Source organism: Escherichia sp. MAL-1, from assembly GCF_052948035.1.
In genome coordinates, this window is record NZ_CM129609.1 from 2523658 (window position 1) to 2639000 (window position 115343).

The following is a 115343-nucleotide window of genomic DNA, read 5'->3' on the forward strand; positions in this document are numbered from 1 at the left end:
GAAGACCTTCTTCCCTGACTTCTCTAAAGTGGGCACCCTGGTTGTATTTGTTGCCTTCATTTTGAGTTATATGGGCGTAGAAGCTTCCGCAACCCACGTCAATGAAATGAGTAACCCCGGGCGCGACTATCCACTGGCTATGTTACTGCTGATGGTGGCGGCAATCTGCTTAAGCTCTGTTGGCGGTTTGTCTATTGCGATGGTCATTCCGGGTAATGAAATCAACCTCTCCGCAGGGGTAATGCAAACCTTTACCGTTCTGATGTCCCATGTGGCACCGGAAATTGAGTGGACGGTTCGCGTGATCTCCGCACTGCTGTTGCTGGGTGTTCTGGCGGAAATCGCCTCCTGGATTGTTGGTCCTTCTCGCGGGATGTATGTCACAGCGCAGAAAAACCTGCTGCCAGCGGCATTCGCTAAAATGAACAAAAATGGCGTACCGGTAACGCTGGTCATTTCACAGCTGGTGATTACTTCTATCGCGTTGATCATCCTCACCAATACCGGTGGCGGTAACAACATGTCCTTCCTGATCGCACTGGCGCTGACGGTGGTGATTTATCTGTGTGCTTATTTCATGCTGTTTATTGGCTACATTGTGTTGGTTCTTAAACATCCTGACTTAAAACGCACATTTAATATCCCTGGTGGTAAAGGGGTGAAACTGGTCGTGGCAATTGTCGGTCTGCTGACTTCAATTATGGCGTTTATTGTTTCCTTCCTGCCGCCGGATAACATCCAGGGTGATTCTACCGATATGTATGTTGAATTACTGGTTGTTAGTTTCCTGGTGGTACTTGCCCTGCCCTTTATTCTCTATGCTGTTCATGATCGTAAAGGCAAAGCGAATACCGGCGTCACTCTGGAGCCAATCAACAGTAAGAACGCACCAAAAGGTCACTTCTTCCTGCACCCGCGTGCACGTTCACCACACTATATTGTGATGAATGACAAGAAACACTAACCATGTCTGAATGGTTATAAGACAAGGGAGCGATAATTCATCGCTCCCTTTTTCGTGCTTGCTGTCGTATTGACTTAACCGGGATAAGTACGAGAATGAGCGCACATCTGTTTACCGGAAACCAGCACATATGGATATCTGCTCCCGAAACGAGAAATTAGCGATTAGAAGACCAGCGATACTGGTTGCACTGGCACTTTTACTGTGTAGTTGTAAAAGCACGCCTCCAGAGTCCATGGTGACACCACCAGCGGGTTCAAAGCCACCAGCCACGACGCAACAATCGTCACAACCGATGCGTGGCATCTGGCTGGCCACGGTGTCTCGCCTCGACTGGCCACCGGTTTCCTCGGTTAACATTAGTAACCCCACCAGCCGGGCCCGTGTACAACAACAGGCGATGATCGACAAACTGGATCATCTGCAACGTCTCGGTATAAACACGGTCTTTTTCCAGGTCAAGCCGGACGGTACCGCCCTGTGGCCATCGAAAATTTTGCCGTGGTCCGATCTTATGACCGGTAAGATTGGTGAAAATCCGGGTTACGATCCGCTGCAATTTATGCTCGACGAAGCCCACAAGCGTGGGATGAAAGTACACGCCTGGTTTAACCCCTATCGCGTATCGGTTAATACGAAGCCCGGTACTATCAGGGAACTGAATAGCACTCTGTCTCAACAACCGGCGAGCGTCTATGTGCAACACCGTGACTGGATCAGAACGTCTGGCGATCGCTTTGTCCTCGACCCGGGCATCCCTGAGGTTCAGGACTGGATCACATCAATAGTCGCAGAAGTGGTTTCCCGCTATCCGGTAGATGGCGTGCAGTTTGACGACTATTTCTATACTGAGTCACCGGATTCACGGCTAAATGATAACGAAACGTACCGCAAATACGGAGGCGCATTTGCGTCAAAAGCAGACTGGCGGCGCAACAATACTCAGCAGTTAATTGCAAAAGTATCGCACACCATTAAAAGCATTAAGCCGGGAGTCGAATTTGGCGTTAGCCCGGCAGGCGTGTGGCGTAACCGATCACACGATCCGCTCGGCTCCGATACCCGAGGCGCGGCAGCCTATGACGAATCCTACGCTGACACTCGTCGATGGGTGGAACAAGGATTGCTGGATTACATTGCTCCCCAAATTTACTGGCCGTTCTCACGGAGTGCCGCGCGTTATGACGTGTTGGCAAAATGGTGGGCGGATGTCGTTAAACCGACCAGGACCCGCCTGTATATCGGTATTGCCTTCTATAAAGTGGGTGAACCTTCAAAGATAGAGCCAGACTGGATGATTAACGGCGGCGTACCGGAACTGAAAAAGCAGCTCGATCTTAACGATGCGGTACCAGAAATTAGCGGCACCATCTTGTTCCGTGAGGACTATCTGAATAAACCGCAGACTCAACAAGCGGTCAGCTATCTGCAAAGTCGTTGGGGCAGTTAAACTCCCATTCTTACTTTGTAACAAGCCGGTACATTACCCACCGGCTTGTTACCCTCTTGAACTATCCCACTACTAATCATGCTTACTAAAGTCAAATTAACCATGCAATTAACCACACTTAGTTAAACAGCCATAAATCCCATAATAAAAATGTATGAATATGAAAAAACATACGATATTCGCTGTCACCGAAAAATAATTACGATGGGCTATACTCTTCTGAAGAACAGTAGCGTAGATTGAAACTGTCCTAAGTCGCTTATTTCTTTTCAGTATATCTTCATATTTCAGGAGAATATGGTGCAGTTAGTCGATCTCGCACGTTGCGTTTCGTTTTGATTCCGTCTGATTTCCCAGCCTTATAAGGGTGTGAATTATGGAGATGTATTTTAAAAGAATGAAAGATGAGTGGACCGGACTTGTCGAACAGGCAGATCCTCTCATTCGTGCTAAAGCCGCAGAAATTGCCGTTGCGCATGCTCATTATCTGAGTATCGAGTTTTATCGAATTGTCCGCATCGACCCGCATGCCGAAGAATTCTTGAGTAATGAACAAGTTGAGCGGCAGTTGAAAAGTGCGATGGAACGCTGGATTATTAACGTGCTTTCTGCCCAGGTTGACGATGTCGAAAGGCTAATACAAATCCAGCATACCGTCGCGGAAGTGCATGCCCGCATAGGAATTCCGGTAGAAATTGTCGAGATGGGGTTTCGGGTGCTGAAAAAAATCCTCTATCCGGTAATCTTCTCTTCGGATTATTCTGCCGCAGAAAAACTTCAGGTCTATCATTTCTCGATTAACAGTATTGATATCGCGATGGAAGTGATGACCCGCGCGTTTACCTTTAGTGACAGTAGTGCCTCAAAGGAAGATGAAAACTATCGTATCTTCTCGTTGCTGGAAAACGCCGAAGAAGAAAAAGAACGGCAAATAGCCTCAATACTTTCATGGGAAATAGATATTATCTATAAAGTCCTGCTGGATTCTGATTTAGGCAGCAGTTTGCCTTTAAGCCAGGCTGATTTTGGCCTGTGGTTTAACCATAAAGGTCGACATTATTTTAGCGGCATTGCCGAAGTGGGCCATATCTCCCGTCTGATTCAGGATTTCGACGGTATATTCAATCAAACCATGCGTAACACCAGGAATTTGAATAACAGAAGTCTGCGGGTGAAATTTTTATTACAGATAAGAAATACCGTATCGCAAATTATTACCTTGCTGCGTGAATTGTTTGAAGAAGTATCGCGCCACGAAGTCGGTATGGATGTACTGACGAAATTACTTAACCGCCGTTTCCTGCCGACTATCTTCAAACGCGAAATTGCCCATGCCAACCGGACCGGTACACCGCTGTCAGTGCTGATTATTGACGTTGATAAATTCAAAGAGATCAACGATACGTGGGGCCATAACACTGGCGATGAAATTCTGCGTAAAGTCTCTCAGGCCTTTTATGACAACGTCCGCAGTAGTGATTATGTTTTCCGCTACGGGGGCGATGAATTTATCATTGTATTGACTGAAGCTTCTGAAAACGAAACGTTACGTACCGCAGAACGTATTCGCAGTCGGGTGGAGAAAACCAAACTGAAAGCCGCAAACGGCGAGGATATTGCCCTCTCACTTTCCATCGGTGCCGCCATGTTTAATGGTCATCCTGACTATGAGCGCCTCATTCAAATAGCCGATGAAGCTCTGTATATCGCCAAAAGACGAGGTAGAAACCGTGTTGAACTCTGGAAAGCCAGTCTTTAGATGCGCCAGGATGCAGAGGTAATCATGAAGCTAACCGATGCGGATAATGCCGCCGATGGCATTTTTTTCCCCGCCCTTGAGCAAAATATGATGGGTGCGGTGTTAATTAACGAAAATGATGAAGTGATGTTTTTCAACCCCGCCGCAGAGAAGCTCTGGGGGTACAAACGTGAAGAAGTCATTGGCAATAACATTGATATGCTGATTCCGCGGGATTTGCGTCCTGCGCATCCTGAATACATTCGTCATAACCGTGAAGGCGGTAAAGCGCGCGTCGAGGGGATGAGTCGGGAGCTGCAGCTGGAGAAAAAAGACGGCAGTAAAATCTGGACCCGTTTTGCGCTATCGAAAGTGAGCGCCGAGGGGAAAGTTTATTACCTGGCGCTGGTACGGGATGCCAGCGTAGAAATGGCGCAAAAAGAACAGACCCGACAATTGATTATTGCCGTTGACCATCTCGACCGACCGGTGATTGTCCTCGATCCGGAACGCCATATTGTGCAGTGCAATCGCGCATTTACCGAAATGTTTGGTTACTGCATTAGCGAAGCCAGCGGTATGCAGCCCGATACACTCCTGAACATTCCTGAATTCCCTGCCGATAACCGCATTCGTTTACAACAGTTGCTATGGAAAACCGCCCGCGATCAGGACGAATTTCTGCTGTTGACGCGCACCGGTGAAAAAATCTGGATTAAAGCCTCTATCAGCCCGGTTTATGACGTGCTCGCGCATCTGCAGAACCTGGTAATGACTTTCTCGGATATCACCGAAGAACGGCAGATTCGCCAGCTTGAAGGCAATATTCTCGCCGCCATGTGCAGCAGCCCGCCATTTCATGAAATGGGGGAAATCATTTGTCGTAACATCAAATCTGTACTCAACGAATCGCATGTTTCGCTGTTCGCACTGCGCAACGGGATGCCGATACACTGGGCGTCATCTTCCCACGGTGCAGAAATTCAAAATGCGCAAAGCTGGTCAGCGACCATTCGTCAGCGTGATGGCGCGCCTGCGGGGATCCTGCAAATTAAAACCTCGTCAGGAGCAGAAACCAGCGCCTTTATCGAACGCGTGGCAGATATCAGCCAGCATATGGCCGCGCTGGCGCTGGAACAGGAAAAAAGCCGTCAGCATATTGAACAACTCATCCAATTTGATCCGATGACCGGTCTGCCAAATCGCAATAACCTGCACAATTACCTCGATGACCTGGTCGACAAAGCCGTCTCTCCCGTGGTGTATCTCATCGGTGTTGACCAATGTGATTGATAGCCTTGGCTATGCGTGGGCCGATCAGGCATTGCTGGAAGTGGTCAATCGCTTTCGTGAAAAACTCAAACCGGATCAGTATCTCTGTCGTATCGAAGGTACGCAGTTTGTCCTCGTGAGCCTCGAAAACGACGTCAGTAACATTACCCAAATCGCCGATGAGCTACGGAATGTGGTCAGCAAGCCGATAATGATTGACGATAAACCCTTCCCGCTTACCTTGAGTATTGGCATCAGCTACGACGTGGGTAAAAACCGCGATTACTTGCTCTCCACTGCTCACAATGCAATGGATTATATTCGCAAGAATGGCGGTAACGGCTGGCAGTTCTTCAGCCCGGCGATGAACGAAATGGTAAAAGAGCGTTTGGTTTTAGGCGCAGCGCTGAAAGAAGCGATTAGCAATAACCAACTGAAACTGGTTTACCAGCCGCAAATCTTCGCAGAAACGGGTGAACTGTACGGCATCGAAGCCCTTGCTCGCTGGCACGATCCCCTGCATGGTCATGTGCCCCCTTCACGGTTTATTCCTCTCGCAGAAGAGATTGGTGAAATCGAAAATATTGGGCGCTGGGTCATCGCGGAAGCTTGCCGTCAGTTAGCAGAATGGCGTAGCCAGAATATTCATATCCCGGCGTTATCCGTGAACTTGTCGGCGCTGCACTTTCGCAGTAATCAACTGCCTAATCAGGTGTCTGATGCAATGCACGCCTGGGGTATTGACGGCCACCAGCTGACGGTAGAAATCACGGAAAGCATGATGATGGAACACGATACCGAAATCTTTAAGCGCATTCAGATCCTGCGTGATATGGGCGTGGGCTTATCGGTAGATGATTTTGGTACGGGCTTTTCCGGATTATCCCGCTTAGTCAGTCTTCCGGTAACGGAAATCAAAATTGACAAAAGTTTTGTCGATCGTTGTCTGACCGAAAAACGCATCCTTGCCTTACTTGAAGCCATTACCAGCATTGGGCAAAGCCTCAATTTAACCGTCGTGGCGGAAGGCGTCGAAACCAAAGAGCAATTTGAGATGCTACGCAAGATCCACTGTCGCGTTATTCAGGGATATTTCTTTTCCCGCCCCCTACCCGCCGAAGAAATTCCAGGCTGGATGAGCAGCGTGTTACCGCTGAAAATCTGACAAATTCCTCTCGCCCGCACTCGCGGGTTTTCATTTAACGTGACACTGTCACTTAAATACTGTGATTTCAGCTACGATTCCGGGAGATTCCTTCCTTAACTTCCCCTCTTGCACCAAAACTGCACTACGCTGCACAAATGTTGATCAAAAGTTAAAAAATATAACTTTAAGCCAGCATTCTGGCGCTTATCCCGGCATGGCATGAGATCTGCATAAGCGGAAAGCGCAGCAATTTTTGTCTTATACAGGAACCGTTTATGTCGGATACCACCGAACTGGTTGATTTAGCCGTAATCTTCCCTGATCTGGAGATCGAATTGAAATACGCCTGCGCTGATAACATCACAGGTAAAGCTATTTATCAGCAAGCGCGTTGTCTGTTACACAAGGATGCGATTACCGCGCTGGCGAAAAGTATCAGCATCGCCCAGCTGTCAGGGTTACAACTGGTGATTTACGATGCGTATCGCCCACAACAAGCACAGGCGATGTTGTGGCAAGCCTGCCCAGACCCGCAATATGTTGTTGATGTGACGGTCGGTTCTAATCACAGCCGTGGCACGGCGATCGACCTGACGCTTCGTGATGAGCACGGGAACATCCTCGATATGGGCGCAGGGTTCGATGAAATGCACGAGCGCTCCCATGCCTATCACCCTTCCGTCCCGCCCGCCGCTCAGCGCAATCGGCTGTTGCTGAATGCGATAATGACTGGTGGCGGTTTTGTCGGTATCTCCAGCGAATGGTGGCACTTCGAATTACCCCAGGCAGCGAGTTACCCTCTGCTCGCTGATCAATTCTCTTGTTTTATATCCCCTGGCACACAGCACGTCAGTTAATCAGGAAACTGTCATGAAGAGATCGATATCGTTTCGTCCCACATTGCTCGCGCTCGTCCTTGCCACAAATTTCCCGGTTGCGCACGCCGCCGTACCAAAAGATATGCTGGTGATTGGTAAGGCCGCCGATCCACAAACCCTCGACCCGGCGGTAACAATAGATAATAACGACTGGACAGTGACCTACCCGTCTTATCAGCGGCTGGTTCAGTACAAAACGGACGGTGATAAAGGCTCAACCGACGTTGAAGGCGATCTGGCAAGTAGCTGGAAAGCGTCTGACGATCAAAAAGAGTGGACGTTCACCCTGAAGGACAATGCTAAATTTGCCGATGGCACACCCGTCACTGCCGAAGCAGTAAAACTCTCTTTTGAGCGGTTATTAAAAATCGGTCAGGGGCCAGCAGAAGCATTTCCCAAAGATTTAAAGATTGATGCTCCCGACGAACATACGGTGAAGTTTACCCTTAGCCAGCCATTCGCACCGTTCCTCTACACGCTGGCGAATGACGGTGCATCCATTATCAATCCGGCGGTGTTAAAGGAACATGCAGCGGATGATGCCCGCGGCTTCCTCGCGCAAAATACCGCCGGTTCCGGACCATTTATGCTGAAAAGCTGGCAAAAAGGTCAGCAATTAGTTCTGGTGCCAAATCCGCATTACCCTGGCAATAAACCGAACTTTAAGCGAGTATCGGTAAAAATTATTGGTGAAAGTGCCTCCCGTCGCCTGCAGCTCTCCCGTGGTGATATTGACATTGCCGATGCGCTGCCGGTGGATCAACTCAACGCCCTGAAGCAGGAAAACAAAGTCAATGTGGCAGAGTATCCGTCACTGCGCGTCACCTACCTGTATCTGAATAACAGCAAAGCGCCACTTAATCAGGCGGATCTGCGTCGGGCCATTTCCTGGTCTACCGATTACCAGGGAATGGTTAACGGCATTCTGAGTGGTAACGGAAAACAGATGCGCGGCCCGATTCCGGAAGGCATGTGGGGCTACGATGCGACGGCAATGCAATACAACCATGACGAAACGAAAGCCAAAGCTGAATGGGATAAAGTGACGAACAAACCCACCAGCCTGACGTTTCTCTATTCTGATAATGATCCGAACTGGGAGCCTATTGCTCTGGCGACACAATCCAGTCTCAACAAGCTGGGCATCAATGTGAAGCTGGAAAAGCTGGCGAACGCCACCATGCGCGACAGAGTGGGTAAAGGTGATTACGACATTGCGATTGGCAACTGGAGTCCGGATTTTGCCGACCCGTATATGTTTATGAATTACTGGTTTGAGTCAGACAAAAAAGGTCTGCCGGGTAACCGCTCGTTCTATGAAAACAGTGAGGTCGATAAGTTACTGCGCAATGCGCTTGCGACCACCGACCAGACGCAGCGTACCCGGGACTACCAGCAGGCACAGAAAATCGTCATTGATGACGCTGCTTATGTGTACCTGTTCCAGAAAAACTACCAACTGGCGATGAACAAAGGGGTGAAAGGCTTTGTGTTCAATCCCATGCTGGAACAGGTCTTCAATATCAATACCATGAGTAAATAACGTGACCTTCTGGAGTATTTTACGCCAACGCTGCTGGGGGCTGGTGCTCGTGGTGGCGGGCGTCTGCGTGATTACGTTTATTATCTCGCATCTGATCCCTGGTGATCCGGCGCGGTTACTGGCGGGTGACCGCGCCAGCGATGCTATCGTGGAAAATATTCGCCAGCAACTGGGACTGGACCAGCCACTGTATGTACAGTTTTACCGCTACGTCAGCGACCTGTTTCATGGTGACCTGGGAACATCCATTCGTACCGGGCGTCCGGTGCTGGAAGAGTTGCGTATATTTTTCCCGGCGACGCTGGAGCTGGCATTTTGCGCGCTGCTACTGGCACTCCTGATTGGCATCCCGCTGGGCATACTCTCTGCAGTCTGGCGAAATCGCTGGCTGGATCATCTGGTGCGAATAATGGCCATTACCGGAATCTCCACACCTGCGTTCTGGCTTGGGCTGGGCGTCATTGTGCTGTTTTATGGTCATCTGCAAATTCTTCCCGGCGGCGGAAGGCTTGATTACTGGCTGGATCCACCAACGCACGTTACCGGCTTTTATCTGCTCGATGCGCTGCTTGAAGGTAACGGTGAAGTCTTCTTCAATGCGCTGCAACATCTCATCTTACCGGCATTAACGCTGGCGTTCGTTCACCTGGGAATTGTCGCTCGCCAGATCCGCTCAGCGATGCTGGAACAATTGAGTGAAGACTACATTCGTACCGCCCGGGCCAGCGGCTTGCCCGGCTGGTATATCGTTTTATGTTATGCGCTACCCAATGCGTTGATCCCATCGATTACCGTATTGGGTTTGGCGCTGGGCGATTTGTTGTATGGCGCAGTGCTCACCGAAACCGTTTTTGCCTGGCCCGGAATGGGTGCATGGGTAGTAACATCAATACAGGCGCTCGACTTCCCGGCAGTGATGGGCTTTGCCGTCGTGGTTTCATTTGCTTATGTGCTGGTCAACCTGGTGGTGGATTTGCTCTATTTGTGGATTGATCCGCGTATCGGACGTGGAGGTGGTGAATGATGCTAAGCGAGGAAACGTCCGCCGTACGCCCACAAAAACAAACGCGATTTAACGGTGCAAAACTGGTATGGATGCTGAAAGGCAGTCCGCTCACCGTGACCGGCGCAGTCATCATTGTATTAATGCTACTGATGATGATTTTTTCACCGTGGCTGGCGACGCATGATCCCAACGCCATTGATTTAACCGCCCGCCTTTTGCCGCCTTCTGCGGCGCACTGGTTTGGCACCGATGAAGTGGGACGCGATCTGTTCAGCCGCGTACTGGTCGGCAGTCAGCAATCAATTCTCGCCGGATTAGTGGTGGTCGCCATTGCGGGTATGATTGGTTCGCTACTCGGATGTATATCCGGTGTGCTTGGCGGACGCGCAGACGCCATCATCATGCGCATCATGGACATTATGCTGTCGATTCCTTCGTTGGTACTGACAATGGCACTGGCTGCCGCTCTCGGGCCGAGTTTGTTTAACGCCATGCTGGCTATTGCTATTGTGCGAATTCCCTTTTATGTGCGCCTGGCGCGGGGGCAAGCATTAGTTGTACGCCAGTATACCTATGTTCAGGCGGCGAAAACCTTTGGCGCGTCGCGTTGGCATCTGATCAACTGGCATATTTTACGTAACTCCCTGCCGCCGCTGATCGTGCAGGCATCGCTGGATATCGGTAGCGCGATTTTAATGGCCGCCACGTTGGGATTTATTGGCCTGGGTGCTCAACAACCGAGTGCTGAATGGGGCGCGATGGTAGCAAATGGTCGCAACTATGTACTCGATCAGTGGTGGTATTGCGCATTTCCGGGGGCAGCGATTTTGCTTACCGCCGTTGGGTTTAATCTCTTTGGTGATGGTATTCGCGATCTGCTTGACCCGAAAGCAGGAGGAAAGCAGTCATGACCCAACCCGTTCTGGACATTCAACAGCTGCATTTGAGTTTCCCCGGTTTTAACGGTGATGTTCACGCGCTCAACAATGTGTCCTTGCAGATTAACCGCGGTGAAATTGTCGGTCTGGTGGGAGAATCCGGCTCAGGTAAATCAGTCACCGCAATGCTGATTATGCGTCTGCTACCGACGGGCAGTTATTGCGTACATCGGGGGCAGATTTCACTGCTGGGAGACGATGTTCTTAACGCTCGGGAAAAACAGCTTCGTCAGTGGCGCGGCGCACGAGTGGCGATGATCTTTCAGGAACCGATGACCGCCCTCAATCCGACACGTCGAATAGGTCTTCAGATGATGGACGTGATCCGCCATCATCAACCAACAAGTCGTCGGGAAGCCAGAGCAAAAGCGATTGCCCTGCTGGAAGAGATGCAAATCCCGGATGCCGTGGAAGTTATGTCGCGCTATCCGTTTGAGCTTTCAGGTGGTATGCGCCAGCGGGTAATGATTGCGCTGGCATTCTCCTGCGAGCCGCAATTGATTATTGCCGACGAACCGACTACGGCGCTGGACGTCACGGTGCAGTTGCAGGTACTGCGTTTGCTTAAACATAAAGCCCGCGCCAGTGGAACTGCGGTTCTGTTCATCAGCCATGATATGGCCGTGGTGTCGCAACTGTGCGATAGCGTTTACGTGATGTATGCCGGAAGCGTAATTGAAAGCGGCGTGACGGCAGACGTTATCCATCATCCCCGGCATCCGTATACCATTGGTTTGCTGCAATGCGCACCAGAACATGGAGTACCACGCCAGCTATTACCCGCCATTCCAGGGACGGTACCAAACCTCACCCATTTGCCTGACGGCTGCGCTTTTCGCGATCGTTGCTATGCGGCAGGTGCACAGTGTGAAAACGTCCCGGCGCTGACAGCGTGTGGTGACAACAACCAGCGCTGCGCCTGTTGGTATCCGCAGCAGGAGGTCATAAGTGTCTGACACGTTATTAACGTTACGCGACGTCCATATCAATTTCCCGGCCCGTAAAAACTGGCTTGGTAAAACTACGGAACATGTTCATGCCATTAATGGTATTGATTTACAGATCCGCCGTGGTGAAACCTTAGGGATCGTCGGCGAGTCAGGCTGCGGCAAAAGCACCCTCGCACAGCTTTTAATGGGTATGCTGCAACCGAGCCACGGGCAGTACATCCGTTCTGGCTCACAACGCATTATGCAGATGGTGTTTCAGGACCCGCTCTCTTCGCTTAATCCGCGCTTACCGGTGTGGCGCATCATCACAGAACCGCTCTGGATAGCTAAGCGTAGTAGTGAACAACAGCGGCGAGCGTTGGCAGAGGAGTTGGCTGTGCAGGTGGGTATTCGTCCGGAGTATCTCGACCGCCTGCCTCATGCGTTCTCCGGCGGGCAGCGGCAACGTATCGCCATTGCCAGAGCACTCTCTTCGCAGCCTGACGTGATTGTGCTTGATGAGCCAACCTCTGCGCTGGATATCTCCGTTCAGGCGCAGATCCTCAATTTACTGGTAACGCTACAGGAAAATCACGGGCTGACCTATGTGCTGATTTCACACAATGTCTCGGTGATACGTCATATGAGCGATCGGGTGGCGGTGATGTATCTCGGGCAGATTGTAGAACTGGGCGACGCGCAGCAGGTGCTGACGGCACCTGCACATCCATACACCCGATTATTGCTGGATTCCCTCCCCGCCATTGATAAACCGCTGGAGGAAGAATGGGCATTACGTAAAACGGATCTGCCGGGAAACCGCACGTTGCCGCAAGGCTGTTTTTTCTACGAACGTTGCCCGCTGGCAACCCACGGATGTGAAGTCCGGCAATCATTAGCAATAAGGGAGGACGGACGTGAGCTCCGGTGCTGGCGGGCGCTGTAGAGATGCTAACAACGCATCAGGCATTCACGCGCCTGACGCGTCATCCGGCAATGCTTTACGATTTCAACTGGTAATCCAGCGTAATTTCCGCTTTCAGTACCTGAGAGACCGGGCATCCTGCTTTTGCTTTCTGGATGATGCCGTCAAAGGTAGAGGCATCAATACCCGGCACCGCAACTTCACTCTTCAGTGCGATTTTCGTAATCGCAAAACCGGCATCCACTTTATCCAGCGACACATCGGCGGTGGTATCAATCGATGTTGGCGTGAATCCCGCTTCCCCCAGCATTAATGAAAGCGCCATTGAGAAACATGCGGCATGCGCTGCGCCAATCAGTTCTTCAGGGTTGGTTCCTTTTTCGCCTTCAAAACGCGTGTTAAATCCATACGGCTGTTGGTTCAGCACGCCACTCTCGGTGGATACTGTTCCCTTCCCGCGTTTGATATCGCCTTCCCAGTGTGCCTGACCTTTCTTATGGATTGTCATTGTTGCTCTCCTGTGGGCTTAAAAAGGAAATTATAGACTACGTGAGAAACAGCACGAGGATAAGCAGGATATTCCGAATAAAATCCGGCGAAAATATTACTTCTGCACTTAAATTAAATTCCCACAATAGATTACCGGGAATATATAACCCAAAAGATATTGTATCAATATTAATCGGATCATACCAATCACAATCCCTATGAATATCATGGTGTTAAAATATAAAAATCATCAACCAGGACTAATCTTAACAACGAAGCGGCAAATATTTGCCATGCTGAATGTGCTTTATAAATCTGCGATCCGTAGCAGACACCATAAATACACAGACACGGAGAATCACTATGTTTACTTATTATCAGGCAGAAAATTCAACAGCAGAACCCGCTCTGGTTAATGCCATTGAGCAAGGCCTTCGGGCACAGCACGGTGTTGTCACTGAAGATGACATTCTCATGGAGCTGACCAAATGGGTTGAAGCTTCTGATAACGACATCCTCAGTGATATCTACCAGCAAACGATCAATTATGTGGTCAGTGGCCAGCACCCTACGCTTTAAGGTGCTATGCTTGATCGGCAACCTAATTTAGGGGTTTAGCACGTGTTTCTTCGCTACAGCGATGTTGTCCTTAAAACTAGCTACAGGATTGAGGAGTTAAAATGAAATCGAACCGTCAGGCACGTCATATTCTTGGACTGGACCATAAAATTTCTAACCAGCGCAAAATAGTTACCGAAGGTGACAAAACCAGCGTAGTAAATAACCCAACCGGCAGAAAACGCCCCGCTGAAAAGTAATTCATAACCATCAGTCCTCAATGACGATTAAACACCATTGCCTGCGCAATGGTGTTTTTGTTTTTATCTGCTTTATACTTGAGGCCGACGCCCTGGCGGTAAAGCAAAGACGATAAAAGCCCCCCAGGGATGGATATTCAAAAAAGAGTGAGTGACATGGAACCAAAAACAAAAAAACAGCGTTCGCTTTATATCCCTTACGCTGGCCCTGTACTGCTGGAATTTCCGTTGTTGAATAAAGGCAGTGCCTTCAGCATGGAAGAACGCCGTAACTTCAACCTGCTGGGGTTACTGCCGGAAGTGGTCGAAACCATCGAAGAACAAGCGGAACGAGCATGGATCCAGTATCAGGGATTCAAAACCGAAATCGACAAACACATCTACCTGCGTAACATCCAGGACACTAACGAAACCCTCTTCTACCGTCTGGTAAACAATCATCTTGATGAGATGATGCCTGTTATTTATACCCCAACCGTCGGCGCAGCCTGTGAGCGTTTTTCTGAGATCTACCGCCGTTCACGCGGCGTGTTTATCTCTTACCAGAACCGGCACAATATGGACGATATTCTGCAAAACGTGCCGAACCATAATATTAAAGTGATTGTGGTGACTGACGGTGAACGTATTCTGGGGCTTGGTGACCAGGGCATCGGCGGGATGGGCATTCCGATCGGTAAACTGTCGCTCTATACCGCCTGTGGCGGCATCAGCCCGGCGTATACCCTTCCGGTGGTGCTGGATGTCGGAACGAACAACCAACAGCTGCTTAACGATCCGCTGTATATGGGCTGGCGTAATCCGCGTATCACTGACGACGAATACTATGAATTCGTTGATGAATTTATCCAGGCTGTGAAACAACGCTGGCCAGACGTGCTGTTGCAGTTTGAAGACTTTGCTCAAAAAAATGCGATGCCGTTACTTAACCGCTATCGCAATGAAATTTGTTCTTTTAACGATGACATTCAGGGCACTGCGGCGGTAACAGTCGGCACACTGATCGCAGCAAGCCGAGCGGCAGGTGGTCAGTTAAGCGAGAAAAAAATCGTCTTCCTTGGTGCAGGTTCAGCGGGATGCGGCATTGCCGAAATGATCATCGCCCAGACCCAGCGCGAAGGATTAAGCGAGGAAGCGGCGCGGCAGAAAGTCTTTATGGTCGATCGCTTTGGCTTGCTGACTGACAAGATGCCGAACCTGCTGCCTTTCCAGACCAAACTGGTGCAGAAGCGCGAAAACCTCAGTGACTGGGATACCGACAGCGATGTGCTGTCACTGCTGGATGTGGTGCGCAATGTAAAACCAGATATTCTGATTGGCGTCTCAGGACAGACCGGGCTGTTTACGGAAGAGATCATCCGTGAGATGCATAAACACTGTCCGCGTCCGATCGTGATGCCGCTGTCTAACCCGACGTCACGCGTGGAAGCCACACCGCAGGACATTATCGCCTGGACCGAAGGTAACGCGCTGGTCGCCACGGGCAGCCCGTTTAATCCAGTGGTATGGAAAGATAAAATCTACCCTATCGCCCAGTGTAACAACGCCTTTATTTTCCCGGGCATCGGCCTGGGTGTTATTGCTTCCGGCGCGTCACGTATCACCGATGAGATGCTGATGTCGGCAAGTGAAACGCTGGCGCAGTATTCACCATTGGTGCTGAACGGCGAAGGTATGGTACTGCCGGAACTGAAAGATATTCAGAAAGTCTCCCGCGCAATTGCGTTTGCGGTTGGCAAAATGGCGCAGCAGCAAGGCGTGGCGGTGAAAACCTCTGCCGAAGCCCTGCAACAGGCCATTGACGATAATTTCTGGCAAGCCGAATACCGCGACTACCGCCGTACCTCCATCTAAGCCTGCGCCCGGTAGTGAAGGCTACCGGGCTATTTCCCTCTCCCTTTTTCAGATCTCATCCATACTGGGTAGTGGCGAATAAATCTCATTTGCCTCACCTGCTATGCAGAACATCATCCGAAAAGGAGGAACTATGAAGGCTGCAGTTGTTACGAAGGATCATCATGTTGACGTTACGTATAAAACACTGCGCTCACTGAAACATGGCGAAGCCCTGCTGAAAATGGAGTGTTGTGGTGTATGTCATACCGATCTTCATGTTAAGAATGGCGATTTTGGTGACAAAACCGGCGTAATTCTGGGCCATGAAGGCATCGGTGTGGTGGCAGAAGTGGGTCCAGGTGTCACCTCATTAAAACCAGGCGATCGTGCCAGCGTGGCGTGGTTCTACGAAGGATGCGGTCATTGCGAATACTGTAACAGTGGTAACGAAACGCTCTGCCGTTCAGTTAAAAATGCCGGATACAGCGTTGATGGCGGGATGGCGGAAGAGTGCATCGTGGTCGCCGATTACGCGGTAAAAGTGCCAGATGGTCTGGACTCGGCGGCGGCCAGCAGCATTACCTGTGCGGGAGTCACCACCTACAAAGCCGTTAAGCTGTCAAAAATTCGTCCAGGGCAGTGGATTGCTATCTACGGTCTTGGCGGTCTGGGTAACCTCGCCCTGCAATACGCGAAGAATGTCTTTAACGCCAAAGTGATCGCCATTGATGTCAATGATGAGCAGTTAAAACTGGCAACCGAAATGGGCGCAGATTTAGCGATTAACTCACACACCGAAGACGCCGCCAAAATTGTGCAGGAGAAAACTGGTGGCGCTCACGCTGCGGTGGTAACAGCGGTAGCTAAAGCTGCGTTTAACTCGGCAGTTGATGCTGTCCGTGCAGGCGGTCGTGTTGTGGCTGTCGGTCTACCGCCGGAGTCTATGAGCCTGGATATCCCACGTCTTGTGCTGGATGGTATTGAAGTGGTCGGTTCGCTGGTCGGCACGCGCCAGGATTTAACTGAAGCCTTCCAGTTTGCCGCCGAAGGTAAAGTGGTGCCGAAAGTCGCCCTGCGTCCGTTAGCGGACATCAACACCATCTTTACTGAGATGGAAGAAGGCAAAATCCGTGGCCGCATGGTGATTGATTTCCGTCACTAAGAGGCCTTTGCTGCGACTGCCATGTTCGGGTCGCAGCATCGCACACTCTCCAACATGAAATGGCTAAATGGATTATTGTTGCGTAGGAAGGAACAATAATGATAGTGTTCCCAGTGAAGGAACGCTACTGAGAGTAAAGACACTAATGAAAATGGCCAATCATCCCCGCCCGGGGGACATTATTCAGGAATCACTGGACGAACTTAATGTCAGCCTGCGCGAGTTTGCCAGAGCAATGGAAATTGCTCCCTCAACGGCAAGCCGATTGCTGACAGGAAAAGCAGCTTTGACGCCAGAAATGGCAATTAAACTTTCCGTGGTGATCGGCAGTTTGCCGCAAATGTGGCTGAATCTGCAAAACGCCTGGAGTCTGGCAGAGGCAGAAAAAACGGTGGATGTGTCGCGATTACGCCGTCTGGTTACGCAATAAAAAAATGGCACTTTATAAAGCGCCATTTAGAACTGATGACAAACGCAACATTGCCTGATGCGCTACGCTTATCAGGCCTACACGTTCACTGCAATCTATTGGATTTGAAGGGTTTTCATGCCGGATAAGGCGTTCACGCCGCATCCGGCATGAACAAAGCCTACGTTGTCTACAATATGAAAATGGCGCCTTTTACAGCGCCATTTTCAGCTTAAAGTTCAAAAGAGATTATATCCCTTCTTCACTCTCTTTTTTCGCTTCTGCCTTCTCGATTTCACGATACCAGCGCGGATGGTGTTTCTTCGCCCAGCGACGACTTACCTTCCCTTCGATCATCCCTTTAATCGATCCTTTCACCCAAAATGCCATATACATATGGATCAGGATGGCGTGGATCAGGATGATGCCGGCAGCCGCGTGGATCAGCAGGCTGTAGCGAACAACCTGCATCGGGAAGTACTGCGCAAAGTACGGACGCCAGATAATCACCCCGGTCACCAGCAGCACGAAAATCATGCTCATGATCGACCAGAACATCATCTTTTGCCCGGCGTTGTACTTACCAACATCCGCCACTTTGTGCTCATTGCCTTTTAATACTTCGACAATGTTCAACAGCCACGGAATATCTTTCTTATCCGGGATGTTGTGATGCACAAAACGCACAAACATAAACATCAGTGCGACGAAAATCGCAATGCCGAAGAACGGGTGCAAAATGCGTCCCATCTGCGGCGTACCGAAGGTTTGCGTCAGCCATTGCAGCGTCGGGAAGAAGAACGAAATCCCGGACAGCGCCACCAGGAAGAAGCAAATCACCACGGTCCAGTGACAGGCGCGATCAATAAATTTGGTGCGCACAATCATTTTCGACTTACTCATGATGATCCTCCTCGTCATCGTCCACTTCCTTATTCGGGCCAATACCGATGTAGTGGAAAATCAACCCGGCAAAAGTGGCAATAAAGCCAGCCGCTGCCAGCGGTTTCAACGCGCCTTTCCACAGGCTTACCGAGGTGTCGATCTTCGGATCTTTCGGCAGACCGTGATACAGCTCCGGCTGATCGGCGTGATGCAGCACGTACATAACGTGCGTACCACCGACCCCTTCCGGGTTGTAGACGCCAGCATGTTCGTAACCACGCGCTTTCAGTTTCGCCACGCGCTGTTCCGCCAGCTCCAGCATCTCCTTCTTGGTGCCGAAGTGGATAGCCCCGGTCGGACAGGTTTTCACACAAGCCGGTTCCTGGCCGACGCTGACGCGATCGACGCAGAGCGTGCATTTATATACCCGGTTATCCTCTTTGTTGAGGCGCGGAATATTAAACGGACACCCGGCAATGCAGTAACCACAGCCGATGCAGTTTTCCGACTGGAAATCGACAATCCCGTTAGCGTACTGAATGATTGCACCAGCAGACGGGCACGCCTTAAGGCAGCCCGGATCTTCACAGTGCATACAGCCGTCTTTACGGATCAGCCACTCCAGCTTGCCGTTCTGTTCGGTTTCGCTAAAGCGCATCACCGTCCAGGACTTGGCGCTCAGATCGGCGGGGTTATCGTAAACCCCGACGCAGTGCCCCACTTCATCACGGATGTCGTTCCACTCCGAACACGCCACCTGACAGGCTTTACAACCGATACAGGTGGAAACGTCGATAAGTTTTGCGACTTCTGCTTTGTAATCACGCACCTGAGAAGGCGGCGTGATGGAGTTAGTTGCGGACCTTTTGATAATGTCCTGCGTTTCCATAGCCATCTGTTCGCCCCCTTACGCCTTCTCGATGTTGACTAAGAACGCTTTATATTCCGGCGTTTGCGAGTTTGCATCACCGACATTCGGCGTCAGAGTGTTAGCGATATAACCTTTACGCGCGACACCCTCAAAGCCCCAGTGGATTGGAATACCCACCGTTTCAACCTGCTGACCGTTTACATTCAGCGGCTTCAGACGGCGCGTTACCACTGCCACCGCGCGGATAAAGCCACGTTTGCTTGAGACAGTGACACGATCGCCATTATTAATGCCTTTCGCCGCCGCCAGCGTTTCGCTGATTTCCACAAACTGTTCCGGCTGAGCAATTGCGTTGAGCAATGCGTGCTTGGTCCAGGTGTGGAAGTGCTCGGTCAGACGATAGGTCGTACCCACATACGGGAACTGCTCTTTTTTACCCATCCGCAGCGCGTCTTGTTCATACAGACGAACAACCGGGTTAGACACCACGTTCGGATGCAGCGGGTTAGTGCCCAGCGGCGTTTCAATCGGCTCGTAGTGTTCCGGGAACGGACCTTCCGCCATTTTGTTGATGGCAAACAGGCGTCCCATCCCTTCCGGCTGCATGATAAACGGCCCGGTTGGCGTACCCGGTGCGGCATTGCCGAAGTCAGGAATATCGTTACCCGTCCACTTGCTGCCGTTCCACTGGATCAGCATCCGTTTCGGATCCCACGGTTTACCGTTGATATCCGCCGAAGCACGGTTGTACAGCACGCGACGGTTGAGCGGCCACGCCCAGGCCCATCCAAGCGTATTCCCCAGACCGGACGGGTCGGAGTTATCGCGGTTAGCCATCTGGTTGCCCTGCTCTGTCCAGCTACCGGTGTAGATCCAGCAAGAAGATGCGGTTGTACCGTCATCACGCAGATGCGCAAAGCTACTCAGCAACTGACCTTTCTTCGCAATCAGCACGCCATTTGCGTCATAGAGATCTTCCAGCGCATAGCCGTTGTTCTCTTTTGCCACTTCGTCAGATTGCGGTTCGTGCGGCTGCTTGTAGTTCCAGCTCATCTTCATCAGCGGTTCTACGCCTTTACCACCTTCGGCCTGGTACAGCTCGCGCAGATGATGGTAGATACCCGCCAGAATTTCGCCGTCGTTACGCGCTTCGCCCGGCGCGTCCTGACCTTTCCAGTGCCACTGCAACCAGCGACCGGAGTTAGCGATAGAACCATCTTCTTCGGCAAAGCAGGTCGAAGGCAGACGGAATACTTCAGTCTGAATAGACGCCGGATCGACATCGTTCGACTCGCCGTGGTTCTGCCAGAAGGTAGAGGTTTCAGTCACCAGCGGATCGATAACCACCATGTACTTCAGTTTGCTCAGGCAGCTCACCACTTTGTTTTTATCCGGGAAGGACGCAACCGGGTTAAAGCCCTGGCAGAAATAACCGGTGACTTTGCCTTCGTCCATCATGTTGAAATACTTGATGACGTCGTAGGTCTGGTCCCACTTCGGCAGCCAGTCATAGCCCCAGTTGTTCTCTTTCTGCGCGGCATCGCCATAGAAAGATTTCATCAGGCTAACGAAGAACTTCGGATAGTTGCTCCAGTAGTTCACCTGATCAGCCAGCGTCGCTTTAGGCGTGTTCGCTTCCAGATACGACTGCAAATCAACCTGTTTTTCTGACGGCAGCGTCAGATAACCTGGCAGGCTGGTAGAGAGCAGACCTAAGTCAGTCAGACCCTGAATGTTGGAGTGACCACGCAATGCGTTCACACCGCCACCGGCCATACCCATGTTACCGAGCAGCAACTGGATCATCGCCATAGTACGGATGTTCTGCGCACCCACGGTGTGCTGCGTCCAGCCCAGCGCGTACAGGAAGGTGGTTGTGCGATCCGGTGCGCTGGTGGAGGCCAGCACTTCACACACTTTCAGGAAGTCGGCTTTTGGCGTACCACAGATGTTTTCAACAACGTCCGGCGTGTAGCGGGAAACGTGCGCTTTCAGCAGGTTCCACACACAGCGCGGATGAGTCAGTGTTTCATCGCGTTTCGCATAGCCGTTTTCATCGAACTGATAGTTCCAGGACGATTTATCGTATTGCCGTTTTTCAGCGTCGTAGCCGCTGAACAGACCGTCTTCGAAAGCAAAATCATCACGCACCAGCAAGCTGGCGTTGGTGTAATGCTTAACGTATTCGGCGTTGATTTTGTTGTTTTCGATCAGGTAGCGCAAAACGCCAGACAGGAACGTAATGTCCGTACCGGAACGAATAGGTGCGTAAATATCCGCTACAGAAGCGGTACGCGTAAAACGGGGATCGACAACGATCAAGGTTGCATCGTTGTTGTTTTTCGCTTCCATCGCCCAGCGGAAACCGACGGGATGCGCTTCAGCAGCGTTACCGCCCATTACCATTACGACGTTAGCGTTTTTGATATCCACCCAGTGGTTGGTCATCGCACCGCGACCAAATGTTGGAGCAAGACTTGCTACCGTTGGTCCGTGTCAGACGCGCGCCTGGTTGTCTACCGCCAGCATCCCGAGGGAGCGGGCAAATTTCTGGGTCAGCATCCCGGTTTCGTTGCTGGCACCGGAGGCACACAGCATACCGGTAGAAAGCCAACGGTTTACCGTTACGCCCTGCTCGTTCTTTTCAATAAAGTTAGCGTCACGGTCAGCTTTCATCAGCTTCGCAATACGGGAGAATGCTTCTTCCCAGCTAATGCGCTGCCATTTGTCAGAACCTGGCGCACGATATTCCGGGTAGCGCAGACGGTTTTCACTGTTGACGTAATCCAGCAAACCGGCCCCTTTCGGGCACAGCGCACCACGGCTTACCGGATGATCCGGGTCACCTTCAATGTGATAAATCGCTTCTCTGGCGTTTTTTGCGCCATCACCCAGGCTATACATCAATAGCCCGCAACCTACGGAACAGTATGTGCAGGTGTTACGGATCTCTTTAGCGCGTAATAATTTGTAGTTTCGCGCCTGAGCCAGTGCTTGCTTCGGGGCAAAGCCCAATGCCGCTACTGTTGTTCCAGCCATACCGCCCGCGCAGATTTTAAAAAATTGTCTGCGACTGACGTCCATTGCTTTCCTCTTTTTTCAGGGGTATTACTGCGCGAGGAAACTAACAGTAAAATTCTGAATCTTTTTGCGCGAAATCAAAAAGAACATCTGTTTGCCACAAAATAATCCGCCTTCGCAAATTGACCTACCTCAATAGCGGTAGAAAAACGCACCACTGCCTGACAGGCCAGTTAAAAAAATGCTATAAAATTCAGCTTAATTTTTAACGGCAAGAGAGACAAAACAGCGAGCATGACACGACAAAAAGCAACGCTCATAGGGCTGATAGCGATCGTCCTGTGGAGCACGATGGTAGGATTGATTCGCGGTGTCAGTGAGGGGCTCGGCCCGGTCGGCGGCGCAGCTGCTATCTATTCATTAAGCGGGCTGCTGTTAATCTTCACGGTTGGATTTCCGCGTATTCGGCAAATCCCGAAAGGCTATTTACTCGCCGGGAGTCTGTTATTCGTCAGCTATGAAATCTGTCTGGCGCTTTCCTTAGGGTATGCGGCGACCCATCATCAGGCGATTGAAGTGGGTATGGTGAACTATCTGTGGCCCAGCCTGACAATTCTCTTTGCCATTCTGTTTAATGGTCAGAAAACCAACTGGTTGATTGTACCTGGATTATTATTAGCCCTCGTCGGCGTCTGTTGGGTGTTAGGCGGTGACAATGGGTTACATTATGATGAAATCATCAATAATATCACCACCAGCCCATTGAGTTATTTCCTGGCGTTCATTGGTGCGTTTATCTGGGCAGCCTATTGCACAGTAACGAATAAATACGCACGCGGATTTAATGGAATTACCGTTTTTGTCCTGCTAACGGGAGCAAGTCTGTGGGTTTACTATTTTCTTACGCCACAACCAGAAATGATATTTAGCACGCCCGTCATGATTAAACTCATCTCTGCGGCATTTACCTTAGGATTTGCTTATGCTGCATGGAATGTCGGTATATTGCATGGCAATGTCACCATTATGGCGGTAGGTTCGTATTTTACGCCTGTACTTTCCTCAGCGCTTGCAGCCGTGCTGCTCAGCGCCCCGCTGTCGTTCTCGTTCTGGCAAGGCGCGCTGATGGTCTGCGGCGGTTCCCTGCTCTGCTGGCTGGCGACACGTCGTGGTTAAAATAACTGCCGGGTCTACGGCCCGGTAGTTAATCAGATAAATTCCGACAATATTAAAAAAATAAATTTCAAATACCAGTAATTCACCTTATATCTCATTTCGACTTCGATCACATATCGATAAATAATATTATTTCATCTATTTTTCTCATTGTTTTTAATCACCATTCTATTTTAAAAACAGTATGTCATTTATAAATGACGCCGTTTAAAATTCGTTTAGAAAATACGTTTAACGATAATTAAAATGATTCTGTTAAATGAAATTAAAAATAGTTGCGGTGGTTGTAACTGGTTTGTTAGCTGCGAACGTAGCACACGCTGCCGAAGTCTATAACAAGGATGGTAATAAACTCGACCTTTATGGCAAGGTTACCGCTCTACGTTATTTTACTGATGATAAGCGTGACGATGGTGATAAAACTTATGCCCGTCTCGGCTTTAAAGGAGAAACGCAAATCAATGATCAAATGATTGGTTTTGGTCACTGGGAATATGATTTTAAAGGCTATAACGATGAAGCCAACGGCTCGCGCGGCAAGAATCTCTGATTGAGTTAAGTGCCCATCACAATATGATCACTGACCTTATATTACACAATCATCCCAGGATGAAAACAATCACTTTAAACGACAACCATATTGCACATTTAAACGCCAAAAACACTACAAAACTGGAATATTTAAACTTAAGCAATAACAATTTACTGCCAACCAATGACATTGATCAACTAATATCATCAAAACATCTTTGGCATGTATTAGTTAACGGCATCAACAATGATCCACTTGCACAAATGCAGTACTGGACTGCAGTAAGAAATATAATTGATGACACTAATGAAGTGACCATTGATTTATCAGGACTTAATTTAACCACTCAACCACCAGGGCTGCAAAACTTCACATCTATCAATCTTGATAATAACCAACTCACACATTTTGATGCAACCAACTACGATAGACTCGTAAAGCTAAGTCTGAATAGTAATGCTCTTGAGTCAATAAATTTTCCTCAAGGCAGAAATGTAAGTATTACACATATATCTATGAATAATAATGCTCTCAGAAATATTGATATAGATAGGCTTTCATCAGTTACTTATTTTAGTGCGGCACATAATCAACTAGAGTTTGTGCAATTAGAATCTTGCGAATGGCTGCAATACCTGAATCTCAGCCATAATCAATTAACTGATATTGTTGCAGGTAATAAAAATGAACTCTTACTGCTGGATCTATCCCATAATAAACTAACAAGTTTACACAATGACTTATTTCCCAACTTGAATACGTTACTTATTAACAACAATTTGCTTTCTGAAATTAAAATATTCTATAGCAACTTCTGCAATGTTCAGACATTAAACGCTGCTAACAACCAGTTGAAATATATAAATCTTGATTTCCTGACTTATCTTCCATCTATCAAAAGTTTAAGACTGGACAATAATAAAATAACCCACATTGATACTAATAATACATCCGATATTGGAACTTTATTCCCCATAATAAAACAGAGCAAAACTTAAATTTTTTAAATGTTTCTGGGAAGAACAATTGCCCTACTATGCAGCTCATGTTATTTAATTTGTTTTCCCCAGCACTTAAGCTTAATACTGGCCTGGCAATTCTTTCGCCTGGTGCATTTGAAGTTCACTCTGACGGAATAGATGTGGATAACGAATTGTTTCACTATCCTATTAAAAAAGCATATACCCCATATAATATACACACTTACAAGACAGAGGAAGTTGTAAACCAGAGGAATATAAAAGTTAAAAACATGACCTTAGATGAAATAAACAATACTTACTGTAATAACGATTATTACAATCAGGCAATAAGAGAGGAACCGATAGACCTTCTGGACAGATCGTTTTCCTCCAGTTCATGGCCTTTTTAGTGAATAAATCATCACTAATTCTATAAGTGTCTGGTCTTGTTGATAATATAGTTAATATGTAACCCTTTAGATTCACGATCTGAAGGGTTGAAACATGACATACGTTCAAAGATTAACCCCGTTTGAAGGTTAGCTTGTTAGTTACATTTAGTAACACATATCTGGCTACTTAATCCCCATTCTGCCCCCGCGGTTACGCTTTCTTATCTATTCTTTCAATCAGCACTTCACCCAATTCATCCTTAATTCTAATAACTGGCTATTGCGCCTTACCTCGTGTTTTGTCTTTTTTTCATTACCAATGTGTGCATGTGAGGAACAATATGGCACTGCAAAATGAGAAAAATAGTCGTTATCTTTTGCGCGACTGGAAACCAGAAAATCCGGCCTTCTGGGAAAATAAAGGAAAACATATTGCTCGAAGAAATCTCTGGATATCAGTCAGTTGTCTACTTCTTGCCTTCTGTGTCTGGATGCTATTTAGCGCAGTTACCGTTAATCTCAATAAAATCGGTTTTAATTTTACTACCGATCAACTCTTTTTATTAACCGCATTACCCTCCGTTTCTGGCGCATTATTGCGTGTTCCCTACTCCTTTATGGTGCCTATATTCGGTGGACGCCGATGGACGGTTTTTAGTACTGCAATCCTGATTATTCCTTGCGTCTGGCTCGGAATTGCCGTGCAAAATCCGAATACTCCTTTTGGGATATTTATCGTTATCGCTTTGCTATGCGGTTTTGCAGGTGCAAACTTTGCTTCGAGCATGGGCAATATCAGTTTCTTCTTTCCAAAAGCCAAACAAGGGAGCGCTCTTGGGATTAATGGCGGATTAGGAAACTTAGGTGTAAGTGTAATGCAGCTGGTTGCACCGCTGGTCATTTTTGTACCTGTATTTGCCTTTCTCGGCGTCAATGGCGTACCGCAGGCCGACGGTTCGGTGATGTCGCTGGCGAATGCCGCATGGATTTGGGTACCGCTACTGGCGATTGCCACGATCGCCGCATGGTCAGGGATGAATGATATCGCCAGTTCACGCGCCTCAATTGCCGACCAGCTCCCTGTCTTACAACGCCTGCATCTCTGGCTGCTGAGCCTGCTTTACCTTGCCACCTTCGGTTCGTTTATCGGTTTTTCTGCGGGTTTTGCCATGCTGGCAAAAACCCAGTTCCCGGATGTGAATATTCTGCGCCTGGCGTTCTTTGGCCCATTTATCGGTGCCATCGCGCGGTCGGTTGGTGGTGCTATTTCCGATAAGTTCGGCGGCGTGCGGGTGACGTTGATCAACTTTATTTTTATGGCGATTTTCAGTGCCCTGCTGTTCCTTACCTTACCGGGCACAGGCTCCGGTAATTTCATCGCCTTTTACGCCGTATTTATGGGGCTGTTTCTGACTGCGGGTCTGGGAAGTGGTTCTACTTTCCAGATGATCGCCGTCATCTTTCGCCAGATAACCATTTATCGGGTAAAGATGAAAGGCGGTAGTGATGAGCAAGCTCAGAAAGAAGCCGTCACCGAAACGGCGGCGGCTCTGGGCTTTATCTCAGCCATTGGCGCAGTGGGCGGCTTTTTTATTCCGCAGGCGTTTGGCATGTCGCTCAATATGACCGGCTCTCCGGTCGGCGCGATGAAAGTGTTTTTAATCTTCTACATCGTTTGTGTGCTGCTGACCTGGCTGGTTTATGGTCGGCGGAAGTTCAGCCAAAAATAAGAGATCGATGCCTGATGTACAACCGTGTCGCATCCGACAAGGCATCAGATCCCAATTCATTCCTGGAGCAGGAGTCATGTCATGAGTAAACTTTTGGATCGCTTTCGCTACTTCAAACAAAAGGGCGAAACCTTTGCCGATGGTCACGGACAGGTGATGCATAGCAACCGCGACTGGGAGGACAGCTATCGCCAGCGTTGGCAGTTCGACAAAATCGTGCGTTCCACCCACGGTGTTAACTGTACAGGCTCCTGTAGCTGGAAAATCTACGTTAAAAATGGTCTGGTGACCTGGGAAATCCAACAGACCGACTACCCGCGCACTCGCCCTGACCTGCCCAATCATGAACCTCGCGGCTGCCCGCGTGGCGCAAGTTACTCCTGGTATCTTTACAGCGCTAACCGCCTGAAATACCCGCTCATTCGTAAACGACTGATTGAACTGTGGCGCGAAGCCCTCAAGCAACACAGCGATCCGGTACTGGCGTGGGCATCGATTATGAACGATCCGCAAAAGTGCCTGAGCTACAAACAAGTGCGTGGGCGCGGCGGGTTTATCCGCTCCAACTGGCAGGAACTAAACCAGCTGATTGCCGCCGCTAACGTCTGGACCATCAAAACCTACGGCCCGGATCGCGTTGCCGGTTTCTCGCCGATCCCGGCGATGTCGATGGTTTCTTACGCCGCCGGAACGCGTTATCTGTCGCTGCTTGGCGGCACCTGTTTAAGTTTCTACGACTGGTATTGCGACCTGCCGCCCGCCTCGCCGATGACCTGGGGCGAGCAAACCGACGTACCGGAATCTGCCGACTGGTATAACTCCAGCTACATCATCGCCTGGGGGTCTAACGTACCGCAGACACGTACGCCGGACGCCCACTTCTTTACCGAAGTACGCTACAAAGGCACTAAAACCATCGCCATTACCCCTGACTACTCTGAAGTGGCCAAATTGTGCGACCAGTGGCTGGCACCGAAACAAGGCACTGATAGCGCCCTGGCGATGGCAATGGGCCATGTGATTTTAAAAGAGTTTCATCTCGATAATCCCAGCGACTACTTTATCAACTACTGCCGCCGCTACAGCGACATGCCGATGCTGGTAATGCTGGAGCCTCGCGACGATGGTAGCTACGTTCCCGGGCGCATGATCCGCGCATCTGACCTGGTGGATGGACTGGGCGAAAGCAACAATCCGCAGTGGAAAACCGTAGCAGTTAATACCGCAGGTGAATTGGTAGTGCCGAACGGTTCGATTGGTTTCCGCTGGGGAGAAAAAGGCAAATGGAATCTGGAATCCATTGCCGCCGGTACGGAAACCGAATTGTCGTTAACCCTGCTCGGTCAACATGACGCTGTTGCAGGCGTGGCCTTCCCCTACTTTGGCGGCATTGAAAATCCGCATTTTCGCAGCGTAAAACACAATCCGGTGCTGGTGCGCCAATTGCCCGTTAAAAACCTGACGTTAGTCGATGGCAACACCTGTCCGGTGGTCAGCGTTTATGATTTGGTACTGGCGAATTACGGCCTCGATCGCGGGCTGGAAGATGAAAACAGTGCGAAAGATTACGCTGAAATCAAACCGTACACCCCAGCCTGGGGTGAGCAAATTACCGGCGTGCCGCGCCAGTATATTGAAACCATCGCTCGTGAATTTGCCGATACTGCCCATAAAACGCATGGGCGCTCAATGATTATCCTCGGTGCTGGCGTCAACCACTGGTATCACATGGATATGAACTACCGTGGGATGATCAATATGCTGATCTTCTGCGGTTGTGTCGGGCAAAGCGGCGGCGGCTGGGCGCATTATGTCGGTCAGGAAAAACTGCGCCCACAAACCGGCTGGTTGCCGCTGGCCTTTGCGCTCGACTGGAACCGCCCACCGCGCCAGATGAACAGTACCTCGTTTTTCTACAATCATTCCAGCCAATGGCGCTATGAAAAAGTCTCTGCGCAGGAGTTACTTTCACCGCTCGCCGATGCCAGTAAGTACAGCGGTCATCTGATTGATTTCAACGTTCGCGCCGAACGTATGGGCTGGCTACCTTCTGCGCCGCAGCTGGGGCGTAACCCGCTCGGGATTAAAGCTGAAGCCGACAAGGCCGGATTATCCCCCACAGAATTTACCGCCCAGGCGCTGAAATCGGGCGAGTTGCGTATGGCCTGCGAACAACCAGATAGCGGCAGCAATCATCCGCGTAATTTGTTTGTCTGGCGTTCTAACCTGCTTGGCTCCTCCGGCAAAGGCCACGAGTATATGCAGAAGTATCTGCTGGGGACCGAAAGCGGGATTCAGGGCAAGGAACTCGGTGCCAGCGACGGGATCAAACCGGAAGAAGTCGAGTGGCAAACTGCGGCGATTGAAGGCAAGCTCGACCTGCTGGTGACGCTCGACTTCCGCATGTCCAGTACCTGCCTGTTCTCCGATATCGTTCTGCCCACCGCCACCTGGTATGAAAAAGACGATATGAACACCTCGGATATGCATCCGTTTATTCATCCGCTTTCTGCGGCGGTCGATCCGGCCTGGGAGTCACGCAGCGACTGGGAAATCTACAAAGGTATTGCCAAAGCATTTTCGCAAGTGTGCGTGGGTCATCTTGGCAAAGAAACCGATGTGGTATTACAACCACTGCTGCACGACTCTCCGGCAGAGCTCTCACAGCCGTGTGAAGTGCTCGACTGGCGCAAAGGCGAATGCGATCTGATTCCAGGTAAAACCGCGCCGAATATTGTGGCGGTGGAGCGCGACTACCCTGCTACGTATGAACGCTTTACCTCGCTCGGGCCATTGATGGACAAACTTGGCAATGGCGGTAAAGGGATTTCGTGGAATACCCAGGATGAAATCGATTTCCTCGGCAAACTCAATTACACCAAGCGTGATGGCCCGGCACAGGGGCGTCCGCTGATTGACACCGCCATTGACGCTTCAGAAGTGATTCTGGCACTGGCACCGGAAACCAACGGTCATGTTGCAGTCAAAGCGTGGCAGGCGCTGGGCGAGATCACCGGGCGTGAACATACCCATCTGGCGCTGCACAAAGAGGACGAGAAGATTCGCTTTCGCGATATTCAGGCGCAGCCGCGTAAAATTATCTCCAGCCCCACATGGTCCGGTCTGGAAAGCGATCACGTATCCTATAACGCGGGATACACCAACGTTCATGAGTTAATTCCGTGGCGCACGCTGTCGGGACGCCAGCAGCTCTATCAGGATCATCCGTGGATGCGTGCTTTTGGTGAAAGCCTGGTGGCTTATCGCCCGCCTATCGACACCCGTAGCGTCAGTGAGATGCGCCAGATACCGCCAAACGACTTCCCGGAAAAAGCACTTAACTTCCTGACGCCGCACCAGAAATGGGGCATTCACTCAACCTACAGTGAAAACCTGCTAATGCTGACGCTCTCTCGCGGTGGACCGATTGTCTGGATCAGCGAAACCGATGCCCGAGAACTGACCATTGTCGATAACGACTGGGTGGAAGTATTTAACGCCAACGGCGCGCTGACTGCCCGCGCGGTGGTCAGCCAACGTGTACCGCCGGGCATGACCATGATGTATCACGCCCAGGAACGCATTATGAATATTCCTGGTTCGGAAGTAACTGGCATGCGCGGCGGCATTCATAACTCGGTTACCCGCGTTTGCCCGAAACCAACGCATATGATTGGCGGTTACGCGCAGCTGGCCTGGGGCTTTAACTACTACGGCACCGTCGGATCGAACCGCGATGAGTTCATCATGATCCGCAAGATGAAGAACGTTAACTGGCTGGATGATGAAGGTCGCGATCAGGTACAGGAGGCGAAAAAATGAAAATCCGTTCACAAGTCGGCATGGTGCTTAACCTCGACAAATGTATCGGCTGCCATACCTGTTCGGTGACCTGTAAAAACGTCTGGACCGGGCGCGAAGGCATGGAGTACGCATGGTTTAACAACGTCGAAACCAAACCGGGCATTGGTTATCCGAAAAACTGGGAAGATCAGGAAGAGTGGCAAGGCGGCTGGGTGCGTGATGTGAATGGCAAGATACGCCCGCGTCTGGGCAACAAGATGGGCGTAATAACCAAAATCTTCGCCAACCCGGTGGTGCCGCAGATTGATGATTACTACGAACCTTTCACCTTCGACTACGAACATTTGCATAGCGCACCGGAAGGCAAACATATCCCTACTGCTCGCCCGCGTTCACTGATTGACGGCAAACGGATGGACAAAGTGATCTGGGGCCCAAACTGGGAAGAACTGCTGGGCGGCGAGTTTGAAAAACGTGCCCGCGACCGCAACTTCGAGGCCATGCAAAAGGAGATGTACGGGCAGTTTGAAAACACCTTCATGATGTACCTGCCGCGCCTGTGCGAACACTGCCTCAATCCCAGTTGCGTGGCGACCTGCCCAAGCGGCGCTATCTACAAACGCGAAGAAGACGGCATTGTGCTGATTGACCAGGATAAATGCCGTGGCTGGCGTTTGTGCATTAGCGGTTGTCCGTACAAAAAAATCTACTTCAACTGGAAAAGCGGCAAGTCAGAAAAATGTATCTTCTGTTATCCGCGAATTGAGTCAGGCCAACCCACCGTGTGCTCAGAAACCTGCGTGGGTCGCATCCGGTATCTGGGCGTGCTGCTTTACGACGCCGACCGCATTGAGGAAGCGGCAAGCACCGAGCGCGAAGTTGACCTCTATGAGCGCCAGTGCGAAGTGTTTCTCGATCCACACGATCCCTCAGTGATCGAGGAAGCCCTGAAACAAGGTATTCCACAAAACGTGATTGAAGCTGCCCAGCGTTCGCCTGTCTACAAAATGGCGATGGACTGGAAACTGGCGCTACCGCTGCACCCTGAATATCGCACCCTGCCGATGGTCTGGTACGTTCCTCCGCTGTCGCCGATTCAGTCCTACGCAGATGCGGGCGGTTTGCCGAAAAGCGAAGGCGTGCTGCCCGCCATCGAAAGCCTGCGTATTCCGGTGCAATATCTCGCCAATATGTTGAGTGCCGGCGATACCGGTCCGGTACTGCGGGCGCTGAAACGGATGATGGCGATGCGCCACTATATGCGTTCACAAACCGTGGAAGGCGTTACTGATACTCGTGCCATCGACGAAGTAGGCCTGAGCGTCGCCCAGGTCGAAGAGATGTATCGTTACCTCGCCATTGCCAACTATGAAGATCGTTTTGTCATCCCGACGAGCCATCGGGAAATGGCGGGCGATGCCTTCGCAGAACGCAACGGCTGCGGTTTTACCTTTGGCGACGGTTGTCACGGCTCGGACAGCAAATTCAACCTGTTCAACAGTAGCCGTATCGATGCCATCAACATCACCGAAGTGCGCGACAAAGCGGAGGGCGAATAATGCAGATCCTCAAAGTGATCGGCCTGTTGATGGAGTATCCGGACGAGCTGTTGTGGGAATGCAAGGAGGACGCGCTGGCGTTGATCCGCCGCGACGCGCCGATGCTTACGGATTTCACCCACAACCTGCTTAACGCGCCGCTGCTGGATAAACAGGCCGAATGGTGCGAAGTGTTTGACCGCGGGCGCACTACGTCGCTGCTGCTGTTCGAACATGTTCATGCCGAGTCCCGCGATCGCGGCCAGGCAATGGTGGACCTGCTGGCGGAGTATGAAAAGGTCGGCCTGCAGCTGGATTGTCGGGAACTGCCCGATTATCTACCGCTGTATCTGGAGTATTTAAGCATACTGCCTGACGATCAGGCGAAAGAAGGATTGCTCAATGTTGCGCCGATCCTCGCCCTGCTTGGCGGTCGCTTAAAACAACGCGAGGCACCGTGGTACGCGTTGTTTGATGCTCTGCTGCAACTGGCGGGAAGTACACTTTCAAGTGACAGTGTCACAAAACAAGTAAACAGCGAAGAGCGCGATGACACCCGCCAGGCGCTTGATGCAGTGTGGGAAGAGGAACAGGTGAAGTTTATTGAAGATAACGCCACGGCGTGTGACAGCTCGCCGCTTAATCAATATCAGCGACGCTTTAGCCAGGATGTCGCGCCGCAGTATGTCGATATCAGTGCGGGAGGTGGGAAATGATTCAGTATCTGAACGTCTTTTTTTACGATATCTACCCGTACATTTGTGCGACGGTGTTTTTCCTCGGCAGCTGGCTGCGCTACGACTACGGGCAGTACACCTGGCGCGCCTCCTCAAGTCAAATGCTCGATAAACGCGGGATGGTGATATGGTCGAATCTGTTCCATATTGGCATTTTGGGGATTTTCTTCGGGCACCTGTTCGGCATGTTAACGCCGCACTGGATGTACGCGTGGTTTTTGCCGGTGGCAGCGAAACAACTAATGGCGATGGTGCTCGGAGGCATTTGCGGTGTGTTGACGTTGATTGGTGGCGCAGGACTGCTGTGGCGCCGGCTGACAAATCAGCGCGTGCGTGCCACTTCCACTACGCCGGATATCATCATCATGAGCATTTTGCTGGTCCAGTGTCTGTTGGGGCTAAGCACCATACCGTTTTCAGCACAGTATCCTGATGGTAGCGAAATGATGAAGCTGGTGGGTTGGGCGCAAAGCATTGTCACTTTCCGTGGTGGATCGTCAGAGATGCTTAACGGTGTAGCGTTCGTTTTCCGCCTGCATCTGGTGTTGGGAATGACCATCTTCCTGCTCTTCCCGTTCACTAGACTGGTGCATGTGTGGAGCGCGCCGTTTGAGTACTTTACTCGTCGGTATCAGATTGTGCGTTCGCGGCGATAATTTTCACCCTGGCCGGATAGCCCTTCGCTCTCCGGCCACTTGCAGGCTATGATAGTTCTCCAGTCACAGGAGAACGTTAATGAAACCGCAGGTTTACCACGTCGATGCTTTTACCTCTCAACCATTTCGCGGCAATTCTGCCGGTGTTGTTTTCCCCGCCGATAATCTTAGCGAAGCGCAAATGCAGCTTATCGCCCGCGAATTAGGTCATTCGGAAACTGCTTTTCTGCTGCACAGCGACGACAGCGATGTGCGCATCCGCTACTTTACGCCAACCGTTGAAGTGCCAATTTGTGGTCACGCGACAGTAGCTGCGCACTATGTACGTGCGAAGGTGTTAGGTTTAGGAAATTGCACGGTCTGGCAAACATCGCTGGCAGGAAAACATCGCGTGACTATCGAAAAGCACCACGATGGTTATCGTATTTCGCTGGAACAAGGTACGCCGGGCTTTGAGCCACCGCTGGAAGGTGAAACACGTGCGGCGATTATCAACGCGCTTCATCTCACTGAGGACGATATTCTGCCAGGCTTGCCAATTCAGGTGGCAACAACAGGACACTCAAAAGTGATGATCCCACTGAAACCGGAAGTGGATATCGACGCCCTTTCGCCTGACCTTAATGCGCTGACCGCTATCAGCAAAAAGATTGGCTGCAATGGTTTCTTCCCGTTCCAGATCCGCCCAGGCAAAAACGAAACCGATGGTCGCATGTTCTCGCCTGCGATTGGTATTGTGGAAGATCCGGTGACTGGCAATGCCAATGGCCCGATGGGTGCATGGTTGGTACATCACAATGTATTGCCCCACGATGGCAACGTGTTGCGTGTTAAAGGCCATCAGGGGCGCGCATTGGGGCGTGACGGTATGATTGAAGTGACGGTGACAATTCGTGATAACCAACCGGAAAAAGTCACCATTTCAGGCACAGCGGTGATTTTGTTTCATGCCGAATGGGCAATTGAACTCTGAAACCGTTGTCTGATGCGCTTCGCCTGTCAGGTCTACAACCGGGCTAATGTATGCCGGATAAGGCGTTTACGCCGCATCCGGCAACCTGACATAAATTATTTTCCCGCCTCCGGGTGCGTATCAAACGCCGCCATCACCAGCGCTAACTCATCCACGGTAAAGCCATGTTTCGCATCATCCACGCCCAGACCAAACTGTTCTTGCATCACAGCATATAATGACGCCACATCCGGTAGATTTCACTGCTCCACCGCGTGCCCATTTTCATAATGGGTAAAATGAAAATTGGTCAGTGTCAGCTTGCCGCCGTCCGGCAAATGGCGGCACATCAGCAAATGATGGCGAAAATGCGACTGCGGCCAGTGCGCCGACCAGAAATTGCCCATCACATAATCGCTTTGTTGCTGCTCGCAGAGATCAAAACTGTACATCGACTGCCAATGCTGATGATGATTAAACTGCAACACCCAATCATCACCCTCCTGCAACAACCGATACTCTCCGTGTGGCGTGGTCTGCACGAGATCGGAAACTAAACGAATCGGCGCGGTTAGCGTCTGCCCACCGAAACCGACATCAGCAATCCATTTTTCCTCTTCCAGTTCCACCAACAGCAAACGATGGGTGCGCGGCGGTAATGCTGGCGGATTTGATAACACTACGCGCCCTAACAAGCTGCGAACGTTAAACCCCAGCTCGCGTAACACCCGCTCAAACACGCCATTCTGCTCAAAACAGTAACCGCCACGACGGGCTATCACCAGTTTCTCTTCCAGCGATTGATCATCAAGCTGTATTTCCCTCGGCAGCAAAACGTCAAGGTTTTCAAACGGAATGGTGCAATTGTGTTTCAGGTGCAATGCACGAAGCGTATCAATATTGACCGCAGCAGCTCCCGACCAGTTAATACGGGCAAAATAGTGATTCAGAATGGGCGTCATCAGGCGTTTCCCTTAGTGGTTTTCTCAACTTATAACCTGGAATAGACGCCGCACCGGCTATTTTGTGCGATCGCGGACATGCATCACGTTTGCAAATCGCCAATCCCGTTAATTTCGTTACTTATTGCGTTACGGACTACGCTTAAAAAAACCTTCTTCGCGAGGCGATACCATGAGCCGATTCATCCCCATAGAATTACACCATGCCAGCCGTCTATTAAATCATGGCCCAACAGTCATGATCACCAGTTTCGATGAGCAATCCCAGCGGCGTAACATTATGGCTGCAGCCTGGTCAATGCCGGTGGAGTTTGAACCGCCACGCGTGGCGATTGTGGTAGATAAATCGACATGGACCAGGGAGTTGATTGAACGTAACGGTAAGTTTGGCATGGTTATCCCGGGCGTTGCAGCAACTAACTGGACGTGGGCAGTGGGAAGCGTGTCGGGTCGTGAAGAAGATAAATTTAATTGCTATGGCATTCCGGTGGTGAAAGGTCCGGTGCTTGGTTTGCCACTTGTTGAAGAGAAATGCCTGGCGTGGATGGAGTGCCGCCTGCTACCTGCGACTTCTGCGCAACAAAAATACGACACGCTGTTTGGCGAGGTGGTATCAGCAACGGCAGACGCACGGGTATTTGTCGAAGGCCGCTGGCAGTTTGATGATGATAAGCTCAATACGTTGCATCATTTAGGTGCTGGGACGTTTGTTACCAGCGGCAAGCGTGTTACGGCGGGTTAAGCATTCATGCTGTAACCAGGTTTCTTTATCAAAGCCTCCATTTGGGGCGCGATTTCGGCATCCCAGATAGCTTGCCAAGATTCTGGTTGAATCTGCTGTAGAGCAATGCTTATCGAGCTATCTTTACTGTTCAGATGGCGAATAATAACGTCGGTAATATCTGCAGCAAGTGCTGCTTTTTGTTGTTCGTCCAGTTCACGCGGAAAGCATTTAATGTCGATGTGCGGCATGATTACGCTCCTTTTGAAAGATGTCAGTAAAATTAACACACATTGTGAATGTCATGTGTCCGGTAAAGCGTTTATACGACAATAATGCCCAGGGCAAGATTACGAAAGCCCGCTCCCCGTAAGGACTGACGCCAGGTAGTTTCTGTCCATGGCTGCTTTTCGCATCTTACGTCTTAACCCTGCCTTGAATACCTTATCATTCGTCAAAATATTAATAGCAATGTGCCGTATCCCTGAAAATAATTCTGCTGCATTTCCTCTTCTTATTTTGCAGTCGTCTTCATTCATTACCACGTCCAGACGCCAGTGCAGCTTATTCTCCACATGCCAGTGGTTTCGGATTGCTGTGGCGAACTTCTCTGCGGTTAAATCAGCAGAACTGATATAATATCTGACCGTCATTTCTGGCTCTTTCTTTTGTTCTGCTATTATTGAGCGAAAGGAGACTGCCACGCATAATTTCTTCAGCCCTTTCCATTCAAACGTGAAATCAATAAGTTCATCAGGGACATCGCAAACAATATGAAGACGGATTTCTTCTCTGCCGTGACTCTTTTCACTAATTGCGTAACTGTCATGCTCTGGATTATTTAATTCTTTCAGCGGAAATTTTTCCTCAAAGGCTTTATTTAGCCGCCCCTGGTTTCCTTTTACCTCGAATAAATAATCACCTCCCTGTTTTTGTATCTTCTCTGCAATATCTTTCTGGCAACCCATCGCATCAGTTGTGATGATTTTCCCTTTAATATCCAGCATGTTAAGAAGTTCTGGGATAGCTGTAATCTCATTAGATTTCTCATCCGTCTTGATCTGTCCGATGACCAGACTGTGCATTGTTGAGAACGCACTAATGACATGAATCGCTCCCCTGCGGCGACTCTTATCATAAGAATGCCGGAGCGTTTTTCCATCAATTGCAATGACGTCTTTATCATCTGAAGAATGGCAGTCACGCATCCAGTTAATAAAGCACTCGTGAAATTTTGCAGGACTGATACAGGATACAACTCTGGCAATGGTATCGTGAACAGGAATACCATTTTCAAAATTACCATATTGCTTCAAAAAATCGGGATGTGTTTCCCCAAAATCCTCTATATCTTCCCAGCCTTCTGCACCAGAAATAACGGCACAAATAGTCAACAGTAGAATATCCGATAACTTATGTTCCATTTTCCAGGCTTGTCTGTAATCGGGGATAATAGAAATATGTCCCATCAATTTTTTAAGTTCCATTTTGTTCTCCTTAATTATGTAAGGAGTATTTGATCATGTGTAAGCAATAAAAAACAGCTTTAGGTAATAAGGAATATCTCAATTTTTAAACATAAAATGCGAATTGTTTAGTACAAAAAGTGAACTTCTGATGATCTTTCCCTGCTACCATGGCTCTTTACCACAGCAGCCGGGGTTGTTTGGGACCGACTTCCGACAGCAGATCCCGGTGGGCCTGCCACCATCTCTTCACAAGCTTATGCTTATTACATGCAAAATGTCCCGTTTTGCATCTTTGTGCCTACGGCACACGATGATCTTTCCCTGTGATCTTTCCCTGAATCTGCCCCTGAGAACCTGAATCAAACGTCTGACTCGCAGAACCATCTGTTTCTCGCGCTCTGTAGAACTTCATGAAAAAGTCATCGGTGCTTTTATCGAAAAATACATGTTCTACTAATTGAAGTCATCATCAAAAATTTTAATTAATCGAATCATACCTATAACCTTTTAATTTTACTTTTTTGTCTTCAACATTAAACACAAAAACCTCTTGGACAATTCTTTTTTAATATTCTGAGAAATATATCAATGTAATTTCATCGTTTGAAAATAATCCGCGAGTGATTTTTTCAGTTTTAAGGGTTGATTTTTTATAAGTCCCAAGATCTTTTTCTTTTGCTTCGTTCATTATGTCGATAATTTTTTTTCAGATGTGGCAGTCTGAAAATCACTTGAAGTGATTTTATATATATCACTGTATTTCCCTGTCTGATATAAACCACGAAAGATATTAACTTCTTGTCTAGCTGGCTCTATGTCCACTGGAGAACAACCACACAATAAAAATAAAACTAAAAATATATATTTTTTCATATTTCCTCCTGTTAATTGACCCAGCATTCTTGCCACGTTCTACAAGCCAGAGTCATAACTGAAGCGTCAACACCTGCACCGATACCAACAGATTCTATCGATGATTCTGGATTATCAACATCCACTACATAAGTATACGCAAAATGCCCCCCAACTCCGCCGCCAACCGTTACACCTACTGAATTGCTGACTCCCGATGTAGGTAAAGACTTGGTCTCAGAATATGTGATAGCCGCATTTATCCCACCACCAATTCCTGCATGTCCGCATGCTGTAGCATAAATACAAATATCAGATAACATTTCACCTTTCTTTTTAGCAAACGCAACGCCAAGTCCTGCATGACCACCTAATGATATTAGATCTCCACTGCCAGTAATATCAATTGATGATGTTCCATATGAATCATCATGCCAAACATCATATAATAATTGATATAAATTATACAAACCCAAAGGATCCATCCTTATTATCGGATTCAGTGGGTAATTATACAGGTTCCATCCCCCCTCCAGCCCAATGGGGTCTTGTGTAATATACCGCCCCTGCAACGGATCGTAGTACCGGTGACGGTTATAGTACAGCCCTGATTCCTCATCATGCTGCTGCCCCGGCAGACGGTATGGCTGGTGCAGGTGATGCGGGTTCTCCTCATTCAGCAGGTTGCCCCATTCATCATATTCCGCGCTCCACACCGTATTGCCTTCTTCGCTGATGAGCGCCAGCGGCAGGCCCCGGTGGTCGCAGTGGTAAAAATGAACTTTTCGCGCCGGTGTGTATTCCGGCTCCACCTGTCTGGCCAGTTGCTCCACCGTCAGCCCGCACTGCGCAAGCCACGCCCGGCTTTCACTGCTCACGCGGTCTGCCAGGATTTCTTCCTCCAGTCTGTCCAGCAGCCGCACCAGTTCAGCCGGAAATACCACGCCGTGCCCGTCCTCGCTCCCTTCCTGCTGCAGCTTCTCCGCCAGGCTGCGGCGCTGCGCTTTCTCCCGCTCACCGTTGTCTGTTTCGATGCGGATGAGCGGCGCGAAGCTTCCCGGCTGATATACCGTCTGGATACGCGTGGTGTCGGTCTGTACCGTCGTCAGCCGGTCGCCGTCCCACCCGTACCACGTCACCTCCGGTTTACGCGACAGCGACATCCACCCCGTCAGGTCACGCTCCCGCCGCCATACCCGTTTCACCATTCGCCGTCCCAGCGGGTCGTAGAGGTAGCGGCTCTCGACCAGTGGCTCGCCATGCTGTATCCGCGTGTAGAACACCAGACGGTGCTGGCTGTCGTAGTGGTAGTGGTGGGTCCGCTCGTCGTCCGTCCGGATAACACCCGCCGGGATAAGGTCCGTCTTCTCCGTCAGTCTGCCGTATTCATCGTAACGGTACAGGTAATGCGCGTCTTTGGTGATGCGGTTATCCGGCCACGCCGTGAGCGTGCTGTCCGGGTGCAGCTCCGGGTCCGGCAGGCGGTTTCCCGCCGGGTCGGTGGCATACGGGATGCGGATGTCCAGGTCCGGTGCGAGGGTGCGCACGCTCTCCAGCCTGCCCGTGGCGCTGTAGCCGTATTCCCGCGTCTGTCGCGGGCCGCTGATGCGCACCAGGTCGCCGTTGTCATTCCACCCGTAGTCACGGTCATACACCAGGCTGTTCAGGTGCTGGCTCTGTAACTGGCCTGCGGGGGTGTATGTGCTGGTCAGTTTATATGCGGCATTACTGCCTGCCATGCTGCCAAAGCTGCGCACCGTCTCACGGTGCAGGCGGTCGCGCGTGAACTCCAGCAGCGGCGTCCCGCCCAGCTTCATGCCCGCAAGATAGCCGCTGCCGTAGGTCAGCCACTCCACCAGGGCAAGATTACGAAAGCCCGCTCCCCGCAAGGACTGACGCGAGATAGTTTCTGTCCATGGCTGCTTTTCGCATCTTACGTCTTAACCCTGCCTTGAATACCTTATCATTCGTTAAAATATTAATAGCGATGTGCCGTATCCCTGAAAATAATTCTGCGGCGTTTCCTCTTCTTATTTTGCAGTCGTCTTCATTCATTACCACGTCCAGACGCCAGTGCAGCTTATTCTCCACGTGCCAGTGGTTTCGGATTGCTGTGGCGAACTTCTCTGCGGTTAAATCAGCAGAACTGATATAATATCTGACCGTCATTTCGGGCTCTTTCTTTTGTTCTGCTATTATTGACCGAAAGGAGACTGCCACGCATAATTTCTTCAGACCTTTCCATTCAAACGTGAAATCAATAAGTTCATCAGGGACATCGCAAACAATATGAAGACGGATTTCTTCTCTGCCGTGACTCTTTTCACTGATTGCGTAACTGTCATGCTCTGGATTATTTAATTCTTTCAGCGGAAATTTTTCCTCAAAGGCTTTATTTAGCCGCCCCTGGTTTCCTTTTACCGCGAATAAATAATCACCTCCCTGTTTTTGTATCTTCTCTGCAATATCTTTCTGGCAACCCATCGCATCAGTTGTGATGATTTTTCCTTTAATATCCAGCATGTTAAGAAGTTCTGGGATAGCTGTAATCTCATTAGATTTCTCATCCGTCTTGATCTGTCCGATGACCAGACTGTGCATTGTTGAGAACGCACTAATGACATGAATCGCTCCCCTGCGGCGACTCTTGTCATAAGAGTGCCGGAGCGTTTTTCCATCAATTGCAATGACGTCTTTATCATCTGAAGAATGGCAGTCACGCATCCAGTTAATAAAGCACTCGTGAAATTTTGCAGGACTGATACAGGATACAACTCTGGCAATGGTATCGTGAACAGGAATACCATTTTCAAAATCACCATATTGCTTCAAAAAATCGAGATGTGTTTCCCCAAAATCCTCTATATCTTCCCAACCCTCTGCACCAGAAATAACGGCACAAATAGTTAACAGTAGAATATCCGATAATTTATGTTCCACTTTCCAGGCTTGTCTGTAATCGGGGATAATAGAAATATGTTCCATCAATTTTTTAAGTTCCATTTTGTTCTCCTTAATTATGTAAGAAGTATTTGATCATGTATAAGCAATAAAAAACAGCTTTAGGTAATAAGGAATATCTCAATTTTTAAACATAAAATGCGAATTATTTAGTACAAAAAGTGTACTTCTGATGATCTTTCCCTGGCCACTCCACCGGCGGCAGACTGTCCGGCGTGACGCGGTTTGCCAGCCCCTGTTCGTTGTACGCATGTCCGGTCTCATGGTGCCACAGCAGTTCCCCCGTCTCCGGGTTCTCCACCGTCTGGCGTTCGCCGGTCAGGCGGCCTTTATCGTCATAGCCGTAGTGGACCGACACGCGGTGGCCTTCACTGGTATGGCTGAGGGTGGTTACCAAAGCCGGTGCCTGCCCACGCCTGTGCCACACGGATCCAGCATGAACTTTCCTGGTTTGACGGGTTATAGCGGTCCCAGTTAAATTTCACCCGCACGCGGCCATGTTCATCACAGAAGATTTCCTCGCCTGCCGGTCCCGTCACGACGGCGCTCTGCGGGCCATCCACCAGCGGTTTCAGCAACGGCTGTGGCCGCCATGTCCGGTCTGCCGGTATTACCGCAAAGTGGTTATTCAGCGTGGTTCCTGAACCACTGCGTCCCGGCACCGCCTGCGGCTGCTCGCCGTGCAGTTCACTTGCCACCACCTGCCATTCCCGGTTCAGGTTCGCCTGCGGATGCCCCGTCAGCACAATTCGCCGTCCCGGCCATATCTCCGGAGAACGGCTTGTTCCGCGCGCCACTTCTGCGTTGTTGCGCCAGCCATCCATCTGCCAGCGGGCAAAGTTCTGCCCGTGAGCACCCTTGAAACGTCCGGGGTAGTCATACACTTCATACTGTGTGCGCTGGTAATCCTGGTACTGGCCTTCCTGATCAAAACGCCCTGCCCAGCCGGGTCGTTTAAAGGTGTAGTCTTTGGTCACCACGGAAGAAGGGCGGATTTGTGCGCTGTAGCGAAACTGGCTGATGCAGAGGGTGCTTACCTCGGTACGGGTGTTCGGATTCCAGGGGATCTCAAAGGACTCCGGCAGATAACGCACGGTATCGCACAGGACCAGGCTCTGGTCGGTACTTTTTTGCGCGTGCTCCTCATAAAAGAAGATGCCTTCCTCCGCCGCCATCCGGCACAGGAAATCGTAATCAGTCTCACCGTACTGGACACAAAACTCACGGGAAGGATGTGGCTCGCTGAACAGCGGGCTCCACTCGGTCACCCCGTTTTCCTGCAATATCGTGCCGAGGATGCTTTCGATGTCCTCATTCTGGAAGATACGGAAGTTCTGGCGCAGCCCTGTGCGCCACAGCGGCGGGCATACCTTCATGCTGTACAGCTTCTGGTTTTTGTCGTTCTCCCCCAGTTCAAACCAGGTCACCACACCTTTCACCCGGCGCTGTACGTCATCGCCCTGCCATACCGTCAGGTAGGCCATTTTGTCCAGCACCTGCGCAAATTCAAGGGAGAGAAACTGCTGGCTGACCAGAGAGAGATCGAGGGAAAAGAGCGAAGAGAGTGACTGGGTGAGATGAAAGGAAACCACCGCAAACGCGTCCGGTGGCAGGCCGTCCACTTCAAGTGTGAAACGTAATCCGGTTGACATAGCAACCTCCGTGAAAATGAATAATAATCCGCACATATTGCATGTACAACATGTCGGGCGGATGAGATAAGCGAGTCGACATCTGGCGTTACCGGGGAATATCAGAAAAATGTCATGGTTATGTGATGATTTAGTCTGGGATTTTACTTCAGAGAAACGGGTGCCTGTTTAGTCAACAAAATAATCACAAACGCAACGGATGGGTTCTCGACGTTATTCACGACAGGCTCGTACATTACAGCGAGTAATAAAAAACCTGACATGCAAAGTCAAACCAATATTCATAATGTCTTTTTATTCACAACAATAAATAATTCAATAACAATCATTGAAATGAATGATGATTTGTATAAGGAATATACGCTACCGCCCCACCCTGATAACATGATCTGCACATTGCCATCTTAACGTCGTTAAACACTGGCTTAATAGTGGATATTTCAAATTAGGAATTTATTAAATTCACCTGACGAATATCATAAGCAAATAGCATAGAAAATAATGACAATTCCCCCGAGGGGACCATTTCCAAAGCACTGCACCACCACCAGGTGCCCGGATGATCTTGCTTCAGTGGTAAGAGTACCTGATTCATTGTTCCCAAAATGATGTTTTCCCCGGCCCCGCCAATAATGTGCAGCTCTCACGTGATAATCTATTGATTAGGTTATATTAAGAATCAATATTTAAAATACATCCATTTTCTTGAATAAATCAACATGTTTATTTATCAATTGCTGTTTTAGCTCTGACTCATCAAGCTCTCCATATTTGTCCTACAGATAATTGCGAATAAATACAGAGAACGCCATTTATCCTTTTAGCATACCTGCCGGATATTTTTATTTGTATTAATATTAATTGCATCTCCAACTCCGAGCATATCCATCATTAAAAACTTTTTGAGATTATAGAATACCTGTGATAACAAGTGAAACATCTGCACAATGTGAATAGTTAGTTTCTTTTCAGAGGAAATGAAATAGACAAGCTGAATGAAGGGGAGAGTGATATAAATCAAAAAACATAACATGAATTTAATTAATTACGCCCATCATTGTGGATAAAGTTACTGAATAATAAATAACATAATCCTCTGGTATCCCACTCAAATAATTTCATTCCTTTTTAATACTTCTTGTAATTTCGGTAACTGACATACAGCATCAGCAATCGCACTGATATTCGTGGCATTATCCTGAAACCATTCATGCCCAGGCCCCCATGTGCGCATAGTGCAAAGATAACAGTCCACCAGCGTTAGTTGCTCACCAAACGCATAAGGTTCAGCGGTCAATTGTGAATTCAGCCAGATATAAAGCGATTTACGATATTCAATAACATTCTTCTTTAACTGTTCAGGTGCGTCAGGAGCCCAACGCTCAGGGTAATCGGCGAAAGTGAATGTTGGATAGACATTAGCAACCAGCCAGACCAATAGCCGTTGAAACTGCTGACGTTCGGCGCGCCCAACCGGTGGCGCAAGGTCCGGGCGACGATCGAGAACCATCAATGCAATCGCCGCTGTCTCCGTCATAATCTCGTCATTTTCCAGCGCCAGTGTCGGAACCTGACACAACGGGTTCAGGGTTTTCAATAACTCGCGTGAAGCTCCCTCGTGGTCAAAACCACTGACATCAACGAACTGATAAGGAATATCAGCCAGTGTTAGCATCAGCTCACTGATTGTAGAGCCCCATCCGGGTACGCCATACATCTTAATCATATGCCCTCACAATCTTTTAAAGATTAAGTGTAGGACAGTACACAGGTTAACCAGCAAAAAGATTTGTCATTTTTTCGTCAGTTGTATTATTCCCCTTCAGGATTGTAAGGGGATGTTTTGCATCGTTTATCGATAACGGGTAGGATTCTGCGCCGACAGTTATACCCATAAAGAATAATGGTGATAACTATCATCGCCAGGATGAATAAACATTGTTCATGGCAACTTATATGACTTTTTCATTAAAGCAATCAGGGAGAGCAATGAGTAAACACGACACCGACACTTCAGATCAACACGCCGCGAAACGCCGCTGGCTTAATGCCCACGAAGAGGGGTATCACAAAGCGATGGGCAATCGCCAGGTACAGATGATCGCCATTGGCGGCGCGATTGGCACCGGCTTGTTTTTAGGTGCAGGAGCCCGACTGCAAATGGCGGGTCCAGCACTGGCACTGGTTTATTTAATTTGTGGCTTGTTTTCGTTTTTTATTCTGCGTGCATTGGGTGAGCTGGTGCTACACCGCCCTTCCAGTGGCAGTTTTGTCTCTTATGCCCGTGAGTTTTTGGGTGAGAAAGCCGCTTATGTTGCTGGCTGGATGTACTTCATCAACTGGGCGATGACGGGGATTGTTGATATTACCGCCGTCGCTCTGTATATGCATTACTGGGGTGCGTTTGGCGGCGTGCCGCAGTGGGTCTTTGCGCTCGCTGCACTTACCATCGTTGGCACCATGAATATGATCGGTGTGAAATGGTTTGCGGAGATGGAGTTCTGGTTTGCGCTTATTAAAGTGCTCGCCATTGTGACCTTTTTGGTCGTGGGTACAGTGTTCCTCGGTAGTGGTCAGCCGCTGGATGGCAACACCACTGGCTTTCATTTAATCACCGATAATGGCGGCTTCTTCCCCCACGGTTTGCTGCCTGCGCTGGTGTTGATTCAGGGCGTAGTGTTTGCTTTTGCCTCCATTGAAATGGTGGGTACAGCTGCCGGAGAATGTAAAGATCCGCAGACCATGGTGCCTAAAGCCATTAACAGTGTGATTTGGCGTATTGGCCTGTTTTACGTCGGCTCCGTGGTGTTGCTGGTTATGTTATTGCCGTGGAGCGCGTATCAGGCGGGGCAAAGTCCGTTCGTGACGTTTTTCTCTAAACTGGGTGTGCCATATATCGGCAGCATTATGAACATTGTGGTGCTGACCGCTGCCCTCTCCAGCCTGAACTCAGGTCTGTACTGCACCGGACGTATTCTGCGCTCAATGGCGATGGGCGGTTCCGCACCGAGTTTTATGGCGAAAATGAGTCGTCAGCATGTGCCGTATGCCGGGATTCTAGCGACACTGGTTGTGTATGTCGTCGGCGTATTCCTCAACTATCTGGTGCCGTCGCGCGTATTTGAGATTGTATTGAACTTCGCGTCGCTGGGAATCATCGCTTCATGGGCGTTTATCATCGTGTGCCAGATGCGCCTGCGTAAAGCGATTAAAGAAGGCAAAGCAGCGGATGTCAGTTTTAAACTGCCTGGCGCGCCCTTCACTTCCTGGCTGACATTACTGTTTTTACTGAGTGTCCTTGTGCTGATGGCGTTCGATTACCCGAACGGGACTTATACTATCGCGGCGCTGCCGATTATCGGTATTCTGCTGGTTATAGGCTGGTTTGGTGTGCGCAAACGCGTTGCTGAAATTCACAGCACTGCGCCAGTCGTCGAGGAAGATGAAGAAAAACAGGAAATCGTGTTTAAGCCTGAAACGGCGAGCTAATTGCAAAATTGCCCGGCTACGTGCCGGGCAACTTCAAATTACTGACGAAGGTGTGCCGCATGCGGCGTGATAAAAGTCAGGCAAGTCTCTCCGTTTTCACCCTCGCCATATCTATTACAGCGCAATACGAATCACATCGTCCGGCTGGGTAGCTTCCTGCTGTTTAGTGGATTTTTGTTTTACACTGACATACAGCGTTTTGCCATCGGCAGACAGCGCCAGGCTGTTCGGATGAGTCGGCGTATCGAACGTTTTCACCACTTTATAGCTTTTCGCGTCAATCACACTGACTTTACCTGCCTGACGATGCGTTACGTAGGCTTCATTACGCGCTGGGTTAAACAGCACAGCCAGTGATTCCGGTGCCGCAACCTTCGCCAGAATATTGCCATTACGGGTATCGACCACTAACACTTCTGCCGCTTTAGAATCGGTGATAAATGCACGCTGCCTGGCGGTATCAAGGCTAATGTTGATAAAAAAGTGCTCTTTGCCGTCATCCAGCAGCTTTTTACGGCTGAGGATTTTATTGTCGGCGGTGTCGATGGTAATCAATTCGCCGTCAGCGTTAGTGGTGTAAAGACGTTTGCCTTTGCTATCCAGCGCCAGACCGGTACTCATTTTACCGGTGTTCTGGATGGCGGTTTTCAGTTTGATATTCTCGCCATCAACGACCCAAATCACGCTCTCTTTACCAATACCACTGATGTAAACGGTGTTCGTGGCATCATCAGCTACCAGCTCACGCGGTTGCAGCGGGCGCACCTCTTCCGTGCGCTTACGATCATCCAGCACCAGACGGCCTTTCACTTCGCCCGTTTTGGCATCTATCGCCGTGACCGCGCTGTTTACGGTGTTACCAAACCACAACGTCTGAGTCGTGTTATTGATGGTGGCACCAAACGGCTTGAGATCGTTATGGATCGCCTGCGTCACTTCCAGAGTGACCGGATCAAGACGATAAACCACGCCACCTTTATCCAGTTTGCGGCTTTGCGAAGTGGCGAGCCACAGTGCGTTTTCTTGCTGGCTATAAGCCATTTCGTAGGCACCTTTACCTACCGCTTTACGCAGCATTTCTTCTGCGGCCTGCGTACTGAATGATGAAGCAACAAGCAATGAACCTAACAGTAATGAACCACGCAGGCGCGATGAAAACAGATGACGTAAATGCATGACGACTCCCTTTGATGAACCGATATTTTTGCTGCTTCACAATGCTTCGCTAAGCGTAATCATCGTTACGCTCTTGTTATAAATGGGAATGGTAATCATTATTTTCTCAAATGTGGAGCATTTCTTGCCGTTACGACTACAATTTTCTCAATTACTTAACGTATCGTGCCGTTTCGTTTTCCATAAATTTACAATTTCATTACCATAACGGCGTTTTCCCATTCTTAACCTGGCTTTTTTCATGAAGATTTTTTCCGTCCGACAGACCGTTTTGCCCGCACTACTTGCCCTTTCCCCCGTTGTTTTTGCCGCTGATGAACAAACCATGATTGTCAGTGCCGCACCGCAGGTGGTTTCCGAGCTGGATACGCCAGCAGCAGTAAGCGTGGTGGATGGCGAGGAGATGCGCCTGGCAACACCGCGCATTAACTTGTCCGAATCACTGACCAGCGTGCCTGGTTTGCAGGTACAAAATCGGCAGAACTATGCGCAAGATTTACAGCTGTCGATTCGCGGATTTGGCTCCCGCTCCACTTACGGAATTCGCGGTATTCGCCTGTATGTGGACGGTATTCCCGCCACCATGCCCGACGGGCAAGGGCAAACATCCAACATCGATTTAAGCAGTGTGCAAAATGTGGAAGTGCTGCGTGGCCCCTTTTCTGCCCTGTATGGCAACGCGTCTGGCGGTGTAATGAATGTCACCACCCAGACCGGACAACAGCCACCAACCATTGAAGCCAGTAGTTACTACGGCAGTTTTGGCAGCTGGCGCTATGGGCTGAAAGCAACGGGCGCAACGGGAGACGGCACACAACCCGGCGATGTTGATTACACCGTCTCAACCACGCGTTTTACGACCCACGGCTATCGTGACCATAGTGGCGCACAGAAAAATTTAGCCAATGCCAAACTGGGCGTACGCATTGATGAAGCCAGCAAATTAAGCCTGATTTTCAATAGTGTGGATATCAAAGCAGATGACCCAGGTGGGCTAACCAAAGCAGAATGGAAGGCGAATCCACAACAAGCGCCTCGTGCAGAACAGTACGACACGCGAAAAACCATCAAGCAAACTCAGGCTGGGTTGCGCTATGAACGTAGCCTGAGTTCGCGGGATGATATGAGTGTGATGATGTATGCCGGAGAGCGAGAAACGACCCAGTACCAGTCAATACCCATGGCACCACAACTTAACCCGTCACATGCGGGCGGCGTGATTACCCTGCAACGCCATTACCAGGGAATAGACAGCCGCTGGACACACCGTGGTGAACTGGGCGTTCCGGTCACGTTCACTACCGGCCTGAACTACGAAAACATGAGTGAAAACCGCAAGGGCTACAATAACTTCCGCCTGAATAGCGGCATGCCGGAGTACGGGCAAAAAGGTGAGTTGCGTCGCGACGAACGCAATCTGATGTGGAACATCGATCCCTATTTACAGACGCAGTGGCAGCTGAGCGAAAAACTGTCGCTGGATGCTGACGTGCGCTACAGCTCCGTGTGGTTTGATTCCAACGACCATTACGTTACTCCGGGTAACGGCGATGACAGCGGTGATGCCAGTTATCATAAATGGCTACCTGCCGGTTCGTTAAAATATGCAATGACCGATGCCTGGAATATCTATCTGGCAGCCGGGCGAGGTTTTGAAACGCCGACGATTAATGAGCTGTCTTATCGTGCTGATGGGCAAAGCGGTATGAACTTAGGTTTAAAACCATCCACCAACGATACAATTGAGATCGGCAGTAAAACGCGTATTGGTGATGGGCTGCTTAGTCTCGCATTGTTTCAGACCGACACTGATGATGAAATTGTTGTCGATAGCAGTAGCGGTGGGCGTACGACTTACAAAAATGCCGGAAAGACCCGTCGTCAAGGCGCTGAACTGGCATGGGATCAACGTTTCGCAGGAGATTTTCGCGTAAACGCGTCCTGGACCTGGCTTGATGCGACCTATCGCAGCAATGTTTGCAATGAACAGGATTGTAACGGTAATCGGATGCCAGGGATCGCCCGTAATATGGGCTTTGCGTCGATAGGTTATGTACCGGAAGATGGTTGGTATGCAGGCACGGAAGCGCGTTATATGGGCGATATTATGGCAGATGATGAAAATACGGCAAAAGCGCCGTCTTATACTCTCGTCGGCTTATTCACCGGGTATAAATACAATTACCACAATTTAACTGTGGATTTATTTGGTCGTGTCGATAATTTATTCGATAAAGAATACGTTGGTTCTGTCATTGTCAATGAGTCAAACGGGCGATATTACGAACCTTCGCCCGGACGAAATTATGGTGTCGGCATGAATATTGCGTGGAGATTTGAGTAATTACCTTGATGCCCGGTATTTGCCGGGCATTTACTTTAACGATTGTATTGCTGGTATAAAATAGCAATATTTTGTTGCATAATTTCAGCAAGACAATGTCTGCATCCCTCTTTGTCTTTTGCTTTTAACGCAGCGAGTAACAGATGATAGTTTTCTATATGCTCCCGTAATTCCGCTGGATTAATCGCTTCATAGAGATAATGTAAACCAGGCCCCATCCTGACCCACAGTTGCTCAATCATCTCACACAGGATGGGCATATTTGAGCGATGATAAATCGCTAAGCGAAATAGCCTGTTTACATTAATGATTTGTTCCATGTCGCCCTTTTCTTGCGCCTGCTGTAATTTCTCGAGCAATTCCTGGAGTTCCGCAAGGTCTTGCGGGGTGAGGTTTTCAACAGCCAGAGCAACTGCCATTAATTCCAGTTCGTAGCGGATCCGATTGATTTCGTCTAATTGACGTTTCCCCACTTCCGGAACTGTAAATGCTTGTGCAGGTGCGACAGAAAGCGCATTCACCGAAACCAGACGTAATAATGCTTCACGCACAGGTGTAATACTCATACCTAATTGCTCCGCCAGATTTTTAGTAATCAGGCGTGCGCCAGGTTTTAATGCGCCAATACTAAGCTGATGTTTCAGGTCGTTCTCAACCTGCAGAGTCAAACTGACATGTTTCATTTTTCCCGTTCCAGGCATTTTAATTCCTTCGCGTGTTTTCTGTCCAACCCTGCCTGCATGGCAGAAGGAGTTCACCTGGTGTATTAAAGTGAATAATCATAAACCACTCACCTTTGTTGTTATTAGCAGCAGAACAATGACGTGGTTAGTTAATTAAAGCTGAAAATAAGCTTTTTGCCTGGATTTTTATGGCGGCTTACGCCGCCGTTGAAACTTTAATCATCACCCGCCACGCGGATCACCACTTTGCCGAAGTTTTTACCCTTCAGCAGGCCGATAAACGTCTGTGGCGCATTCTCTAAACCATCAGTAATATCTTCGCGGTAGTGGATTTTATCCTCTTTCACCCATTGCCCCATCTCCTTCTGAAACTCATGGATGCGGTGACCATAATCCTGAGCGATAATAAACCCTTGCAAGCGAATACGTTTTTTCAGCACCGTTGCCATCAACAGGGGTAAACGATCCGGACCGGGTGGTAGCTCTGTAGCGTTATAGCTGCTCACTAAGCCACAAACGGGAATGCGCGCAGATGTATTAAGTAATGGTAGCACTGCATCAAATACCTTACCGCCCACGTTTTCATAATAGATATCAATACCTTTTGGGCACGCTTTCGCCAGTTGTTCGGCAAAATCATCCGCGTGGTGATCAAGACAAACATCGAAGCCCAGCACCTCGATAGCATGGCGGCATTTTTCCGCGCCACCGGCAACCCCCACCACCCTGCAACCTTTAAGTTTGCCGATTTGCCCCACCGTTGCTCCCACAGGACCTGTCGCCGCAGCTACCACCAACGTTTCGCCCTCTTTAGGCTGACCGATATCCAGCAGCCCCATATAAGCGGTAAAGCCTGGCATCCCCAGCACACCCAGCGACCACGATGGATTTTGCGGATGATCGCCAAGTTTCACCAGATCATCACCACTGGATATGTCATAGTCCTGCCATCCACTGTAGCCCAGCACCCAGTCGCCAGGCTGATAATCAGGATGATTCGACTCCACAACACGGCTCACCGTGCCGCCGACCATCACGCCGCCAATATCAACAGGCGGTGAATAAGATGGCTCATCGCTCATACGTCCACGCATATACGGGTCCAGGGACAAATAAACTGTGCGCAGTAACACCTGTCCTTCACCCGGTGTGGCGACATCATCTTCTTCAAGACGGAAATTCTCCGGAACCGGTGCGCCATGTGGACGCGAGGCCAGAACCCAACGTCGATTACGCTGCTTTTGTTGCCCCATAATGCTCTCCTGTGCTTTTGGCATGAATCCATCAATAGTAGCAGGCTCACGGGATTGGTTTTGTTTGCAGCCGTCACATCCCCTCTGCAACACGCAATAATTTCATCGAGGAATCCGTTGCTTCGGGCTGTTTTCGATAGTATTGATAACATCATCATCATTATTTTATCGAGGCCAGACATGTCCATCCGTTTTGCCCGCAAAGCCGATTGTGCTGCCATTGCGGAAATTTATAACCACGCCGTGTTGTATACGGCGGCTATCTGGAATGACCAAACGGTTGATGCAGATAACCGCATTGCCTGGTTTGAAGCGCGGACCATAGCAGGTTATCCGGTGCTGGTAAGTGAAGAAGATGGCGTAGTGACGGGATATGCCTCGTTTGGCGACTGGCGTAGTTTCGATGGTTTTCGCCATACCGTGGAACATTCGGTTTATGTCCATCCCGATCATCAGGGCAAAGGTCTGGGGCGTAAATTGTTAAGCCGATTGATTGATGAAGCGCGGGATTGCGGGAAGCATGTCATGGTCGCCGGGATCGAATCGCAAAATCAGGCCTCGCTGCATCTGCACCATTCGCTGGGATTTGTCGTCACCGCACAAATGCCGCAGGTGGGCACTAAATTTGGGCGCTGGCTGGATCTGACATTTATGCAGTTGCAACTCGACGAACGCACTGAACCGGACGCGCTCGGATGAATCAGTCGCTCACCCTTGCTTTTTTGATTGCCGCCGGAATTGGTCTGGTAGTCCAGAACACGCTGATGGTGCGCATCACCCAGACCTCCTCTACCATTCTCATCGCCATGTTGCTGAACTCACTGGTGGGGATTGTGCTCTTTGTTTCTATTTTATGGTTTAAACAAGGCATGGCGGGGTTTGGCGAACTGGTGTCCAGCGTGCGCTGGTGGACACTTATACCCGGCTTGCTGGGATCGTTTTTTGTCTTCGCCAGTATCAGCGGATATCAGAATGTGGGAGCGGCGACAACTATTGCAGTACTGGTCGCCAGCCAGCTAATTGGCGGTCTGATGCTGGATATCTTCCGCAGTCATGGCGTACCACTACGGGCGTTGTTCGGCCCAATTTGTGGCGCAATTTTACTTGTGGTTGGCGCCTGGTTGGTAGCCAGACGCTCATTTTAATCAGAGGATGGTGCCGCCTTTGGTTAACTGTTCGTGGCGCGCTTCCATATCTTCTTTATGCTTGCGACCGTGATGAGCAATAGCGGTGCGCAAACGCTGCTGCTGGGTGTAGCGATCTTCCCGACTTAACTCCGCGTCATCGCTCAGGGCGATTAATAATTCGTTCATATGGGCAATGACGCTCTCTTCAATCGCGGCATCCACGCGCGCGATGACTTCATCCAGATGCGACATACTTTCTCCTTAGCCACTTGTGAAATTTATCGATTCATCCAAATGATATAAGTCTGCGTGGTGCCGTCAAGCCAGTGAGTAAGATTTAAAACAGTGAAAACAACAGCGCCACCGGGAAACTCATCGGCCATGTTGCCCCCACCAGAAAGGCGCTTAAGAAACGGATGCGTTTCTTATCGTGAGAAAGAAACCAGGTGATAAGAAATGCGATTGCTGCCATAACCGCATAAAAAACAAGCATGTGTTGATAGAGAGACATGTACGGGCGTCCAGCCAGATGAATAAAACGCGCGCAAATATGCGTCATTTTTTGACGTGCATCAAGTTTTTTCACCAGTTTGAGAAAAAATCATCAAACAGCAACTTGCCCTTATTCATCTTCAGAATGAGTATTATTGCGGATTTTCTTAACCCGTACTATACACATAGGGGCAATGATAAAAGGTGGCAAAAATGAATGTTTCCAGTAGAACTGTAGTACTGATAAATGTCTTTGCTGCTGTTGGTTTGTTTACTCTTATCTCTATGAGATTTGGCTGGTTTATTTGATGTAGTGATTTTGCACGCAGCACGTACTGTCAGAGAAATCAGTGCTCTGACAGTACGCAAGATCATCTCATACTCTTACGATCTGCAATATTATCCTTAATGTTTAACCATGACGTGGCGGACGACGGTGTAATCCTCCAGCCCATAAAGTGACATATCCTTGCCGTAACCAGAAAGTTTCTGTCCACCGTGCGGCATTTCACTTACCAGCATGAAATGGGTATTGACCCAAGTACAACCATATTGCAGCCGTGCGCTGACGCGATGCGCCCTGCCCACATCTTTCGTCCATACCGAAGATGCAAGTCCGTACTGGCTGTCATTCGCCCAGTTCACCACCTGTTCTTCGTTGTCGAAGAGCGTAACACTCACTACTGGACCAAATACCTCTTTTTGCACGATGGCATCGTCCTGTAATGCGCCAGCCAGCAGCGTCGGCGCATAGTAATAGCCATTACCCTTGCGCTTTTCACCGCCAGTGATCACTTTGATGTGCCCTGTCGCTTTCGCCTCTTCTACTGCCTTGCTGACGCGTTCGAGATGCGCCAGCGAGCTTAAAGGTCCAAGCTCCGTAGACTCGTCATCCGGCGCACCAGATTTTAACGTTGCCACCGCAGCACCCAGTTTTTCCACCAGCGTATCGTAAATGCCTTTTTGCGCGTAGATCCGACAAGCCGCAGTACAATCCTGTCCAGCATTGTAATAGCCAAATGTACGTACACCTTCGACCACTGCTTCAATATCCGCATCATCAAAAACAATCACTGGCGCTTTGCCACCAAGTTCCATATGAGTACGCTTAATGGACGACGCGGTATGGCTGATGATGTGCTCGCCGGTGGCGATAGAGCCCGTCAGCGACACCATCCGCACTTTGGGATGACCGGTCAGCGGATCACCCACCGTTTTGCCTCTGCCAAACAGTATGTTAATCACGCCTGCCGGGAAGATATCTTTCGCCAGCTCTGCCAACTTCAACGCGGTCAGCGGGGTAATTTCTGATGGTTTAAGCACTACGCAGTTCCCTGCCGCCAGCGCCGGAGCAAGTTTCCACGCGGCCATCATCAGCGGATAATTCCACGGTGCGATAGAAGCCACGACCCCCAACGGATCGCGACGGATCATCGAAGTATGACCTTCAAGATATTCACCTGCCGCCAGACCATTCAGACAGCGCGCCGCACCCGCGAAAAAGCGAAAAACATCGACAATCGCCGGGATTTCATCATTGAACGCACTATGCAGCGGTTTGCCACAATTACGGGACTCCAGTTCGGCAAAAACCTGACCATTTTCTTCGATAACATCAGCCAGTTTCAGCAGACATTCCGCACGCACTTTCGGCGTGGTTTGCCCCCATTCGGCAAATGCTGCATCTGCCGCGCGCACAGCAGCATCGACCTGCTCTGCGGATGCCTCGGCAATTTCCAGTAAAACGTCCCCCGTTGCCGGATTATAGACAGGCTGTTTTTCCCCTTCGCCGCTAACCAGTTCTCCGTTAATCAGTAACTTATGTTGCATAGCATATTCCTGTATCAGTGGTTATTGACCATTGTCGCCTTCGCGGGTTAGCCACCAGGCCCCCAGGATCGGCAAGGTTGTTACCAACATAACCAGCAGTGCCACCACGTTAGTTACCGGTACATCACGCGGTCGCCCAAGCTGATTGAGCAACCACAACGGTAACGTTCGTTCATGACCTGCCGTAAAGGTCGTAACGATGATTTCATCGAACGACAAGGCAAACGCCAGCATTCCTCCTGCCAGTAACGCCGAACTGAGATTCGGCAACACTACGTAGCGGAAGGTTTGCCAGCCATTGGCCCCAAGATCCATTGACGCCTCAACCAGACTCCAGGAGGTGCGGCGAAAACGGGCGATGACATTGTTAAACACCACAACTACACAAAAAGTCGCATGACCGACCACGATGGTGAAAAATCCCGGCTCCAGATTGATGGTTTTAAAGGCGGTTAATAACGCCAGACCAGTGACAATGCCCGGCAGCGCAATGGGCAGCAGCAGTAACAGCGAAATGGCGTTTTTGCCGAAAAAGTCTCGTCGCCACAGCGCGGCAGCTGCCAGCGTCCCTAACACCAGCGCAATTAATGTCGCCAGCGCCGCCACTTTAAGTGACAGTGTCACGGCATCAAGAATATCACTACGCTGTGCTGCCACGCTAAACCAGCGCAGCGTCAGGCCCTGCGGTGGAAAACTAAACGCCGCATCTTCAGTGTTAAACGCATAGGCGGCGATTATCAGGATGGGAAAATGTAGGAAAACAACGCCGCCCCAGGCCGCCAGTTTGAGGAAAAACGGTGCGCGTTCAGAGTGCATCGAACGCTCCCAGACGTTTCACGAACGCCAGGTACAGTGCGATGAGAATAATCGGCACCAGGGTGAATGCCGCCGCCATCGGCATATTGCCAATCGCCCCCTGCTGGGAATAAACCATATTGCCGATAAAATATCCTGGAGGACCAACCAGCTGCGGGACGATAAAATCGCCCAGTGTGAGTGAGAAGGTAAAGATAGAGCCAGCGGCAATACCCGGGATTGCCAGCGGCAGCACCACATAGCGAAAGGTTTGTCGTGGACGTGCGCCGAGATCAGCCGACGCCTGCAACAATGACGGCGGCAAACGCTCAAGCGCCGCCTGAACGGGCAGGATCATGAACGGCAACCAGATATAGAGAAACACCAGAAAGCGCCCCAGCCCGGAAGTTGACAGCGTATTTCCGCCCACCGCAGGTAATGTAAGGAACGCAGTCAGCAGTGGTTCCAGCCCAAGATGTTGTAAAAACCACTGAGCCACGCCATCTTTTGCCAGCAATAACGTCCAGGCATAGGCTTTAACAATGTAGCTCGCCCACATCGGCAACATTACCGCAATATAAAAAAACGCTTTCATTTTCCCGCTGGTATAGCGCGCCATATACCACGCCATTGGAAAAGCCAGAATGGCGCTGGCGATAGTGACTGCCACAGCCATAGTCAGCGTGCGGAGAATGATGTCGTAATTCGCCGGATTAAACAGCGCACGGATATTCGCCAGCGTCAGTTCCGGCGTTACCGACATGGTGAAATCGTCAAAAGTATAAAATCCCTGCCATAACAGTGTCAGCAGCGAGCCGAAATAGACAATGCCAAACCACATTAGCGGGCCAAGCAGCAGTAAAAACAGCCCCAGCCCCGGATTACGCCAGAAGAAACTGGACACCTTACCCAGACCTGGACGTGAAGGTGATTGCAATACATTCATCGCCATTCACCTCTCCTCAACCAGCGGCACCATCACATCACGCGACCAGGAAACCATCACCTGTTGTCCGGGCGTGAGCGTGGCAGGCAGTTCTTCGCCTGTCATATTGGCCTGACTCACCAGCAGTTTTTCACCGCCGCTCAGTGTCAGTTCAAAACGGGTCGCTGCGCCCTGATATTGCACCGCCTGGATCGTGCCATTAGCCTGCATTTCGCCGGGGATATTGAGACGGATATGTTCCGGTCGCAGGGCGAAGCTTCCCGTCATGCCGCAAAGATTCTCGGCCATTAGCGGATCAAAAACGTTGGATGTCCCGACGAATCCGGCAACAAACGGCGTGCGCGGGCGCATATAGAGATCGCGCGGGGAATCGACCTGCTCAATGCGTCCATTATTGAAAACCGCCACACGATCGGACATCGATAACGCTTCGCCCTGATCGTGGGTAACGAAGATAAAAGTGATACCGAGAGACTGTTGCAGTTTTTTCAGTTCCAGCTGCATCTGCTCACGCAATTTGAGATCCAGTGCGCCGAGCGGTTCATCCAACAGCAATACGCGCGGTTCATTCACCAATGCTCTGGCGATAGCAACCCGCTGGCGCTGACCACCAGAAAGTTGTGACGGTTTACGTTGATGTACAAACCCCAACGCCACTTTCTCCAGCGCCTCTTGCGCCATTGCGTGCCGCTGCTTTTTATTCACGCCTTTGACCATCAGCCCATAGGCGACATTGTCAAGAATCGACATATGCGGAAATAGCGCGTAGTCCTGAAAGACAGTATTCACGTCCCGCTCCCACGGTGGCAGATTGCTGGCGGGTTTACCAAAGATAGAGATAGCCCCGCCGGAAAGCTGTTCGAAGCCAGCAATCAGGCGCAGGCAGGTGGTTTTGCCGGAGCCGGACGGCCCCAGCATAGAGAAGAACTCACCATCTTTTATCGCAATACTGACGCCATCTACTGCGCGCACGTCACCGTACAACCGCGAGACGTTGTCAAACTCCACTGCGTACGTCATAAAGCACCCCAGCGAAGTTAGCGACCGCCCATAATGGCAATGTAATCCTGCGTCCAGCGACTGTAGGGAACAAACTTGCCCCCTTCTGCTATAGGCGTTTTCCAGAAGGCGATTTTGTCGAAATAGTTAAAACCGTTGGTTTCACAACCTTTTTCGCCTAATAACGGACTGGCTTTACACCCTTCCGGCACTACCGGTAACGAGCCAAACCAGGCCGCCACATCGCCCTGCACTTTTGGCGTTAATGACCAGTTCATCCATTTGTAGGCGCAAACCGGATGTTTCGCTTCGCTATGCAGCATGGTGGTATCAGCCCAACCGGTAACACCCTCCTTCGGGAAAACGGTAGCAACAGGCTGGCCTTCGGCTTTCAGGGCGTTGGCCTGATAGGGCCAGGCACTGGAAGCAACCACACCCTCGTTTTTGAAATCGCTCATTTGCACGGTAGTGTCATGCCAGTAGCGATGGATCAAACTGTGTTGAGCGCGCAGCACTTTCAGCACCGCCTGGTACTGTTCTTCGGTGAGTTGATACGGATCGCTGATGCCCAACTGCGGCTGAGTGGCTTTAACGAACAACGCAGCGTCCGCAATGTAGATAGGGCCATCATAAGCCTGAACGCGGCCTTTATTGCTCTTGCCGTCCGGCAGATTTTGCTCAACAAAAACCACTTGCCAGCTATCCGGCGGCGTCGGGAAGGTTTTAGTGTTGTACATCAGCAGGTTCGGCCCCCATTGGTAAGGTGTGCCGTAAACTTTGCCGCCAACATTAAACCAGTCGCCTTTAACCACGCGCGGATCGAGCGTTTTCCAGTTGGGAATCAATGCGGTATTAATCGGCTGCACGCGTTTACCCATAATCAAACGCAGCGAGGCATCGCCGGATGCCGTAACCAGATCGTAACCCCCTTTGGTCATCAGACTGACCATTTCATCGGAAGTCGCGGCGGTTTTCACATTCACCGCGCAGCCTGTCTCTTTTTCGAACTGCGTTACCCAGTCGTATTGTTTATCAGTTTGTCCGCGTTCGATGTATCCCGGCCAGGCGATAATATCCAGTCGCCCTTCCGGTTTATCTAAATTGGTAGGCGGTTCGGCGGCGTGAGCGGTCATTATTGTCATGCTGAGCGCACACAGGCTGCTGCGGGCAAATGTCTTGCTCATAAGGTCTTACTCCTGTCGTAATTAATTGTTCAGCCGCCGTGCCGTAAAAATATCTCCTTGTTTAACCATAGACGGCGGCTTGCAGGCACACCTTCGCCCCTGAGAAAATTTAATCAGGTTGTGAGCTACCGCGCATTATGCCGTCTGTAAGGTTATCTTCTGGAGTATAGTCAAGGAGTTAGGAAATATGACTGCTATTCGAAATTCATATTACCCAATCTAAGAGGAATTAAATTAAACGCTATTACAGCCGTTCTTGAATAAGTTTGCCTAATTGTTTTACCGCCTGTTCTTCACGCTCTCCCCACTGCCACGCGGTATTAAAACGGAAAAAACGTGACCAGTTTTCACCGGTAGAAAACATTTTACCCGGCGCAATACTGATATGATGCGTCAGTGCCGCCAGGCTTAATTCGCCGGCATCTAACGGCTCGGGGAGCTCCAGCCAGAGAAAGTAACCACTGTCATTATGATGAATTTTCACTTCCGCAGGCAGATAACGCAGCAGTGCCTGCCAGGCACGTTGTTTACGTTCCGCAAGCTGGCGACGCAGGCGACGAAGATGGGCGTCGTATCGGCGCGTGGAAAGGTAATCCACCAGCGCAAGTTGCATCGGTGAGCTGGTGGAAAGCGTACTCATCAACTGCAAGCGTTGAATTTTACGTGCATGTTTTCCGGCGGCGACCCAACCAATACGAAAACCAGGCACCAGACATTTCGAAAACGAAGAGCAATGCAAAACGCCATCGTGGCGATCCCACGCTTTCGCAGGCAGCGGTTTTTCCCGTCCAAAATAAAGTTCGCTGTAAACGTCATCTTCAATCAGCGTTACGTTGTACTGATTGAGCAACGCCACCAGTTGTGCTTTTTTTTGCGGCGTTAAGGTAAATCCGAGTGGATTCTGGCTATTAGTCATCAGCCAGCACGCTTTCACCGGATACTCCTGCAACGCCAGTTCCAGCGCCTGAAGATCTATCCCTTCTTTAACATCCGTCGCCACCGATAACGCCTTCAGCCGTAGCCGCTCCAGCGCCTGCAACGCACCGTAGAAACAAGGATTCTCTACTATCACCCAATCGCCCGGTTCAGTTACCGCTTGCAAACTGAGGTTTAATGCCTCTAACGCCCCGGCAGTAATGACAATTTCATCAGGAGAAATGGTGATGCCCTGTAAGGCATAGCGACGAGCAATAGCCTGACGCAGTTCTGCGTTTCCTGGCGGTAAGTTTTCAATCACGCTCATCGCTGTGGCGGTTTTGCTTACCTGCGCCAGCGAGCGGTTTAGTTGTTGGAGGGGGAAAAGTCGCGGGTCGGGAAAGGCCGAGGCAAACGGAACGACCGACGGATCGCGACTGGCCTGCAACATATCAAAAATATAAGTGTTGATATCGACTGCTTCATCTCGAGTGACTGGAATGACTGGCGCTTTCGGCATTTTTATTGCCTGTGGCGCAACGTAATAACCCGACTGCGGTCGTGCGATAATATATCCCTGACTTTCGAGCAACTGATAGGCATGGCTGACAGTCATAAAGCTCATGCCTGAAAGCGCCACCTGGTCACGCAACGAAGGCAAACGATCGCCGGGTTGCCAGATACCCGACGCAATCTGCTCGCGTAATTGTTCTGCAAGCTGCTGGTATTTTTTCATTATCGAATCGTAATTATGTGCAGATGATTCGGCAGTCTATATCAGTTGTTAAAAATGACAACTTTTCGTTAACTGTAATTAAACCATCACCAGCGATAACTCTTTGCCAAGCGCCTTTGCCGCGAGCTGGACGGCGTCGATTTTTGTCGCATGATGCAAGTTAAATAGGCGAGTAATCTCCTGTTTAGGTTTGCCAATTCGCCTGGCTAACTCTTGCTGAGTGATTTCTGACTGTAAAAAAGCATTTAACAGCAATACCTTAGAGGCGACGCTCAAAGGCACTTCAATAAAGTGATCATGACTATTTAATGGCGAAGGTAAAGGGATAAGCTCGTTATCTTCAAAATAAAAATCAAATGCGGTCAGTAAAGCATCTTTTGCCGCTTCCATCGCTTCAGCGACAGTTTCGCCCTGCGTCAACGCTTCAGGGATATCCACAAAAGAAACCATATAACCGCCTTCCGGCGCGGGTGTAAGAGTGACGGGATAACGCATAATTTCGACTGTCCCTCGCATGTCATTAACCTTTTTAATTGGCGATTAACTCAAACCGAGTTGTTTCAGGATTGCTTTACGCAATGGTTCTTTAATCTCATCGCAGGGGTGACGCGGCATGACACTGCGCCTCCCATGAAACCTGAGTTTCAAATGGTTGCTGCCATTCGCTACATCGACGCCCTGAGATTCGAGCCAACGTCTGAACTCGCTTTGTTTCACATCGCCTCCCTGCCGCTGAGTATATCAACAAAGTAAACATTAGTGTTTACCTCCGTGTGTAATTTGCTCGAAAATAGCACTAAATCGCCGCAACGGCAGAATGCCATGCAAAATCAGGAAGGAAGATTCCAGAATTTCTTTGCGCTAATTTGCAAAACTGAATAATAACCTCAAGAAACGATCGGCATCATAGCGGCAAAAGGTAAGAAAAAGGTGGCAGGATGTTTACGAAGGCGTTATCGGTTGTCTTATTAACGTGTGCGCTGTTCTCAGGACAACTCATGGCAGGGCACAAAGGACATGAATTTGTGTGGGTAAAGAATGTGGATCATCAGCTGCGTCATGAAGCGGACAGCGATGAATTGCGTGCTGTGGCGGAAGAGTCGGCGGAAGGTTTGCGCGAGCATTTTTACTGGCAAAAATCGCGCAAACCAGAAGCGGGACAACGTTGAGTCATTTGTTGCCGGATGCGGCGTGACGCCTTACCCGGCAGGCAATATCATGCAGATTCAATGAGTTGTGAGTAACCAGAAAACTGGCGTTTTACCCTTTTCGCTTAGGCAATGTTTTCAGCAGCTCATCCGGACTTACGGATGCCACTACGCTTCCCGGTAACGGCATTTTCAGTATGTGATTATTGATTTTGCCAATGACGTGCATCTCGCATGGGCGGCAATCAAACTTTAGCGTTAATACTTCATCGCCGTTAACCAGTTGCATTGGCGTCGCCTTCCAGCTTTTGATATTGCCTTTCGCCTGTTTCGGGCACAGATTAAAGGCAAAGCGCAGACAATGCTTGGTGATCATCACCGGGACTTCGCCCTTCTCTTCATGTGCTTCATACGCCGCGTCAATCAGCTGCACACCATAGCGATGATAAAATTCACGCGCTTTCTGGTTGTATACGTTCGCGAGGAAACTCAGATGCGTTTGCGGATAAACCGGCGCAGGATCAGCAACCGGTTTACGGCTGCCGCGCTGGTAACTGGCAAGACGCGCAGCATCCAGCATGTCAGCAGCTTCACGGCGGAACTGGTTTAACAGACTGTTTGGTACAAACAGCGCCCCCGGCAAATTAATTTGCACATCGCGGGCGTAATAGAGGGTTTGCCCCAGTTTTGCCAGACCATCCTTCAGATTGTTCATTGCTTTTTCGGCGTTATTGGCTTCGTCGAACTGCCCGTCCAGCGTATGCGTGATGCTGACACCCTCTTCACTGGTGAGGGTCAGAATCAGTTGTTCCTGCCAGCCGCCCAGTTCAATGTCTACCGCCACCCGACGTTCGCTGGAGGTTTTTGTCAGTGCCTGCTGCCAGTTATGATCAAGATTACGGTTTAGTGGGTGATGTGGACGAATTTTGTGCAAATCTGCTGGCATTTCATTGGGCCAGACGCGGTACTGATTTTCTCCGGTTTTCTCGACCGTATTGGCACGAAAACCGACGACTTCACGTTTAATCAACACGTTCAGGCCATCGCCATTTGCCAGTGGCTCGGTAACGGCAACATCGAGATGATCTTTCGCCACTTTCAATACTTCGCCTACCGGCAGGCCGATAAATTTCGGCGAATCGAACGCGCCAATATCGCCTTTACGGGCATTCACAAAATAATCTGTGCTACCACGGTGGAAAGTCTTTTCCGTCGATGGAACAAAGAAATGTTCAGTACGACCTGATGAAGCGCGCGCCAGATCGCCACGTTCTTCAATAATGGCATCAAGCATCTGGCGATAATGGGCGGTGATATTCTTCACGTAGCTCATATCTTTGTAACGCCCTTCAATCTTGAAGGAGCGTACACCAGCATCAATCAGCGCGCCGAGGTTGGCAGTCTGATCGTTATCTTTCATCGACAGCAGATGTTTTTCATAGGAAACCACCCGCCCCTGATCGTCTTTCAATGTGTATGGCAAACGGCACGCCTGCGAGCAATCGCCACGGTTGGCGCTACGCCCTGTTTGCGCATGAGAAATGTAGCACTGACCCGAATAGGCCACGCACAGTGCCCCATGAATAAAGAATTCAATGGTCGCGTCCGTAGCCTGGTGAATCGCGCGGATCTGATCAAGATTCAGCTCTCGCGCCAGCACAATCTGCGTGAAGCCAACATCAGAGAGGAACTTCGCTTTTTCAACTGTACGAATGTCGCACTGCGTACTGGCGTGCAGTTCAATCGGCGGAATATCAAGTTCCAGAATCCCCATATCCTGAACAATCAGCGCATCGACACCGGTCTGGTAGAGGTCAGTAATCAGCCGTTGCGCGGGTTCCAGCTCATCATCATGCAAAATGGTGTTAAGCGTGACGAAAATTTTTGCACCATAACGATGGGCAAACGGCACCAGCTCGGCAATATCTTTCAAGCTATTACTGGCATTATGACGGGCACCAAAACCAGGGCCGCCGATATAAACAGCATCGGCACCGTGCAAAATAGCTTCGCGGGCAATGGCGGCATCGCGTGCCGGGCTTAACAGTTCAAGTCGATGAGAAGATACGGTCACATTCTTATCCAGTAGCTGAAAAATGGCGGCTATTTTAGCCACAAGCGCGACGTTGCGAAATAGTTTTCCCGCTTAACTGCGCGGGTAATGGATGAGGGAATGAAAATGTACGGTTTGCTCCCCACCATTACGATAGATATGCGTGACGTCTGCAGCAAATCGAACGCCTTCCCCACAATTAAGGGTCTGCCATTCCCCATCAACGCACAGATCAAGTTGTCCATCAATGACGACGACATGTTCGATTACCCCCTTCTCATGGGGCGTCGATTCGCTTATTGCACCAGATGCCATCTGAATCGAGAAGTGTTCAAAGCAGAGTTGTGGATCATAAGGAAACAGCGAAGTGATCACCATCGCCTGCTGTTGTGGATCATAAACTGAAGGCGTAGCGGACTGCGGCGGAGAAATAAATGTTGAAAATGGTACGTTCAACCCGGTGGCAATTTTCCATAATGTCGCGACCGTCGGACTGGACTCATTACGCTCAATCTGCCCTAACATTGCTTTAGAAACGCCCGTCGCTTCTGCCAGTCGCGAAAGACTCCAGCCGCGCTGCTGGCGTAGTTGTTTAAGTGTGGTGGATAAAAAGCGAGCGAGATTTTCCATGCGACTCCTCCGGCAAAACGGAAGTTTATCACTTGTGCGTTATAACGGACAAATGCTACGGTGCCTGTACGCTATAACGCACGAGGTGACTATGCGTCTGTTTTCTATTCCTCCACCCACGCTACTGGCGGGGTTTCTGGCGGTATTAATTGGCTACGCCAGTTCAGCGGCAATAATCTGGCAAGCAGCGATTGTCGCCGGAGCCACCACTGCACAAATCTCTGGCTGGATGACGGCGCTGGGGCTGGCAATGGGCGTCAGTACGCTGACTCTGACATTATGGTATCGCGTACCTGTTCTCACCGCATGGTCAACGCCTGGCGCGGCTTTGTTGGTCACCGGATTGCAGGGACTAACACTTAACGAAGCCATCGGCGTTTTTATTGTCACCAACGCGCTAATAGTCCTCTGCGGCATAACGGGACTCTTTGCTCGTCTGATGCGCATTATTCCGCACTCGCTTGCGGCGGCAATGCTTGCCGGGATTTTATTACGCTTTGGTTTACAGGCGTTTGCCAGTCTGGACGGTCAATTTACGTTGTGTGGAAGTATGTTGCTGGTATGGCTGGCAACCAAGGCCGTTGCGCCGCGCTATGCGGTAATTGCCGCGATGATTATTGGGATCGTGATCGTCATCGCGCAAGGTGACGTTGTCACAACTGATGTTGTCTTTAAACCCGTTCTCCCCACTTATATTACCCCTGATTTTTCGTTTGCTCACAGCCTGAGCGTTGCACTCCCCCTTTTTCTGGTGACGATGGCATCGCAAAACGCACCGGGTATCGCAGCAATGAAAGCAGCTGGATATTCGGCTCCTGTTTCGCCATTAATTGTATTTACTGGATTGCTGGCACTGGTTTTTTCCCCTTTCGGCGTTTATTCCGTCGGTATTGCGGCAATCACCGCGGCTATTTGCCAAAGCCCGGAAGCGCATCCGGATAAAGATCAACGTTGGCTGGCCGCTGCCGTTGCAGGCATTTTCTATTTGCTCGCAGGTCTGTTTGGTAGTGCCATTACCGGGATGATGGCTGCCCTGCCCGTAAGTTGGATCCAGATGCTGGCAGGTCTGGCGCTGTTAAGTACCATCGGCGGCAGTTTGTATCAGGCGCTGCATAATGAGCGTGAGCGAGACGCGGCGGTGGTGGCATTTCTGGTAACGGCAAGTGGATTGACGCTGGTCGGGATTGGTTCTGCGTTTTGGGGATTAATTGCCGGAGGCGTTTGTTACGTGGTGTTGAATTTAATCGCTGACAGAAACCGATATTGACATCCTCCACGCCCTGAAGGACGTGGATCCCTGCTACGTTCAGGCTGTCGCCTGAATCATTTCGGTGGGTTCCTGCTTCAACGGGCGGCCTGACTGCACCATCTCTCCACAGGCAAGAACGGCGTGCCCCGCCGCTAAAATGTTGCGAGCGCCATTTACATCGGCGTTCGCTGTATATCCACATACCTGGCATCTGAATTTACTTTGTGACAGGCGGTTCTCTTTCGCTGTATGACCACAGTACGCGCAACGCTGGCTTGTATACGCTGGCGGAACAGCAAGCACCTGACCGCCACGCCAGAGCTGCTTGTACGCAAGCTGGCGGCGCATTTCATACCAGCCCTGATCCAGTATCGAACGGTTTAAACCTGATTTTGCCCGGACATTGCGCCCCGGCTGGCTGACCGTACCCGCTGCTGACTTTGACATGTTGCTGACCTTCAAATCCTCAATGACTATCATTGCGTGGTTTTTGCTGACGGCCGTTGTGACTTTGTGAAGGTAGTCCCTGCGGATATTTGCGATACAGGAATGCAGTCGCTGTATTTTGCGTTTCTGCTTTTGCCAGTTGTTGCTGAATTTGACCTTGCGGCTTAACTGTCGCTGAAGTCTCGCCAGCTTCTTCTGGTTTTTCTGAAAACTGTTTACAGGCTCAAAGACTGTGCCATCTGACAGCGTGGCGAGTTTAGCCACGCCAGCATCCAGCCCGACCATTGATGCTGAAGGGTGAACCGGAGTTGATACTTCACTTTCTGTCTGAATACTGATGTACCACTTACCGCAGGACTGGCTGACAGTGACATTTTTCACAACACCCGTGACCTGACGGCTGTTCCGGTAGCGCATCCAGCCCAGTTTCGGCAGAAAAATACGGCTGTTTTCCTGATCGAGCTTAACGCCCTGCGGGTAGCGGAATGCATCATTCTGTCCCCGCTTTTTGAATCGGGGAAAAGCAGCCCGCTTCCGGAAGAAGTTTTTGTAAGCCCGCTCAAGGTCTTTCAGTGACTGTTGCAATGGCTGTGAGGGAGAATCTTTAAGCCATTGCGTTTCAGTGGCATTTTTCCACTCAACCAGCCAGGAAGCCATTTTCCCGTAAGGGATGTATTTATTACCGGCCTCATGATTCTCATTCTGACGTGCCAGAGCACGATTGAAAACGAAACGACATGCGCCTGCGAAGCGCCTCATTTCACACTCCTGTTGACCACCTGGTCTTAACTGGAATTTAAATGCCTGTAATCGTTTCACAGGTCAAATGATACTTTGGTCTGTGAAAAAAGAAACCGATATCCGGCGTGGAAGGCATTGTGTTTTCCTGATGCATGTTCACCTGGTCTTTGTCACCAGATACCGACGCCAGATTTTTGACCATGACGCGACAGAAAAACTACGCACTTACTTTTCAAATGTATGTGCTGATTTTGAAGCTGAACTGGTTGAAATGGATGGCGAACCAGATCACGTCCATTTGTTAATTAACTATCCTCCCAAACTGGCGATATCCAGTCTGGTAAACAGCCTCAAAGGCGTATCGGGTAGGTGACTGCGACGAGATCGACCAGATATTGCAGTCAGGTATTACTACAAAGGCGTTTTGTGGAGTCCTGGCTATTTTGCCAGTAGCTGCGGAGGTGCGCCAATATCCGTCATCCGCCAATACATTGAACAACAGCAAACACCTGGTCAGGTGGAAAACCGCGCCTTATATCCCCGCCCTGAAGGATGGGGTTTTACGGCGCACCGGATAAAAAGCGCCATCTAACGATGGCGCGTCTGGAACTACTTTTTGTTAACGTCAAACATGGTGGCATCGGTCGCCATGTCATCAATAACTTGTTTAATATTTTCGAAAGCCATTGGCGTACTTTCGTTATTCAGGTCTTTACCTTCGCCCTGACGAACGACTTTGATAACCGGTTTATTAGTCGCTGCATCAATCAGCTCACCTTCAAAATAGAGGCGAGTATCCATGGTACGGTGGCCTGTAGCCATTTGCGTCCCCGCAACCACTAATGCAACAGGAACCACTTCATAGAATTGCAGCCCTTCTTTGCTGGTATCTACACCGGTAATGGCCCCACGGAAAATCAGACTACGCGGCCCAGCGGTGGTAACCAGTGGTTTACGCTGCGCTATCGCTTCTTTCATTTCGGTGTTGGTATAGTTCAAAATTTTATCCAGAACTTTCTGCCCTACCTGGGTCGACGGTTTCGGTACCGGATAATAAGTGATTGGGTTCCAGACGATGCTGTCATATTTGCTTTGATCAAAACTCGGGTCTACCCAACGTAAAACAGGTTTACCTGTAGCCGAGGTTGTTTCTTTTAAATCAGAGTAATTGTTTAAAAAACCAGAATATTTATCTGGCTGGGTGATTTTAGAGGCACAACCAGACAGAGCCAATAAGCCGCATAAAGCTGCAACTTTCGCAAATGATGTGGTACGCATGAATAGTTTCCTGAGATGATTATATTACTTTCTAAGTTATAGCAAAAAGCGCCGCTTCGTGTTGTGGCAAAAAAAGTGTTGGTGAAAATAAATTTTTCAGCCCCTTTTCAGACGACATAGTCAATGCCGAAAAAGGGGCTAAGTCAATCATCAGTAGTTAAATTTCAGTAAGTTAAGCTGCTAAAAAACTTCGACTACTGTGATTAATTTCACATCCCTTCGATAAAAAATATGCTTACCGAAAAGAAGAACAGTAAACTATCTCAGCGTGGGGAATTTTCACGCGCTTTGTTCTTACCGGGTCATTTTTTACGTGCCAGCATCGTGGCGAAACGCAGTTTAATACGATTACCGTTGGCGTCGGTGCGGTGCAGCTCGCCGACGTCTTCATTGTATTTCACCATCTCCCAGCCTTCGTAATATCGACGTAATTCTCTCTCTTTGAAGGCAAACGGGAAGCCGACGGTACATGGATAATCAGCGCTATCCATCGCCGCCACAATCAGGTTGTAACCGCCAGGTTTCGTGCAACGTTGCATATTGGCAATCAGCCCTGGGATGGTTTTAGCCTCAAGGAACATCAGCACCACAGTCGAAAGAATAAAATCGTACTGTCCAGCAAATGTGAGGTTATTCAGATCAACGACCCGAGTGTGTAAATTATCCAGATTTTCAATAGATTTAATGCGCTCGACGTTGGCGATACTCATGGCATTTTTATCCCATGCGTCAACATCATAACCATTGGCTGCCAGGTAAAGACTGTTACGACCATTGCCACAGCCCAGATCCAGCGTTTTACCCGGTTTAACCACTTTCACCGCTTCCATTACTTCAGAGTGTGTGCGGGTTAATTCATATTTATCAGTAAAATAGTTTTCGTCACGAATGATCATTCTTTGTCCTCTGCTTTCATTAAAACGGCGCGCTCGGTTCTGACTAACAATTTTCCCTGCATCAGAAGCGCAAAAGTACGGATGAGCAGTATTGCAATAATAAAATTGGTAAAGATAAACAGCGGCACCGCCAGCGTATGGAAAAATCCATTATCGCTGCCACTCCCCAGATGCAAACCGGTGGTTGCCAGTGCAGATACGCCGAACGAGAAACTCCAGAATGAAGCATTAAATGGCTGGGAGAGATACCATGGCATCAGACGTAGCATAAACAGCAGTTGCAGCAGTCCATAACCGAAAAGCATTTTCGCCAGCGTGTCACCCTCGCCGCCGTTGACGCTCAGCCAGGCACTACAGGCCACCAGCGCAGGAGCGAGCTGAATGCCGAGTGATGTCCGCAGTGCCGTGGGTAATTCTCCCGAACTACGCAGACGCTGCAAGATCACCGGTTCAAGGCTTAGCCATGAGAAAACGCCTGCGCCTAAAAACACCAGACCGGCGTCGGTGTAGCCCAACGCACCACAGGCCATTGCGCTGATAAAGTTGTTGGCAACTGTCGGCAGATACAGTCCAGGCGTGGTAGCTTCTTCAGGGTGAGATCCGCGCCATAATCCCGCAGTTTGCCAGGCGGCATAAGCCAACTGAACCACGACACCAAAGCTGAACAGGCACACCGCCAGTGGGCGAAACCACGGAACAAAACCAATCGCCACCAGCATCGTCGTTGCCGGAAACAAACTCACAAAACTGCTCAGCACTGGATGGCGAACTTCCGCCAGCACGCTATGCGGAAAGCGTATGAGTCGGGCAATAAATGCGCTAGTCAATAATCCCCAGATGATCATCGCCAGAATCACCAGCCCATCCCCTAACCAGTGGCTGACCTGCCAAACCTGGCTGGCATAGCGCCAGGCAAATCCCATCCCTATCGTCCCCAACACAATACCAAAGTAGCCTGCCGGCAAATTGAGCACTTTATCGCTCTGCATCTTCTTACTCATTTTGTTTAATTTATAAAGTATATTTGAAATGCATTTTATGGAATTTTCTCGAGCATAGCCAGAGCCGCAGAATTTGCTACGGTTATAGTAAGTCACCTGTGGGAAAACGCTATGCGCAAATATCGTCTAAGTGAAGAACAGCGAGCCTTTAGTTATCAGGAAGATGGCACTAAAAAAAATGTGTTATTACGGCAGATTATCGCCATTAGCGATTTTAACGATGTGATAGCAGGAACCGCTGGCGGCTGGATCGATCGCGAAACGGTGTTAGCACAGGAAGGAAATTGCTGGATTTACGACCAGAATGCTATTGCGTTCGGCGGAACGGTGATTTCCGGTAATACGCGCATCACCGGCACCAGCGTACTGTGGGGAGAGGTTTACGCAACGGATAATGTCTGGATCGATAATAGTGAAATCAGCCAGGGTGCATATATAAGTGACAGTGTCACCATTCATGACTCACTGGTTTGCGGGCAATGTAGAATATTTGGTCACGCCTTAATTAATCAACATTCTATGATCGTCGCAGCACAAGGCTTAACGCCTGACCATCAACTCCTGCTACAAATTTATGATCGCGCAAGGGTTAGCGCCTCGCGTATTGTCCACCAGGCACAAATTTATGGCGATGCCGTCATCCGGTATGCTTTTATTGAACATCGCGCCGAAGTTTTTGATTTTGCCAGTATTGAAGGTAATGAAGAGAACAACGTCTGGCTATGCGATTGCGCTAAAGTCTACGGTCACGCGCAGGTGAAAGCTGGCATAGAAGAAGATGCCATTCCGACGATTCATTACAGTTCGCAGGTGGCGGAATATGCCATTGTGGAAGGTAATTGTGTGTTAAAACATCATGTCTTGATTGGCGGAAATGCCGTGGTACGTGGTGGACCGATTCTGCTCGACGAGCACGTTGTAATACAAGGTGAGAGCCGTATTTCAGGTGCGGTGATAATTGAAAACCATGTGGAGTTAACCGACCACGCCGTCGTTGAAGCCTTTGATGGCGACACGGTTCATGTCCGTGGTCCAAAAGTCATTAACGGCGAGGAGCGCATTACGCGAACGCCGCTGGCAGGGTTATTATGAACCGATAATACGCGCGTATAAGTTCACATCATCATAGGCATCATTCAGGAACTCAGCCTGTTTCAGGCAACCTTCAAGGATAAAACCATTGCGCAAAGCGACCTGGTTGCTTTGCGGATTGTCCACCCGACATTTGATCACGAAGCGTCTAAGTTCACCAGACTGAGCGTAATGATGAATCAATGCCTGCAGCGCCTGAGAAATGATCCCCTGCCCCTGATGAGATTCGTCCAGCCAGTAGCCGATTTCAGCAGTTTTATTCAGTGGTTCAATACGATTAAACGAGATAACGCCGATAAGTTCATCTTCTTTGAAAATCATGAACATTTTGGCATAGCCGCGTTGATGCAACATCACATTACCCTGCACCGTTTTTCGCGTGTCCTCTTCACTCTGAACGAACTGCGGCCAGTTTAGCGACTGCTGTAACCAGGTTTTATTTTTACAGATTAACTGATAAAGAGGTGTGACGTGACTTTCCGCAACAGCATGTAATTCAAGTGATTCGCTTACTTTTATCGTTTCAGTCATCTTATCTCCAGTCAATCCATGCTGTTGTTAAAAAAGCCGCCTGGCTGGCGGCTTAGGAAAGTTTACACCTCTTTGACGCTCTCCTGCTGCAGGATTTTGAGCATCTCATCTTTTAACTGTAGCTTTTGTTTTTTCATGCGGACCACTTCCGCATTGTACCCTCGACCGTCGGAACCTTCCTTTCTGGCAATTTCATGATCAAGTTTATTGTGTTTATCGAACAAGGACATAAAGCGAGGATTTTCGTTTTTCAGACGGGATATTAAATCTCGGTATTCTGGAAACATACGCACTCCCTGTTAGTGGCTGACAAGGTGTATCTGAAATACACACCATCAGATTACTCATTTAACTTAGGGAAAAATGCGAGCGGGATCGTGTTTAACCAGACGGCACCTCCCGAAGAAGGTGCCGAAGAAAAAACAATTAACTCATCACGCGGTCGTCAACATACTGACGTTTATCCGGCGCTGGCGGGAAATACTGATACAGCCATGTTTCACTGATAGCGTCCCCCTGACAACGCAGATACATCCGCATATCGACCGGATCAGTGGAGTCCGACGTCGGATACCAGTCAAACTGAATACGATAACCATCAATGGGTTCAATATAGAGAATTTCGATTTGCTTCGCTTCCCCACTGGACAGCGTAATCACCGGCTCAATGCCTTTTGGCGCGGCAGCTTTCAGATCACCACCAACGAAATCGACGGCAAAACGACGCGCCCATTTTTCGGGATAGTGTTCACCTGGCGCCCAACCTTCCGGGAAACCGCCCATGCCGGTACGCGTCGCCATAACGCGCGCTAATGGGCAATGAACAGGCGGTTGCGCACTCCAGTACAGACGATACTGGAATGCAAACTCATCACCTGCTTTTACAGCTTTTTCTGGCTGCCAGAAGCAGACAATGTTATCCAGCGTTTCGCCCGTTGTTGGGATTTCCATCAGGCCGATGGTGCCCTTACCCCACTTGTTACGCGGTTCCACCCACAGACTTGGGCGTTTGTTATACCAGCCCATAATGTCCTGATAATGGGAGAAGTCACGATCCAGTTGCAATAAACCAAACCCTTTCGGGTTGTTGTCGGTGTAAGCATTGAACTGCAATTTTCGCGGATTATTCAGCGGACGGCAAATCCACTCGCCGTTGCCCCGCCACATGGACAGACGATCAGAGTCATGAATTTGCGGATGAATTGTATCGCACATCCGACGTTCATTAGTACCGCAGCTGAACATACTGGTCATCGGCGCAATGCCCAGCTGTTTAATGTCTTTGCGCGCATACAGGTGATTTTCCACATCCATAATCACCTGACTTTTCTCACAATGGATAGTGAACTTATAGGCACCAGTAATGCTGGCGCTATCGAGCAACGCATAAACGGTAAAGGTAGTTGCCCCCGGTTTTACCGTATCAAACCAGAAGGCGGTAAAGTCGGGGAACTCTTCTTTACTGTCGGTGTAAGTGTCGATCGCCAGGCCGCGGGCCGACAAACCGTATTGATATGTATCATCAACGGCGCGGAAATAACTCGCGCCGAGAAATGATACTACATCACGGCGCGCCAGTTCGGGGGCTTTAAACACGCGAAAACCGGCAAAGCCGAGATCGCTTTGCCCTTCTAATTGTTTGGTATCAACACCTGCATCGTTGTATTTGAACAACTCCGGGCGAAAGTGAATTTCACGCGCCAGATGTGTTGCTGGATCTACAGAAAACATACGAACGCGGCGACGGAATCCCATTCCCATATGGAAGAACTGAGCGTCCAGTTGACGGTTCTCAACGTTATGCCAGAGCGATTTTTCGGCGTCGTATTGAATACTATTATAAGCCTGCGGCGTCATTGTCGCCAGAGTGTCAGGTAACGGACGAGGCGCACCACGCCACGCTGTTTGCGCTAAGTCATGCGCCATTGACTGTAGAATGGAGAAGTCAAAACGCTGGGTTTGTCCGTCGGCAATATCAGAATCTGCCGCGAATGCCGCCTGAGAAAAAAGAGAAGCAATGCCGCTGGTACCGCACATGGCGGCCATAGCCATTGAACCTTTAATAAATCGTCTACGATCCATACCTGAAAGTGAGTCCTTCTGGTGTTGTGAATGGTCCCGCGCTGGTCGTTTTCAGCGGCAAGAAAGTGCTTATTTATGACCGCTCACTCTAGACAATATTTATTAATAATCCAATTGTTGAACTGAGAGAATATGCATAAATCGGCAATTTTTTTATGTCGATGGGATGAGCCTGATTCGTTTGTAAAATCAGGCAAATTTTTGCAAAGGCGGATGGTCAGAATTTAAAGCAAACCACAGCGACGTTTACTGCGTTCTTCCGCTTCCTGATAAAGCTGGAACTCATCCAAAACCGGACAACCCAACGCCTGCTCAAATGCTTCGCGACTGGCATTACCGTGGCTGCGTGCCTGCGTTTCATTACCCAGATTTGACTGGAAGATCCCCGCCGCGCTAACGGGCAAGAAATCTTCATAGGTAATGGGTTGCGCCGCGACCCAACCACGTTCAATTAAGGGCTGTGGATCGTCTCCGGGATGAATCGCCTGACGATGCGCCTCACCCGAAGGCGTCAGACGGTACCGGAACCATGCCAGCCCTTGCTGACGCATTAAAAACTCACTGTCAGGAAAAGTGCGGAAGGTTTCCTGTAAATGCATTTGGTGAGTGAGATTATCCTGCCCGGTTCCAGCGTTACGCAGAAGATCATCATACAGTTGTCGCCCTTTCGGCGTTAATGCCACGCCACGCTGCTCAATTTCACCAAAGCGCGCAGTATGCGTGCCCTGTTTCTGCCCCGCAAACAACACCGTCTCTTCCAGTGCTTTAAAGCTGGTCTGGCGTAGTAAAATCGGTACCTCGCGGCGCGGCGGCCCTTCGATCAGAATTTTTGGTTCAATTCCGCATTCAGGCATCATCGACTGCACCCGGTCAATATCCAGCGTACGTGGCGTCAGATGGTTGATATGGCATCCAGGAAAACAGACCACATCAGCAATCAACCGATGTTCGTTGTGCAAGGCGCGATAGGTTTCTTCATCTACCGTTGCTGACTGGTGCCAGCGAAACGTTTCCAGGGCTTCCTGCACAAACTCCTGTGCCTGTGTTTCGTTAAAACCGCCCCGCTGCTCATATTCCTCTAACAGTAGTCGACAACGTGGGGTGAAGATATCGCGCTGACGTAGAATCTCCGCCGCTTTCTGGCGCAAAATTTCGTTCTCGATAAGCTCAAGGCGGAGTAACGAGGTAAAAACGCGGAAGGGATTACGCGCCAGAGAAGCATCATCAATGGGCCGAAATGCTGTCGAATGTACCGGCACCCCCGCCTGCGAGAGATCGTAATAGCTCACCGGGTACATCCCCATAATGGCAAACATCCGCCGAAGAGTAGCAAGCTCTTGTGCAGTCCCAACGCGAATCGCCCCATGACGTTCAACATTCAGTCGCGCCAGCTCGTCTGCATTTACCATTTTTTCGTGCAGTTGAGGATTGTTTTCCAGCACAGCCAGATTCACATCAGCTACCAGTTCCAGCAGCGTGCCGTACTGCGGAACTTCTTGCTGGTACATGGCTGACATTGCCTGCGAAAACTGTTCCCGAATCTCATCCGCCGTGATGCTGTTCGCCATATTGTCTGCCTCCAGTGGTCAGTAATCTGGAGTGTAGGTAACCGCATTCACTCTGGCGGGAAGAATTTACAAACTGTGATCTCGCCGCGAAAACATCAATATTATCCATTTTGCTGTAACATGATTGCTTTAATTGTTAATAATATTTTGCAATCAAGTTATCATAATCAAACAACTTCACTTGTCAGCGACACCGCTTCGTTTTTAACATCGCTTATGGAAAAAAATAGTCTGTTTAGTCAGCGCATCCGTTTGCGCCACCTTCATACATTCGTAGCTGTCGCACAACAAGGAACTTTGGGGCGCGCGGCTGAAACCCTTAATTTGAGTCAACCTGCGCTCTCTAAGACATTGAATGAACTGGAGCAGCTGACGGGCGCTCGCTTGTTTGAGCGTGGTCGTCAGGGGGCGCAACTTACCTTACCCGGCGAACAATTTTTAACGCATGCAGTCAGAGTTCTTGACGCCATCAACACTGCCGGACAGTCGCTTCATCGTAAAGAAGGTCTTAATAATGATGTCGTCAGGGTTGGTGCACTACCTACTGCGGCACTGGGGATATTACCTTCGGTTATAGGTCAGTTTCATCAGCAACAAAAAGAAACGACCTTGCAAGTTGCGACAATGAGTAACCCTATGATTCTGGCGGGTTTGAAAACCGGGGAAATCGATATCGGCATTGGTCGGATGTCAGATCCTGAACTGATGACCGGGCTTAATTACGAACTGCTGTTTCTTGAATCGCTGAAGCTGGTTGTCCGCCCTAATCACCCGCTACTTCAGGAGAACGTAACGCTAAGCCGGGTGCTGGAATGGCCGGTCGTTGTATCACCAGAAGGCACTGCGCCACGCCAGCATTCAGATGCATTAGTACAGAGCCAGGGATGTAAAATTCCTTCGGGTTGTATCGAAACGCTGTCTGCTTCGCTATCTCGTCAACTTACGGTTGAATACGACTACGTGTGGTTTGTCCCTTCTGGCGCGGTAAAAGACGACCTGCGTCATGCCACGCTGGTGGCCCTGCCTGTTCCGGGACATGGTGCAGGCGAACCGATTGGAATACTGACCCGCGTAGATGCGACGTTCTCTTCTGGTTGCCAGTTGATGATTAACGCTATTCGAAAATCAATGCCGTTCTGAAAGGTGAAGGGATCTGTCGATCCCTCCTTGAACATTTTCACACCGTAGCGAAACTAACTGGTTCACCCGCTCCGCGAGGTTTTGCCGACACAGAATGTTTGTGCAGACGGAATACATCCACCGCCTCAGTTAATCGTGCCGCCTGTTCTTCAAGGGACAACGCCGCCGCTGAGGCCTCTTCTACCAGAGAAGCATTCTGTTGCGTCACCTTATCTATTTCAGAAATCGCCTGGCTAACCTGCGTTATGCCTCTACTTTGTTCATCCGAGGCGGCGGCGATTTCCTGCATGATATGTGTGACACTCGCGACGGCATCAACAATAGTGCTCATGGTTTTCCCTGCCGTTGCCACCTCATCCGACCCCAGGTCAATTAACCTGACTGATTCACTGATCAAGCCTTCAATCTCTTTCGCCGCTTGGGCGCTGCGGCTTGCGAGTGTCCGTACTTCGCTGGCGACAACGGCAAATCCACGGCCTTGCTCACCCGCTCGCGCGGCTTCAACGGCAGCATTCAGTGCCAGAATATTCGTCTGGAAAGCAATACTGTTGATGACGGCGGTGATCTCGGAAATTTTCTTCGAACTTGTAGAGATAGCGCCCATCGTTTTTACTACACCGGAAACCGTCTGCCCGCCATCGCTGGCTTTAATAGAAGCCTCTTGCGCCAGTTTGCTGGCATGATGCGCGTTATCCGCATTCTGTTTCACCGTCGCAGTGAGTTGCTCCATGCTAGCGGCAGTTTGTTCGATAGCCGCCGCTTGTTCTTCGGTGCGAGATGACAGGTCCGCATTGCCAGCTGAAATTTCGCTGGTGCCACGATAAATCTCTTCCGCACCCTGTCGAACAGTCCCTACTGTCATCCCCAGTGAATGCTGCATTTGCTGTAAATGACGACTTAAGCGACCGATTTCATTACGACCCGCCGGTTCATCCTTCATCGTCAGATCGCCACTAGCGATTTTTTCAATCCGTTGTGCGGCATGTTGCAGTGGACGAATGACGATCCGACGTAGCACCATAAATGTTATCAGCGTCATGACCAGGGCAAGCACAAACGCGCCAATCATGAACATCCCACCCAGGCGGGTGCGCTGATGGGCCAGTTCCGCCAGTTGGTTGGCTCTGGTGCTACGTATCTTAACGGCTTTGTTCAAAATATCGGTATAAGCATTATCCAGCGGTCGGATCTGCTCACTTTCATGATTGATAATCGCTTCAAACATGCCATTTTTGGCATATTTCAACATAGGTTGCATACCCGTGATATAAGCCTGAAAGCGTTGATTTAATTCAGTGTCGAGGGCTTCATCAGCAGGTGTTTTCACCGGTCGATTCTGATAAGCACGATAACCTTGCTGCGACTGTTTAATCTCCGATTCGGCTTGCGCAATATTTCGCTTCATTGCTTCCATTTCCGCAATACGACTCGCAGCCCCGGCCTGAATCATATTGATCCGGGCTGAACGCAAAAAATCTGAACTGTTCGCTAACCCGGTTCGAATCTCAATCTCCGCAGTAACATCACGCTGATCGCGATCGGCCTGCCAGAGGAAATAGCCAGCCAGAGCAGAACTTAATGCGAATAGAACTAAGATACCGCCAAGAATGCAGGCAAATAACGGAACCAGCCTGATGTGATGCAAAAAACCTAATCGCTGTGAGGGAGTTGTATTCATTACCGTTGTCTCTCGTCCAGGTTTACTCCTGATAGAAAGTCATCGGCACTTGACGGTAATTACTTACGACTAAAAGCCTCTTTGCGTCACATTTTTACAACAATTATTGCAGAGAAGGTTAATGCCATTGGAATGAAGAGAGTAACGAATGATTAAACGGGCTAACCCGAATGACGAAAAATTCTGGAAAACAGCACGCAATTTCGTGAAGTGATTATTTTCGTCCCTAAGGAAACCTCATAGGATGCCTGCGGGTGCCTGAGACTTTCTGTTTTCAGGCTAACCGGGAATCAGAAAGACGAAGGCCCCGACCGATATTTCTATCAACCGAGGCCAACGAATGAACATAGCAATTCAGATCTTAGCCTCTTACCCGCCATCCGGCAAGGAGAAAGGCTATGAAACGCAACCCTCTGGTGGTGTGTCTGCTCATTATCTGCATTACGATTCTGACATTCACACTCCTGACCCGACAAACGCTCTACGAACTGCGGTTCCGGGACGGTGATAAGGAGGTTGCTGCGCTCATGGCCTGCACGTCCAGGTAAGGGCAAGCGCGGGGATTTTCCCCGCGCATCTGACTAGCAGATTCATTATCTCATGGCACCCCTTTTACACTTCAGTTAGTGCATGTTTTTTTCGATGCACTAATAGAACCATCATTACAGACAAATTTGCCGCCTGCCGTACAGTGTGAGATCCCCCCTTTCGAACCAGAACAGGGTTTGCGCCCGGCATCGGCATAAAAGGAAACAAGCGTTCCCATAAACAAAATAAGTGCCAGTTTTTTCATATAACCTCCATGGTTTATCGAATCTTATGTTCGATTTGAACGTTATACGCTGGTTTATTTTGATACCGTTGATGAGATCAAAGATCGGGTGAATTGATTAAAAATAAGCCAGATGGACGTATGGGCAAGGATTATGGTTTTATTTGTCATACAAATAAATATAATAGGCGCTTCCGATGTAGACCCGTATTCTTCGCCTGTACCACGGGTCGGTTTTAGTACAGGCGTTTTCTTTAAATATCCTTCAGGAACGTTTACGCGGCATCATGCGTAGAAGTGTGTTGTCCTTCCAGAAATAGTGGTGTGCCAGTGCAGCCGCAGCGTGCAACCCGATGACAAAATATCCCAGATTCGCCAGCGTTTCATGCCACGACTTTAAGCTATCTACCCGTTCGAAATTGGCCTCTGAAGCGTAAGGCATCGTCAAACCAAACGCAAACCACGGGTTGCCCCGGTTATACATCATCACCAAACCAATCACTGGCAGCGCAATAAACAGGAGATAAATCACCAAATGTCCCAAATGCGCCAGTCCCGTCATCATCGGTTTTGGCTTAGGTATAATCGGCGGGGTTGGGTATTTCAGCCTTAACAAAAGACGAACGACCATCAGCACGAGAATTGAGATGCCACAGGAAACATGAATCATGTTGATGAGTGGCCGATCGCTACGTGGGAAGAAACCACGAAACTCCATTGCGCAATACGCTGCGATAACCAGTAAAAAGACCAGCCAGTGAATGCTGATTTGTAACCTTGAATATTTATTTTCCATAACATTTCCTGCTTTAACATAATTTTCCGTTAACATAACGGGCTTTTCTCAAAATTTCATTAAATATTGTTCACCCGTTTTCAGTACGTTACGTTTCACTGTGAGAATGGAGATTGCCCATCCCGCCATCCTGGTCTAAGCCTGGAAAGGATCAATTTTCATCCGAACGTTCCTGACAGGAGAAAACCATGAGTAAAGTTGGTATTAACGGTTTTGGTCGTATCGGTCGACTGGTGTTGCGTCGATTACTTGAAGTCAAAAGCAACATAGACGTTGTCGCTATTAATGATCTCACTTCCCCAAAAATTCTCGCCTACCTGCTGAAACATGATTCAAACTACGGACCATTCCCCTGGAGCGTTGATTTTACGGAAGATTCACTTATCGTTGATGGGAAAAGTATCGCGGTTTACGCCGAAAAAGAGGCTAAAAATATTCCGTGGAAAGCGAAAGGTGCAGAAATCATTGTCGAATGTACTGGCTTTTATACCTCCGCCGAGAAATCGCAGGCGCATCTTGATGCTGGTGCGAAGAAGGTGTTGATTTCCGCCCCTGCCGGTGAAATGAAAACTATCGTTTATAACGTCAATGACGACACTCTGGATGGCAACGACACCATTGTTTCCGTGGCGTCATGCACCACTAACTGTCTTGCGCCGATGGCCAAAGCCTTGCATGACAGTTTCGGGATAGAAGTCGGCACGATGACGACCATTCATGCCTATACTGGCACCCAGTCACTGGTGGATGGCCCGCGTGGTAAAGATTTACGTGCTTCACGCGCAGCGGCAGAAAATATCATTCCCCACACTACGGGGGCGGCAAAAGCCATTGGTCTGGTGATCCCGGAACTGAGCGGCAAACTGAAAGGTCATGCGCAACGCGTGCCGGTGAAAACAGGTTCGGTCACTGAACTGGTATCGATTCTCGGAAAAAAAGTGACTGCCGAAGAGGTGAATAACGCACTTAAACAAGCAACCACCAATAACGAGTCATTTGGTTATACCGATGAAGAAATAGTCTCTTCCGATATCATTGGCAGCCATTTCGGTTCGGTGTTTGATGCCACGCAAACGGAAATTACCGCCGTGGGCGATTTACAACTGGTGAAAACGGTCGCCTGGTACGATAACGAATATGGCTTCGTCACACAGCTTATTCGCACCCTCGAAAAATTCGCTAAACTCTGACGCGCACAGGCGGAGGAAAAAACCTCCGCCTCTTTCACTCATTAAGACTGTAAATAAACCACCTGGGTCTGCAGATATTCATGCAAGCCATGTTTACCATCTGCGCCGCCAATACCGGATTTACGCCATCCGGCGTGGAAGCCTTGCATAGCTTCGAAGTTTTCACGGTTGATGTAAGTTTCACCAAACTTCAGCCCTTTAATGGCTTTCATCGCGACGTTCAGATTTTGGGTATAGATTGATGAGGTCAGGCCGTAATCACTGTCATTAGCCATTGAGATAGCATCTTCCAGCGTGTCAAATGCGACCACCGGCAGAACCGGGCCAAAGGTTTCCTCATGCATAATCGACATTTCCTGGCGAACATCCAGCAGCAATGTCGGCGGATAATAATATCCTTTCCCGTCTACTGCTTTGCCACCCAACGCCACTCTCGCCCCTTCTTCTACTGCGCGCGCCACTTTTTGCTCGACCCTTTCCAGCGCCGCGGCGTTAATCAACGGCCCCATCGCAATGTCGTTGCGTTCAGCGGGGTTACCAAATTGAACCGCCTGCATCGCTTCACCCAGCCGATTGACGAACTGATCATAAATGCCTTTCTGTACATAAACACGTTCTGCACAGTTACACACTTGCCCACTATTAATGACGCGTGAATCAACGATGGCTTTGACTGCCAGTTCAAGATCGGCATCGTCCATTACGATAGCTGGTGCTTTACCACCCAATTCCAGGCACACTTTGGTGATGTTTTTCGCCGCAGTCGCCATAATCTTCTCACCTGCAGAGACGCTGCCTGTCATACTGACCATTGCGACCTTTGGGTTACCCGCCAGTTCTTGCCCAACGGTTTCACCACGCCCCAGTACAAGGTTAAACACGCCGCGCGGAAGGCCTATTTCATCGACGATTTTGGCGAATGCAATCGCATTGTTTGGCGTAAATTCACTGGGTTTAATGACGATGGTATTACCAGTCAAAAGAGCGGGAGCCATTTTGCGGGCAATGAGGAAGAACGGGAAGTTCCACGGCAGAATGCCGGTAGTCACACCAAGCGCACGTTTAAACAGAAGAATATTTTCTCCTGGACGATCGCTTTGAATAATCTCGCCCTCGTAACGCCGTGCCCACTCCGCCATGTAATCGATATAGTCGGCAGTAAAAGCCACTTCGACTTCAGCCAGCTGCTGGATCTTGCCCCCTTCTTCAACAATCAGCGCACTGATTTCACTGGCGCGTTCGCGGATCCCGGCGGAGATTTTGCGCAACCAACTGGCGCGTTCAATAGCAGGCAACGCTTCCCATTCTGGTTGTGCACGTTCTGCTGCATCGATTGCCTTACGGGCATCCTCGGCCTGACCATCGGGTATGCGGGAAATGACAGCCTCTGTAGCAGGGTTTACCACATCAATCCATGCGTCTCCACGCCAGGTAACAAACTGTCCATCGATATACATAGGATGTTGAACGGGTACTGACATGGGCGACTCCTGTGATTTATATGTTTGTTTTCGGTAAATACATTGTTAATTAACATCAATCATCAGAGAGACGGCATCGTGAAAGGACAATTCTGTGAAGGGCTTCATAAAAACAAGTGTAAAAGGAATAAAAGGCAGAAATAAAAGTCAGGAGTCATGCCCGTTTGCAAACAAGTGGTTCACAAACGGGCAATTTTTAACGTAACGAGCGACTTTCCATCGCCTCGATAAGCACCGCATCGTGTTTCAGCGTTTGCCATGCATGGATGACTTCTGCCGGAAAATCAACGTGAACGATAAAATCTCGCCCGCGGGGACCGTAGCCATCGCTATCATCGCGTAAACGCGGCAGCTCGCCAGTGAGTAGTGATAGATAACGCTCAACCGGCCATAATCCTTGCAACGGGTTAACAAAGATTACACTGTCTGCGTTATTTCCTAACTGAGGAACGAATCCGGGATAACTTAACCAGCGTGGTGCATCGGGATTGTCCCCAGTCATACGGCGGAACGTCGCCATCGTGCGCCGCTGCATGGTGGGGTCCTGAACAACGATAGCCGTATGAACTCGTTCTACGGCCTGATTCAATAGCGCGATGCTAAAGCGTGCGTTTTCACCGCAGTTTGTTGACTGGTCTTCAATCCAGATTTTTTCATGCGGAATGTGCCAGAACTGATGAGCGATATCCGCCAGGATGGTCGCTTCTGCTCTGCCAGTGGTGCGGATAGTGTTGTAGTGCGGATGCTGTGCGATGGCGCTATACAAAAAAGTTGTCGAGTGACCGATACCACCACTAATCAGTAAAGGAATTTGCTGATCGCGAGCAATCTTACATGCCGCATCGATAGTCGGCATAACCGCATTTCCTGCAAGTATGACGCAATCAGCCTGATACGGCACCTCACCGGAGAAATCATCCTGCGCCAGCCACTGTCCGATAACATTTATGGCATCTATAGTTGCCGTCGAAAGCGTCGGAAACGGGGTAATGTTCATGGTTCCTCCTTATCGTTCCCTTAAGAATACTGCGTGAGATAATAGTGAGAAGCGGAGCACTCTGAAAGGAGGAAGTCGTATTTCCTTAACCGCCACTCCGCAAGCCTGACATATCTTTTAAGGAAATGCTGTAGATAAACATTATTCATCTTGCAGCTGAGAATTGTATTTTTCTGAATTCCTGAATTTTTGTCCTTACCGTTTTAGAATTAATAAAAAACCCGGCGCTAAATGCTTACCGGGTTTTAGATTTATCAGGCAAATAGCAGGGTTAACCGCTAATCTGCTCCATCGCCTGCAAAATACGCTTATCTGAAATCGGATAAGGCGTACCAAGTTGTTGAGCGAAGTAACTAACGCGCAGCTCTTCTATCATCCAACGGATCTCTTTCACGTCTTCATCCTCACGACGTGCAGGCGGCAGTTTGTTGATCCATTGCTGCCACGCCTGCTGGACGTTTTCGACTTTCAGCATCTGAGCACGGTCGCGATGTGGATCAACCGCCAGTTTTTCCAGTCGTTTTTCAATCGCCTGCAAATATCGCAGCGTGTCGCCCAGCCGTTTGAAGCCGTTACCAGTGACAAAACCGCGATATACCAACCCGCCCATCTGCGCTTTAATGTCAGAAAGCCCCAGCGCCATGGTCATATCCACCCGCCCTTTCAGACGTTTGTTGATATTGAACACTGCCGTAAGGATTTGCTCGACCTGCTTCGCAATATCCACCACCGTGTCGTTCAGTTCGGCACGCACTTTTTCATGCAGCGCAGCAAAGCCTTCTTCCGTCCAGACCGGGCCACCATTGGCGTCGATCAATTTATCCACACCGCAGGAGATACAGTCGTCGATCAGCTCCAGCACTTTGCCATACGGGTTAAAGTACAGCCCCAGCTTGGCTTTGTTTGGTAACTTCTCATGTAAATACTTGATCGGCGAGGGAATATTCAGCAGCAGTAGACGGCGAAGACCGTTCCACATTGCCTGTTTTTGCTCTAGCGGATTATCAAACAGTTTGATCGCCACACTGTCGCGTTCATCCACTAGCGCTGGCCACGCCTTCACTTTGTAGTTGCCACGCTTCTGTTCGTAGCTTTCCGGCAGCTGACCAAAACTCCAGATATGCAGCCCGCTCTGCTCGATACCGTCATCCGCCACCGCAGACAGCGTTTCCTGCACTTTGCCTTTCAGCGCATCTTTCAGATCTTGTAGCGAGCGCCCTTCTTTTAGCTTCTTGTTTTTGTCATCCACCACGCGGAAGGTGATTTTCAGGTGATCGGGCACCTGATCCCAGTGCCAGTCTTCGCGGTCAACGGTAACGCCGGTCATCCGCCGTAACTCGCGCTCAAGGCTGTCGAGCAACGGTAACTCCAGCGGTGTGACGCGGCCTAAAAACGCTTCGGCGTAGTTTGGTGCAGGCACAAAATTACGGCGTACCGGTTTCGGCAACGATTTAATCAGAGCAATCACCAATTCGCGGCGCAGACCGGGGATCTGCCATTCAAACCCGCTTTCCTCAACCTGGTTAAGTAACGGCAGCGGAATATGTACGGTCACACCGTCCGCGTCTGCGCCTGGCTCAAACTGATAGCTCAAACGCAGCTTGAGATTGCCCTGATGCCAGAAGTTCGGGTAATCCAGCTTGCTGATTTTTTCCGCCCCTTCTTTGATCAACATGCTCTTTTCAAAGTTGAGCAAATCAGGCGTTTCGCGGCTGACTTTTTTCCACCAGCTATCGAAGTGACGAGCGGAGATTACATCGTGGCTGATGCGCTGGTCGTAGAACTCAAACAGCGTTTCGTCATCAACCAGAATATCGCGGCGACGTGATTTGTGTTCCAGCTCTTCCACTTCGGCCCGCAGTTTCAGGTTTTCACGGAAGAATGCGTGACGCGTCTGCCAGTCACCTTCCACCAGAGCGTGGCGAATAAAGAGTTCACGACATAACGCCGGATCGATCTGGCTGTAGTTGACCTTACGCGCAGCAACAATCGGCAAACCATAAACAGTGACTTTTTCCGTTGCCATCACCGCGCCCTGCGCCCGTTCCCAGTGCGGTTCGCTGTAGGTGCGTTTAATCAAATGCTGAGCAACTGGCTCCACCCATTCCGGGTCGATACGCGCAGCAATGCGCCCCCACAGGCGGCTGGTTTCTACCAGTTCCGCCACCATTACCCATTTAGGCGGTTTTTTGAATAAACCAGAACCGGGGAAGATGGAGAAACGCGCGTTACGTGCGCCGGTATATTCTTGTTTATCGGCATCTTTCATGCCGATATGGGAAAGCAAACCGGTCAGCAACGCAATGTGAATTTCGCGATACTCCGCCGGTTCGCTGTTAACCGGAATGCCAAGTTCTTTCACCACCTGACGCAACTGGGTGTAGATATCCTGCCATTCGCGCACGCGCAGATAGTTGAGATAATCGGTACGACACAGGCGACGGAAGGCGTTGGAAGAAAGCGCCTTTTGCTGCTCGCCAAGATAATTCCACAGATTCACAAACGCGAGAAAGTCAGACTCTTTGTCGTGGAAGCGACGATGTTTTTCGTCCGATGCCTGCTGTTTGTCCATCGGACGTTCGCGCGGATCCTGAATGGAGAGCGCGGACGTGATAATCATCGCCTCACGCACGCAGCCATGTTTTTGCGCTTCCAGCACCATACGCGCCAGACGTGGGTCGACAGGCAACTGCGAGAGCTGGCGACCGAGCGGCGTCAGTTTATAGGCGCTGGCCTGTTCATCAGTGGTGATCGCGCCCAGCTCTTCGAGCAGACGCACGCCATCCTGGATATTGCGTTTATCCGGTGCTTCGACAAACGGGAACGCAGCGATATCGCCCAGCCCCAGCGCGGTCATCTGCAAAATAACCGAGGCCAGGTTGGTACGCAGAATCTCCGGATCGGTAAACTCCGGGCGCGAGAGGAAATCGTCTTCGGAATAGAGACGAATACAGATCCCTTCGGACACACGACCACAGCGGCCTTTACGCTGATTGGCAGACGCCTGGGAAATCGGCTCAATCGGCAAACGCTGCACTTTGGTGCGATAGCTGTAGCGGCTGATACGCGCTGTACCGGGGTCGATAACGTATTTAATCCCCGGTACGGTCAGCGACGTTTCCGCGACGTTGGTCGCCAGCACAATGCGCCGTCCGCTGTGCGACTGGAATACCCTATTTTGTTCGCTGTTCGAAAGCCGCGCATAAAGCGGCAAGATTTCGGTATGGCGTAAGTTCAGCTTGTTCAGCGCATCGGCGGTATCGCGGATTTCCCGCTCGCCGCTCATAAAGATCAGAATGTCGCCATGGCTTTCCTGACTCAGTTCGTCTACGGCGTCAAAAATCGCCTGCAACTGATCGCGCTCGGTGTCATCGGCTTCTTCAACAATCGGGCGATAGCGCACTTCCACCGGATAGGTCCGACCGGAGACTTCAATAATCGGCGCATTATTAAAGTGGCGCGAAAAGCGTTCCGGGTCGATAGTCGCGGAAGTGATAATGATTTTTAGGTCAGGACGCCGCGGCAGCAACTCTTTCAAATAGCCGAGCAAAAAATCGATATTCAGGCTGCGTTCGTGCGCTTCGTCAATAATGATAGTGTCGTACTGCATCAGCAGGCGGTCTTGCTGGATCTCCGCCAGCAGGATACCGTCGGTCATCAGCTTGACCATCGTGTTATCACTTACGTGATCGCTGAAACGCACTTTGTAACCGATGCAACCGCCCGGCTCCGTTTTCAGCTCTTCCGCAATACGGTTCGCCACTGTTCTTGCCGCCAGACGACGCGGCTGGGTATGGCCGATCAGTCCTTTAATCCCGCGCCCCAGCTCCATACAGATTTTCGGTAACTGAGTCGTTTTACCAGAACCCGTTTCCCCGGCGACGATCACCACCTGGTGATCACGAATCGCTTCGAGAATGTCCTGTTTTTTCTGACTAACCGGTAAATTGTCAGGATAAGTAATTTCCGGTCGTGCCGCTTCACGCAGCAGGACTTTCCCTGCCGCCTGGTCAATCTCTTTCGCCATCTCCTGGAAAATGGCCTGTTGTGCATCAGGATTTTTAACCTTCTTCACGCCGTGCAGACGGCGAGAAAAACGCAGTCTGTCACGCAGCATCAGCGAATCCAGCCGCTGCTGCAAGGCCGTAAAGGTCAATTTTTGTTGTTCTGTCATAACGTTAGTGGGCAGTAGTCTGCCTGATTAATTTTCTTTTAAATGATAGATATAGAGTACCACATCGCGGCTTTCTATGCGTTGTTCAATAAATTCGAACATAGGCTTCGATTTATTGCGCTATCTCTGTGGCAGGATTGTGAATAAAGTGTCAACAAGCAACGGGGCATCGCCCATTCAAACATCTATAAGGAAACACCATGAGCAAGGTATTAGTTCTTAAATCCAGCATCCTGGCAGGGTACTCTCAGTCTAATCAGTTGTCCGATTATTTTGTTGAACAATGGCGCGAAAAGCACTCCGCTGATGAAATCACCGTTCGCGACCTGGCTGCAAATCCGATTCCGGTACTGGATGGCGAACTGGTTGGCGCTCTGCGTCCGAGCGATGCGCCGCTGACTCCGCGTCAGCAGGAAGCTCTGGCACTTTCCGATGAGTTGATTGCCGAGCTGAAAGCCCACGACGTTATCGTTATTGCGGCACCGATGTATAACTTCAACATCTCGACTCAGTTGAAAAACTATTTTGACCTGGTTGCCCGCGCAGGCGTTACTTTCCGCTATACCGAGAACGGTCCGGAAGGTCTGGTAACGGGTAAAAAAGCCATCGTTATTACCAGCCGCGGCGGGATCCACAAAGATGGACCAACGGACCTGGTGACGCCGTATCTGTCCACGTTCCTCGGCTTTATCGGCATTACCGATGTGAAATTTGTCTTCGCCGAAGGGATCGCATACGGTCCGGAAATGGCAGCGAAAGCACAGTCTGACGCAAAAGCAGCCATCGACAGCATTGTTTCTGCATAACCGGACACGGTCTTGATGTGGACTGTAGATATTCAGTCCACATCTCAATCCACTTACCTGTTTTCCCATAATCTCAGCATCGCTTTGTGCTCGTCTGTCAGCACAATCTGCGGGCGTCTGGCTCGAATATAGCTAATCGCTTCATTAACGGTTTTACAGTGTCCGTAACATAACAACCATGCCGCCACCACCAGCGCACTGCGCGATAATCCCAATGCACAATGGACCAGAACGCTGCCTTGCTCTTCGCGTAATGTTTCCAGCATCGCCACGGCCTGTCGGAGCTCCCCCTCTTCCGGAACCACCAGATCCAGCATCGGTACACAAAAATAGAGTCGATCTTTTGTGGCTCGTCCGCGAGGGAATTCAAAGGTGACGTCCAGAACCGCATTCTGTGCCGGAATATGTCGTGGAAACGCCCCTAAATAAACACCAGCAGTAATTTTGCTCACCGGCTCCAGGCGAAGACAAGACCAACGCATAGACAGCCACATCCCGATACGCCAGGGCAATGTCAGCCAGTAAACGGCGGGCGGGAGTTTCCCCTGACTATCTTTCCCTGTTGTTATCGCGCCAAGCCCACCGTACCCACGGCCAATGATGAATAGCGATAATACTGGCCAACATAACCAGACTGACCACCATAACTGAAGCATTATCATTAGCTCCATCAACACAATGCACGAGCCCGCGCCTACGACATATGGCAGTGCTATTTTGATTCGACGTTGATCAGGTTTCTGATAATTCCAACGACGGTCGACGGGCACCATCCAGTCAATTAACATACCTACCGCCAGCCCCGTGATGACATCAATAAAATGATGCTGCCAGGTCGTCAGCGTCGAAATGGCGATGAGTAAAAACCATCCGCCGCAGACTTTACGCCACCTCACAGCCAGATGCTGACGAAAGTGACGCCAAAGTAGCCAGCAGAGAATAATATGCAGCGAAGGAGACTGGTTATAAGGCAGATCAAACAGTTCAAGTTGCGAAAATAGCCATCCTGTCACCCCACTCACTTCAGGAAGGATAAAACTAAACTTCAGCGGGTAGAGAAAAAAACCGCAGCAGGCCATTACCGTTGCCAGAATAAGCCGGTGGACAAGTCGGCGCTGTTCGAATGTCGTGCTACAAACGAACAGCGAAAATCCATATAAAAGATCCAGACTCCAGTAAGGAACAATAGTCCAGGGAAGAAAAGGGATCGCCGTTTCCCAACCGAATACCTGACTGGGAATATCATGGCTGTTAAGGTCCTGAACCGCGGTGAACTGATTAAGAGATCCATAGGTGAAGAAGAAAAACGGGGCCAGCAACAATAACCAGCCAGCGCCTTGTAGCAATACGTTCCGACGTTCAGTTATCACGACGCACCGCCATCGAAACCGTAAAAATACCCCACTCATCAATCCGTTGTGTGCATTTATCAAATCCGGCATCACGCACGAGTGAATCCATCTCCCCTTGCGAACGCACGCGCATTACCCACGGTTTACCATCTTTATGACTGGTTAACACCCCGGCAATCATCTCCAGTTGAGGGTGCCACGGCTGCCCGGTGTAGATGAGAATGCCGCCCGGTTCGATGGCATTGGCAAGACCTGCGAGTGAGTTTTTTACCTGCTCATTTTCGGGAAACAGCTCATACAGTCCAGAGACAATCGCCAGCGTAGGCCGCGGAGTTAACGCGCTGAGTTCCTCCGGGTTAAACGCATCGCCCTGTTCAAAACGCACCCGCCCAGACATTCCCCGTTGGGCAATCATCTCTTGCCCCTGTGCAACATTTAACTCACTGTAATCACGTAATAAAATATCGCTTACGGCAGGCTCGTTTGCCAGTGCATCCAGTACATAGCGCCCATGCCCTGCGGCAATGTCAACCACGCGGACGGCTAAACCTTTGGCGTGGAGATCGGCAACGGCTTGTTTAATCAGTATTTGTAAATGGGTTTTGCGCTGGCGAATACCGCGCCAGCCAACACTGTTCAGGTAGATTTTGTCGATTAAGCGCCCGAATGCGTTACTACCTTGCGGTTGATTTTGATAGACATAATCCAGCGAACTGCCTGAATCAAAGCCGGTGCTCATTCCGAGATGCAGGCCCGAAGAGTGCGTCCCGAACAATTTCATCGCCTTTCGCATAAAGCGATACGCTAAATCAACCGGCGATAATGGCACGGGTCCACCAGAAAGTAGCCGCCATCGATCCGCTGATGGTCCTGTGCAGTCTTCATGCTGATAATCAAATTTTTGCGATTTGTTAGCATATAAACGACTAATAAAGCTTTGCATTTTTTCAAATGCCAGCGCCCTGTTCTCTTCACCCAACGTGTCGTGATAAAAGCCTGGCAGCAGATGCAGCTCTTTCAGAGGGCTACGTAATCTCTGATAAAAATCAATCTGCGGTTGGCGATGCACCACATAGTCATCGCCTGATATCAGAAGTTGCGTGGGGAGCGTAATCGCCGCCGCATCTCTAATAATACGTTCAGACGTTTTGTAGAGATCGAGCAAGATATTAACGACAATCGCCCGTGTGATCAGCGGATCATTATTGAAACTCGCCCCCCGTTGCCGATCGTGGGTCAAATAGCGTCCTTTCACATAGGAATTAATAAAAAACAGACCACGCAGACGATGCCATAACGCCAGCGCAGGACGTGCCAGCGGCACATACAATTTAACCTTAAAGGCCGGAGAAGCCAGCACCAGCCCGCGAATTGCAGGTGCATAATCATGAATCCATGTGGCAACCAGCACTGCGCCGACGCTTTGCGCGATCACTACCACCTCTTCCAGTCCAACCTGGCTGTCGCTGGCAGCAAAACGGACAAATTCATCGACATCCCGCACTGAACGCGCAAGAGATGGGCTATAACCACGCGGCCCCGAACTTTTTCCATGCCCTCGGGCATCCCAGGCATAAAAAGCAGTATCTGGCATCGCCAGTTCATCAACGAGATGTTGTAGACGACCAGAATGTTCATGCCCGCGATGAAATAAGACGATGACCTTTTTCGCCCCGGGCTGTAAAGCGGGCCAGTGCCGATAAAACAACGCTGTATTATCACTGGTGGTAAAAAAATGTTCCCCAGGGATGCGTGAATTTTCCATTTTCTCTATTTTCCTTCAGTAACAGCAGTAGCGTATAAAATAAAAAAATACCGGAGCGGTGAAAATTAATGAGTCAATCCTGTCAAGGAGTCCGCCATGTCCTGGCAATAGTTTTCCGCTATCTTTAACACCAATATCTCGTTTGATGGCTGACATCACGACATCGCCGCAAAAACCACTAATACCAATTAACAAACCCGCTAATAATGCCTGTAATGTATTTAGCGGTGTCAGTAACGGTCCGATAATCAGTGACGCAATCATGATGGTGATGACGCCGCCCATCAGACCTTCCAATGTTTTTCCCGGGCTGACTTTAGGGACCACTTTTCTTCTGCCGCAGGATTTTCCCCATAAATACTGTGCAATATCGTTTGACTCGGTTAATGCCAAAAGAAATAACACCAGTAACGCCCCGCCCTGGATATTTGTGGTTGGCAACATTAATAACCAGGCGGCATGACTCAAGGCGAAAACGGTCATTATCCAGCCCCAAAAAATGGCGCTCACGGTATGCAGAAAACCAGAGGGGTCACCCACTAAAACTTGCCCGGTGGCTAATATCAGAAACCCAGCCAAAGGTATAAATAACAGAAACAGCTCAAAGCAATTAAAACCGATAAGCAAATAGTTAAGAGGAATACCCCAATATAACCAACGCGGAAAATGTACAGATATAAGCGTACAATATTCTTTCAATGCCAGAAAACTTATCAGCGCAAAAAACGTCAACGTCATCCAGCGTGGACCTGAAATCACCATTGAAAAACAAATGACGATGCCCCACCAGGTACGAATACGTAATGTAACCTCACCCCCTTTTCTCTCCGGTAACCGCCATAGCAGAAAACGGTTTATCAGCGTTGCTAAAATTAACAACGCGAAAAGTGTTGCCAGAGATTTTTCCAGCATTATATTTCAGCGCTCATAAGAAGCACACTCCGACAACGATTAATCGCAGTCCAGAGAAGCAGAATTGAAGCAATGCTCCATAAAAGATTATTCCACTGCATCCACTGTGGATAAATGGCAACGGCCAGACCCCACAGACCAAATATTAACGCGCGATTGCTTTTGCCAAATGGACCGGCATAACTGCGAACACCGTTAATCGTCTGCGCGAGTAAACCGCAAAACTCGGTCAATATGGTGCAAAATAACATGAGTATCACGAGTGATGCGTTACTTTCCGGTAAAAATAAAAATGTTAAATAGAGCGCAATATCGGAAATAACATCACCAGTCTCATTCAAAATTGCCCCAAGCCGTGTTTGCTGATTGCACTCACGCGCCAACATGCCATCCAGCGCATTGAGCGCCATACGGATAAAAAGCACGATGGGCAATAGCATAAAGAGAATGGGTTGTGCCACCAACATCAACAGCAATCCGGTAAGAAGAGAAAGCGCCAGTGCAGCAAGAGTGATGTGATTCGCTGTAACGTGGTGCTTGTAAAGCCAAAACATCGTCGGCCTTAACAGCGACTGAAAGAGCGGTTTTATCTGGTAGAGCGTCATTATCAATCCTTGATAATTCGGTTTGCGCTATGGTGCATCAATTCCCCTGACGGAGATATCGCAACACGCCGCTTCATTAAAAATTCAGAATATATCAAGGTATTGGGGACTCACTGTCAGGAATAATTATCCCCAATTAATCAAAGGGTTAAGAAATATTACGTTGTGGATCAAATACAACTCATCAAGTTTTCTCATCGCTTGTTCCCGTATTGCGCGCGTCTTACCGTTAAGCGCCAGCTGGCGGACTAAATCCAGTTCAGGGTTAACAAGCTCTAACGCCAGCAAAGGATCACGTTTCAGCCTCGCCTTTAATACATCAACTGGAAAACGGGGATTATTCATCGCCACAATCCACCACTCGGGATCAATTTCTGCCGCCAGTACTGCAGGCGGTGTGTGGCGGTTGTTAAGTGCGCCGAACTTGAAAAATGTGAGATTGCTTTTCGCCAGTGTACTCCACCATATACGATCCGGTTGTTTTGCCAGTACATCCAGTTGTGCTAACGCATCGGGGTCGAGTGCAATAATAGACGCGTAATGCTTCATCAACCTGCGCACGGGAGCTGTTTTCCTGCCTCAGAAAAAACTTCGCCCAAATATCATTGCGTGGCGTATTTTGCTGTAATTCCTTGAGGACAACAGCGGGTAAATTATCCCAACTAACTAATGCACTCTCTAAAAAGTCCCAGTCTTCCAAACGTATCAGGGCTGTGGCATTTAATAGCATCTGATCATCAACTTCACCGTGGCTGATAAGCTCAGACAAAATCATATCAGCGCTGGTTTCATACGCAGCTGAATCTGCTTTCGGATTATTTTTCCGATGCGATAAAGCACGTTGCCAAATTTTTTGTTTCATCGACGTGCTCAGATACTGATTTTTCGCCAGATTACTCCACCCCTCAGGATCGTTGAAACGTGTCAATAACCGTTGTAGAGCAGCGTCAGAGTGAATTACCTGCATATCCCGACAGCAAAAGTAGGCAGGGGATTTTTTCTCCATCCTTTTAACAAAATTAAACTGTAAGTTATCTGGCAATGCTAAAAATAACACACGTATTAGATCATCGTCATTCTCGAATTTTTGGTATAAATAGGCTGCAACTTTGTCACTCTCTTGTGGCGTCATCCGCAATAATTGACCATGGTGTTTCATCTCTGCCAGCTTGAACGCTAAGCTTGTGACAACATTGTTTGATGAATCGTTCGCCAACTGCATTGCCTGATTGTAGGTGAGTTGTCCTCCAGCACCGACCTGACGAATAGAGGAATCATCACTGCGGATATAGCCATCAATAATGGATTCAGGCAATAACCACGCATCTTTATAAAGCTCCTGAATGATCATATCCCAATCTCTTTTCGCCAGAGTCATTACGATATCCAGAGGGAGATTTTCACGTAGCGCAAGATTCAACGGACCGACACCATCAGGTAGACGACTCATTCGCGTCATTATTTCGACAGAGAGCGGTTCACGGTCGAGCAACCCCAGAACAACAGGCTGGTAACCCAATTGCTGATCGGTCAACTCCAGAATCTCATTGTCAGGCATATATCTCGCCATACTTTCAATCGTTTGTTCATCATTGCTATTAATAAGTTGTTTGCGTAGGTTAGCTGAAATTCCTTTAAGCCTTGGGAGAGTTCGGATTATGGCAAGATCAAATGTCGCAATATCTCGTCCTTCAAATGCAGCAACGTTGCCTTCATCCAGCATTTGCAATTCCTGCACTAACTCAGGAGAAGGCTTAGGGCGAAACAGCGCTTCTTTTTTCATCTGATTACAGACATTCCCTGCCATGCGAATATTGCTTCGCTTAAAAATTTCTTTCAGAGCATCTTCATCATTTATTAGACCCCAATAATATGCATCAGGATTTATTATCATCAGCGCTTTTTTGACATTTTCAGTGTCATTTTTGTCACTCGCACGGACCATGAATTCACTATTTGTCGAAGACGCAACAACAGGTGCAATTATGTCATTGATAAATATCCCACGCGCATTAATACTCCCCTTAATCGTAGACGGATTATCGTAATATGAGTCGATAAATACCAGTCCACTTGCATTTATCGAACCGGTAATTAACAGTGGTGAATCCGTAACTATATTCGTTGCCGTCACGTTACCGAGAATAACCCATGGATTAGAAAGAGAGAAAGTGGAAATATTTCCTTTGACTGTCAAATTGCCAAGAACAATCAATTTTTGATTACTCTCTATATTACCTTCTACCACTAAATCGCCACGATGCACTTTCCAGTCCGATGCAGATAAACCGAAGGGGACAAGATTCACGCTACTGTTGATAGCTTGTTCAACTTGTTGTTTATCTTCAGCGGTAGCCGCAGAAAAAAATTGTTCAATATCAACTGCATTTGCAACACATCGAAGTTCCGCCTGTACTGGAAGACTCAGCATAAACAGGGGAAGTAAACCTATCCAGCCGCAAATCCTGGCCTTAAACATATGCACTCCATGCCATTAAAAAAGAAACAAAAGGGAAATGCATCTTTCCCTTTTGTATATTCGTTATTCTCGCGAAATACCATCCAACGTAGACAACACTTCCTCAGAAAGTTGCAATTTTTCAGCAGCCATATTCTCCCGTAAATGCGCAACCGAAGACGTCCCTGGGATCAGCAAAATATTCGGTGAACGCTGTAACAGCCACGCCAGCGCCACCTGCATTGGTGTTGCACCCAGGCTCGCAGCAACATCGGAAAGTGTGGACGATTGCAGCGGTGTAAAGCCCCCGAGCGGGAAGAACGGCACGTAGGCAATGCCATCGTGGGCCAAAGCATCAATCATTGCATCATCAGCACGGTGCGCGATGTTGTATTCGTTTTGCACACAGACAATTTCGGCAATCTTGCGCGCCTCTGCAACCTGCGTCGGTGTGACGTTGCTCAGGCCAATATGTTTTACCAGGCCTTGTTGTTGCATCTCTGCCAGCACGGTCAGGCTGGCCTCAATCGATCCTTCCGCTGGGCCATGACCATCCCCCATCATAACGCGCAGGTTAACCACATCCAGCACGTCCAGCCCGAGATTACGTAGATTATCGTGCACCGCTTTTTGCAGCTCTGCCGGAGAAAATGCGGGCAACCAGGATGCGTCCTCTCCACGCCGCGCACCAATTTTAGTGACAATTGTCAGGTCGTCAGAGTAAGGATAAAGCGCTTCGCGGATAATCTGATTGGTGACGTGCGGACCATAAAAGTCGCTGGTATCAATATGATTGACGCCCAATGCCAGCGCCTCACGCAGCACGGTTATAGCGACGTGGCGATCTCGTGGGGGGCCAAAAACTCCAGGACCTGCCAGTTGCATCGCGCCATAACCAAGACGGTTAACGGATTTTGTACCGAGAGTAAATGTATTGCTGCTCATCGCACCCTGCCCTGTAATAAAACGGATTAAGAAAAATCAGTATAGAAACGAAAAGAGATAAATAATGCGAAGGTGTAAACAAGATTACTGGATGAGTTGCTCTATTGTCCTGAAAGACACAAAACAAAACGCGTCACGTACCACATCCGGCAATAAAAAAACCGCAACCTGTATCAGCGTTGCGGTTTAGGGATCACATGCTAAAAATTAGAACGTTTTCTTGAAGTTCAGCATCACGCCTTTATCGCTGATGCCATCCTCTTTCCAGTTGTACGCATCCAGATTCAGCGAACTTTCTTTGCTGCTGTACTTCACGCCGACGCTTGTCAGGCTATTGATGCCGCCGCCCTTCTGACCGTCATCGACGTTAAAGTGCTGACTGCCTGCGCCTGCCAGGCTTGCCGTACGCTGGCTCTTCGCGTAGCTCAGGTTCGGCCCGCCTTCCAGCGTAGCGCTAGCGCTCCAGCCGTCTTTACCTGCGTAGTCCAGTTTCAGCCCGACGATGCTGTCCACCGCCGTTTCGCTGCCACTGTTCATATTCAGGTTAAAGTCTCCGGCATTGCGCTCCTGATAGCCACCTTCCAGTGTGTGACGCAGTTTTACACCCGCATATGGCGTAACCTTCAGTCCTTCGCTCGGTTCGAAAGTCTTCGCCCCTTCGCTGCGGAACTCCAGGTACTGCTGTTTCACGTCGGTATCAGCCGTTTTGTTCGTGTTGCCAAATGCAATCGAGCGGCTGCTGTCAAGGTTGTGAACGTCGTAACGCAAGGCGTTATTCCAGTTCATGCCGTTATCGAACGACATCTGATGTTTCAGGCCAAAAAACTGGCTATAACCGCCTGTAACGCCATTATCACCCGCTTTCTGCGCACCATCACCATCGAGACGAGCGATACCGTACTCCAGACTCATCGTCTGGCTTTCGCTCAGGTCGATAGTTTTACGCAATGCCAGCATGTCGTATTCGGTATTATTACCTAACTCGGCACGCGGATCGCCTTTCGCGACAACGTTGAACGCCAGACCGTTACCCACTTTCGGCGCGGCATCTGCCAGCATACTAAAGCGGTTGCTTAACACGCGCGCTTCGCGGAATACCGTGGTCGCCTGGCTACCGCTGACCTGTTTCAGAGCACTGTTCAGTTCAGCAGTCGTGCCGACGTTCAGGCTGGTAAACAGTTCGTTGTTGGTGTAACCCGCATCCAGTGCTTTCGCGATGTCATTCACCGAGGCATCTGTTGCCACATCGGTGTAGGCATTTTTGCTCATGGTGACGTCAACGTTACCGCTGGCATCGGTGCTGCCTTTGGCAGTCCATACCACGGACGTTGAGGTGATGGCGTCAGCGTCGGTCAGGTTGCTACCTTCCACTACGTTATCAAAACTCACAGTGGTGTCTGCCGTACCAGCGGTAAAGCCCGTGTTAATCTCCACGCCGTTCATGCTGGCATTGTTAACCTTCAGCTTCCCGGCGCTGCCGTTAACGTTGGTACCGACGACATAGCCGTTGAGGTTGTTCATGCTGCCACCAGCCTCATCACTTCCCGACGTTACACTAACCGTATTGGGCTTCGGCACATCCGGCAACGTATAGTCGCCATAATGCACTTCGCTGCTATTACCGTTGTTACCGTTCATACCTTCAACATTGATGCTGTCGCCCTGCTTGATCAGTCCAGAACCCGTAACCCCATCGGCAATCACCACCGTGCCGTTGTTAACCACATGACCTACTGTACCCAGTACGCTAAATGCAAACGAGTCATTGGCGAAGATATTGATGGTGCCGTTGTTTTCGATTACCGCATCCGCCGTGGCGTTGGCATCGAGTTGCATACCGATCATACCCGTGTCAGTAGTGCCTGCGGTACCGAGGTTGATGGTGCCATTGTTAACCAGCTGCGCGTTCTTATCACCTTCCATAGCCACAGCACCGGTGCCGCTGATGTTCATGATGCCGTCATTCTGGGCAATAAAGTTGCTGTGGGTGACTTTCACGGCACTGGCGCTGTCGTGATCGAAGTTGATGACCCCGTTATCCTGGTTCCAGAAGAAGGCATTCTGATCGCCGGCATTATTAGCGCTGACTACCAGTGACTTCGCAGAAACATCAATCGTTCCGTCATTGATAAAACGACCATTTCCGCCCCACATATTAACGGCTCCGTTGTGGGAAGAATTACTGATGTTCATGTGACCGGTATTATAAAGCGTACCGGACTGGTTGATGTGCACAGCATTCTTGTCGTTATCAAGAATAAACTCGCCGCGGTTATTGAAAGCTGAATTATTATTAACTTCCAGCATCCCGGTGTTGTTACCCTCACTACTACTTCCGAGGTTCCAGGTTCCTTCGTTATTTGCCACTGCAGTACCTGTCAGCGCAGCACCTCTCATAATCGCCCCGTCAGTTTGATTATTAAAGACCCCGCCAGCCGACATCATCCGCCCTGTTACACTGCCACTATTATTGAATACCCCCGCGTTCTGCACGATTTTATTGATGGTTCCGGTGTTGTTCACTAACGAACTATCAGCACCAGCATTCATGGTAATTTGCGCAGTCATTTCTCCGGCATTATTGAGGATTCCACCGCTAACATCGACGTTATTCGTCATCACCCCGGCATTTTTAATGACGGCACCCTTGTCAAGTTTTACTAAGTTATTGATGATGCCACCGCTGGTATTTTCCAGAAGACCGCTTGATACCGTAATTTGATCACCGGAAAGCGTTCCGCTATTAACAACATTCCCAGCCAGCTTATCAGTCACAGCAGCAGATTTATTTAGCGTTACAGTTTCTCCGCTTCGTGTAATCGTATCGCCACCGGTATAGATCAGTGAGGTGAAATCATCTGTATTATTGTACTCATTCCCCGATTGGCACACGCCGAAAGTGCAGATTGTACCATAGTTAACAATTGTTCCTGTGCCATCGTTATAAAACGCCTGACCAGTACCAACATTGATATTGATAACACCCGTCTGGTCGTTGATAGCAGTACCATGCTCATAAACAGCCATCCCTACCAGAGTATTTGCTGCCAGACTATCGTCATAATTACCATTTTTTTCGAGGTTAATCGTCCCCTGGTTAATAACTGTATTGCTGGCGCCATAGGCCGCCATACCTGCGCCGGCGTTATAAATAGTTATAACACCGCCCAATTGGTTAATTGCTGTTGCATTTTTCCCTGCACCACTATAACTATCAGTACCAACTCCCACACCTGTACCGAAGTCAATGGCGCTGTTGCTAGCTATATCTCGCATTGCGGTAGTGTCATTTGCATGTACCCACATAGAATCCAGTGTAATTTTACCCTGATTTTCTGCTGTTGAATCTGCTATAGCAAGCATGCCGACACTACCACGACCATACAAATCAATGATGCCGCTGTCAGTATTGATAATTGTGCTATTCGATTGAGCGACTAACCCTGTTATGCTACTGACATCGTTATTAAAAATAAATGAATTCGATGTGCCCGTTGAATACTTGTTAAATACGCTATGTTGTTCCGTCACTTTACCTGTGATCGTACCTGCATTAGTGGCGCTCCCTCCGTTAGTAGCCAGTAAAACAATGGGAGACGGTGCCGGATCTTTACCATTTTGTAATAACGAGATCGTGCCACTATTTATACCTGTTGTATTTTCACCAGTAACAAAAGCAAAACCTAAATTCTGAATTTCAACAGTACCTTTATTAACAATTTTCGCACCGGAATCAGCATAAGTAAGTTCTGGGGTTCTTGTCCCATGATGTTCAAAACTGTCAATATCCTGCATTGTTAGCGTAGCGCCACTGCCAATTTCCAGCAAAGCTTTATCCTGTACCCGAATAACCCCGGCAAACCCCAGAGGGAATTCTCCGCTGATTGTCGTATCTCCATTCAGATATACCGACGACTCACCACTAACGACAATAACGCTGGTATAACTATATCCTGTGCGCAAGGAAGCAACCTGCGACCCATCTGCAAGCGCGTTTTTCTCTCCAATCAGTTCAAGTCCACCATTCATATTAACGGTATTGCCATCGCCAATCACAACCAGACCTGACGTTTTCTCTGCGCTGCCATCAAATAAATTACTCTGACGAGAAGTAACCTCACTGTCTGATACAACAGTTAACTTTCCATCCAGCGTCACGTTATTATCACTGCCGTAAACGTTGATACCCACGGATGGATCGAAGAAATATTCCGCCGCATTGTCTGCGGTTTTATCCTTATCAACCAGAACGTTACCAGTGATATTCACTGTATTCGCATCGCCAGAAACGTTTATGCCCGTCGCTTTCTGCCCGACCACTTTTAGATCTTTTGCTGCCAGCGTCACGCTGTTATTGTTGCCATTAAGATCTACCCCGGTCGAGAAATCGCCAACCTGCATACTGCCTGCCAGCGAAACCTTCCCACTGTTGGTTGTGATGCTGAACCCTGTCGCTTCATTGCTAACGTTAACATCACCCGTATTGGATACTGTTGCCCCCTCACCGTTGATGAGCACGCCAATCGATCCAGTATCGGAAACAACAATATCTCCTTTGTTGTTAACCGTGCCGTTGTCACCAATGTTCTCAACACCATGCGCACCGCCTGTAACAGTCAGGCTACCATCCAGATTTACAATGCCGATATTGCCCGCGATTTTGGTACCCGTGGAATCTTTTCCATCAACAGTGGTTTTTCCACTGTTATTCGCGGTGGCGTCGTTACCGTTGATCTGAGTGCCGGTGCCGCCATTGGTGATAGTGCTCTCGCCTTCGTTATTGACGATGGCCTGGTCGCCGTCAATCTGGATACCGATGGACTCCGGATCGGTGACGGTCATGGTGCCCTTGTTATCCACCGTTGCGCTGTCGCCGGTGATATCAATACCGTGACCGCCGCCGCTGACATCCAGATCGCCGTCCTGAATCACCTTCCCGTTATTGCCAGCAATTTCCGTACCGGTGGAATCCTTGCCGTCAACGGTGGTTTTGCCGTTGTTGTTTGCCGTGGCGTCATCACCGTTAATCTGCGTGCCGGTGCCACCGTTGGTGATGGCGCTCTCGCCTTCGTTGTTAACAACCGCCTGGTCGCCGTCAACCTGGATACCGATGGACTCCGGATCGGTGACGGTCATGGTGCCCTTGTTATCCACCGTTGCGCTGTCGCCGGTGATATCAATACCGTGACCGCCGCCGCTGACATCCAGATCGCCGTCCTGAATAACTTTTCCGTTATTACCGTTGATTTCCGTACCGGTGGAATCCTTGCCGTCAACGGTGGTTTTGCCGTTGTTGTTTGCCGTGGCGTCATCACCATTAATCTGGGTGCCGGTGCCACCGTTGGTGATGGTGCTCTCGCCTTCGTTATTGACGATGGCCTTGTCACCGTCGATCTGGATACCCATGGACTCCGGATCGGTGACGGTCATGGTGCCCTTGTTATCCACCGTCGCGCTGTCGCCGGTGATATCAATCCCGTGACCACCGCCGCTGACATCCAGATCGCCGTCCTGAATCACTTTCCCGTTATTACCGTTGATTTCCGTACCGGTGGAATCCTTGCCGTCAACGATGGTTTTGCCGTTGTTGTTTGCTGTGGCGTCGTCACCGTTAATCTGTGTGCCGGTGCCACCGTTGGTGATGGTGCTCTCGCCTTCGTTATTAACAACCGCCTTGTCGCCGTCAATCTGGATACCCATGGACTCCGGATCGGTGACGGTCATGGTGCCCTTGTTATCCACCGTCGCGCTGTCGCCGGTGATATCAATACCGTGACCGCCGCCGCTGACATCCAGATCGCCGTCCTGAATCACTTTCCCGTTATTACCGTTGATTTCCGTACCGGTGGAATCTTTACCGTCAACGGTGGTTTTGCCATTGTTGTTTACTGTGGCATTATCACCCGTAATAACAAGCTCACCGTTGTGATTATATTGCCACTTCGTTGCGCCATCTGCGCTCACCCCTTCAAGGGCAACAGTGTTATTCGCTTCATCAATCTGCCAAAGATTAATCGTTGCCTTACGACCATTGCTATCTTGCAGAGATATAGTCCCGTCAGCATTCTCGGTATAAGTAAAAACTGAATCGCGAATAGTTAACGTTTTTTCTGTTTTATCGAGAATAACGTCATTATTAAACGAAACCGGTTTGGGAGGTGTAGGCGTATCATCCGGATCGTCCGGTATTATCTCATCTCCGCCAGGGTAATGACTCCAACTTATTGATAGTGTTTTATGTTCAGATAATGCCCGATGACTTTGTCATGCAGCTCCACCGATTTTGAGAACGACAGCGACTTCCGTCCCAGCCGTGCCAGGTGCTGCCTCAGATTCAGGTTATGCCGCTCAATTCGCTGCGTATATCGCTTGCTGATTACGTGCAGCTTTCCCTTCAGGCGGGATTCATACAGCGGCCAGCCATCCGTCATCCATATCACCACGTCAAAGGGTGACAGCAGGCTCATAAGACGCCCCAGCGTCGCCATAGTGCGTTCACCGAATACGTGCGCAACAACCGTCTTCCGGAGCCTGTCATACGCGTAAAACAGCCAGCGCTGGCGCGATTTAGCCCCGACATAGCCCCACTGTTCGTCCATTTCCGCGCAGACGATGACGTCACTGCCCGGCTGTATGCGCGAGGTTACCGACTGCGGCCTGAGTTTTTTAAGTGACGTAAAATCGTGTTGAGGCCAACGCCCATAATGCGGGCTGTTGCCCGGCATCCAACGCCATTCATGGCCATATCAATGATTTTCTGGTGCGTACCGGGTTGAGAAGCGGTGTAAGTGAACTGCAGTTGCCATGTTTTACGGCAGTGAGAGCAGAGATAGCGCTGATGTCCGGCGGTGCTTTTGCCGTTACGCACCACCCCGTCAGTAGCTGAACAGGAGGGACAGCTGATAGAAACAGAAGCCACTGGAGCACCTCAAAAACACCATCATACACTAAATCAGTAAGTTGGCAGCATCACCGCCGCAGATGATGAAAAACTGGCAGGCATCGGCTTTCATTGGGGATTTTCTGACCAGAGTCATTTTTCAACGGTATTTAAGCAACGCTTTGGGATGACGCCAGGCGAGTATCGACGTAAATTCCGCTAACTAATTGGCGTTGCATGTACTGCAACGCCAATTAGTTAAAACAGATATTTGACTATGCATTTTTCAGGGCAAAAGGCAATTTGACAGGAGTTTTTGAATATTCACCTTGTTTCAGGAAAATAGATCAATCGCCTTCTCCTGTAGCGTTATCCCGATATTGCGGTTTTGCTATTAAAATTTTCGCACCCATTTACCGTTTATCCCTTGTACATATTCCCCCGGTTTGGCCCGAGCTACGAGCTTTTGCCCGGCGAGTTTCGCGATATCATCTACCGACACATTATTTTGCTTTGCCAGTTGTTGGTAACTCGCTTTACGTTCGGCATTAATGTCGGCTACTAATTTCTCTGTTTCAGCATCCGTTTTCAGCGCAACCAGATAACCGTAAAATGTTTCACCTACCCGCCCCTGAGTTCTGGCTTCATCCAGAGTCAATGCCATTACATTGCTGCTTACCAGCCCAACAAGAAACGCACAAAGAAGTAATGTTTTCTTCATCATCACCTCAGAAAAGATCGCTACGAGTTTCAAGCAGCTCTTCGACATCTTTGTCTGCCTTGATGATGATCTCATGCTCAATTTTAACGTTCATATTGATAGTGATCGGTTCCTTAGGTGCAGCGACTTCAATGCGAGGCGTACAGCCAACCAGCATAAAAGATGACGTCAACGCAGCCAGTAAAATTTTCATTGTTTTTCCTCACACTCTTTTCCTTGCGGACAGTCATTTCCCGGCAGACGTACGTTCTGCTCCAACCATGCCTGGAGATTATCGCCAAAGCGTAAACTGCGCCACAGCGTAAAAATATTCTCTTCATGATGGTAATTAAGGTTTACCGTACCGCTTTTACCATCAACGCGACTGGTACCTGTAATGTTGGCCTGCATGGTTAATAAACCGAGATTATCTAAGTTAATTTTTGTCGATGACCGGCTAATTTCCATATAGCGCAACCAGTTAATTGCTGAACCCGCAGTCATATTGTCTTTCACCACTGCATCTGCGGTGTCTTTATCCAGCCGCAAGGTCATTGGCCCGCTATTTGCCAGCCAACCATCTTTCACTATCCATTTTTCGTTGTTTAGCCATAACGGCAATGCACCACTAAATGCCCCGGACATGGCGAATTGTTTCGGATTGACGGCGCTAACCAGTTCGCTGGATGAGAGATTATTCAGCCGCAACAGCGCCGGGTCATGTTGCGGCATACGTAATTGTTTCATCAGCACGTTACCGCCTAACACATCGACGCTAACATCAGTCAACAGCAAGGGTTCTTCTTCAGTCCACGGATAACGCCCTTGCAAATCAGCCGTAATATTTTTCGCTGTCACCAGATTAATCACTTCGGCAATTCGCAACGTAACGGGGCCGCGAGTCCCCAGATGCCAGGCTCCATCGGCAAAACGGAAAGGCAGGACAAAATCGACACCGTTAACCTGATTATCTGGCATCCAGGCACTACCGCCTTTCAACACGCCGTGCCCTCCCGCGCGGAATCCTTGTTCAGGCGCAGCAGAAAATGCAACCTGAGCATACAGTTCACCATCGCGTAAGTTCATCTTCCAGTCGGGTGGCACCAGCGGCTGGAATACGGTCAGTGATTGTTTAGGCCACCAGGCGTTACCGCGCAGACGAATACCGTCCCAGCGACCATTTACCCGAACCGGGCCAATCTCACCAGCATGTAAATCGCCTTTAAAGAGGAAATAGGTAGGATCGCGCCCATCGACGCTAAATTTTAAGGTTGATGGCGGTAACACACTGCCGCCAGTGAACAGCGTTTGCCCGGCGTCCAGTGACAGCGCGCCGCTAAAGGAGGGATGCTGTGCGTCACGTACCCAGACGATGGGCTTGTCGAGAATTAATCGCGGCTTTTCTACCGTCATCGTACCGTATTGTAACTGGTCGAAACCGGTGGAGAGATCGGTCAGCGTAATCGTGCTGTCATGCCACTCACCTTTTCCTGCGACATCCCAGGTGGCATTCATCGGTGTAAAACTCCCTTTTCCCCAGTAGCGCCACTGCCAGCGGCCAGCGTCAGGGAGAAAATCATTCGCCAGCCCATCCATATGCAGCACGAAATCGCCCAGTTCATTTTCATGCGCCTGCAAGATGGCCTGCAAACGTCCGTCAACACCACGTTGGGTGACTTTTACACCCGCTAAAGGCCAGCGGATTTCATCGATGTCCAGCGAATCGATGACTCTTCCCTTTGAACGAAGTAACGCGCCTGGCTCAAAGGTCAGCGTTGGGTCAGTCAGACTTCCACTTAGCTGCGCGGGTAAGCGGGCATATAAAATGAGGTCCGCCTGTTTCGCTTCACCGGTCAGCTGCAGAGGCAGCTGGCTGTTATCCATGCTTAATTTTCCTGGGCCAAAATTTAGCACCGCGTTGCCTTTACCCGCTTGCCCCTGGGTCAGCACACTCAGTCGTCCGCTGATCAGAGCGTTCTCAAGCCCTGCCTGCCAGTTGTCGACTTTGACACCCAGTCGGCCACTCAAAGGAAAACCTGCATACGGCCAACTCCAGCGACCATCGCTTACGGTCAATTGTTGACGAGTAATTTGCCACGGCAAATCGAGCAACGGATCGCCGTTATCCCGTGCCAGCACAATCAATTGCCCGCTATTTTCCTGCCAGTCCAGCTCTGCATCCACCAGTGACGGTTCCTGCGGCAAGTTTAACGTCGCAGTAGCATGCCCACTTACAGGAAGTCCATCCGGCACGAGCGGCATAGTAAATTCCCCCACCAGTTTAACCGGCGGCTGATTTTCAAACGCGACGACATCCAGTTCGCTGACTGTAAGTTGTTGCCCTTTCAGCTGGCCTTGAAATTTAACTTTTTCGCCCTGATAACGCAGTTGCTGGATATCAGAGGTTAATGCGAGAGAGAGTTTTCCCTGCCATTCCTGCCAGGGAGAAAAAATCAGTTTATCGATATTGATCCAGGTGTTAGGCAGCATGGACTGCCACTGCGCGAGGGTTTTTGGAGCAGCTGGCGATTGCTCCGTCTGCGGCAATTTCGCCAGACAAGCAGAATCAAGTTCTACCGTGCCGACGTTCAATAACCAGCGGCTGGGATGTGAAAGGCTGGCGTTGGTGATATGCGCAAGCTGACAATCTCCCACCAGATAACGGAGATCGGGAATGATTAAACCTTTACGCGTAATGCGTGGGCTTTCATCTAATGCAATACGTGTCCCGAGCGGTAGCCAGATGCCCGCCAGCGTGGGAACCCACAGCCCGAGCGTCATCAACAGCGTCAACGGCACAAGAATAATCAGTAATAACAGCGCGAGAACGGCTTTATATTTACCCAGCATGGGTAGTTAATATCCTGATTTAGCGAAAAATTAAGCATTCAATACGGGTATTGTGGCATGTTTAACCGTTCAGTTGAAGGTTGCGCCTACACTAAGCATAGTTGTTGATGAATTTTTCAATATCGCCATAGCTTTCAATTAAATTTGAAATTTTGTAAAATATTTTTAGTAGCTTAAATGTGATTCAACATCACTGGAGAAAGTCTTATGAAACTCGCCGTTTATAGCACAAAACAGTACGACAAGAAGTACCTGCAACAGGTGAACGAGTCCTTTGGCTTTGAGCTGGAATTTTTTGACTTTCTGCTGACGGAAAAAACCGCTAAAACTGCCAATGGCTGCGAAGCGGTATGTATTTTCGTAAACGATGACGGCAGCCGCCCGGTGCTGGAAGAGCTGAAAAAGCACGGCGTTAAATATATCGCCCTGCGCTGTGCCGGTTTCAATAACGTCGACCTTGACGCGGCAAAAGAACTGGGGCTGAAAGTAGTCCGTGTTCCAGCCTATGATCCAGAAGCCGTTGCTGAACACGCCATCGGTATGATGATGACGCTGAACCGCCGTATTCACCGCGCGTATCAGCGTACCCGTGACGCTAACTTCTCTCTGGAAGGTCTGACCGGCTTTACTATGTATGGCAAAACGGCAGGCGTTATCGGTACCGGTAAAATTGGTGTGGCGATGCTGCGCATTCTGAAAGGTTTTGGTATGCGTCTGCTGGCGTTCGATCCGTATCCAAGTGCGGCGGCGCTGGAACTCGGTGTGGAGTATGTCGATCTGCCAACCCTGTTCTCTGAATCAGACGTTATCTCTCTGCACTGCCCGCTGACACCGGAAAACTACCATCTGTTGAACGAAGCCGCCTTCGATCAGATGAAAAATGGCGTGATGATCGTCAATACCAGTCGCGGTGCATTGATTGATTCTCAGGCGGCAATTGAAGCGCTGAAAAATCAGAAAATTGGTTCGTTGGGTATGGACGTATATGAGAACGAACGCGATCTGTTCTTTGAAGATAAATCCAACGACGTAATTCAGGATGACGTATTCCGTCGCCTGTCTGCCTGCCACAACGTGCTGTTTACCGGGCATCAGGCATTCCTGACAGCAGAAGCTCTGACCAGTATTTCTCAGACTACGCTGCAAAACTTAAGCAATCTGGAAAAAGGCGAAACCTGCCCGAACGAACTGGTTTAATCTTGCCGCTCCCCTGCATTCCAGGGGAGCTTATTCAGATAATCCCCAAAGACCTTTCATCCTCTATTCTTAAAATAGCCCTGAGTCAGAAACTGTAATTGAGAACCACAATGAAGAAAGTAGCCGCGCTTGTTGCGCTAAGCCTGCTGATGGCGGGATGTGTAAGTAGTGACAAAATTGCTGTAACGCCAGAACAGTTACAGCATCATCGCTTTGTGCTGGAAAGCGTAAACGGTAAGCCCGTGACCAGCGATAAAAATCCGCCAGAAATCAGCTTTGGTGAAAAAATGATGATTTCCGGCAGCATGTGTAACCGCTTTAGCGGTGAAGGCAAACTGTCTAATGGTGAACTGACAGCCAAAGGGCTGGCAATGACCCGTATGATGTGCGCTAACCCGCAGCTTAATGAACTCGATAACACCATTAGCGAAATGCTGAAAGAAGGTGCACAAGTGGATCTGACCGCGAACCAGTTAACGCTGGCGACCGCGAAACAGACATTAACTTATAAGCTGGCGGATTTAATGAATTAATAGCTGCCACAGCTCCCGGCGGCAAGTGACTGTTCACTACAGCGTTTGCCGTTGGGTAATGCACACATCCCAATCGCCGTACCATCCAGTTGACGGGCAACAGAAAGCGAACCGCCGATCATTGCACAATTTGCTTCTCCACTACTGGACATCGACGCTTTTAAACCTGGCGCTACGTGCGCCGCAGTCGCCTGCTGAACAGGCTCACTACTACACGCCGACAACAATAAAGCGGCACACCCTACCCAAAACGCTGCTCGCATCTTTTCTTCCTCTGATCTTCAAGCCAAACGACACCGCCATAAATAATAGGCAGCACAGAGGGCGGCGTCGAGAGCTGTCCTGCGCGTTGCCCCGCATTTTTACTTTTTTATGGCTATTTTTTTGCCCTCTGTTTGATCAAAACATTCATTACGCTGATGTGGGGGACACAAAAGCGAAAATGCAGAAGAAAGCCATTTGCTAAAATTGAAAGATTACTACTGGGCGCGCAGCAATTTCGTGCGCCCCTCATTTGCGCAATGTAAGGGTGTCATATGATTACTATTGACGGTAATGGCGCGGTTGCTTCGGTCGCATTTCGCACCAGTGAAGTTATCGCCATCTACCCTATTACCCCCAGTTCCACGATGGCAGAACAGGCTGATGCCTGGGCCGGAAACGGCTTAAAGAACGTTTGGGGAGACACACCACGCGTGGTTGAAATGCAGTCGGAAGCGGGTGCTATCGCTACCGTGCATGGCGCTTTGCAGACGGGTGCCCTTTCAACATCGTTTACGTCATCGCAGGGTTTGCTGCTGATGATCCCGACGCTGTACAAACTGGCAGGCGAACTAACACCGTTTGTCCTGCATGTAGCGGCACGTACCGTTGCCACACATGCACTCTCTATTTTTGGCGATCATTCCGACGTTATGGCGGTGCGCCAGACGGGTTGCGCGATGTTGTGTGCAGCAAACGTCCAGGAAGCGCAAGACTTTGCTCTCATTTCGCAAATCGCGACGCTGAAAAGCCGCGTGCCATTTATTCATTTCTTTGATGGTTTCCGCACGTCCCACGAAATCAATAAAATTGTCCCGCTGGCCGATGACACGATTCTTGATCTCATGCCGCAGGTCGAAATTGATGCTCATCGCGCCCGGGCACTCAACCCGGAACATCCGGTGATCCGCGGTACGTCCGCCAATCCTGACACTTATTTCCAGTCTCGCGAAGCCACCAACCCATGGTACAACGCGGTCTATGACCATGTTGAACAGGCGATGAATGATTTCTCTGCCGCGACAGGTCGTCAGTATCAGCCGTTTGAATATTACGGGCATCCGCAAGCGGAACGGGTGATTATCCTGATGGGCTCTGCCATTGGCACCTGTGAAGAAGTGGTTGATGAATTGCTAACCCGTGGCGAAAAAGTTGGCGTGCTGAAAGTTCGCCTGTACCGCCCCTTCTCCGCTAAACATTTACTGCAAGCTCTGCCGGGATCCGTACGCAGCGTGGCGGTACTGGACAGAACCAAAGAACCCGGTGCCCAGGCAGAACCGCTCTATCTGGATGTAATGACCGCACTGGCAGAAGCCTTTAATAATGGCGAGCGCGAAACTCTGCCCCGTGTCATTGGTGGGCGCTATGGTCTTTCATCCAAAGAATTTGGCCCAGACTGTGTACTGGCGGTATTTGCCGAGCTCAACGCGGCTAAACCGAAAGCGCGCTTTACGGTTGGTATTTACGATGATGTGACCAATCTGTCACTGCCGTTGCCGGAAAACACCCTGCCAAACTCGGCGAAACTGGAAGCCTTGTTTTATGGCCTTGGTAGTGATGGCAGCGTTTCCGCGACCAAAAACAATATCAAGATTATCGGTAATTCCACGCCGTGGTACGCACAGGGCTATTTTGTTTACGACTCCAAAAAGGCGGGCGGCCTGACGGTTTCTCACCTTCGAGTGAGCGAACAGCCGATTCGTTCCGCTTATCTCATTTCCCAGGCTGATTTTGTTGGCTGCCACCAGTTGCAGTTTATCGATAAATATCAGATGGCTGAGCGTTTAAAACCTGGCGGCATTTTCCTGCTCAACACGCCGTACAGCGCAGATGAAGTGTGGTCGCGCTTGCCGCAAGAAGTTCAGGCCGTGTTAAACCAGAAAAAAGCGCGCTTCTATGTGATTAACGCGGCGAAAATCGCCCGCGAATGTGGCCTGGCGGCCCGTATTAATACCGTCATGCAGATGGCTTTTTTCCATCTGACGCAAATTCTGCCTGGCGATAGCGCCCTCGCAGAATTGCAGGGTGCGATTGCCAAAAGTTACAGTAGCAAAGGCCAGGATCTGGTGGAACGCAACTGGCAGGCTCTGGCGCTGGCGCGTGAATCCGTAGAAGAAGTTCCGTTGCAACCGGTAAATCCGCACAGCGCCAATCGACCGCCAGTGGTTTCCGATGCCGCCCCTGATTTCGTGAAAACCGTAACCGCTGCGATGCTCGCCGGGCTTGGTGACGCCCTCCCCGTTTCGGCGCTGCCGCCAGACGGCACCTGGCCGATGGGCACTACGCGCTGGGAAAAACGCAATATCGCCGAAGAGATCCCCATCTGGAAAGAGGAACTCTGTACCCAATGTAACCACTGCGTTGCCGCTTGCCCACACTCAGCTATTCGCGCAAAAGTGGTGCCGCCTGAAGCGATGGAAAACGCCCCTGCCAGCCTGCATTCGCTGGATGTGAAATCGCGTGATATGCGCGGGCAGAAATATGTCTTGCAGGTGGCACCGGAAGATTGCACCGGTTGTAACCTGTGCGTCGAAGTTTGCCCGGCGAAAGACCGTCAGAATCCAGAGATTAAAGCCATCAATATGATGTCTCGCCTGGAACATGTCGAAGAAGAGAAAATCAATTACGATTTCTTCCTCAACCTGCCAGAAATCGACCGTAGCAAACTGGAACGTATTGATATTCGTACATCGCAGCTGATTACACCGCTGTTTGAATATTCAGGTGCTTGCTCCGGTTGTGGCGAGACGCCGTATATTAAATTACTGACTCAGCTCTATGGCGACCGGATGTTGATCGCTAACGCCACTGGCTGTTCTTCAATTTATGGCGGTAACCTGCCCTCTACACCGTATACCACCGATGCCAACGGTCGTGGGCCGGCATGGGCGAACTCTCTATTTGAAGATAATGCCGAATTTGGCCTTGGTTTCCGCCTGACGGTCGATCAACACCGTGTCCGCGTGCTGCGTCTGCTGGATCAATTTGCCGATAAAATCCCGGCGGAATTACTGACGGCGTTGAAATCAGACGCCACGCCAGAGGTTCGTCGTGAACAGGTTGCAGCTTTACGCCAGCAACTCAACGATGTTGCCGAAGCACATGAACTGCTACGTGATGCAGATGCACTGGTGGAAAAATCAATCTGGCTGATTGGTGGTGATGGCTGGGCTTACGATATCGGCTTTGGCGGTCTGGATCATGTATTGAGTTTGACGGAAAACGTCAACATTCTGGTGCTGGATACGCAATGCTATTCCAACACCGGTGGTCAGGCGTCGAAAGCGACACCGCTGGGTGCAGTAACTAAATTTGGCGAGCACGGCAAACGTAAAGCGCGTAAAGATCTTGGCGTCAGTATGATGATGTACGGTCATGTTTATGTGGCGCAGATTTCTCTCGGCGCGCAGCTGAACCAGACGGTGAAAGCGATTCAGGAAGCGGAAGCGTATCCGGGGCCATCGCTGATCATTGCTTATAGCCCGTGTGAAGAGCATGGTTACGATCTGGCACTCAGCCACGACCAGATGCGCCAACTCACAGCTACCGGCTTCTGGCCGCTATATCGCTTTGATCCGCGTCGTGCCGATGAAGGCAAACTGCCGCTGGCCTTGGATTCACGCCCGCCGTCAGAAGCACTGGAAGAAACGTTACTTCACGAGCAACGTTTCCGTCGGCTGAATTCGCAGCAGCCAGAAGTGGCAGAACAGTTATGGAAAGATGCTGCAGCTGATTTGCAAAAACGCTATGACTTCCTGGCACAAATGGCCGGAAAAGCGGAAAAAAGCAACACCGATTAAATGCTCTGGATAAGGATTATCCAATTCTAAAAAAAAAGCCCGGACGACTGTTCGGGCTTGTCTTTTTATATGTTGGAAAATCAGTGGCAATGCAATGGCCCAACAGAAAATAAAATCTGTGACAATAAAGGCATATAACCCGCGCAGAATAACGTATAGCAAATTAAAAGTATAATTTTTATTTTGTATGTATTATCTTCGATACATTCACCAGACTTATTATCATTTCAGAGGAATTATTTGATTAAGGTTTTACTTAAGGCGTAACAAATGATATTTATCGGCTAACTGAACTTCTCCTTTAGGATATTTTCACTCCCCGAAATGGGGATAAAAGGCAAATAAAATAACTAAAGGATTTATTCAATGAAAAGCAAAGTACTGGCACTTTTAATTCCTGCCCTGCTCGCCGCAGGTGCTGCACATGCAGCCGAAGTTTATAATAAAGACGGCAACAAATTAGATCTGTATGGCAAAGTTGATGGCCTGCATTATTTTTCTGATAATTCAGCGAAAGATGGCGACCAGAGCTATGCGCGTCTGGGTTTTAAAGGCGAAACCCAAATTAACGATCAACTCACTGGCTACGGTCAATGGGAATACAATATTCAGGCAAACAACACTGAATCTTCAAAAAACCAGTCATGGACCCGTCTGGCATTTACCGGGCTGAAATTTGCAGATTACGGTTCTTTCGATTACGGACGTAATTATGGCGTAATGTACGACATCGAAGGCTGGACCGATATGCTGCCTGAATTTGGCGGTGACTCTTATACCAATGCAGACAACTTTATGACTGGTCGAGCCAATGGCGTCGCGACTTATCGTAATACTGATTTCTTCGGTCTGGTAAATGGTCTGAACTTCGCGGTGCAGTATCAAGGTAACAACGAAGGAGCCAGTAATGGTCAGGAAGGCACCAACAACGGACGTGATGTTCGCCATGAAAACGGTGACGGCTGGGGTCTTTCCACAACATATGATTTAGGCATGGGCTTTAGCGCTGGTGCGGCATACACCTCTTCTGACCGCACCAATGACCAGGTTAACCATACTGCGGCGGGTGGTGATAAAGCAGACGCGTGGACTGCTGGGCTAAAATACGATGCTAACAATATTTACCTGGCAACCATGTATTCAGAAACGCGTAATATGACCCCGTTTGGCGACAGCGATTATGCTGTGGCAAACAAAACCCAGAATTTTGAAGTCACTGCACAGTACCAGTTTGATTTTGGTCTGCGTCCGGCAGTCTCTTTCCTGATGTCTAAAGGCCGTGACCTGCACGCTGCGGGTGGTGCAGACAACCCGGCAGGTGTTGATGATAAAGATCTGGTTAAATACGCCGATGTTGGCGCGACTTACTATTTCAATAAAAACATGTCCACCTACGTTGACTATAAAATCAACCTGTTGGATGAAGATGACAGCTTCTACGCTGCCAATGGCATCTCTACCGATGATATTGTCGCTTTAGGTCTGGTTTATCAGTTCTAAATCCTCCTGCCCGCTGTTATGGCGGGCTTTTTCTGCTTATTCTTCCTCCTTTGATCTAAATTAAAAATGTGAACTCCGTCATTACACAAAAAGTGTCATCTGGCGTTACACTTTATGCGGATACTAAAACAGGAGGTTTTATGAACAGAACGATTCTTGTCCCTATCGATATTTCCGATTCAGAATTAACTCAACGCGTGATTAGCCACGTTGAGGAAGAGGCAAAGATTGATGATGCAGAGGTTCATTTCCTTACGGTAATACCTTCACTGCCCTACTATGCCTCTCTGGGTTTAGCGTATTCCGCAGAATTACCGGCAATGGATGACCTGAAAGCGGAAGCCAAATCGCAACTGGAAGAGATCATTAAAAAATTTAAACTGCCAACCGACAGAGTGCATGTCCATGTTGAGGAAGGCTCGCCCAAAGACCGCATTCTGGAATTGGCGAAGAAGATCCCCGCTCATATGATCATCATTGCTTCCCATC

90 protein-coding genes and 11 pseudogenes (2 of these 101 only partly in view) are annotated in these 115343 nt (G+C 49.6%); 45 read left to right on the plus strand and 56 right to left on the minus strand.

Annotated features, from left to right (window positions below):
- The 10 genes and pseudogenes from gadC to ACU8XX_RS12575 form a co-directional block, all read left to right on the plus strand.
- Positions 1-964: the 3' portion of an acid resistance gamma-aminobutyrate antiporter GadC gene (gene gadC, locus ACU8XX_RS12530; protein WP_000246018.1), read on the plus strand. Its footprint begins 572 nt before the window's first position; 964 of the gene's 1536 nt are visible here — the last part of the coding sequence; its start codon lies off the left edge, out of view; its stop codon occupies positions 962-964.
- A 130-nt stretch (positions 965-1094) separates the two neighbouring features.
- Positions 1095-2414 (plus strand): family 10 glycosylhydrolase, encoded by a 1320-nt coding sequence (locus tag ACU8XX_RS12535; protein WP_016242107.1) that lies wholly within the window; start codon positions 1095-1097, stop codon positions 2412-2414.
- Between the two features lie 376 nt (positions 2415-2790).
- On the plus strand, positions 2791-4173 hold the full coding sequence (dosC, locus tag ACU8XX_RS12540) for a diguanylate cyclase DosC (protein ID WP_000426277.1): 1383 nt from the start codon (positions 2791-2793) through the stop codon (positions 4171-4173).
- A 24-nt stretch (positions 4174-4197) separates the two neighbouring features.
- Positions 4198-6589, plus strand: a pseudogene (gene dosP, locus ACU8XX_RS12545) (oxygen-sensing cyclic-di-GMP phosphodiesterase DosP).
- Between the two features lie 257 nt (positions 6590-6846).
- The gene (gene ddpX, locus ACU8XX_RS12550) at positions 6847-7428 is read left to right on the plus strand and encodes a D-alanyl-D-alanine dipeptidase (RefSeq protein ID WP_001285833.1); all 582 of its coding nucleotides are present in this window, start codon (positions 6847-6849) and stop codon (positions 7426-7428) included.
- Between the two features lie 13 nt (positions 7429-7441).
- The gene (locus ACU8XX_RS12555; RefSeq protein ID WP_016242104.1) at positions 7442-8992 is read left to right on the plus strand and encodes an ABC transporter substrate-binding protein; all 1551 of its coding nucleotides are present in this window, start codon (positions 7442-7444) and stop codon (positions 8990-8992) included.
- A gap of 1 nt (position 8993) precedes the next feature.
- On the plus strand, positions 8994-10016 hold the full coding sequence (locus ACU8XX_RS12560) for an ABC transporter permease (protein WP_000145118.1): 1023 nt from the start codon (positions 8994-8996) through the stop codon (positions 10014-10016).
- Positions 10013-10909 (plus strand): D,D-dipeptide ABC transporter permease, encoded by an 897-nt coding sequence (gene ddpC / locus ACU8XX_RS12565; protein ID WP_240765162.1) that lies wholly within the window; start codon positions 10013-10015, stop codon positions 10907-10909. Before ACU8XX_RS12560 ends, ddpC begins: the two co-directional genes overlap by 4 nt.
- Positions 10906-11892 carry an ABC transporter ATP-binding protein gene (locus ACU8XX_RS12570; protein ID WP_240765163.1) on the plus strand — a complete coding sequence of 329 codons (987 nt, stop codon included), beginning with the start codon at positions 10906-10908 and terminating at the stop codon, positions 11890-11892. Before ddpC ends, ACU8XX_RS12570 begins: the two co-directional genes overlap by 4 nt.
- Complete coding sequence (locus tag ACU8XX_RS12575) at positions 11885-12811, plus strand: oligopeptide/dipeptide ABC transporter ATP-binding protein (protein ID WP_001285536.1); 927 nt, start codon at positions 11885-11887, stop codon at positions 12809-12811. Before ACU8XX_RS12570 ends, ACU8XX_RS12575 begins: the two co-directional genes overlap by 8 nt.
- Before the next feature lie 55 nt (positions 12812-12866).
- On the opposite strand, the gene osmC is transcribed toward ACU8XX_RS12575, so the two are convergent.
- Complete coding sequence (gene osmC / locus ACU8XX_RS12580; protein WP_000152305.1) at positions 12867-13298, minus strand: peroxiredoxin OsmC; 432 nt, start codon at positions 13296-13298, stop codon at positions 12867-12869.
- 344 nt (positions 13299-13642) lie between these two features.
- Between osmC and bdm the strand changes: the two genes are divergently transcribed.
- The 5 genes from bdm to ACU8XX_RS12605 all read left to right on the plus strand — a co-directional run bounded on the left by bdm (position 13643) and on the right by ACU8XX_RS12605 (position 17525).
- Entirely contained in the window at positions 13643-13858 is a 216-nt protein-coding gene (gene bdm, locus ACU8XX_RS12585) for a biofilm-dependent modulation protein (protein ID WP_000495771.1), read from the plus strand.
- Between the two features lie 101 nt (positions 13859-13959).
- Positions 13960-14097 carry a stationary-phase-induced ribosome-associated protein gene (gene sra, locus ACU8XX_RS12590; protein ID WP_240765164.1) on the plus strand — a complete coding sequence of 46 codons (138 nt, stop codon included), beginning with the start codon at positions 13960-13962 and terminating at the stop codon, positions 14095-14097.
- A gap of 156 nt (positions 14098-14253) precedes the next feature.
- A complete protein-coding gene (maeA, locus tag ACU8XX_RS12595; RefSeq protein WP_000433465.1) occupies positions 14254-15951 on the plus strand; it encodes a malate dehydrogenase in 1698 nt (565 codons plus the stop codon).
- 133 nt (positions 15952-16084) lie between these two features.
- Positions 16085-17095 (plus strand): alcohol dehydrogenase AdhP, encoded by a 1011-nt coding sequence (gene adhP, locus ACU8XX_RS12600; RefSeq protein ID WP_000642433.1) that lies wholly within the window; start codon positions 16085-16087, stop codon positions 17093-17095.
- A 145-nt stretch (positions 17096-17240) separates the two neighbouring features.
- A complete protein-coding gene (locus tag ACU8XX_RS12605; protein ID WP_016233199.1) occupies positions 17241-17525 on the plus strand; it encodes a HigA family addiction module antitoxin in 285 nt (94 codons plus the stop codon).
- Between the two features lie 228 nt (positions 17526-17753).
- Here ACU8XX_RS12605 and fdnI read toward each other — a convergent pair whose 3' ends face one another.
- The 3 genes from fdnI to fdnG are packed head-to-tail and all read right to left on the minus strand — an operon-like array spanning position 17754 to position 22344.
- Complete coding sequence (fdnI, locus tag ACU8XX_RS12610; RefSeq protein ID WP_000045648.1) at positions 17754-18407, minus strand: formate dehydrogenase-N subunit gamma; 654 nt, start codon at positions 18405-18407, stop codon at positions 17754-17756.
- Positions 18400-19284, minus strand: a complete 885-nt coding sequence (gene fdnH, locus ACU8XX_RS12615) for a formate dehydrogenase N subunit beta (protein WP_001240582.1) — start codon at positions 19282-19284, stop codon at positions 18400-18402. The genes fdnI and fdnH overlap by 8 nt, the downstream gene beginning before the upstream one ends.
- 12 nt (positions 19285-19296) lie before the next feature.
- On the minus strand, positions 19297-22344 hold the full coding sequence (fdnG, locus tag ACU8XX_RS12620; RefSeq protein ID WP_011310214.1) for a formate dehydrogenase-N subunit alpha: 3048 nt from the start codon (positions 22342-22344) through the stop codon (positions 19297-19299).
- Between the two features lie 231 nt (positions 22345-22575).
- Between fdnG and yddG the strand changes: the two genes are divergently transcribed.
- From yddG to ACU8XX_RS12665, 9 genes and pseudogenes are all read left to right on the plus strand, one after another.
- Positions 22576-23457: an aromatic amino acid efflux DMT transporter YddG gene (yddG, locus tag ACU8XX_RS12625; RefSeq protein ID WP_000198205.1), complete on the plus strand. Its 882-nt coding sequence runs from the start codon at positions 22576-22578 to the stop codon at positions 23455-23457.
- 259 nt (positions 23458-23716) lie between these two features.
- Positions 23717-23992: pseudogene (locus tag ACU8XX_RS12630) on the plus strand (porin); the annotation flags it as partial.
- A 38-nt stretch (positions 23993-24030) separates the two neighbouring features.
- Positions 24031-25361, plus strand: a pseudogene (locus ACU8XX_RS12635) (leucine-rich repeat domain-containing protein).
- Positions 25362-25684: 323 nt separating this feature from the next.
- Entirely contained in the window at positions 25685-27073 is a 1389-nt protein-coding gene (gene narU / locus ACU8XX_RS12640) for a nitrate/nitrite transporter NarU (RefSeq protein WP_001207905.1), read from the plus strand.
- Between the two features lie 81 nt (positions 27074-27154).
- Positions 27155-30895, plus strand: a complete 3741-nt coding sequence (gene narZ / locus ACU8XX_RS12645) for a nitrate reductase Z subunit alpha (protein WP_016242101.1) — start codon at positions 27155-27157, stop codon at positions 30893-30895.
- Complete coding sequence (gene narH / locus ACU8XX_RS12650; RefSeq protein WP_016242100.1) at positions 30892-32436, plus strand: nitrate reductase subunit beta; 1545 nt, start codon at positions 30892-30894, stop codon at positions 32434-32436. The genes narZ and narH overlap by 4 nt, the downstream gene beginning before the upstream one ends.
- On the plus strand, positions 32436-33131 hold the full coding sequence (gene narW, locus ACU8XX_RS12655; RefSeq protein ID WP_001166343.1) for a nitrate reductase molybdenum cofactor assembly chaperone: 696 nt from the start codon (positions 32436-32438) through the stop codon (positions 33129-33131). The genes narH and narW overlap by 1 nt, the downstream gene beginning before the upstream one ends.
- Positions 33128-33808, plus strand: a complete 681-nt coding sequence (gene narI, locus ACU8XX_RS12660; protein WP_000617116.1) for a respiratory nitrate reductase subunit gamma — start codon at positions 33128-33130, stop codon at positions 33806-33808. The genes narW and narI overlap by 4 nt, the downstream gene beginning before the upstream one ends.
- A gap of 79 nt (positions 33809-33887) precedes the next feature.
- Positions 33888-34781 (plus strand): PhzF family isomerase, encoded by an 894-nt coding sequence (locus ACU8XX_RS12665; protein ID WP_000804404.1) that lies wholly within the window; start codon positions 33888-33890, stop codon positions 34779-34781.
- 95 nt (positions 34782-34876) lie between these two features.
- On the opposite strand, the pseudogene nhoA reads toward ACU8XX_RS12665, so the two are convergent.
- Positions 34877-35722 (minus strand): annotated as a pseudogene (gene nhoA / locus ACU8XX_RS12670) (N-hydroxyarylamine O-acetyltransferase).
- A gap of 172 nt (positions 35723-35894) precedes the next feature.
- Here nhoA and ACU8XX_RS12675 point away from each other — a divergent pair.
- On the plus strand, positions 35895-36464 hold the full coding sequence (locus tag ACU8XX_RS12675) for a flavin reductase family protein (protein ID WP_016242097.1): 570 nt from the start codon (positions 35895-35897) through the stop codon (positions 36462-36464).
- Here ACU8XX_RS12675 and pptA read toward each other — a convergent pair.
- Positions 36461-36694 (minus strand): tautomerase PptA, encoded by a 234-nt coding sequence (gene pptA, locus ACU8XX_RS12680; RefSeq protein WP_001120143.1) that lies wholly within the window; start codon positions 36692-36694, stop codon positions 36461-36463. The genes ACU8XX_RS12675 and pptA overlap by 4 nt on opposite strands.
- Before the next feature lie 99 nt (positions 36695-36793).
- Entirely contained in the window at positions 36794-37930 is a 1137-nt protein-coding gene (locus ACU8XX_RS12685; RefSeq protein ID WP_240765165.1) for an ISAs1-like element ISEc5 family transposase, read from the minus strand.
- A gap of 340 nt (positions 37931-38270) precedes the next feature.
- Between ACU8XX_RS12685 and ACU8XX_RS12690 the strand changes: the two are divergent.
- Positions 38271-38369: pseudogene (locus ACU8XX_RS12690) on the plus strand (IS1 family transposase); the annotation flags it as partial.
- Between the two features lie 230 nt (positions 38370-38599).
- Here the strand turns inward: ACU8XX_RS12690 and ACU8XX_RS12695 are convergent.
- The 7 genes and pseudogenes from ACU8XX_RS12695 to ACU8XX_RS12725 all read right to left on the minus strand — a co-directional run bounded on the left by ACU8XX_RS12695 (position 38600) and on the right by ACU8XX_RS12725 (position 45103).
- The gene (locus ACU8XX_RS12695) at positions 38600-38785 is read right to left on the minus strand and encodes a hypothetical protein (RefSeq protein ID WP_000759877.1); all 186 of its coding nucleotides are present in this window, start codon (positions 38783-38785) and stop codon (positions 38600-38602) included.
- 11 nt (positions 38786-38796) lie between these two features.
- Positions 38797-40632 (minus strand): annotated as a pseudogene (locus tag ACU8XX_RS12700) (RHS repeat-associated core domain-containing protein); the annotation flags it as partial.
- Positions 40631-41767, minus strand: coding sequence for an ISAs1-like element ISEc1 family transposase (locus ACU8XX_RS12705; RefSeq protein WP_000420795.1), 1137 nt, complete (start codon positions 41765-41767; stop codon positions 40631-40633). The pseudogene ACU8XX_RS12700 and the gene ACU8XX_RS12705, both read right to left, overlap by 2 nt.
- Positions 41768-41912: 145 nt before the next feature.
- Positions 41913-42119, minus strand: a pseudogene (locus ACU8XX_RS12710) (hypothetical protein); the annotation flags it as partial.
- A pseudogene (gene tssI / locus ACU8XX_RS12715) lies at positions 42115-43377 on the minus strand (type VI secretion system tip protein TssI/VgrG); the annotation flags it as partial. The pseudogenes tssI and ACU8XX_RS12710, both read right to left, overlap by 5 nt.
- A gap of 820 nt (positions 43378-44197) precedes the next feature.
- Positions 44198-44410, minus strand: a complete 213-nt coding sequence (locus ACU8XX_RS12720; RefSeq protein WP_000882235.1) for a YncH family protein — start codon at positions 44408-44410, stop codon at positions 44198-44200.
- A 75-nt stretch (positions 44411-44485) separates the two neighbouring features.
- Positions 44486-45103, minus strand: a complete 618-nt coding sequence (locus ACU8XX_RS12725; protein ID WP_000594340.1) for a glutathione S-transferase family protein — start codon at positions 45101-45103, stop codon at positions 44486-44488.
- 263 nt (positions 45104-45366) lie between these two features.
- On the opposite strand from ACU8XX_RS12725, the gene ansP reads away from it, so the two are divergent.
- Positions 45367-46866, plus strand: a complete 1500-nt coding sequence (gene ansP / locus ACU8XX_RS12730) for an L-asparagine permease (protein ID WP_001300590.1) — start codon at positions 45367-45369, stop codon at positions 46864-46866.
- Between the two features lie 114 nt (positions 46867-46980).
- On the opposite strand, the gene yncE is transcribed toward ansP, so the two are convergent.
- Entirely contained in the window at positions 46981-48042 is a 1062-nt protein-coding gene (gene yncE, locus ACU8XX_RS12735; protein ID WP_000550675.1) for a 7-bladed beta-propeller protein YncE, read from the minus strand.
- A 241-nt stretch (positions 48043-48283) separates the two neighbouring features.
- Here yncE and pqqU point away from each other — a divergent pair, with 241 nt between their 5' ends.
- The gene (gene pqqU, locus ACU8XX_RS12740; protein WP_000689311.1) at positions 48284-50386 is read left to right on the plus strand and encodes a TonB-dependent receptor PqqU; all 2103 of its coding nucleotides are present in this window, start codon (positions 48284-48286) and stop codon (positions 50384-50386) included.
- Positions 50387-50421: 35 nt separating this feature from the next.
- Here the strand turns inward: pqqU and mcbR are convergent, their stop codons facing one another.
- Both mcbR and curA read right to left on the minus strand, forming a co-directional pair.
- Positions 50422-51087, minus strand: a complete 666-nt coding sequence (gene mcbR, locus ACU8XX_RS12745) for a colanic acid/biofilm transcriptional regulator McbR (protein WP_001300742.1) — start codon at positions 51085-51087, stop codon at positions 50422-50424.
- A gap of 197 nt (positions 51088-51284) precedes the next feature.
- Positions 51285-52322: an NADPH-dependent curcumin/dihydrocurcumin reductase gene (gene curA / locus ACU8XX_RS12750; RefSeq protein WP_001301003.1), complete on the minus strand. Its 1038-nt coding sequence runs from the start codon at positions 52320-52322 to the stop codon at positions 51285-51287.
- A gap of 180 nt (positions 52323-52502) precedes the next feature.
- On the opposite strand from curA, the gene ACU8XX_RS12755 reads away from it, so the two are divergent.
- Together ACU8XX_RS12755 and ACU8XX_RS12760 are read left to right on the plus strand one after the other, a co-directional pair.
- The gene (locus ACU8XX_RS12755) at positions 52503-53021 is read left to right on the plus strand and encodes a GNAT family N-acetyltransferase (protein ID WP_112034131.1); all 519 of its coding nucleotides are present in this window, start codon (positions 52503-52505) and stop codon (positions 53019-53021) included.
- Entirely contained in the window at positions 53018-53467 is a 450-nt protein-coding gene (locus ACU8XX_RS12760) for a DMT family transporter (protein WP_001076535.1), read from the plus strand. Before ACU8XX_RS12755 ends, ACU8XX_RS12760 begins: the two co-directional genes overlap by 4 nt.
- Here ACU8XX_RS12760 and ydcY read toward each other — a convergent pair whose 3' ends face one another.
- Positions 53468-53701 carry a DUF2526 family protein YdcY gene (gene ydcY / locus ACU8XX_RS12765; RefSeq protein ID WP_000018633.1) on the minus strand — a complete coding sequence of 78 codons (234 nt, stop codon included), beginning with the start codon at positions 53699-53701 and terminating at the stop codon, positions 53468-53470.
- An 85-nt stretch (positions 53702-53786) separates the two neighbouring features.
- On the minus strand, positions 53787-53960 hold the full coding sequence (ortT, locus tag ACU8XX_RS12770) for an orphan toxin OrtT (RefSeq protein WP_000061178.1): 174 nt from the start codon (positions 53958-53960) through the stop codon (positions 53787-53789).
- Between the two features lie 194 nt (positions 53961-54154).
- Here ortT and yncL point away from each other — a divergent pair, with 194 nt between their 5' ends.
- A complete protein-coding gene (yncL, locus tag ACU8XX_RS12775) occupies positions 54155-54250 on the plus strand; it encodes a stress response membrane protein YncL (RefSeq protein WP_001303494.1) in 96 nt (31 codons plus the stop codon).
- A gap of 96 nt (positions 54251-54346) precedes the next feature.
- On the opposite strand, the gene patD is transcribed toward yncL, so the two are convergent.
- From patD to hicA, 8 genes are all read right to left on the minus strand, one after another.
- On the minus strand, positions 54347-55771 hold the full coding sequence (gene patD / locus ACU8XX_RS12780) for an aminobutyraldehyde dehydrogenase (RefSeq protein ID WP_001163874.1): 1425 nt from the start codon (positions 55769-55771) through the stop codon (positions 54347-54349).
- A gap of 21 nt (positions 55772-55792) precedes the next feature.
- Positions 55793-56587 carry an ABC transporter permease gene (locus tag ACU8XX_RS12785; RefSeq protein WP_000555458.1) on the minus strand — a complete coding sequence of 265 codons (795 nt, stop codon included), beginning with the start codon at positions 56585-56587 and terminating at the stop codon, positions 55793-55795.
- Positions 56577-57518 (minus strand): ABC transporter permease, encoded by a 942-nt coding sequence (locus ACU8XX_RS12790; RefSeq protein ID WP_112034129.1) that lies wholly within the window; start codon positions 57516-57518, stop codon positions 56577-56579. The genes ACU8XX_RS12785 and ACU8XX_RS12790 overlap by 11 nt, the downstream gene beginning before the upstream one ends.
- Positions 57519-58532, minus strand: a complete 1014-nt coding sequence (locus tag ACU8XX_RS12795) for an ABC transporter ATP-binding protein (RefSeq protein ID WP_000220399.1) — start codon at positions 58530-58532, stop codon at positions 57519-57521.
- 17 nt (positions 58533-58549) lie between these two features.
- The gene (ydcS, locus tag ACU8XX_RS12800) at positions 58550-59695 is read right to left on the minus strand and encodes a putative ABC transporter substrate-binding protein YdcS (protein ID WP_000047424.1); all 1146 of its coding nucleotides are present in this window, start codon (positions 59693-59695) and stop codon (positions 58550-58552) included.
- A gap of 244 nt (positions 59696-59939) precedes the next feature.
- Positions 59940-61346, minus strand: coding sequence for an aminotransferase-like domain-containing protein (locus ACU8XX_RS12805; protein WP_000760626.1), 1407 nt, complete (start codon positions 61344-61346; stop codon positions 59940-59942).
- A 78-nt stretch (positions 61347-61424) separates the two neighbouring features.
- Positions 61425-61841, minus strand: a complete 417-nt coding sequence (gene hicB, locus ACU8XX_RS12810) for a type II toxin-antitoxin system antitoxin HicB (RefSeq protein ID WP_001270286.1) — start codon at positions 61839-61841, stop codon at positions 61425-61427.
- Positions 61842-61886: 45 nt separating this feature from the next.
- Positions 61887-62063: a type II toxin-antitoxin system mRNA interferase toxin HicA gene (hicA, locus tag ACU8XX_RS12815; protein WP_000813794.1), complete on the minus strand. Its 177-nt coding sequence runs from the start codon at positions 62061-62063 to the stop codon at positions 61887-61889.
- A gap of 221 nt (positions 62064-62284) precedes the next feature.
- Between hicA and ACU8XX_RS12820 the strand changes: the two genes are divergently transcribed.
- On the plus strand, positions 62285-62515 hold the full coding sequence (locus tag ACU8XX_RS12820) for a YncJ family protein (RefSeq protein ID WP_000494244.1): 231 nt from the start codon (positions 62285-62287) through the stop codon (positions 62513-62515).
- A gap of 91 nt (positions 62516-62606) precedes the next feature.
- On the opposite strand, the gene rlhA is transcribed toward ACU8XX_RS12820, so the two are convergent.
- Both rlhA and sutR read right to left on the minus strand, forming a co-directional pair.
- Entirely contained in the window at positions 62607-64568 is a 1962-nt protein-coding gene (gene rlhA / locus ACU8XX_RS12825) for a 23S rRNA 5-hydroxycytidine C2501 synthase (protein WP_089640461.1), read from the minus strand.
- A gap of 72 nt (positions 64569-64640) precedes the next feature.
- The gene (gene sutR, locus ACU8XX_RS12830) at positions 64641-65177 is read right to left on the minus strand and encodes a DNA-binding transcriptional regulator SutR (protein ID WP_000429155.1); all 537 of its coding nucleotides are present in this window, start codon (positions 65175-65177) and stop codon (positions 64641-64643) included.
- Positions 65178-65229: 52 nt separating this feature from the next.
- Here sutR and ydcO point away from each other — a divergent pair, with 52 nt between their 5' ends.
- On the plus strand, positions 65230-66444 hold the full coding sequence (gene ydcO / locus ACU8XX_RS12835) for a BenE family transporter YdcO (protein ID WP_001326689.1): 1215 nt from the start codon (positions 65230-65232) through the stop codon (positions 66442-66444).
- Positions 66445-66483: 39 nt separating this feature from the next.
- Here ydcO and ACU8XX_RS12840 read toward each other — a convergent pair whose 3' ends face one another.
- A complete protein-coding gene (locus tag ACU8XX_RS12840; protein ID WP_000826416.1) occupies positions 66484-67692 on the minus strand; it encodes an RNA-guided endonuclease InsQ/TnpB family protein in 1209 nt (402 codons plus the stop codon).
- Between the two features lie 7 nt (positions 67693-67699).
- On the opposite strand from ACU8XX_RS12840, the pseudogene tnpA reads away from it, so the two are divergent.
- Positions 67700-68125: pseudogene (tnpA, locus tag ACU8XX_RS12845) on the plus strand (IS200/IS605 family transposase); the annotation flags it as partial.
- A gap of 98 nt (positions 68126-68223) precedes the next feature.
- Here tnpA and ACU8XX_RS12850 read toward each other — a convergent pair.
- The 3 genes from ACU8XX_RS12850 to tehA all read right to left on the minus strand — a co-directional run bounded on the left by ACU8XX_RS12850 (position 68224) and on the right by tehA (position 70777).
- On the minus strand, positions 68224-68892 hold the full coding sequence (locus ACU8XX_RS12850; RefSeq protein ID WP_001261013.1) for a DUF3313 domain-containing protein: 669 nt from the start codon (positions 68890-68892) through the stop codon (positions 68224-68226).
- 302 nt (positions 68893-69194) lie between these two features.
- A complete protein-coding gene (gene tehB, locus ACU8XX_RS12855; protein WP_000586744.1) occupies positions 69195-69788 on the minus strand; it encodes a tellurite resistance methyltransferase TehB in 594 nt (197 codons plus the stop codon).
- Positions 69785-70777 (minus strand): dicarboxylate transporter/tellurite-resistance protein TehA, encoded by a 993-nt coding sequence (gene tehA / locus ACU8XX_RS12860; protein WP_001301046.1) that lies wholly within the window; start codon positions 70775-70777, stop codon positions 69785-69787. The genes tehB and tehA overlap by 4 nt, the downstream gene beginning before the upstream one ends.
- 123 nt (positions 70778-70900) lie before the next feature.
- On the opposite strand from tehA, the gene ydcK reads away from it, so the two are divergent.
- Positions 70901-71881: a YdcK family protein gene (gene ydcK / locus ACU8XX_RS12865; protein ID WP_001234053.1), complete on the plus strand. Its 981-nt coding sequence runs from the start codon at positions 70901-70903 to the stop codon at positions 71879-71881.
- Here the strand turns inward: ydcK and rimL are convergent.
- From rimL to hglS, 4 genes are all read right to left on the minus strand, one after another.
- Positions 71876-72412, minus strand: a complete 537-nt coding sequence (gene rimL, locus ACU8XX_RS12870; protein WP_000140885.1) for a 50S ribosomal protein L7/L12-serine acetyltransferase — start codon at positions 72410-72412, stop codon at positions 71876-71878. The genes ydcK and rimL overlap by 6 nt on opposite strands.
- 62 nt (positions 72413-72474) lie before the next feature.
- Positions 72475-72699, minus strand: a complete 225-nt coding sequence (locus ACU8XX_RS12875) for a YdcH family protein (protein ID WP_001296778.1) — start codon at positions 72697-72699, stop codon at positions 72475-72477.
- A 139-nt stretch (positions 72700-72838) separates the two neighbouring features.
- Entirely contained in the window at positions 72839-74494 is a 1656-nt protein-coding gene (gene opgD / locus ACU8XX_RS12880) for a glucan biosynthesis protein OpgD (RefSeq protein ID WP_060617966.1), read from the minus strand.
- A gap of 224 nt (positions 74495-74718) precedes the next feature.
- Positions 74719-76062, minus strand: a complete 1344-nt coding sequence (gene hglS / locus ACU8XX_RS12885) for a 2-oxoadipate dioxygenase/decarboxylase HglS (RefSeq protein ID WP_016242086.1) — start codon at positions 76060-76062, stop codon at positions 74719-74721.
- Between the two features lie 216 nt (positions 76063-76278).
- On the opposite strand from hglS, the gene ACU8XX_RS12890 reads away from it, so the two are divergent.
- Entirely contained in the window at positions 76279-77202 is a 924-nt protein-coding gene (locus ACU8XX_RS12890) for a LysR substrate-binding domain-containing protein (RefSeq protein ID WP_000414564.1), read from the plus strand.
- Between the two features lie 37 nt (positions 77203-77239).
- Here the strand turns inward: ACU8XX_RS12890 and trg are convergent, their stop codons facing one another.
- Positions 77240-78880 carry a methyl-accepting chemotaxis protein Trg gene (gene trg / locus ACU8XX_RS12895; protein ID WP_001098553.1) on the minus strand — a complete coding sequence of 547 codons (1641 nt, stop codon included), beginning with the start codon at positions 78878-78880 and terminating at the stop codon, positions 77240-77242.
- Between the two features lie 398 nt (positions 78881-79278).
- Between trg and hokB the strand changes: the two genes are divergently transcribed.
- Complete coding sequence (gene hokB, locus ACU8XX_RS12900) at positions 79279-79428, plus strand: type I toxin-antitoxin system toxin HokB (RefSeq protein ID WP_001309484.1); 150 nt, start codon at positions 79279-79281, stop codon at positions 79426-79428.
- Here hokB and yncP read toward each other — a convergent pair.
- The 3 genes from yncP to cybB all read right to left on the minus strand — a co-directional run bounded on the left by yncP (position 79406) and on the right by cybB (position 80448).
- Positions 79406-79474: a hypothetical protein gene (gene yncP / locus ACU8XX_RS12905; protein WP_212591405.1), complete on the minus strand. Its 69-nt coding sequence runs from the start codon at positions 79472-79474 to the stop codon at positions 79406-79408. The genes hokB and yncP overlap by 23 nt on opposite strands.
- A gap of 25 nt (positions 79475-79499) precedes the next feature.
- Positions 79500-79673 carry a YdcA family protein gene (locus ACU8XX_RS12910; protein WP_000731833.1) on the minus strand — a complete coding sequence of 58 codons (174 nt, stop codon included), beginning with the start codon at positions 79671-79673 and terminating at the stop codon, positions 79500-79502.
- Positions 79674-79917: 244 nt separating this feature from the next.
- Complete coding sequence (gene cybB / locus ACU8XX_RS12915) at positions 79918-80448, minus strand: cytochrome b561 (RefSeq protein WP_000428998.1); 531 nt, start codon at positions 80446-80448, stop codon at positions 79918-79920.
- Between the two features lie 188 nt (positions 80449-80636).
- Between cybB and gap the strand changes: the two genes are divergently transcribed.
- Positions 80637-81638, plus strand: coding sequence for a type I glyceraldehyde-3-phosphate dehydrogenase (gene gap, locus ACU8XX_RS12920; protein ID WP_000048667.1), 1002 nt, complete (start codon positions 80637-80639; stop codon positions 81636-81638).
- 41 nt (positions 81639-81679) lie between these two features.
- On the opposite strand, the gene aldA is transcribed toward gap, so the two are convergent.
- From aldA to hrpA, 3 genes are all read right to left on the minus strand, one after another.
- Positions 81680-83119: an aldehyde dehydrogenase gene (gene aldA, locus ACU8XX_RS12925; protein WP_000115944.1), complete on the minus strand. Its 1440-nt coding sequence runs from the start codon at positions 83117-83119 to the stop codon at positions 81680-81682.
- 196 nt (positions 83120-83315) lie between these two features.
- A complete protein-coding gene (gene ydcF, locus ACU8XX_RS12930; RefSeq protein WP_001027964.1) occupies positions 83316-84116 on the minus strand; it encodes a DUF218 domain-containing protein YdcF in 801 nt (266 codons plus the stop codon).
- A 271-nt stretch (positions 84117-84387) separates the two neighbouring features.
- Entirely contained in the window at positions 84388-88290 is a 3903-nt protein-coding gene (gene hrpA, locus ACU8XX_RS12935; protein WP_000139545.1) for an ATP-dependent RNA helicase HrpA, read from the minus strand.
- Positions 88291-88490: 200 nt separating this feature from the next.
- On the opposite strand from hrpA, the gene azoR reads away from it, so the two are divergent.
- Positions 88491-89096 (plus strand): FMN-dependent NADH-azoreductase, encoded by a 606-nt coding sequence (azoR, locus tag ACU8XX_RS12940; protein WP_000048950.1) that lies wholly within the window; start codon positions 88491-88493, stop codon positions 89094-89096.
- Positions 89097-89149: 53 nt separating this feature from the next.
- Here the strand turns inward: azoR and ACU8XX_RS12945 are convergent, their stop codons facing one another.
- The 8 genes and pseudogenes from ACU8XX_RS12945 to ACU8XX_RS12980 form a co-directional block, all read right to left on the minus strand.
- Positions 89150-90466 (minus strand): phosphatase PAP2/dual specificity phosphatase family protein, encoded by a 1317-nt coding sequence (locus tag ACU8XX_RS12945; RefSeq protein WP_162689857.1) that lies wholly within the window; start codon positions 90464-90466, stop codon positions 89150-89152.
- Complete coding sequence (locus ACU8XX_RS12950) at positions 90456-92213, minus strand: bifunctional alpha/beta hydrolase/class I SAM-dependent methyltransferase (protein WP_112034116.1); 1758 nt, start codon at positions 92211-92213, stop codon at positions 90456-90458. Before ACU8XX_RS12950 ends, ACU8XX_RS12945 begins: the two co-directional genes overlap by 11 nt.
- 15 nt (positions 92214-92228) lie before the next feature.
- Positions 92229-93125, minus strand: a complete 897-nt coding sequence (locus ACU8XX_RS12955) for a phosphatidate cytidylyltransferase (protein WP_000890941.1) — start codon at positions 93123-93125, stop codon at positions 92229-92231.
- Positions 93125-93730 carry a CDP-alcohol phosphatidyltransferase family protein gene (locus tag ACU8XX_RS12960; protein ID WP_032169950.1) on the minus strand — a complete coding sequence of 202 codons (606 nt, stop codon included), beginning with the start codon at positions 93728-93730 and terminating at the stop codon, positions 93125-93127. The genes ACU8XX_RS12955 and ACU8XX_RS12960 overlap by 1 nt, the downstream gene beginning before the upstream one ends.
- A gap of 126 nt (positions 93731-93856) precedes the next feature.
- A pseudogene (locus tag ACU8XX_RS12965) lies at positions 93857-96209 on the minus strand (DUF2773 domain-containing bactofilin).
- Between the two features lie 63 nt (positions 96210-96272).
- Entirely contained in the window at positions 96273-97133 is an 861-nt protein-coding gene (pdxI, locus tag ACU8XX_RS12970) for a pyridoxine 4-dehydrogenase (protein ID WP_000097802.1), read from the minus strand.
- A gap of 207 nt (positions 97134-97340) precedes the next feature.
- Positions 97341-103358 carry a BigA/YdbA N-terminal beta-barrel domain-containing protein gene (locus tag ACU8XX_RS12975; RefSeq protein WP_240765520.1) on the minus strand — a complete coding sequence of 2006 codons (6018 nt, stop codon included), beginning with the start codon at positions 103356-103358 and terminating at the stop codon, positions 97341-97343.
- Positions 103355-104052, minus strand: a protein-coding gene (locus ACU8XX_RS12980) for an IS1-like element IS1A family transposase (protein ID WP_103215986.1) whose coding sequence is annotated in 2 segments (ribosomal slippage) — positions 103355-103803 and positions 103803-104052 — 699 coding nt in all. Because the reading frame shifts where the segments join, the coding sequence is not laid out codon by codon here. Before ACU8XX_RS12980 ends, ACU8XX_RS12975 begins: the two co-directional genes overlap by 4 nt.
- A gap of 55 nt (positions 104053-104107) precedes the next feature.
- Here ACU8XX_RS12980 and ACU8XX_RS12985 point away from each other — a divergent pair.
- Positions 104108-104236 (plus strand): annotated as a pseudogene (locus tag ACU8XX_RS12985) (AraC family transcriptional regulator); the annotation flags it as partial.
- A gap of 171 nt (positions 104237-104407) precedes the next feature.
- On the opposite strand, the gene ACU8XX_RS12990 reads toward ACU8XX_RS12985, so the two are convergent.
- The 3 genes from ACU8XX_RS12990 to ACU8XX_RS13000 are packed head-to-tail and all read right to left on the minus strand — an operon-like array spanning position 104408 to position 107563.
- Positions 104408-104734, minus strand: coding sequence for a YdbL family protein (locus ACU8XX_RS12990; protein ID WP_001300734.1), 327 nt, complete (start codon positions 104732-104734; stop codon positions 104408-104410).
- Between the two features lie 7 nt (positions 104735-104741).
- Positions 104742-104927 carry a YnbE family lipoprotein gene (locus ACU8XX_RS12995; RefSeq protein WP_000698145.1) on the minus strand — a complete coding sequence of 62 codons (186 nt, stop codon included), beginning with the start codon at positions 104925-104927 and terminating at the stop codon, positions 104742-104744.
- The gene (locus ACU8XX_RS13000) at positions 104924-107563 is read right to left on the minus strand and encodes a YdbH family protein (RefSeq protein WP_000900976.1); all 2640 of its coding nucleotides are present in this window, start codon (positions 107561-107563) and stop codon (positions 104924-104926) included. The genes ACU8XX_RS12995 and ACU8XX_RS13000 overlap by 4 nt, the downstream gene beginning before the upstream one ends.
- A gap of 207 nt (positions 107564-107770) precedes the next feature.
- Here ACU8XX_RS13000 and ldhA point away from each other — a divergent pair, with 207 nt between their 5' ends.
- Both ldhA and hslJ read left to right on the plus strand, forming a co-directional pair.
- The gene (gene ldhA, locus ACU8XX_RS13005) at positions 107771-108760 is read left to right on the plus strand and encodes a D-lactate dehydrogenase (protein WP_000762229.1); all 990 of its coding nucleotides are present in this window, start codon (positions 107771-107773) and stop codon (positions 108758-108760) included.
- A 110-nt stretch (positions 108761-108870) separates the two neighbouring features.
- Entirely contained in the window at positions 108871-109293 is a 423-nt protein-coding gene (gene hslJ, locus ACU8XX_RS13010; RefSeq protein ID WP_001296048.1) for a heat shock protein HslJ, read from the plus strand.
- Here the strand turns inward: hslJ and ACU8XX_RS13015 are convergent.
- Positions 109290-109556: a putative hemolysin gene (locus ACU8XX_RS13015; protein WP_001295715.1), complete on the minus strand. Its 267-nt coding sequence runs from the start codon at positions 109554-109556 to the stop codon at positions 109290-109292. The two genes, hslJ and ACU8XX_RS13015, sit on opposite strands and share 4 nt — an antisense overlap.
- Positions 109557-109829: 273 nt before the next feature.
- Between ACU8XX_RS13015 and nifJ the strand changes: the two genes are divergently transcribed.
- From nifJ to uspF, 3 genes are all read left to right on the plus strand, one after another.
- Positions 109830-113354: a pyruvate:ferredoxin (flavodoxin) oxidoreductase gene (nifJ, locus tag ACU8XX_RS13020; RefSeq protein WP_000628243.1), complete on the plus strand. Its 3525-nt coding sequence runs from the start codon at positions 109830-109832 to the stop codon at positions 113352-113354.
- A gap of 366 nt (positions 113355-113720) precedes the next feature.
- A complete protein-coding gene (gene ompN, locus ACU8XX_RS13025; RefSeq protein WP_097768830.1) occupies positions 113721-114854 on the plus strand; it encodes a porin OmpN in 1134 nt (377 codons plus the stop codon).
- Between the two features lie 140 nt (positions 114855-114994).
- Positions 114995-115343, plus strand: the 5' portion of a protein-coding gene (uspF, locus tag ACU8XX_RS13030; protein ID WP_001300461.1) for a universal stress protein UspF. Its footprint extends 86 nt past the window's final position; 349 of the gene's 435 nt are visible here — the first part of the coding sequence; it begins with the start codon at positions 114995-114997; the stop codon falls past the right edge of the window.

Coding starts and splice junctions, on each gene's coding strand:
- ACU8XX_RS12535 (WP_016242107.1), top strand. CDS start 1,095: ATGGATATCTGCTCCCGAAACGAGAAATTAGCGATTAGAAGACCAGCG.
- dosC (WP_000426277.1), top strand. CDS start 2,791: ATGGAGATGTATTTTAAAAGAATGAAAGATGAGTGGACCGGACTTGTC.
- ddpX (WP_001285833.1), top strand. CDS start 6,847: ATGTCGGATACCACCGAACTGGTTGATTTAGCCGTAATCTTCCCTGAT.
- ACU8XX_RS12555 (WP_016242104.1), top strand. CDS start 7,442: ATGAAGAGATCGATATCGTTTCGTCCCACATTGCTCGCGCTCGTCCTT.
- ddpC (WP_240765162.1), top strand. CDS start 10,013: ATGATGCTAAGCGAGGAAACGTCCGCCGTACGCCCACAAAAACAAACG.
- ACU8XX_RS12570 (WP_240765163.1), top strand. CDS start 10,906: ATGACCCAACCCGTTCTGGACATTCAACAGCTGCATTTGAGTTTCCCC.
- osmC (WP_000152305.1), bottom strand. CDS start 13,298: ATGACAATCCATAAGAAAGGTCAGGCACACTGGGAAGGCGATATCAAA.
- bdm (WP_000495771.1), top strand. CDS start 13,643: ATGTTTACTTATTATCAGGCAGAAAATTCAACAGCAGAACCCGCTCTG.
- sra (WP_240765164.1), top strand. CDS start 13,960: ATGAAATCGAACCGTCAGGCACGTCATATTCTTGGACTGGACCATAAA.
- maeA (WP_000433465.1), top strand. CDS start 14,254: ATGGAACCAAAAACAAAAAAACAGCGTTCGCTTTATATCCCTTACGCT.
- adhP (WP_000642433.1), top strand. CDS start 16,085: ATGAAGGCTGCAGTTGTTACGAAGGATCATCATGTTGACGTTACGTAT.
- ACU8XX_RS12605 (WP_016233199.1), top strand. CDS start 17,241: ATGAAAATGGCCAATCATCCCCGCCCGGGGGACATTATTCAGGAATCA.
- fdnI (WP_000045648.1), bottom strand. CDS start 18,407: ATGAGTAAGTCGAAAATGATTGTGCGCACCAAATTTATTGATCGCGCC.
- fdnH (WP_001240582.1), bottom strand. CDS start 19,284: ATGGCTATGGAAACGCAGGACATTATCAAAAGGTCCGCAACTAACTCC.
- yddG (WP_000198205.1), top strand. CDS start 22,576: ATGACACGACAAAAAGCAACGCTCATAGGGCTGATAGCGATCGTCCTG.
- narU (WP_001207905.1), top strand. CDS start 25,685: ATGGCACTGCAAAATGAGAAAAATAGTCGTTATCTTTTGCGCGACTGG.
- narZ (WP_016242101.1), top strand. CDS start 27,155: ATGAGTAAACTTTTGGATCGCTTTCGCTACTTCAAACAAAAGGGCGAA.
- narH (WP_016242100.1), top strand. CDS start 30,892: ATGAAAATCCGTTCACAAGTCGGCATGGTGCTTAACCTCGACAAATGT.
- narW (WP_001166343.1), top strand. CDS start 32,436: ATGCAGATCCTCAAAGTGATCGGCCTGTTGATGGAGTATCCGGACGAG.
- narI (WP_000617116.1), top strand. CDS start 33,128: ATGATTCAGTATCTGAACGTCTTTTTTTACGATATCTACCCGTACATT.
- ACU8XX_RS12665 (WP_000804404.1), top strand. CDS start 33,888: ATGAAACCGCAGGTTTACCACGTCGATGCTTTTACCTCTCAACCATTT.
- ACU8XX_RS12675 (WP_016242097.1), top strand. CDS start 35,895: ATGAGCCGATTCATCCCCATAGAATTACACCATGCCAGCCGTCTATTA.
- pptA (WP_001120143.1), bottom strand. CDS start 36,694: ATGCCGCACATCGACATTAAATGCTTTCCGCGTGAACTGGACGAACAA.
- ACU8XX_RS12685 (WP_240765165.1), bottom strand. CDS start 37,930: ATGGAACTTAAAAAATTGATGGGACATATTTCTATTATCCCCGATTAC.
- ACU8XX_RS12695 (WP_000759877.1), bottom strand. CDS start 38,785: ATGAAAAAATATATATTTTTAGTTTTATTTTTATTGTGTGGTTGTTCT.
- ACU8XX_RS12705 (WP_000420795.1), bottom strand. CDS start 41,767: ATGGAACTTAAAAAATTGATGGAACATATTTCTATTATCCCCGATTAC.
- ACU8XX_RS12720 (WP_000882235.1), bottom strand. CDS start 44,410: ATGTTATGTTTTTTGATTTATATCACTCTCCCCTTCATTCAGCTTGTC.
- ACU8XX_RS12725 (WP_000594340.1), bottom strand. CDS start 45,103: ATGATTAAGATGTATGGCGTACCCGGATGGGGCTCTACAATCAGTGAG.
- ansP (WP_001300590.1), top strand. CDS start 45,367: ATGAGTAAACACGACACCGACACTTCAGATCAACACGCCGCGAAACGC.
- yncE (WP_000550675.1), bottom strand. CDS start 48,042: ATGCATTTACGTCATCTGTTTTCATCGCGCCTGCGTGGTTCATTACTG.
- pqqU (WP_000689311.1), top strand. CDS start 48,284: ATGAAGATTTTTTCCGTCCGACAGACCGTTTTGCCCGCACTACTTGCC.
- mcbR (WP_001300742.1), bottom strand. CDS start 51,087: ATGCCTGGAACGGGAAAAATGAAACATGTCAGTTTGACTCTGCAGGTT.
- curA (WP_001301003.1), bottom strand. CDS start 52,322: ATGGGGCAACAAAAGCAGCGTAATCGACGTTGGGTTCTGGCCTCGCGT.
- ACU8XX_RS12755 (WP_112034131.1), top strand. CDS start 52,503: ATGTCCATCCGTTTTGCCCGCAAAGCCGATTGTGCTGCCATTGCGGAA.
- ACU8XX_RS12760 (WP_001076535.1), top strand. CDS start 53,018: ATGAATCAGTCGCTCACCCTTGCTTTTTTGATTGCCGCCGGAATTGGT.
- ydcY (WP_000018633.1), bottom strand. CDS start 53,701: ATGTCGCATCTGGATGAAGTCATCGCGCGCGTGGATGCCGCGATTGAA.
- ortT (WP_000061178.1), bottom strand. CDS start 53,960: ATGTCTCTCTATCAACACATGCTTGTTTTTTATGCGGTTATGGCAGCA.
- yncL (WP_001303494.1), top strand. CDS start 54,155: ATGAATGTTTCCAGTAGAACTGTAGTACTGATAAATGTCTTTGCTGCT.
- patD (WP_001163874.1), bottom strand. CDS start 55,771: ATGCAACATAAGTTACTGATTAACGGAGAACTGGTTAGCGGCGAAGGG.
- ACU8XX_RS12785 (WP_000555458.1), bottom strand. CDS start 56,587: ATGCACTCTGAACGCGCACCGTTTTTCCTCAAACTGGCGGCCTGGGGC.
- ACU8XX_RS12790 (WP_112034129.1), bottom strand. CDS start 57,518: ATGGCGATGAATGTATTGCAATCACCTTCACGTCCAGGTCTGGGTAAG.
- ACU8XX_RS12795 (WP_000220399.1), bottom strand. CDS start 58,532: ATGACGTACGCAGTGGAGTTTGACAACGTCTCGCGGTTGTACGGTGAC.
- ydcS (WP_000047424.1), bottom strand. CDS start 59,695: ATGAGCAAGACATTTGCCCGCAGCAGCCTGTGTGCGCTCAGCATGACA.
- ACU8XX_RS12805 (WP_000760626.1), bottom strand. CDS start 61,346: ATGAAAAAATACCAGCAGCTTGCAGAACAATTACGCGAGCAGATTGCG.
- hicB (WP_001270286.1), bottom strand. CDS start 61,841: ATGCGTTATCCCGTCACTCTTACACCCGCGCCGGAAGGCGGTTATATG.
- ACU8XX_RS12820 (WP_000494244.1), top strand. CDS start 62,285: ATGTTTACGAAGGCGTTATCGGTTGTCTTATTAACGTGTGCGCTGTTC.
- sutR (WP_000429155.1), bottom strand. CDS start 65,177: ATGGAAAATCTCGCTCGCTTTTTATCCACCACACTTAAACAACTACGC.
- ydcO (WP_001326689.1), top strand. CDS start 65,230: ATGCTACGGTGCCTGTACGCTATAACGCACGAGGTGACTATGCGTCTG.
- ACU8XX_RS12850 (WP_001261013.1), bottom strand. CDS start 68,892: ATGCGTACCACATCATTTGCGAAAGTTGCAGCTTTATGCGGCTTATTG.
- tehB (WP_000586744.1), bottom strand. CDS start 69,788: ATGATCATTCGTGACGAAAACTATTTTACTGATAAATATGAATTAACC.
- tehA (WP_001301046.1), bottom strand. CDS start 70,777: ATGCAGAGCGATAAAGTGCTCAATTTGCCGGCAGGCTACTTTGGTATT.
- ydcK (WP_001234053.1), top strand. CDS start 70,901: ATGCGCAAATATCGTCTAAGTGAAGAACAGCGAGCCTTTAGTTATCAG.
- rimL (WP_000140885.1), bottom strand. CDS start 72,412: ATGACTGAAACGATAAAAGTAAGCGAATCACTTGAATTACATGCTGTT.
- ACU8XX_RS12875 (WP_001296778.1), bottom strand. CDS start 72,699: ATGTTTCCAGAATACCGAGATTTAATATCCCGTCTGAAAAACGAAAAT.
- opgD (WP_060617966.1), bottom strand. CDS start 74,494: ATGGATCGTAGACGATTTATTAAAGGTTCAATGGCTATGGCCGCCATG.
- hglS (WP_016242086.1), bottom strand. CDS start 76,062: ATGGCGAACAGCATCACGGCGGATGAGATTCGGGAACAGTTTTCGCAG.
- ACU8XX_RS12890 (WP_000414564.1), top strand. CDS start 76,279: ATGGAAAAAAATAGTCTGTTTAGTCAGCGCATCCGTTTGCGCCACCTT.
- trg (WP_001098553.1), bottom strand. CDS start 78,880: ATGAATACAACTCCCTCACAGCGATTAGGTTTTTTGCATCACATCAGG.
- hokB (WP_001309484.1), top strand. CDS start 79,279: ATGAAACGCAACCCTCTGGTGGTGTGTCTGCTCATTATCTGCATTACG.
- ACU8XX_RS12910 (WP_000731833.1), bottom strand. CDS start 79,673: ATGAAAAAACTGGCACTTATTTTGTTTATGGGAACGCTTGTTTCCTTT.
- cybB (WP_000428998.1), bottom strand. CDS start 80,448: ATGGAAAATAAATATTCAAGGTTACAAATCAGCATTCACTGGCTGGTC.
- gap (WP_000048667.1), top strand. CDS start 80,637: ATGAGTAAAGTTGGTATTAACGGTTTTGGTCGTATCGGTCGACTGGTG.
- aldA (WP_000115944.1), bottom strand. CDS start 83,119: ATGTCAGTACCCGTTCAACATCCTATGTATATCGATGGACAGTTTGTT.
- ydcF (WP_001027964.1), bottom strand. CDS start 84,116: ATGAACATTACCCCGTTTCCGACGCTTTCGACGGCAACTATAGATGCC.
- hrpA (WP_000139545.1), bottom strand. CDS start 88,290: ATGACAGAACAACAAAAATTGACCTTTACGGCCTTGCAGCAGCGGCTG.
- azoR (WP_000048950.1), top strand. CDS start 88,491: ATGAGCAAGGTATTAGTTCTTAAATCCAGCATCCTGGCAGGGTACTCT.
- ACU8XX_RS12950 (WP_112034116.1), bottom strand. CDS start 92,213: ATGGAAAATTCACGCATCCCTGGGGAACATTTTTTTACCACCAGTGAT.
- ACU8XX_RS12955 (WP_000890941.1), bottom strand. CDS start 93,125: ATGCTGGAAAAATCTCTGGCAACACTTTTCGCGTTGTTAATTTTAGCA.
- ACU8XX_RS12960 (WP_032169950.1), bottom strand. CDS start 93,730: ATGACGCTCTACCAGATAAAACCGCTCTTTCAGTCGCTGTTAAGGCCG.
- pdxI (WP_000097802.1), bottom strand. CDS start 97,133: ATGAGCAGCAATACATTTACTCTCGGTACAAAATCCGTTAACCGTCTT.
- ACU8XX_RS12990 (WP_001300734.1), bottom strand. CDS start 104,734: ATGAAGAAAACATTACTTCTTTGTGCGTTTCTTGTTGGGCTGGTAAGC.
- ACU8XX_RS12995 (WP_000698145.1), bottom strand. CDS start 104,927: ATGAAAATTTTACTGGCTGCGTTGACGTCATCTTTTATGCTGGTTGGC.
- ACU8XX_RS13000 (WP_000900976.1), bottom strand. CDS start 107,563: ATGCTGGGTAAATATAAAGCCGTTCTCGCGCTGTTATTACTGATTATT.
- ldhA (WP_000762229.1), top strand. CDS start 107,771: ATGAAACTCGCCGTTTATAGCACAAAACAGTACGACAAGAAGTACCTG.
- hslJ (WP_001296048.1), top strand. CDS start 108,871: ATGAAGAAAGTAGCCGCGCTTGTTGCGCTAAGCCTGCTGATGGCGGGA.
- ACU8XX_RS13015 (WP_001295715.1), bottom strand. CDS start 109,556: ATGCGAGCAGCGTTTTGGGTAGGGTGTGCCGCTTTATTGTTGTCGGCG.
- nifJ (WP_000628243.1), top strand. CDS start 109,830: ATGATTACTATTGACGGTAATGGCGCGGTTGCTTCGGTCGCATTTCGC.
- ompN (WP_097768830.1), top strand. CDS start 113,721: ATGAAAAGCAAAGTACTGGCACTTTTAATTCCTGCCCTGCTCGCCGCA.